The sequence below is a fragment of the Paracidovorax anthurii genome, assembly GCF_003269065.1.
GTDB classification, from domain to species: Bacteria; Pseudomonadota; Gammaproteobacteria; order Burkholderiales; family Burkholderiaceae_C; genus Paracidovorax; species Paracidovorax anthurii.
This window is the reverse complement of the sequence record NZ_QLTA01000001.1, coordinates 109,977-221,718: the sequence shown is the minus strand read 5'-3', so window position 1 is coordinate 221,718 and position 111,742 is coordinate 109,977. Positions and strand designations below refer to the sequence as shown.

General features: G+C 71.9%; 99 protein-coding genes, 1 pseudogene and 1 riboswitch (2 of these 101 only partly in view). Of the genes and pseudogenes, 46 read left to right on the top strand and 54 right to left on the bottom strand.

The genetic code is table 11. From position 1 onward, the window contains the following. From AX018_RS01025 to AX018_RS01015, 3 genes are all read right to left on the bottom strand, one after another. Window positions 1-347: the 5' end (the start) of a CgnE/CgnB domain-containing protein gene (locus AX018_RS01025; RefSeq protein WP_111875393.1), read on the bottom strand. The gene continues 598 nt to the left of window position 1, outside the view; only the first 347 of its 945 coding nucleotides appear in the window; it begins with the start codon at window positions 345-347; its stop codon lies off the left edge, out of view. Then, complete coding sequence (locus AX018_RS25580; RefSeq protein ID WP_245951381.1) at window positions 340-495, bottom strand: hypothetical protein; 156 nt, start codon at window positions 493-495, stop codon at window positions 340-342. The genes AX018_RS01025 and AX018_RS25580 overlap by 8 nt, the downstream gene beginning before the upstream one ends. A 216-nt stretch (window positions 496-711) precedes the next feature. Next, the gene (locus AX018_RS01015) at window positions 712-900 is read right to left on the bottom strand and encodes a hypothetical protein (protein ID WP_111875392.1); all 189 of its coding nucleotides are present in this window, start codon (window positions 898-900) and stop codon (window positions 712-714) included. A gap of 217 nt (window positions 901-1,117) precedes the next feature. Here AX018_RS01015 and AX018_RS01010 point away from each other — a divergent pair, with 217 nt between their 5' ends. Continuing rightward, window positions 1,118-1,354, top strand: coding sequence for a DUF6139 family protein (locus tag AX018_RS01010; protein WP_111875391.1), 237 nt, complete (start codon window positions 1,118-1,120; stop codon window positions 1,352-1,354). 87 nt (window positions 1,355-1,441) lie between these two features. After that, window positions 1,442-3,610, top strand: coding sequence for an acetoacetate--CoA ligase (locus tag AX018_RS01005; RefSeq protein WP_111875414.1), 2,169 nt, complete (start codon window positions 1,442-1,444; stop codon window positions 3,608-3,610). Here AX018_RS01005 and rocF read toward each other — a convergent pair. Together rocF and ocd are read right to left on the bottom strand one after the other, a co-directional pair. Continuing rightward, on the bottom strand, window positions 3,582-4,541 hold the full coding sequence (rocF, locus tag AX018_RS01000) for an arginase (protein WP_111875390.1): 960 nt from the start codon (window positions 4,539-4,541) through the stop codon (window positions 3,582-3,584). The two genes, AX018_RS01005 and rocF, sit on opposite strands and share 29 nt — an antisense overlap. A gap of 49 nt (window positions 4,542-4,590) precedes the next feature. Then, entirely contained in the window at window positions 4,591-5,694 is a 1,104-nt protein-coding gene (gene ocd, locus AX018_RS00995) for an ornithine cyclodeaminase (RefSeq protein ID WP_111875389.1), read from the bottom strand. Window positions 5,695-5,811: 117 nt separating this feature from the next. Here ocd and AX018_RS00990 point away from each other — a divergent pair, with 117 nt between their 5' ends. Continuing rightward, entirely contained in the window at window positions 5,812-6,261 is a 450-nt protein-coding gene (locus tag AX018_RS00990) for an Lrp/AsnC family transcriptional regulator (RefSeq protein ID WP_111875388.1), read from the top strand. A gap of 361 nt (window positions 6,262-6,622) precedes the next feature. After that, entirely contained in the window at window positions 6,623-7,246 is a 624-nt protein-coding gene (gene pssA, locus AX018_RS00980) for a CDP-diacylglycerol--serine O-phosphatidyltransferase (RefSeq protein WP_111875387.1), read from the top strand. Between the two features lie 87 nt (window positions 7,247-7,333). On the opposite strand, the gene AX018_RS00975 is transcribed toward pssA, so the two are convergent. Then, window positions 7,334-8,269, bottom strand: a complete 936-nt coding sequence (locus AX018_RS00975; RefSeq protein ID WP_111875386.1) for a DMT family transporter — start codon at window positions 8,267-8,269, stop codon at window positions 7,334-7,336. A 157-nt stretch (window positions 8,270-8,426) separates the two neighbouring features. Here AX018_RS00975 and minC point away from each other — a divergent pair, with 157 nt between their 5' ends. Genes minC through minE form a run of 3 tightly spaced genes read left to right on the top strand, consistent with a single transcriptional unit; the run spans window position 8,427 to window position 10,327 of the window. Further along, window positions 8,427-9,194, top strand: coding sequence for a septum site-determining protein MinC (minC, locus tag AX018_RS00970; RefSeq protein WP_111875385.1), 768 nt, complete (start codon window positions 8,427-8,429; stop codon window positions 9,192-9,194). Window positions 9,195-9,241: 47 nt separating this feature from the next. Continuing rightward, window positions 9,242-10,057: a septum site-determining protein MinD gene (gene minD / locus AX018_RS00965; protein ID WP_111875384.1), complete on the top strand. Its 816-nt coding sequence runs from the start codon at window positions 9,242-9,244 to the stop codon at window positions 10,055-10,057. Between the two features lie 3 nt (window positions 10,058-10,060). Continuing rightward, window positions 10,061-10,327: a cell division topological specificity factor MinE gene (gene minE, locus AX018_RS00960; protein ID WP_099742662.1), complete on the top strand. Its 267-nt coding sequence runs from the start codon at window positions 10,061-10,063 to the stop codon at window positions 10,325-10,327. A gap of 121 nt (window positions 10,328-10,448) precedes the next feature. Here the strand turns inward: minE and AX018_RS00955 are convergent, their stop codons facing one another. Then, the gene (locus AX018_RS00955) at window positions 10,449-10,970 is read right to left on the bottom strand and encodes a flavin reductase family protein (protein WP_111875383.1); all 522 of its coding nucleotides are present in this window, start codon (window positions 10,968-10,970) and stop codon (window positions 10,449-10,451) included. Window positions 10,971-11,099: 129 nt separating this feature from the next. Here AX018_RS00955 and AX018_RS00950 point away from each other — a divergent pair, with 129 nt between their 5' ends. Both AX018_RS00950 and AX018_RS00945 read left to right on the top strand, forming a co-directional pair. Further along, a complete protein-coding gene (locus AX018_RS00950) occupies window positions 11,100-11,888 on the top strand; it encodes an alpha/beta fold hydrolase (RefSeq protein ID WP_111875382.1) in 789 nt (262 codons plus the stop codon). Continuing rightward, entirely contained in the window at window positions 11,888-13,144 is a 1,257-nt protein-coding gene (locus tag AX018_RS00945; protein ID WP_111875381.1) for a M14 family zinc carboxypeptidase, read from the top strand. Before AX018_RS00950 ends, AX018_RS00945 begins: the two co-directional genes overlap by 1 nt. Before the next feature lie 27 nt (window positions 13,145-13,171). Here AX018_RS00945 and AX018_RS00940 read toward each other — a convergent pair whose 3' ends face one another. Next, window positions 13,172-13,726 (bottom strand): flavodoxin family protein, encoded by a 555-nt coding sequence (locus AX018_RS00940; RefSeq protein WP_111875380.1) that lies wholly within the window; start codon window positions 13,724-13,726, stop codon window positions 13,172-13,174. A 71-nt stretch (window positions 13,727-13,797) separates the two neighbouring features. Continuing rightward, a complete protein-coding gene (locus AX018_RS00935) occupies window positions 13,798-15,132 on the bottom strand; it encodes a D-amino acid dehydrogenase (RefSeq protein WP_111875379.1) in 1,335 nt (444 codons plus the stop codon). 89 nt (window positions 15,133-15,221) lie between these two features. Here AX018_RS00935 and AX018_RS00930 point away from each other — a divergent pair, with 89 nt between their 5' ends. After that, window positions 15,222-16,139 (top strand): LysR family transcriptional regulator ArgP, encoded by a 918-nt coding sequence (locus tag AX018_RS00930; RefSeq protein WP_111875378.1) that lies wholly within the window; start codon window positions 15,222-15,224, stop codon window positions 16,137-16,139. A gap of 55 nt (window positions 16,140-16,194) precedes the next feature. Further along, the gene (locus AX018_RS00925; RefSeq protein WP_170146152.1) at window positions 16,195-16,812 is read left to right on the top strand and encodes a TetR/AcrR family transcriptional regulator; all 618 of its coding nucleotides are present in this window, start codon (window positions 16,195-16,197) and stop codon (window positions 16,810-16,812) included. A gap of 176 nt (window positions 16,813-16,988) precedes the next feature. Here the strand turns inward: AX018_RS00925 and AX018_RS00920 are convergent, their stop codons facing one another. The 3 genes from AX018_RS00920 to AX018_RS00910 form a co-directional block, all read right to left on the bottom strand. Beyond that, window positions 16,989-17,414 carry a universal stress protein gene (locus AX018_RS00920; protein WP_111875376.1) on the bottom strand — a complete coding sequence of 142 codons (426 nt, stop codon included), beginning with the start codon at window positions 17,412-17,414 and terminating at the stop codon, window positions 16,989-16,991. Window positions 17,415-17,549: 135 nt separating this feature from the next. After that, the gene (locus AX018_RS00915; RefSeq protein ID WP_111875375.1) at window positions 17,550-18,401 is read right to left on the bottom strand and encodes a metallophosphoesterase; all 852 of its coding nucleotides are present in this window, start codon (window positions 18,399-18,401) and stop codon (window positions 17,550-17,552) included. A gap of 31 nt (window positions 18,402-18,432) precedes the next feature. Further along, complete coding sequence (locus tag AX018_RS00910) at window positions 18,433-19,401, bottom strand: LysR family transcriptional regulator (protein ID WP_111875374.1); 969 nt, start codon at window positions 19,399-19,401, stop codon at window positions 18,433-18,435. Window positions 19,402-19,528: 127 nt separating this feature from the next. Here AX018_RS00910 and AX018_RS00905 point away from each other — a divergent pair, with 127 nt between their 5' ends. Further along, on the top strand, window positions 19,529-19,969 hold the full coding sequence (locus AX018_RS00905; RefSeq protein WP_111875373.1) for a hypothetical protein: 441 nt from the start codon (window positions 19,529-19,531) through the stop codon (window positions 19,967-19,969). A gap of 359 nt (window positions 19,970-20,328) precedes the next feature. Here the strand turns inward: AX018_RS00905 and AX018_RS00900 are convergent, their stop codons facing one another. Further along, a complete protein-coding gene (locus AX018_RS00900; RefSeq protein ID WP_170146151.1) occupies window positions 20,329-21,135 on the bottom strand; it encodes a siderophore-interacting protein in 807 nt (268 codons plus the stop codon). Between the two features lie 106 nt (window positions 21,136-21,241). On the opposite strand from AX018_RS00900, the gene AX018_RS24510 reads away from it, so the two are divergent. Continuing rightward, window positions 21,242-21,895, top strand: coding sequence for a TetR/AcrR family transcriptional regulator (locus AX018_RS24510; RefSeq protein ID WP_146749179.1), 654 nt, complete (start codon window positions 21,242-21,244; stop codon window positions 21,893-21,895). 163 nt (window positions 21,896-22,058) lie between these two features. On the opposite strand, the gene AX018_RS00890 is transcribed toward AX018_RS24510, so the two are convergent. From AX018_RS00890 to AX018_RS00860, 8 genes are all read right to left on the bottom strand, one after another. Continuing rightward, the gene (locus tag AX018_RS00890; protein WP_111875371.1) at window positions 22,059-25,166 is read right to left on the bottom strand and encodes an efflux RND transporter permease subunit; all 3,108 of its coding nucleotides are present in this window, start codon (window positions 25,164-25,166) and stop codon (window positions 22,059-22,061) included. Beyond that, the gene (locus tag AX018_RS00885) at window positions 25,163-28,294 is read right to left on the bottom strand and encodes an efflux RND transporter permease subunit (RefSeq protein WP_111875370.1); all 3,132 of its coding nucleotides are present in this window, start codon (window positions 28,292-28,294) and stop codon (window positions 25,163-25,165) included. Before AX018_RS00885 ends, AX018_RS00890 begins: the two co-directional genes overlap by 4 nt. 24 nt (window positions 28,295-28,318) lie before the next feature. Continuing rightward, window positions 28,319-29,599: an efflux RND transporter periplasmic adaptor subunit gene (locus tag AX018_RS00880; protein ID WP_245951380.1), complete on the bottom strand. Its 1,281-nt coding sequence runs from the start codon at window positions 29,597-29,599 to the stop codon at window positions 28,319-28,321. A 309-nt stretch (window positions 29,600-29,908) separates the two neighbouring features. Beyond that, window positions 29,909-31,774 carry a phosphoenolpyruvate carboxykinase (GTP) gene (locus tag AX018_RS00875; protein WP_111875368.1) on the bottom strand — a complete coding sequence of 622 codons (1,866 nt, stop codon included), beginning with the start codon at window positions 31,772-31,774 and terminating at the stop codon, window positions 29,909-29,911. A 259-nt stretch (window positions 31,775-32,033) separates the two neighbouring features. Then, window positions 32,034-32,744, bottom strand: a complete 711-nt coding sequence (gene queC, locus AX018_RS00870; protein WP_111875367.1) for a 7-cyano-7-deazaguanine synthase QueC — start codon at window positions 32,742-32,744, stop codon at window positions 32,034-32,036. 108 nt (window positions 32,745-32,852) lie between these two features. After that, complete coding sequence (locus AX018_RS25110) at window positions 32,853-33,005, bottom strand: hypothetical protein (RefSeq protein ID WP_170146150.1); 153 nt, start codon at window positions 33,003-33,005, stop codon at window positions 32,853-32,855. A 79-nt stretch (window positions 33,006-33,084) separates the two neighbouring features. Continuing rightward, the gene (locus AX018_RS00865) at window positions 33,085-34,689 is read right to left on the bottom strand and encodes an OpgD/OpgG family glucan biosynthesis protein (RefSeq protein ID WP_111875366.1); all 1,605 of its coding nucleotides are present in this window, start codon (window positions 34,687-34,689) and stop codon (window positions 33,085-33,087) included. A gap of 108 nt (window positions 34,690-34,797) precedes the next feature. Then, a complete protein-coding gene (locus AX018_RS00860) occupies window positions 34,798-36,006 on the bottom strand; it encodes a threonine ammonia-lyase (protein ID WP_281269528.1) in 1,209 nt (402 codons plus the stop codon). Between the two features lie 155 nt (window positions 36,007-36,161). On the opposite strand from AX018_RS00860, the gene AX018_RS00855 reads away from it, so the two are divergent. Next, entirely contained in the window at window positions 36,162-38,126 is a 1,965-nt protein-coding gene (locus AX018_RS00855; RefSeq protein WP_111875365.1) for an NEL-type E3 ubiquitin ligase domain-containing protein, read from the top strand. Window positions 38,127-38,129: 3 nt separating this feature from the next. On the opposite strand, the gene AX018_RS00850 is transcribed toward AX018_RS00855, so the two are convergent. The 4 genes from AX018_RS00850 to AX018_RS00835 all read right to left on the bottom strand — a co-directional run bounded on the left by AX018_RS00850 (window position 38,130) and on the right by AX018_RS00835 (window position 45,561). Further along, window positions 38,130-40,577, bottom strand: coding sequence for a TonB-dependent receptor (locus AX018_RS00850; protein WP_111875364.1), 2,448 nt, complete (start codon window positions 40,575-40,577; stop codon window positions 38,130-38,132). Between the two features lie 215 nt (window positions 40,578-40,792). Continuing rightward, window positions 40,793-41,746: a FecR domain-containing protein gene (locus AX018_RS00845; protein ID WP_245951379.1), complete on the bottom strand. Its 954-nt coding sequence runs from the start codon at window positions 41,744-41,746 to the stop codon at window positions 40,793-40,795. 10 nt (window positions 41,747-41,756) lie between these two features. Continuing rightward, window positions 41,757-42,293 (bottom strand): sigma-70 family RNA polymerase sigma factor, encoded by a 537-nt coding sequence (locus AX018_RS00840; protein WP_111875363.1) that lies wholly within the window; start codon window positions 42,291-42,293, stop codon window positions 41,757-41,759. Between the two features lie 115 nt (window positions 42,294-42,408). Further along, the gene (locus tag AX018_RS00835; protein ID WP_111875362.1) at window positions 42,409-45,561 is read right to left on the bottom strand and encodes a hypothetical protein; all 3,153 of its coding nucleotides are present in this window, start codon (window positions 45,559-45,561) and stop codon (window positions 42,409-42,411) included. A gap of 99 nt (window positions 45,562-45,660) precedes the next feature. Between AX018_RS00835 and AX018_RS24505 the strand changes: the two genes are divergently transcribed. Then, a complete protein-coding gene (locus tag AX018_RS24505; protein WP_170146149.1) occupies window positions 45,661-46,629 on the top strand; it encodes a hypothetical protein in 969 nt (322 codons plus the stop codon). A gap of 19 nt (window positions 46,630-46,648) precedes the next feature. On the opposite strand, the gene AX018_RS00825 is transcribed toward AX018_RS24505, so the two are convergent. Continuing rightward, entirely contained in the window at window positions 46,649-48,310 is a 1,662-nt protein-coding gene (locus AX018_RS00825; protein WP_111875360.1) for an acyl-CoA dehydrogenase family protein, read from the bottom strand. Between the two features lie 180 nt (window positions 48,311-48,490). Next, window positions 48,491-49,417 carry a LysR family transcriptional regulator gene (locus AX018_RS00820; RefSeq protein ID WP_111875359.1) on the bottom strand — a complete coding sequence of 309 codons (927 nt, stop codon included), beginning with the start codon at window positions 49,415-49,417 and terminating at the stop codon, window positions 48,491-48,493. 162 nt (window positions 49,418-49,579) lie between these two features. On the opposite strand from AX018_RS00820, the gene gtdA reads away from it, so the two are divergent. The 4 genes from gtdA to AX018_RS00800 all read left to right on the top strand — a co-directional run bounded on the left by gtdA (window position 49,580) and on the right by AX018_RS00800 (window position 53,454). Continuing rightward, window positions 49,580-50,653, top strand: a complete 1,074-nt coding sequence (gtdA, locus tag AX018_RS00815; protein ID WP_111875358.1) for a gentisate 1,2-dioxygenase — start codon at window positions 49,580-49,582, stop codon at window positions 50,651-50,653. 50 nt (window positions 50,654-50,703) lie between these two features. Further along, window positions 50,704-51,402: a fumarylacetoacetate hydrolase family protein gene (locus tag AX018_RS00810; RefSeq protein ID WP_111875357.1), complete on the top strand. Its 699-nt coding sequence runs from the start codon at window positions 50,704-50,706 to the stop codon at window positions 51,400-51,402. 14 nt (window positions 51,403-51,416) lie between these two features. Then, window positions 51,417-52,055, top strand: a complete 639-nt coding sequence (maiA, locus tag AX018_RS00805) for a maleylacetoacetate isomerase (RefSeq protein ID WP_111875356.1) — start codon at window positions 51,417-51,419, stop codon at window positions 52,053-52,055. Between the two features lie 70 nt (window positions 52,056-52,125). After that, on the top strand, window positions 52,126-53,454 hold the full coding sequence (locus tag AX018_RS00800; protein ID WP_111875355.1) for an MFS transporter: 1,329 nt from the start codon (window positions 52,126-52,128) through the stop codon (window positions 53,452-53,454). Window positions 53,455-53,496: 42 nt separating this feature from the next. On the opposite strand, the gene AX018_RS00795 is transcribed toward AX018_RS00800, so the two are convergent. Further along, complete coding sequence (locus AX018_RS00795) at window positions 53,497-54,405, bottom strand: LysR family transcriptional regulator (protein WP_111875354.1); 909 nt, start codon at window positions 54,403-54,405, stop codon at window positions 53,497-53,499. A 115-nt stretch (window positions 54,406-54,520) separates the two neighbouring features. Here AX018_RS00795 and AX018_RS00790 point away from each other — a divergent pair, with 115 nt between their 5' ends. From AX018_RS00790 to AX018_RS00775, 4 genes are all read left to right on the top strand, one after another. After that, window positions 54,521-55,510: a 2Fe-2S iron-sulfur cluster-binding protein gene (locus AX018_RS00790; RefSeq protein WP_111875353.1), complete on the top strand. Its 990-nt coding sequence runs from the start codon at window positions 54,521-54,523 to the stop codon at window positions 55,508-55,510. A 102-nt stretch (window positions 55,511-55,612) separates the two neighbouring features. Beyond that, window positions 55,613-56,878: an aromatic ring-hydroxylating dioxygenase subunit alpha gene (locus tag AX018_RS00785; RefSeq protein ID WP_111875352.1), complete on the top strand. Its 1,266-nt coding sequence runs from the start codon at window positions 55,613-55,615 to the stop codon at window positions 56,876-56,878. 5 nt (window positions 56,879-56,883) lie between these two features. Further along, window positions 56,884-57,366, top strand: coding sequence for an aromatic-ring-hydroxylating dioxygenase subunit beta (locus tag AX018_RS00780; protein ID WP_111875411.1), 483 nt, complete (start codon window positions 56,884-56,886; stop codon window positions 57,364-57,366). Between the two features lie 11 nt (window positions 57,367-57,377). After that, a complete protein-coding gene (locus AX018_RS00775) occupies window positions 57,378-57,701 on the top strand; it encodes a non-heme iron oxygenase ferredoxin subunit (RefSeq protein ID WP_111875351.1) in 324 nt (107 codons plus the stop codon). On the opposite strand, the gene AX018_RS00770 is transcribed toward AX018_RS00775, so the two are convergent. The 9 genes from AX018_RS00770 to AX018_RS00730 form a co-directional block, all read right to left on the bottom strand. Further along, the gene (locus AX018_RS00770) at window positions 57,688-58,740 is read right to left on the bottom strand and encodes an AraC family transcriptional regulator (protein ID WP_111875350.1); all 1,053 of its coding nucleotides are present in this window, start codon (window positions 58,738-58,740) and stop codon (window positions 57,688-57,690) included. The two genes, AX018_RS00775 and AX018_RS00770, sit on opposite strands and share 14 nt — an antisense overlap. 4 nt (window positions 58,741-58,744) lie before the next feature. Continuing rightward, a complete protein-coding gene (locus AX018_RS00765) occupies window positions 58,745-59,503 on the bottom strand; it encodes an SDR family NAD(P)-dependent oxidoreductase (RefSeq protein WP_111875349.1) in 759 nt (252 codons plus the stop codon). A 229-nt stretch (window positions 59,504-59,732) separates the two neighbouring features. After that, window positions 59,733-61,223, bottom strand: coding sequence for a methyl-accepting chemotaxis protein (locus AX018_RS00760; RefSeq protein WP_245951378.1), 1,491 nt, complete (start codon window positions 61,221-61,223; stop codon window positions 59,733-59,735). Window positions 61,224-61,350: 127 nt separating this feature from the next. Next, window positions 61,351-62,259: a dienelactone hydrolase family protein gene (locus AX018_RS00755; protein ID WP_111875347.1), complete on the bottom strand. Its 909-nt coding sequence runs from the start codon at window positions 62,257-62,259 to the stop codon at window positions 61,351-61,353. A 54-nt stretch (window positions 62,260-62,313) separates the two neighbouring features. After that, a complete protein-coding gene (locus AX018_RS00750) occupies window positions 62,314-63,618 on the bottom strand; it encodes an MFS transporter (protein WP_245951377.1) in 1,305 nt (434 codons plus the stop codon). 41 nt (window positions 63,619-63,659) lie between these two features. After that, window positions 63,660-64,376 (bottom strand): hypothetical protein, encoded by a 717-nt coding sequence (locus AX018_RS00745; RefSeq protein WP_211322339.1) that lies wholly within the window; start codon window positions 64,374-64,376, stop codon window positions 63,660-63,662. 160 nt (window positions 64,377-64,536) lie between these two features. Beyond that, on the bottom strand, window positions 64,537-65,907 hold the full coding sequence (locus AX018_RS00740) for a sigma-54-dependent transcriptional regulator (protein WP_111875346.1): 1,371 nt from the start codon (window positions 65,905-65,907) through the stop codon (window positions 64,537-64,539). Beyond that, a complete protein-coding gene (locus AX018_RS00735) occupies window positions 65,892-67,346 on the bottom strand; it encodes a sensor histidine kinase (RefSeq protein ID WP_111875345.1) in 1,455 nt (484 codons plus the stop codon). Before AX018_RS00735 ends, AX018_RS00740 begins: the two co-directional genes overlap by 16 nt. A gap of 113 nt (window positions 67,347-67,459) precedes the next feature. Further along, a complete protein-coding gene (locus AX018_RS00730) occupies window positions 67,460-68,524 on the bottom strand; it encodes a homocysteine S-methyltransferase family protein (protein WP_111875344.1) in 1,065 nt (354 codons plus the stop codon). Window positions 68,525-68,710: 186 nt separating this feature from the next. On the opposite strand from AX018_RS00730, the gene recQ reads away from it, so the two are divergent. Then, entirely contained in the window at window positions 68,711-70,576 is a 1,866-nt protein-coding gene (gene recQ / locus AX018_RS00725; RefSeq protein WP_111875343.1) for a DNA helicase RecQ, read from the top strand. A gap of 524 nt (window positions 70,577-71,100) precedes the next feature. After that, entirely contained in the window at window positions 71,101-72,213 is a 1,113-nt protein-coding gene (locus tag AX018_RS00720) for a Fe-S oxidoreductase (RefSeq protein ID WP_111875342.1), read from the top strand. A 119-nt stretch (window positions 72,214-72,332) separates the two neighbouring features. Here AX018_RS00720 and AX018_RS00715 read toward each other — a convergent pair whose 3' ends face one another. From AX018_RS00715 to AX018_RS00680, 8 genes are all read right to left on the bottom strand, one after another. Beyond that, window positions 72,333-73,646, bottom strand: coding sequence for a Glu/Leu/Phe/Val family dehydrogenase (locus AX018_RS00715; protein ID WP_111875341.1), 1,314 nt, complete (start codon window positions 73,644-73,646; stop codon window positions 72,333-72,335). A gap of 123 nt (window positions 73,647-73,769) precedes the next feature. Then, window positions 73,770-74,654, bottom strand: a complete 885-nt coding sequence (locus AX018_RS00710) for a PPK2 family polyphosphate kinase (RefSeq protein ID WP_111875340.1) — start codon at window positions 74,652-74,654, stop codon at window positions 73,770-73,772. A gap of 275 nt (window positions 74,655-74,929) precedes the next feature. Then, complete coding sequence (locus tag AX018_RS00705; protein ID WP_245951385.1) at window positions 74,930-75,853, bottom strand: TonB-dependent siderophore receptor; 924 nt, start codon at window positions 75,851-75,853, stop codon at window positions 74,930-74,932. Window positions 75,854-76,232: 379 nt separating this feature from the next. Beyond that, window positions 76,233-76,787, bottom strand: coding sequence for a hypothetical protein (locus AX018_RS00700; protein WP_245951376.1), 555 nt, complete (start codon window positions 76,785-76,787; stop codon window positions 76,233-76,235). A gap of 187 nt (window positions 76,788-76,974) precedes the next feature. Then, entirely contained in the window at window positions 76,975-77,424 is a 450-nt protein-coding gene (locus AX018_RS00695) for a phage virion morphogenesis family protein (protein ID WP_111875338.1), read from the bottom strand. A gap of 14 nt (window positions 77,425-77,438) precedes the next feature. Then, window positions 77,439-77,936, bottom strand: coding sequence for a hypothetical protein (locus tag AX018_RS00690; RefSeq protein WP_111875337.1), 498 nt, complete (start codon window positions 77,934-77,936; stop codon window positions 77,439-77,441). A gap of 42 nt (window positions 77,937-77,978) precedes the next feature. Further along, window positions 77,979-78,914, bottom strand: a complete 936-nt coding sequence (locus AX018_RS00685; protein ID WP_111875336.1) for a hypothetical protein — start codon at window positions 78,912-78,914, stop codon at window positions 77,979-77,981. Window positions 78,915-79,122: 208 nt separating this feature from the next. Next, window positions 79,123-80,037: a LysR family transcriptional regulator gene (locus AX018_RS00680; RefSeq protein ID WP_111875335.1), complete on the bottom strand. Its 915-nt coding sequence runs from the start codon at window positions 80,035-80,037 to the stop codon at window positions 79,123-79,125. A gap of 71 nt (window positions 80,038-80,108) precedes the next feature. On the opposite strand from AX018_RS00680, the gene AX018_RS00675 reads away from it, so the two are divergent. Then, window positions 80,109-80,585, top strand: a complete 477-nt coding sequence (locus AX018_RS00675) for a PACE efflux transporter (RefSeq protein ID WP_111875334.1) — start codon at window positions 80,109-80,111, stop codon at window positions 80,583-80,585. An 18-nt stretch (window positions 80,586-80,603) separates the two neighbouring features. Here the strand turns inward: AX018_RS00675 and AX018_RS00670 are convergent, their stop codons facing one another. Beyond that, the gene (locus AX018_RS00670) at window positions 80,604-81,425 is read right to left on the bottom strand and encodes a DODA-type extradiol aromatic ring-opening family dioxygenase (RefSeq protein WP_111875333.1); all 822 of its coding nucleotides are present in this window, start codon (window positions 81,423-81,425) and stop codon (window positions 80,604-80,606) included. 31 nt (window positions 81,426-81,456) lie between these two features. Then, entirely contained in the window at window positions 81,457-81,894 is a 438-nt protein-coding gene (locus tag AX018_RS00665) for a DoxX family protein (RefSeq protein ID WP_111875332.1), read from the bottom strand. A gap of 111 nt (window positions 81,895-82,005) precedes the next feature. On the opposite strand from AX018_RS00665, the gene AX018_RS00660 reads away from it, so the two are divergent. Next, window positions 82,006-82,914 carry a LysR family transcriptional regulator gene (locus tag AX018_RS00660; protein WP_111875331.1) on the top strand — a complete coding sequence of 303 codons (909 nt, stop codon included), beginning with the start codon at window positions 82,006-82,008 and terminating at the stop codon, window positions 82,912-82,914. Window positions 82,915-82,952: 38 nt separating this feature from the next. Here AX018_RS00660 and AX018_RS00655 read toward each other — a convergent pair whose 3' ends face one another. Beyond that, window positions 82,953-83,969, bottom strand: a complete 1,017-nt coding sequence (locus AX018_RS00655) for a tripartite tricarboxylate transporter substrate binding protein (RefSeq protein ID WP_111875330.1) — start codon at window positions 83,967-83,969, stop codon at window positions 82,953-82,955. A 191-nt stretch (window positions 83,970-84,160) separates the two neighbouring features. Here AX018_RS00655 and AX018_RS00650 point away from each other — a divergent pair, with 191 nt between their 5' ends. From AX018_RS00650 to metH, 5 genes are all read left to right on the top strand, one after another. Further along, window positions 84,161-86,377: a rhodanese-like domain-containing protein gene (locus tag AX018_RS00650; RefSeq protein ID WP_111875329.1), complete on the top strand. Its 2,217-nt coding sequence runs from the start codon at window positions 84,161-84,163 to the stop codon at window positions 86,375-86,377. A gap of 86 nt (window positions 86,378-86,463) precedes the next feature. Further along, the gene (locus tag AX018_RS00645; protein WP_111875328.1) at window positions 86,464-87,186 is read left to right on the top strand and encodes a M24 family metallopeptidase; all 723 of its coding nucleotides are present in this window, start codon (window positions 86,464-86,466) and stop codon (window positions 87,184-87,186) included. Then, on the top strand, window positions 87,183-87,542 hold the full coding sequence (locus AX018_RS00640) for a gamma-glutamylcyclotransferase family protein (RefSeq protein ID WP_111875327.1): 360 nt from the start codon (window positions 87,183-87,185) through the stop codon (window positions 87,540-87,542). The genes AX018_RS00645 and AX018_RS00640 overlap by 4 nt, the downstream gene beginning before the upstream one ends. A 239-nt stretch (window positions 87,543-87,781) precedes the next feature. Beyond that, a complete protein-coding gene (locus AX018_RS00635; protein WP_245951384.1) occupies window positions 87,782-88,492 on the top strand; it encodes a hypothetical protein in 711 nt (236 codons plus the stop codon). Between the two features lie 64 nt (window positions 88,493-88,556). Further along, a riboswitch (S-adenosyl-L-homocysteine riboswitch) is annotated at window positions 88,557-88,635 on the top strand. 31 nt (window positions 88,636-88,666) lie between these two features. After that, window positions 88,667-91,405: a methionine synthase gene (gene metH / locus AX018_RS00630; RefSeq protein ID WP_111875326.1), complete on the top strand. Its 2,739-nt coding sequence runs from the start codon at window positions 88,667-88,669 to the stop codon at window positions 91,403-91,405. Between the two features lie 136 nt (window positions 91,406-91,541). On the opposite strand, the gene AX018_RS00625 is transcribed toward metH, so the two are convergent. Further along, window positions 91,542-93,044 (bottom strand): diguanylate cyclase domain-containing protein, encoded by a 1,503-nt coding sequence (locus AX018_RS00625; protein WP_111875325.1) that lies wholly within the window; start codon window positions 93,042-93,044, stop codon window positions 91,542-91,544. A gap of 275 nt (window positions 93,045-93,319) precedes the next feature. On the opposite strand from AX018_RS00625, the gene AX018_RS00620 reads away from it, so the two are divergent. After that, the gene (locus tag AX018_RS00620) at window positions 93,320-94,234 is read left to right on the top strand and encodes a YihY/virulence factor BrkB family protein (RefSeq protein ID WP_111875324.1); all 915 of its coding nucleotides are present in this window, start codon (window positions 93,320-93,322) and stop codon (window positions 94,232-94,234) included. A gap of 202 nt (window positions 94,235-94,436) precedes the next feature. Then, a complete protein-coding gene (locus AX018_RS25870; RefSeq protein ID WP_111875323.1) occupies window positions 94,437-95,201 on the top strand; it encodes an outer membrane lipoprotein in 765 nt (254 codons plus the stop codon). Between the two features lie 229 nt (window positions 95,202-95,430). Here the strand turns inward: AX018_RS25870 and AX018_RS00610 are convergent, their stop codons facing one another. Next, window positions 95,431-96,204: a ferredoxin--NADP reductase gene (locus AX018_RS00610; protein WP_111875322.1), complete on the bottom strand. Its 774-nt coding sequence runs from the start codon at window positions 96,202-96,204 to the stop codon at window positions 95,431-95,433. 204 nt (window positions 96,205-96,408) lie between these two features. Here AX018_RS00610 and AX018_RS00605 point away from each other — a divergent pair, with 204 nt between their 5' ends. The 5 genes from AX018_RS00605 (at window position 96,409) to AX018_RS00585 (ending at window position 101,841) form a co-directional block, all read left to right on the top strand. Next, window positions 96,409-97,608 carry an ABC transporter substrate-binding protein gene (locus AX018_RS00605; protein ID WP_111875321.1) on the top strand — a complete coding sequence of 400 codons (1,200 nt, stop codon included), beginning with the start codon at window positions 96,409-96,411 and terminating at the stop codon, window positions 97,606-97,608. Window positions 97,609-97,651: 43 nt separating this feature from the next. Next, window positions 97,652-99,544, top strand: a complete 1,893-nt coding sequence (locus tag AX018_RS00600) for an ABC transporter permease (protein ID WP_111875320.1) — start codon at window positions 97,652-97,654, stop codon at window positions 99,542-99,544. Continuing rightward, window positions 99,541-100,314, top strand: coding sequence for an ABC transporter ATP-binding protein (locus AX018_RS00595; RefSeq protein WP_111875319.1), 774 nt, complete (start codon window positions 99,541-99,543; stop codon window positions 100,312-100,314). The genes AX018_RS00600 and AX018_RS00595 overlap by 4 nt, the downstream gene beginning before the upstream one ends. Beyond that, window positions 100,311-101,042 (top strand): ABC transporter ATP-binding protein, encoded by a 732-nt coding sequence (locus AX018_RS00590; protein ID WP_111875318.1) that lies wholly within the window; start codon window positions 100,311-100,313, stop codon window positions 101,040-101,042. The genes AX018_RS00595 and AX018_RS00590 overlap by 4 nt, the downstream gene beginning before the upstream one ends. Window positions 101,043-101,163: 121 nt before the next feature. Then, a complete protein-coding gene (locus AX018_RS00585; protein ID WP_146749177.1) occupies window positions 101,164-101,841 on the top strand; it encodes a hypothetical protein in 678 nt (225 codons plus the stop codon). Here the strand turns inward: AX018_RS00585 and AX018_RS00580 are convergent. Further along, window positions 101,810-102,790, bottom strand: coding sequence for a LysR family transcriptional regulator (locus AX018_RS00580; protein ID WP_111875316.1), 981 nt, complete (start codon window positions 102,788-102,790; stop codon window positions 101,810-101,812). The two genes, AX018_RS00585 and AX018_RS00580, sit on opposite strands and share 32 nt — an antisense overlap. A 106-nt stretch (window positions 102,791-102,896) precedes the next feature. On the opposite strand from AX018_RS00580, the gene AX018_RS00575 reads away from it, so the two are divergent. Beyond that, window positions 102,897-103,688 (top strand): SDR family NAD(P)-dependent oxidoreductase, encoded by a 792-nt coding sequence (locus AX018_RS00575; protein ID WP_111875315.1) that lies wholly within the window; start codon window positions 102,897-102,899, stop codon window positions 103,686-103,688. 59 nt (window positions 103,689-103,747) lie between these two features. On the opposite strand, the gene AX018_RS25105 is transcribed toward AX018_RS00575, so the two are convergent. The 3 genes and pseudogenes from AX018_RS25105 to AX018_RS26070 all read right to left on the bottom strand — a co-directional run. After that, entirely contained in the window at window positions 103,748-103,921 is a 174-nt protein-coding gene (locus AX018_RS25105) for a hypothetical protein (protein WP_170146148.1), read from the bottom strand. A gap of 364 nt (window positions 103,922-104,285) precedes the next feature. Further along, a complete protein-coding gene (locus AX018_RS00570) occupies window positions 104,286-105,848 on the bottom strand; it encodes a YifB family Mg chelatase-like AAA ATPase (protein WP_111875314.1) in 1,563 nt (520 codons plus the stop codon). Window positions 105,849-106,287: 439 nt separating this feature from the next. Next, window positions 106,288-106,395 (bottom strand): annotated as a pseudogene (locus tag AX018_RS26070) (ATP-binding protein); the annotation flags it as partial. A 232-nt stretch (window positions 106,396-106,627) separates the two neighbouring features. Here AX018_RS26070 and AX018_RS00560 point away from each other — a divergent pair. From AX018_RS00560 to AX018_RS00535, 6 genes are all read left to right on the top strand, one after another. Next, window positions 106,628-107,353 carry a TorF family putative porin gene (locus tag AX018_RS00560; RefSeq protein WP_111875312.1) on the top strand — a complete coding sequence of 242 codons (726 nt, stop codon included), beginning with the start codon at window positions 106,628-106,630 and terminating at the stop codon, window positions 107,351-107,353. A gap of 50 nt (window positions 107,354-107,403) precedes the next feature. Continuing rightward, window positions 107,404-107,742, top strand: coding sequence for a P-II family nitrogen regulator (glnK, locus tag AX018_RS00555; protein WP_111875311.1), 339 nt, complete (start codon window positions 107,404-107,406; stop codon window positions 107,740-107,742). Between the two features lie 52 nt (window positions 107,743-107,794). Continuing rightward, the gene (gene amt, locus AX018_RS00550; protein ID WP_111875310.1) at window positions 107,795-109,234 is read left to right on the top strand and encodes an ammonium transporter; all 1,440 of its coding nucleotides are present in this window, start codon (window positions 107,795-107,797) and stop codon (window positions 109,232-109,234) included. A gap of 202 nt (window positions 109,235-109,436) precedes the next feature. Next, the gene (locus tag AX018_RS00545; RefSeq protein WP_245951374.1) at window positions 109,437-110,420 is read left to right on the top strand and encodes an SMP-30/gluconolactonase/LRE family protein; all 984 of its coding nucleotides are present in this window, start codon (window positions 109,437-109,439) and stop codon (window positions 110,418-110,420) included. Window positions 110,421-110,578: 158 nt separating this feature from the next. Next, window positions 110,579-111,718 (top strand): glycolate oxidase subunit GlcE, encoded by a 1,140-nt coding sequence (gene glcE / locus AX018_RS00540; RefSeq protein WP_111875308.1) that lies wholly within the window; start codon window positions 110,579-110,581, stop codon window positions 111,716-111,718. Window positions 111,719-111,731: 13 nt separating this feature from the next. Then, window positions 111,732-111,742, top strand: partial view of a YoaK family protein gene (locus AX018_RS00535; protein ID WP_111875307.1) — the 5' portion only. Its footprint extends 763 nt past the window's final position; 11 of the gene's 774 nt are visible here — the first part of the coding sequence; its start codon is at window positions 111,732-111,734; the stop codon falls past the right edge of the window.

The window sequence follows — 111,742 nt, the reverse complement described above, 5'->3', positions numbered from 1 at the left end:
CGGCGGTTCATCGCCACGGCGTCGGTGATGTCGATGTCCGCGAACCGCTCCAGCGCGTATCGGGCCTCGGCGGGGTCGCACGAGAAGGAGCCCAGGGGCATCCAGAGCACGCTGGCGTCGGCGAAGATCCCGCGCAGCGCATGGCGGGACGGGAGGCGTTCCCAGTCCAGCGGTATCGCCAGGACCTTGCGCGGCATGTCGCGGCCGGGCCGCAGCAGGTCGTCGAAGGTGGTGGCGGGGACGCCGGCGGCGCCCAGCCAGTCCGCGACGGGCGCGTCGTCCGTGACGACCAGCGCCTCTTCCCCGGAAAAGACCGCCCGCAGGTTGCGCGCGAGCCCGTCACGCATCCACGGCCTCGCGCGCGGGGTGGGGTTGGGCGGGTGGGGTGTGCCCGGCGGCCGCGCCGTCCTGCGGCAGCATCGACGCGATGCAGGGGCAGGAGGGGACGTCGCCCAGGTGGGTCTTGAGAACCGATGCGCGCGGCGCGCGCTGCACCTCGCCGCCGGTGCCGCCCGGGCGCTGCCCGGGCGCTGCCCGGGCGCGCCGGCGCCCGGGATCTGCAGTGCGCGGCCGTAGACGTCGCCATCGCTCGCGAAGCCTTCCGCGACCCATATGCGTCTGGACATATCGCTTTCCTCGCCGTGCGGCCGGATGAAGGGGGAATGGGCCCGGGGATGGAATCCGGCGCTGCGCCGGATGCCGGGCCGGGAGTCAGATGCCGGTGTAGATGATGGCCAGGAACGGCTTCGGGCTTTGCCCTTCCAGGGCCATCCCGCCGGTTCCCTGCGTATCGTCCAGCGAGCCGAGCAGGGTGATGCGCGGGGCTTCCAGCTGGCCCACGTGCGATGGCTGCAGCAGGGGCTGCTTCGGTGCGTCTGCGGTATGCGTCTGAGTGATCATGGAATCCACCTCCAGAAAATGAACATGTGGCCATCGTGGCCACGCCTTCAAAGTACTGGATGCGTTTTCCCGGGTCAAATACTCCAGTGCATAAAAGAAGATGTCTTGCGCAAGGCGGCCCAGGGTGGTTTGCCTGCCGGCGGCGTTTTCCTACGCGGCCCGGCTTCCCCGCTGGCTAGAGTGAAAAGCCCTGCATCCCACACCAAAGGATCCCTACATGCGCGTGGACATCTACCGCCGGGCCGAACATGACGGCAAGTTCTCCCACCTTGCGGTGCCCGAGGGCCGCCCGATCCCCCAGGAGGCGATCAATGTGGACTGGGCCTCGGAGGCCCGGGGGCAGGAGATGGACGAGGACGCCGGCCATTGGGACGACTACGGCATTCCCCGGCCCGGCGTGCAGATCCAGGAGAAGGGCTACGCCATCACCAGCGTGCGCGAATTCACGGACTGACCGCCGCTGCGCCGGAAGGGGTGGGGCTGTCCATTCGGGGACGCCCGCCCGGTGACAGTGGCCGGGGCGCGCGCTACGCTGGGGCGCATGGAGACAACGCCCCCCGCGGCGCCCGCGTGCGCCCCGTTCATTCCCCAGCTGCGCCTCTACCAGAACTGGCTGGAGCGCCACCGCGGCCTCGCATTCGAGGATTACCACGCCCTCTGGCGCTGGTCCGTGACCGACCTGGACGCCTTCTGGCAGAGCGTGTGGGATTACTTCGGCCTGGAGTCGCCCACGCCGCACACGGCGGTGCTGGCGCGCAACGCCATGCCGGGGGCCGAGTGGTTTCCCGGCGCGCAGGTGAACTATGCGCGCCAGGCGCTGCGGCACGCCGACGCCGCCCACGCGGCCGGGCAGCCCGCCATCATCAGCCGCAACGAGCGCGGCCGGCACCGCGAGATCGCCTGGCCCGAGCTGCGCCGGCAGGTGGCGGCGCTGGCGCTGCACCTGCGCGCGCAGGGCGTGGGGCCGGGCGACCGCGTGGCGGCCTGCCTGCCCAACATCCCCGAGGCCCTGGTGGCGCTGCTGGCCACCGCAAGCCTGGGCGCCATCTGGAGCGTGTGCGCGCCCGACATGGGCACGGCGGCGGTGCTCGACCGCTTCCGGCAGATCGCGCCCAAGGTGCTCGTCGCCGTGGATGGCGTGACCTACGGCGGCCGCGACCTCGACCGGCGGGGCGTGGTGGCCGAGCTGCGCGCCGCGCTGCCCTCGCTGGAGCACGTGCTCATCGTGGACCAGCTAGGTACTGCAAAAACCATAGCAGACTGTGCAGATTTCACGGCGACATGCGAGCGAAACGATGCCGAAGTGGCCGCTTTCGAGCCCGCGTGGCTGCCGTTCGACCATCCGCTGTGGATCGTCTATTCGAGCGGCACCACCGGCCTGCCCAAGCCCATCGTGCACGGCCACGGCGGCATGGTGCTCGTGGCGCTGCTGCTCAAGGGCCTGCACAACGACATCGGCGCCAGCCACGAGGCGAATTCGTTCGGCGAGCGCTACCACTGGTACAGTTCCACCGGCTGGGTGATGTGGAACGCGCAGGCGAGCGGCCTGCTCTCGGGCACCACCTGCGTGATCTACGACGGCAACCCGGGCGGCAGCAAGGAGCGGCCCGACTGGGGCACGCTCTGGCGCTTCGCGGCCGAGACGGGCGTGACCTTCTTCGGCGCGGGCGCGGCCTTCTACGCCCATTGCATGAAGGCCGGGCTGGACCTCGCCGCCTGCGGTGATCTCTCGCGCATCCGCGCGCTGGGCACCACGGGCTCGCCGCTCTCGCCCGAGGTGCAGGAGTGGGGCACGGCGCAGTTCGCGCGCATCGCGGCGAGGGCGCGTGGAGGCGAACCCGTCTGGTGGGACAACATCTCGGGCGGCACCGACTTCTGCGGCGCCTTCATCGGCGGCCACCGCGAGCTGCCCCAGGTGCCCGGCGAGATGCAGTGCCGCATGCTCGGCGCGGCCGTGGAGGCCTGGGACGCGCAGGGCCGCCCGGTCGTGGGCGAAGTGGGCGAGCTGGTCTGCACGCAGCCCATTCCGTCGATGCCGCTCTATTTCTGGGGCGATGCGCCCGAGGGCGCGCCGGCGCTGCCGGGCCATCCGCAGGGGCCGCGCTACCTCGCGAGCTATTTCGACATGTACCCACCCGGCCACGGCCGCCGGCCGGGCGGCGGCGACGGCCCCGCCGGGATGGGCGCGGTCTGGCGGCACGGCGACTGGCTGCGCATCGGCGAGGAGGGCCGTTGCGTGATCTACGGCCGCAGCGACGCCACCATCAACCGCCACGGCCTGCGCATGGGCACGAGCGAGCTGTACCGCGCGGTGGAGGCGCTGCCCGAGGTGCTCGACAGCCTCGTGGTCGATCTGGAAACCCTGGGCCGCGAGAGCTACATGCCGCTCTTCGTGGCGCTGCGCGAGGGCGCCGTGCTGGACGATGCGTTGCGCGGGCGCATCGCGGGCGCCATCCGCACCGCGCTCTCGCCGCGCTTCGTGCCCGACGAGATCGTGCCGGTGGCCGAGGTGCCGCGCACGCTCACCGGCAAGAAGCAGGAGCTGCCCATCAAGAAGCTGCTGCTCGGCCAGCCGCTGGAGAAGGTGGTCAACCGCGACGCCATGGCCAACCCGGGCTGCCTCGCGTGGTACGAGGACTTCGCGCGCCGGCACCTGGAGCGCGGCGGCGCCGCGCCGGCTGCTAGCCCCGGCCGCCCGGCGGCGGCCTGACCAGCGTGCTCTTGCCGAAGAGGCTTTCCGCCAGATCGACCACGAGTTCGGCGGTCTGGTTGCGGATGTCCAGCGCGGGGTTCAGCTCCACGATGTCCAGCGAGGCGAGCCGGCCCGTGTCCGCGATCATCTCCATGCACAGCTGCGCCTCGCGGTAGTTGGGGCCGCCGCGCACGGTGGTGCCGGTGCCGGGCGCGATCTCGGGGTCGAGGAAGTCCACGTCGAAGCTCACGTGCAGGTGCGTGCCGGCATCGCCTTCCAGCCCCGCGAGCGCGCGGCGCATGACCTCGCGCATGCCGAGTTCGTCGATAGCGCGCATGTCGTACACCTCCAGGCCGAGCTGGTGGATCATGCGTTTTTCGGCCGCGTCCACGCTGCGCAGGCCGATCTGGCAGAGCTGGCTGCCGCGCAGCGCGGGCGCGTCGCCGCCCAGCCCGGTGAGCGAGGCCGGGCCCAGGCCGTAGAGGCAGGCCACCGGCACGCCGTGCACGTTGCCGCTGGGCGAGATCTCGGGCGTGTTGCTGTCGGAGTGCGCGTCCAGCCACAGCACGCGCAGGCGCTGGCCGGTCTCGCGGCAATGGCGCGCCACCGCGCCGATGGAGCCGATGGCGAGGTTGTGGTCGCCGCCCAGCATCACGGGCAGGCGCCCGGCCCGCAGCTGCGAGATCACGGCGTCGTGCGTGGCGCGGTTCCAGGCCTCGCACTCGGCCAGGTTGCGCAGGCCCTCGGCCGTGCGCTCGCCGCGCGGGTTGGGCGGGCCGTGCAGGTTGCCGAGGTCATGCACCTGCAGGCCCAGGCGTTCGAGCGCGGGGCCGAGCTGCGCCACGCGCAGCGCGTCCGGGCCCATGGCGGCGCCCAGGCGGGCGGCGCCGACGTCGGTGGGCACGCCGATCAGCGTGACCGGGCGGGGGGTGGTCGTGGGGTGGGGCATCGGGGCGGTCCTCCTCGGGGCCGCATTGTGGCGGGCGGGGCGTCGGAAATCAGGCCGCCTGGAGCGCGGGGGCCGCCGCGCCGCCCTCCGCCAGCCAGGGCCGCAACTGGGCGTACAGGTCCTTGGGGTCGGCCAGCGCGGGCACCAGCGCGACGTGGTCCAGCAGGCCGGCCGCCTGCCCCAGCGCGCGCAGGGTGCGCAGGGCGGAATAGTCCTCCAGCGCGAAGCCGACCGAGTCGAACAGCGTGACCTGCGCGTCCGACACGCGCCCGGGCGCTTCGCCCGCCAGCACGCGCCAGAGCTCGGTCACGGCGAAGTCGGCGGGCATCTGCTGCAGGTCGCCCTCGATGCGGGTCTGGGGCTCGTATTCCACGAACACGGCGCTGGCGCTCAGCACCTCGGGCGCCAGCTCGGTCTTGCCGGGGCAGTCGCCGCCCACGGCGTTGAGGTGCATGCCGGGCTCCAGCATGTCGGCCTGCACGATGGTGGCGCGCGCCTTGTCGGCCGTCGCCGTGGTGACGATGTGGGCGCCGCGCACGGCCTCGCGCGCGCTGGTGCAGGGCACGCAGCGCAGGCCCTCGCGGGCATGGGGCGCGAGGTTGGCCATGAGCTTGCGCGTGGCCGCCGGGTCGGTGTCGAAGAGGCGCAGCTCGCGCACGCCCAGCAGGCCGAAGAACGCGAGCGCCTGGAACTCGGCCTGCGAGCCGTTGCCGATCAGCGCCATGCTGCGGCTGCCGGCGCGGGCCAGGCGGCGCGCCGCCACGGCCGAGGCCGCCGCGGTGCGCAGCGCGGTGGTGAGGGTGAGCTCGCTCAGGAACACCGGCAGGCCCGTGTCCACCTGCGCGAGCGCGCCGAAGGCCATCACGGTGGGCAGGCCGCGCTGCGTGTTGGCCGGATGGCCGTTGACGTACTTGAAGGCGTAGTGGCCGCCGGCGCGCGTGTCGGCCACGGGCATCAGCTCGATCACGCCGCGCGGCGAATGCGCGGCGGTGCGCGCGGTCTTGTCGAAGTCGTTCCAGCGCAGGAAGTCTTCCTCGATGGCCTGGGCGATGGCGCGGATGCAGGCGATGGCGCCGGTGCGGCCCACCAGCTCGGCCGCGAGCGGCGCATCGAGGAATTCGGTGAGGAGGGGGTGGGCGGCGGGGCGGGTCATGGGGGGCTCCTCGGTGGGTGTGCCGACGAGGTTCCCACAGGCACGTGCCAAATCACATCGCCAAAAATGCCTGCATTTGCGCAGAATGCTGACGCTATGGCAGCATCCGTTGCCACTATGGACAAGATCGACCAGCAGCTCATCGCCGCGCTGCGCCACAACGCCCGTGCCAGCGTTGCCACGCTCGCGGCGCGGCTGGGCGTCTCGCGCGGCACGGTCACCAACCGCATCCGCAAGCTGGAGGACTCGGGCGTCATCGTGGGCTACACGGTGCGCCTGCGGCCCGAGGGCGAGACGGGCGGGCTGCAGGCGTGGATGAGCATCTCGATCGAGGGCAACGACGCGCGCCGCGTCACCGCCTCGCTGCTGGGCGAGCCCAGCGTGCTCGCGCTGCACGCCACCAACGGCCAGTGGGATCTGCTGGCCGAGCTGCAGGTGGCCACGCTGGCCGAGTTGGCCCGGGCGCTGGAGCGCATCCGGCTCATCAAGGGCATCCGCAACACCGAGACCAGCATCCACCTGGAGACCCTGCGCGCGCCGCCGCAGGGGGCCGCCCCGCGGCGTTAGAACGTGTTCACGATCTCGCAGGGGTCGCGTTGGAGCGCAATCGGGATGAGTGGATGCCTCGGATGCGCCGCATGGGCTCGTGCCCATGCAAGCAGCCGGGGCGTCCAATCGCCCGATTTCGCTCCAACCCTTCGGGCAGTGGCGTGTGCGGGCGGTCTGCGGCGTTGCGGCGCTGGCCCATAGCCGGGCTATGGGCGGCGCACCGCGCCTTGCATCCCACCCGCACACGCCACTGCGCGACCCCTGGGAGATCGTGAACACGTTCTTAGGACAGACCTGATGGGGCCCGTGCCGCCCCCGTCCCATAATCGCCCGATGGCCCGCCCGCCCGGCCGGCCGTCCCGCAAGGAGATCCCCGCCCATGTCCCAGCCCACGCCCAAGCGCTTTTCGATGATCCGCGAGTTCCACCTGGCCGACTGGTTCACGCTGGGCAATGCGGTCTGCGGCGTGGGGGCGCTGTTCTCGTCGATGACGTACCTGGAGACCGCCGACGTGCGGCACGTGCACTTCGCCTGCGCGCTGGTGCTGGCGGCGCTGATCTTCGACGTGCTCGACGGCCGCATCGCGCGCTGGCGGCAGAAATCGTCGGCCATGGGGCGCGAGCTGGATTCGCTGGCCGACGTGATCTCGTTCGGCGTGGCGCCGGCCATCATCGCCTACGCCTGCGGCATGCAGGGGCTCTACGACCGCGTGGTGCTGGCCTTCTTCGTGGCCTGCGGCGTCTCGCGCCTCGCGCGCTACAACGTCACGGCCGAGACGCTCTCGGAGGGCTCGGGCAAGGTGAAGTATTTCGAGGGCACGCCCATCCCCACCTCCATCGTGCTCGTGGGCCTGATGGCGCTGGCGGCCTCGCTCGGCGCGGTGCGCGAGCACCTGTGGTTCGGCAAGCTGCTGCTGGGCGGTTTCACGCTGCACCCCTTCGTGCTGCTGTTCGCGGTGTCGGGCTCGCTCATGATCAGCCGCATCCGGATTCCGAAGTTCTGAGATTTGCTATCTTTTAAATAGCAAACTATCGAGAAAATACGGCGACATGAAGGCCCCCCGGCCTTGCATCGGTCGCACGGGCGCGCCTCAGCCGCGCCGGCGGTTCACCAGCACGATGCCCGTGGCCACCAGCGCCAGCGCGCCCAGCAGCCCGGCCGTCACCGGCTCGCCCAGCCAGCCCGCGCCGAAGAGCAGCGCGAACACGGGCGTGAGGAAGGCGAACACCGAGATGCGCGTGGCCGGGTAGTGCGCCAGCATCCACATCCAGGCGAGGTAGCTCGCGAACGCGCCCACCAGGGCCTGCAGCAGCAGCGAGGTCCACGCGAACGCGCTCCAGTCGGCGATGTTCCAGCGCTCGCCGAGCGCGAGCGAGAGCAGGGGCAGCACGGCGGCGCTCACCGCCACCTGGTAGAGCAATTGCTTCGCGGGCGCCACGCGCGCCAGCGGCGTGGCGCGGATCACCACCGTGGTCAGGCCCCAGAACAGGCCGCCGGCCAGCCCGAGCAGATCGCCCAGCCAGCCCAGCGGGTGCGCGCCCGCCACGCGGTGGCCGTGCAGCAGGCCGTCGCCCAGCGCCAGCGCCACGCCTGCGAACGCGCCCACCAGCCCCAGCCACTGCAGGCCGCGCAGCCGCTCGCCGGGCGCGAAGCGCGGCAGCAGCAGCGCCACCCAGAACGGCGCGCAGTAGAGGAACACCGTGAGCCGCGAGGCCGGCGTGTACTGCAGGCCCACGTAGAGGCAGGCGAACTCGCCCGCGAACAGCGCGCCCGCCAGCAGGCCCGCCCGCGCCGCGCCGGCGGGCTCGCGGCCCGCGCCCCAGGCCAGGCCGCGCCAGCGGCACCACGCGGCCACGGCCGCCGTGGCGATGGCGAAGCGCACGAAGGCCTGGAACACGGGCGGCACCTCGGCCACCGTCGCCTTCACCAGCACCTGCTGGAAGCCCCAGAACATGCAGCAGGCCAGCAGCAGCGCCACGGCCAGGGTATCGAGATGGTCCTTGCGGGGGCGGAGCGTGGCGGGCATCCGGGCATTATCGGAATGCGGGCGCGCGGGCCCGGCATGGATACGCCCGGAGACAGTCCCGCCGGCGACCCCACGGTACACTCCCCGGCTTTGACGAAGCCAGCGCCCGCAGCGTCCTGCCGCGCGCGGCGCGTTTCCCGCCCCAATACCTCCTCCCATGGCCGTTGACACGTCGGGCCCGGCCCGCACCAGCTTTGACCTCAAGAGCGCGCAGCTGCCCGTGGTGGCCGTGGCGCTCAAGACCACCGACGTGGACGTGCTCGCCGCCGACCTGGCCGAGCGCCTGGCCGCCGATCCCGAGTTCTTCGACAACGACCCCGTGCTCATCGACCTGGCCGGCGTGCGCGAGGCCGAGGGCGCCATCGACTTCGACGCCCTCTGCGCCACGCTGCGCGGCCACCGCACGCGCCCCGTGGCCGCGCGCGGCGGCAGCCCCGGCCAGATGGAGTCTGCCCGCGAGGCGGGCCTGATCGCCGCGCCCGAGGCGCCGCCCGCCCGCGCCCCGCAGCCCGCCGCCGAGGCGCCCGTGCGCGAGGTGGTCCGCGAAGTCGTGCGCGAGGTCGAGGTGGTGCGCGAGGTGCCCGCGCCCGGCCCCGGCACGGTGGTGGTGGACAAGCCGCTGCGCTCGGGCCAGCAGGTCTATGCGCGCGGCGCCGACCTCGTGGTGATGGCCGTCGTGAGCTTCGGCGCCGAGGTGATCGCCGACGGCAACATCCATGTCTACGCGCCGCTGCGCGGCCGGGCCATCGCCGGCGCGCGGGGCAACACCGCCGCGCGCATCTTCAGCACCTGCCTGGAGCCCCAGCTCGTCTCGGTCGCCGGCATCTACCGCACCACCGAGACCGAACTGCCCGACAACGTGCGCGGCAAGCCCGCCCAGGTGCGGCTCGATGGCGAGAAACTGCTCATCGAACCCCTCCTTTGACTTCTCCATCCGAACTCCGGACCAACGCCCCAAGGGAAACTGCAGAAATGGCCAAAATCGTCGTCGTCACCTCCGGCAAGGGAGGCGTGGGCAAGACCACCACCAGTGCCAGCTTCGCATCGGGCCTCGCGCTCGCCGGCCACAAGACCGCCGTGATCGACTTCGACGTCGGCCTGCGCAACCTCGATCTCATCATGGGCTGCGAGCGCCGCGTGGTGTACGACCTCATCAACGTGATCCATGGCGAGGCCAACCTGAACCAGGCCCTCATCAAGGACAAGCAGTGCGAGAACCTCTTCGTGCTCGCCGCCAGCCAGACGCGCGACAAGGACGCGCTCACGCAGGACGGCGTCGAGAAGGTGCTGAACGACCTCGCCGCGATGGACTTCGAATACATCGTCTGCGACTCGCCCGCCGGCATCGAGAGCGGCGCGCTCATGGCCATGCACTTCGCCGACGAGGCGCTGCTGGTGACCAACCCCGAGGTCTCCTCGGTGCGCGACTCCGACCGCATCCTGGGCATGCTGGGCAGCAAAACCAAGCGCGCCATCGAGGGCAAGGAGCCCGTGAAGGAGCACCTGCTCATCACGCGCTACAACCCCAACCGCGTGCAGGACGGCCAGATGCTGAGCCTGGAGGACATCCAGGACATCCTGCGCATCGAGCTCATCGGCGTGATCCCCGAGTCGGAGAGCGTGCTGCAGGCCTCCAACCAGGGCACGCCGGCCGTGCACCTGCAGGGCACCGACGTGTCCGAAGCCTACAAGGACGTGGTGGCGCGCTTCCTCGGCGAGGACAAGCCGCTGCGCTTCATCGACGCGCAGAAGCCCGGCTTCTTCAAGCGCATCTTCGGCGGAAGGTAAGCCATGGCCTCCTTTCTCTCATTCCTGCTCGGCGAGAAGAAAAAGACTGCCAGCGTCGCGAAAGAGCGGCTGCAGATCATCCTCGCGCACGAGCGCAACGGCCGCAATGCCTCGGAGCCCGACTACCTGCCCGCGCTGCAGCGCGAGCTGGTGGCCGTGATCTCCAAGTACGTGAAGATCAGCCCCGACGACCTGAAGGTGCACCTGGAGCGGCAGGACAACCTCGAAGTCCTCGAAGTCAAGATCGAGCTGCCCGACACGGTGCGCTGAGCCGGCCGGGCCGGTTTGGCGCTGGAATGGCCGGGTGTCGCCGTCTTTTGGACTTCTGTTGCTATTTATTGAATAGCAAATGATGGAGCCGGACTCCGGAGCGCGCCCGGGCGCCGGCCCGTCAGAGGGGATGCTCGGTGTAGAAGCGCCCGCCGTGGTAGAGCAGCGGCGGCACGCCCGGGCGGTGGGTGCAGCGCTCCACCTCGCCCACGAAGATCACGTGGTCGCCTTCCTCGTAGCGGCTGCGGTTGAAGCACTCGAACGTGGCCACCGCGCCCTCGATGAGCGGCGCGCCCGCCACCCCCAGCGCATAGGCCACGCCCGCGAAGCGGTCCACGCCGCGCGTGGCGAAGCGCTCGGCCAGGGCTCTCTGGTCGGCCGCCAGCACGTTGATCGCGTAGTGCGATCCGGCGGAGAGTGCATTCATCGAGCCGGCCGCGCGCGCCAGGCTCCAGAGCACCAGCGGCGGCGCGACCGACACCGAATTGAACGAACTCGCCGTCAGGCCCACGAGGCCGCCGGCCGCGTCCTGCGCGGTGACGATGGTCACGCCCGTGGCGAACATGCCGAGCGCATCGCGGAACTCGCGGGGGGAAAAGCTCGGGGGGCGGGCCAGCGCGGGCCGGGGCAGGGGACGTGTCACGGAAAGGCGGCAGGCGCGCCGGGCGCCGGATCGGAAAAGGGGTCGGCTATTATGGTCCGGCGCCCGAAGCCCCGCCGCGGCCCGGGCGCCGTACCCCTGCGGGGGGCGTTGTCGTTGCTTTTCCTCTCCATGGCCCTGCTTCCCACCTTCACCACCCTCGGCGCCGGCCCGACCGTGCTCATGCTGCACGACGCGGACGGCGGCCACCTGACCTTCGCGCCCCAGGTCGAGACCCTCGCCAATGCCGGCTACCGTGCCGTGGCCTGGGACATGCCCGGCTACGGCCACAGCGCGCCCATCGAACCCTACAGCTTCAAGGGCCTCGCGCAGAGCTGCATCGCGCTGCTCGATGCGCTGCGGTGCGCCGAGGGCGCCACGCTCATGGGCCACGGCCTGGGCGCGATGGTGGCCGTGGAGGTGGCCGCGCGTGCGCCGCGCCGCGTGGGCCGGCTCGTGCTCTGCGCGGGCGGCCCGGCCCTGGACGACGAGGGCCTGGGCGCCTGGGTGGCGCCGCGCATCGCGGCACTGGACGCCGACCACTCGATGGAGCGCGTGGCCGAGATCCTCGTGCCGCGCCAGACCGGCACCGGCGCGCTGGCCGAGGGCACGCGCCTCGCCGGCCATGCCATGGGGCAGGTGCACCGCTCCGCCTTCCGCCGCGTGCTGGAGCTGCTGCCCACGTTCGCGCGCGATGCCTCCGACCTCACGCGCATGGCCATGCCCACGCTGCTCGTGAGCGGCGCGCAGGACCCGTGCATGCCGCCCGAGGCGCTGCAGGCCCTGGCCCACGTGCTGCCCGACGCGCGCCACCTGAGCCTGCCCCACGTCGGCCACTGGCCGCAGCTGGAGGACCCGGACGGCTTCGACGCCGCGCTGCTGGACTTCCTGGGGTCGTCCTCCGTGCGGGTGTTGCACTGATGGCGGCGCGCGATTCCGGCACCCCCGGGGTGCCCGCCGTGCCGCGCAAGCCCGGCCCGCTGTGGCTGCTGCCGCCCGTGGCCGCGCTGGCGCTGGCCTTCCTGGGCGCCGCCGTCTGGGACCCGCGCGCGCTGCTGCCCGCCGGGCAGGGCGGGGGCGCCGCGTCCGACGCCGTGGTCACGCTGGACCGGGGCCACCTGGGCACGGGCCATCCTGGCGCCGGCTACCACTCGGTGGTGGTGCTGGGCGCGCCGGCCGAGCGGTCCGCCTCCGCTGCGGCTTCCGCGTCTTCCGCGCCCCGGGGGCCGGCCGCCGCGGCCTCCACGCCACGCGTGGCGGCTTCCGGCGCGGCCGGCCCGGGCGCGGTGTCGGCCGGCGCGCCGGCGCAGCCCGCGCAGGCTTCCGCCCAGGCCCCCATTCCCGTGCCGCCGTCCGGCGCGCCGGAATCGGTGGCCGCCTGCACGCTGCTGCTGCCGCGCCTGCCCACGGTGGACCGGGCGCTGTGCGAATCCACCCGCCTCTCGGAGAGCGGCGCGCACTCGCGCAAGGGGGTGCCGCTTTACTGGCGCGACGTGCCGCCGCCCGCCACGGGCGGGTCCGCGCAGGAGCCGCTGCGCGTGCTGGTGGTGGGGGCCATCCACGGCGATGAGCTCACCTCGGCCTCGCTCGCGCTGCGCTGGATCGGCTTCGCGGGCCAGCCGCTGCCGACCTCGCGGCAGGCGGTGCACTGGCGCTTCATCCCGGTGCTCAACCCCGACGGCCTGCTGGCCAAGCCCGCCACGCGCGTCAATGCCCGGGGCGTGGACCTGAACCGCAACTTCCCCACGCCGAACTGGGAGCGCGATGCGCCGCTCTACTGGGAAAAGCGCACCCGCCGCGACCCGCGCCGCTGGCCCGGCCCCGAGCCGCTGTCGGAGCCCGAATCGCGCTTCCTGCACACGCAGATGGAGGGCTTCCGGCCCGACCTGGTGGTGAGCATCCACGCGCCTTACGGCGTGCTCGACTACGACGGCCCGCTGCCGCCGCCCAGCCGCCTGGGCCAGTTGCGGCTCGACCAGCTCGGCATCTTCCCCGGCTCGCTCGGGCACTACGGCAGCGTGCGCCAGGGCATGCCCGTGGTCACCATCGAGCTGCAGCACGAGCTGCGCATGCCCGACGACGGGCAGGTGCGCCAGATGTGGCGCGACCTGCTGCGCTGGATGGACACCCACCTGGCCGCCACCGACACGCCGGCAGCCGGGGTTCCAGTCCGATAGCCTGCATGTCGCCGGTTTTATTGGGCTTTATGCTATTAAAAACGTAGCGGGCTGCTGCACGGCCGCCGCGTCGGCCTGCACCGCGCCCGGCGGGCCGCCCTTGCCCCAGAGCGTCCCCCGGAAGCGCATGCCCAGGAACTGCGCGCACAGCTGGACCGAATCGATCATCGGCTGGGCCTTGGCACGGTCGCCGCTGGTGGCGACCAGCCCGAGCGTCTTGGCGGCCATGCGCTCCTTGAAGTCCAGCCCCGGCACGCGCATCCAGGCGCTCCAGTGGTCCAGGTAGGTCTTGAGCGGCGAGGGGATGCTGAACCAGTAGACGGGCGCCACGAACACGATCTCGGTCGCCGCCAGGGTGGCGTCCAGCAGCGTGCGCAGGTCGCCCTCGGGCGCGGGGTAGCTGCCGGCCGTGTGGCGCAGGTCCACGAAGGGCGGCAGGTCGAGGCGGGCGAGGTGCAGCCAGGTCTGCGCGGCCTCCGCGGGCAGCGCGGCGGCGGTCTGGCGGGCCAGCCACTCGGTGTTGCCGACGTGGCCCGGCTCGCGCGTGGAGGCGTTCAGGAATAAAAAGTGGGGAGGCGACATGCCGGCGATCGTAGCGCCGGCACGCCGCCTCTCCCAAGGGGACTCCAAGGGGACTGCGTTTCAGGCCGGTTTCAGGCCGCCACCGGGGCGCTGCCGGCGTGGCCCGCGGGCGCGCCGAAGCCCAGGAAGCCGAAATCCATCGCCGGGCGCTCACCGCTCAGCAGCTCGGCCATGGCCTTGCCCGAGCCCGCGCCGTGCGTCCAGCCCAGCGTGCCGTGGCCGGCGTTCACCCACAGCCGCCCCACGCGCGTGCGGCCGATGAACGGGATGTTGGTGGGCGTGGCCGGGCGCAGGCCGGTCCAGTACTGCGGGTCGCCCCCTTCCTCGGGCGTGCGCGTGTCGCACACGCCGGGCAGGATCTCGGCGATGCGGCGCGAGAGCATGTGGCAGCGCGCGCGGGCCAGGGGGCTGCCCAGCGACAGGTCGAACCCGCCCAGCTCGATCGTGCCGGCCACGCGCAGCACGTTGCCCAGGCGGCTCATGGCGATCTTCTTGCCGTCGTCGATGGTCGAGACCATGGGTGCGTCCTCGGGCCTGAGCAGCGGGAACGTGGCGCTGTAGCCCTTGCCGGGGTAGATGGGAAGGTCCACGCCCACGGTGCGCAGCAGGGGGGCGGTGTAGGAGCCGCAGGCCGCCACGAAGGCGTCGGCGCGCAGGTCCTGCACGGCCGCGCCGGGCTCGCGGGAGCGCACCGCCACCGATTCGATGGCGCCGCCCGCCGCGTGCAGCCGCACCACGTCGTGCCCGAAGAGGAACTGCGCGCCGCGCTCGGCGCAGCGGCGCGCCAGCGCCTGGGTGAAGACGCGCGCGTCGCCGCTCTCGTCGGTGCTGGTGTAGGTGCCGCCGGTGATGCGGTCGCCGTAGGCGCGGAAGGCCGGCTCGATCCGCAGCAGCTCATCGCGGCTCACCAGGCGGCGCTGCACGCCGTACTGGCGCATCAGCTCCACCGCGTGGCCGGCGGCATCGAAGGACTTCTGGTCGGTGTAGAAGTGGGCGATGCCGCGCTCCAGCCGGTGGTATTCGATGCCGGTGGCGCGCACCACGTCCTTGAGCGCGGCGTGGCTGTAGGCGCCCAGCGCCACGATCTGCTGCACGTTGCGCGCGAAGGCGGTGTCGTTGCACTGCGCGAGGAACTTCAGGCCCCAGCGCCACTGGTCCCAGTCGAGCTGCGGACGGAACAGCAGCGGCGCTTCCTTGTCGAACATCCACTTCAGCGCCTTCCAGGGCGCCTCGCGGTTCGCCCACGGCTCGCAATAGCTCACCGAGATCTGCGCCGCGTTCGCGTAGCTGGTCTCCAGCGACGCGTCGGGCTGGCGATCGACGACGATGACTTCGTGGCCGCGCTCCAGCAGGTGCCAGGCGGTGCTGATGCCGATGATGCCGGCGCCGAGGACGATGGTTTTCATGGCTGGTCAGTGTGCGGCGGCGGCGGTTTTTTTTGAAGAGGAATTAAACTTCCTCCAAATTCATCAGTTGATCTAATGGACTGGGCACCATGAGCACCTTCGATCCCGCCGCGCTGGAATGCCTGGCCGCCATCGTGGAGGAAGGGGGCTTCGAGCGCGCCGCGCAGCGCCTGAACGTCACCCAGTCGGCCGTCTCGCAGCGCCTGCGCGCGCTGGAGGCGCAGGTGGGCTCGGTGCTCATCGTGCGTAGCCGGCCGCTCAAGCCCACCAGCGCGGGGCAGTTGCTGCTCAAGCACACCAAGCAGCTGCGCCTGCTGCGCGCCGACCTGGAGCGCGACCTGCACGAACTCGCGCCCAGCGCCCCGGGCGGCGCGCGCGAGGACGAGCGCATCGCCATCGCCATCAACGCCGACAGCATCGCCACCTGGGCGCTCGACGCGCTGCACGACCTGGCGCGCCAGCGCCTGCCCATCGAGATCATCGTGGACGACCAGGACTTCACCCAGGAATGGCTGCGCTCGGGCCAGGTGCTGGGCTGCGTGACCACGCTCAAGCAGGCGCTGCGCGGCTGCAAGGTCGTGCCCCTGGGCGCGATGCGCTACGTGGCCGTGGCCTCGCCCGCGCTCGCCGCGCGGCACCTGCCCCAGGGGCTCACGCCGCACAACTTCCGCGACGTGCCCTTCCTGTCGTTCAACCGCAAGGACGACATGCAGGCGGAATTCATCATGCGCGCCTTCGGCCTCAAGCGCGTGGCGCTGCACCACCTCTTCGTGCCCAGCTCGGAAGGGCAGGTGCGCGCCGCCGCCGCGGGCTGGGGCGCCGGCGTGGTGCCCGAGCTGCTCGCGCGGCCCGCGCTGGCCGACGGCAGCCTCGTGGACCTGGCCCCGGGCCACGCGCTGCCCATCCAGCTCTACTGGCATTGCTGGAACCTGGAGTCCGAGGTGCTGGATTCGCTCACCGAGGCGCTGACCGGCACCGCCGCGCGGACGCTGGCGCCGGCCGCCTGACGGCCTGCCGCCTGGATCGCGCCGAAGCCCTTGACACAGGGCCTAAGATGTGAACATGAATACGTCTGCTCCACCCCGCCGTTCCTTCAAGGCACAGATGCACGAGGCCCGCGCGCAGGCCATCGTGGAGGCTGCGGGCCGGCTGCTGGGTGAAAAGGGCTTCGAGGCGATGACGCTCGACGAAGTGGCCGCCGAGGTCGGCGTCGCCAAGGCCAGCCTCTACAAGCATTTCGCGGGCAAGGACGACCTCTGCGCCGCCGCCATGGCCCGCGCGGTGGAGCGCCTGAGCGAGTTCCTCGACGGCCTGCCGCCCGACACCCCGCCCTTTGAATGCCTGCGCCAGCTCCTGCGCTGGCTGCTCTCGCTGCAGCTCACCGACGAGCTGCCGCTGCTGCTGAGCCGCAACTCCGGCCTGAAGCGGTCCCTCAAGGAATGCACCGCCTACCAGGGCGCGCTGCAGTGCGTGAGCACGCGCATCACCGAATGGATCACCGAGGCGCAGCGCGCCGGCCAGATGAGCCGCGTGCTGCCGGCCGAGGTGATCCTGTACTCGCTCTACGCGCGCACCGCCGACCCGCTGCTGTCCATGCTGCGCGACCATGGCGGCTACACCGACGAGCAGATCATCGACTGGGCGGTGCAGACCTGCTTCGGCGGCCTGGGGGCGAGGTAGGGGCGCATCCCCCCGAACGGCTTTGCCGCTTCCCCCTTGCTCTCACAGCGCTGCGCGCTGCGGGAAGGGGGGCGACGCCGGTGGCCCGGCAAAGCCGGCTCCACGGCGTCTGCTGGCGTGGCCGGCTCCGCGGCCGTCGGACGGTCGAGGCCGTGACCGTTTCCTGGGCTGCGGGCTCAACGCACCAGCAGCACCGGCACGTGGCTGCTGGCCAGCACCTGGGTGCTGACCGAGCCCATCACGAGCTTGCCCAGCGCGCCGTGGCCGTGCGAGCCCATCACCAGCAGGTCGAACTTGCCGGCGTCGGCCACCTTGGCGATGGTCTCGCCCACGGGGCCGGTCTTCACGAGCCGCCTGGCGACGATGCCGTGGCGCGCGAGGAACTTGATGACGGGGCTGGTCACCTTGTCGGCCTCCTCGGCGTGGTATTTCTCCACCACCTCCTTGCCCAGCGCGGCGCGGGCCCGGGGCGGCAGCGGCGATTGCACGGTGATGACGGTCACCTCGTGCGTGCCGCCGGCCAGCAGTTCCTCGTGCGTGGCGAGGTAGGCGAGCATTTTCTTGGTGTAGGCGCTGCCGTCGACGGCGAGAAGGATGTTCATGGCTCAAAGCTTTCCACAAAGTTTGGTTGCGAGGCTAAAGCGCGACCCTGCCTGTTGTCTTGACCTGCGTCATCTTTGTGGCGCCGTGCGCTTGGCGGATCCGGCGGCCTCCGGGACTGGTGCCGCCTGGTGGAATCATACGGTGGCGGTGAAATGGGGCTGGAAGCCCTCCTGCTCGCCCTTGCGTTCATAGCCCAGCGGGTTGGCCACCACGCGGCAGCGCCAGGCGCTGCCGTCCGCGTGCGTGCCCTGCGCCGTGTAGTCGCTCGGGGCGTGCAGGTGGCCGTGCATCCAGAGCCGCGCATGCGGCAGCAGATCGTCCAGCGCGTTGCAGAAGCCCGCCGTGCCGGGCACCAGCCCGTAGCGTGGATCGGCGCTGCGCAGGCTGGGCGCGAAGTGGGTGATCGCGACCGTCGGGCCGCCGAACGGCGTCTGGAGCGTCTCCCGCAGCCAGCGCTGGCAGGCCAGGGCCTCCTCGCGCATGGGCTCGGCCAGGAACGGCTCGCCGGCGCGGGTGCCGCCGGTCTTGCGCAGGTAGAAGTTGGCGGCGCGGAAGGCCTTGTCGCGCTGGCGCAGCAGCCGCGCCGTGTCCGTGCCCCCGCCGCCGTCCTGCAGCGCGATGGCGTCGAAGTCGCTCCAGAGCGTGGTGCCCACGAAGCGCACGCCGTCCAGCACCACCACCTCCCGGTCCAGCCACCGCAGGCCGAGCCGGTCGCAGGTGGCCCGCAGCCGGTCGCGCGCGGCGTCGAAGTCGTGCATGTCGTATTCATGGTTGCCCGGCACGAACAGCACGGGCGTGGGCCAGCCCGCGTACTGCGGTAGCGGCGAGAAGCGCGCGAGCCCGAAGTCGTCGTCCGCCAGCCGGGAGCCGGGCTGGTAGGAGCCGATGTCGCCCGCCAGCACGAGCAGGTCGGCGCCGGGCGCGGGGCTGGGCTGGAACGCGGGGTGGGCCTCCAGGTGCAGGTCGGACAGCAGTTGGATCTTCATGCGCCCGCATTGTCCGGCGCGCGGGCCGCGTTCATGCCGCCGGCGGCCGCGCCGTGGTGTGCAGCGCCGAGCGGGCCATGGCGTCGCGCAGCCAGCGGTGGGCGGCATCGTGGCGCCGGCGGCGGTGCCAGAGCGCGTCCACGTGCACCGTGGGCAGGGGCATGGGCAGCGGGCGCCAGACGAGCTCGCCGCCCAGGCTGGCCACGCCGACGAAGTGGCGCGGCAGCACGGTGAGCAGGTCGGTGGTCGCCACCACGCGGCCGGCCGTGAAGAACTGGTTCACCGTCAGCACGATGCGCCGCTCGCGGCCCAGCGCGGTGAGCGCCTCGTCGATGAAGCCGTAGGGCTTGCCCGAGAAGCTCACCAGCAGGTGGCGCGCGGCGCAATACTGGTCCAGCGACAGCGGCTCCTTCGCCAGCGGGTGGTCCTGGCGCATCACGCAGACGTATTCGCCGTCGTAGAGGCGCAGGCTTTCGTGGGCGATCACGCTGTCGGTCTGGGCGCGGGCGGTCAGGTCGGCCATCACGGCGGGGAAGTAGCCCACGGCCATGTCGGTGGAATCGTCGTCCAGCAGGCCGCGCGGGTCGCGCGTGGTGAGCGGCACCACGCGCAGCGAGACGCCGGGCGCCTCGCGCTCCACGATTTCCACCAGCGGCGGGATCAGCGTGGCGCCCGTGGCATCGGCCATCGCCAGCACGAAGGTGGAATTGGCGGAAGCGGGGTCGAAGGTGCCCGGCGCCAGGGATTGCTGCAACTGGGCCAGCGCCTGCCGCACCGGCGGCCACAGCGCCAGCGCGCGGGGCGTGGGCTCCACCCCCTGGCCGCTGCGCACCACGATGTCGTCGCCGAGCACTTCGCGCAGCCGGCGCAGGGCGTTGCTCACCGCCGGCTGGGTCAGCGCCAGCTTCTGCGCCGCGCGGGTGAGGTTGCGTTCGGACATCACCTCGTCGAAAACGCGCAGCAGATTCAGGTCCAGCGAGCGGAAGTTGACGGGTTGCATGCCTGAATCATCATTGATGTGAATGACTGAGATTCAAAATATAAAGTGGAACAACCATGGGGTAAACCCTAATATACCTGCATTCGCCCGGCAATTTCGCCAAAAGCGGCTGAAAGGGTCTTGCATCATGACGAACTTCGTACACATCGACTACCGTACCGAACATGCCGGCGTGGCACGCGCAGAACAAGCTGCCGCCACGCTGAAGAGCGTGGCCTCCCGCTTCGACCTCTCGCGCGGCGCATCCTCCCTGCTGCTGGCCGCCGTCGTGGCCGCCGTGCTGGTGGTGGCCAACCAGGTGCTGGACACCTGGGGCGAAGGCCACCTGCTGGCCGCCTGGATGGTGCTCTGGCTGATCGCCTTCGCCGCCCTGGCCCTGCTGGCGAGCCCCGTGCGCCGCACCGCCGCCATGCTGCGCGCCGGCTTCCGCGCCTGGAAGGAAGCCCGCCGCCGCGAGGCCGAGGACGAGAAGACCTGGAACGCGGCCCTGCACGACGCCCGCATCATGGCCGACCTGAGCCGCGCCATGAACGGCATCGCAGTGGACAACATCCGCCGCTACTACTGATCCACGCGCCTCGCGCACAGATTTCCCCTTCAAGGGCGCCGAAATGGCGCCCTTTTTTCATGCTCTCGAAGCGGTTGGGCATGAAAGCCTCGCTGCATTGCATTGAAGTGGCAGGCTGTCGATGGCCGCGACCAGCGCCATCCTGCGATGACAAGGCGGTCTCCGGCGCCGAGTTGCGGTTGGCGTGCGCCTATTCAGCCTCGACTTGTGCGTTGGGCACTTCCACGGTGGCATGCACGCGCCGTGCCGCTGATGGTTGATCACGAGGTTGCGGGCTATCTGGTGCTGCAGGGCACGTGGGTTGCGTACTTGCTTACCGCTTTGCCCGGCTGCCAGCACGCGGACTTAGCGCGCCTGTGCTAGTCGAGCCCACGCTTGCCATCAGCCCAGAAGGCTTTCGAAGAAAGCTGTTTGCCTGGAAACTTTAGCGGGCGCAGCACGCGCCGAAACCGCTGGATGCTCGATGCACGGCCGGTAAGCACGATGTTCGCTGCTTGATCCGACACGAAGGATTGAATCGCGTGCTCCATTACGTCCCAATGCACGTTGTCGGGCTCGCGCTCATAGAGCTGCACTGTCCCCAGGTCTGGCAAACGGTTCAGCAATGCTTGCACCTGTTCCTTCGAGTCGACCTCGAAGAAGTGTTGAATAGGAAGGACTCGGTCCCCCTGACTCTGGCGATGGGCGGCCGCAGCACAAGACAGGCCGATGGATGTCTCATCGCCGACCAGCACCATTGCTGTCGAGGAGGGCCGAAGATCCTGTGAATTGGATGGACCGAACGCCTTGCAGACATCTCCCGGCTTGAGCCCTTTAACCCACATGCTGCCGGGTCCAGACCCGTGCGCGTAGGCAATGATGCGCAGCTTTCCCGATCGAGCATCGACTTCGATCGGCGTGTAGGTCCTCGCCTCGAGCGCAGACCCCATCGCGACTTGAAGCTTCTGTCCCGGTATCCAATCGAAGCCCTTCAGGGAGTCGTCCTGAAACATGACCAGCCGGAAGTGCCCGGCAAGCGTCTCCACGGCAACTACGGTCAGGTCGCGGGCGAAAACGCGATAGATCAGCCGATCGAGCATCCCCGGGCGATGCTGCACCGCCTCACGCACGCTGGTTGAGGCATCGGGTACGGGATTGATGTCAGGAACTTCATCATAGAAACTCATGTGCAGCCTCCTCAAAGCCACGGCACGTCGTCGGTCATCGACCGCCTGCACAGCGCACCACTCGCGCAGGCAATTAGAATGGTGACCATTATGCAATTTGGTCACCATGTTAGCAATCATCCCTGAAGAGTTGCGCATGGCACAAAGCACCTTGGACCTGACTTCAACCGGCTACCGCGGACGCAGCGATCACGCTGTCAGGCGGCAGATCGTCGATGCGGCCCGTGAACGTTTTTCTCAGGACGGATACGCGAATGTCGCTGTCGCTGACGTGGCGAAGACGATCGGTTTCTCCAAGGCTTACATCTACAAGTTCTTCGATTCCAAACGCGCCATCGGCGAAGCGTTGTGCACGCAGATCATGGAAGTCCTGCTGGACAAGGCGCAACACGCATCACGCAAGGGAGCTACGTCGAGCGAACGCTTGTCGCTGTACTTCCTCAAGCTTGTTGATGTGAACGTTGCGCTCTGCAAGAAGTACCCACGGCTTGCCGACATTGCTTTGGATGCCATGCGCGAGCGTTGGGCGCCAAGCGTCGCATATGTCGAGGCGGTGGAGAGATTTGTCTCCACCATCGTCCAGCAGGGGCAAGTCAGTGGTGAGTTCCATGCCAGGACACCGCCGAACGAAGCAGGTCGCGCCATCGCGCGCGCCATGGAGATCTACTACAACCCGCTGGTGCTGCAATTCAAGCTGGATGAGTTGCCGAAAGGTCCCCACGAGATACTGCGGTTGCTGATCTGCGGTCTGAGTCGTTGAACGCAGGTCGGGTTCCAAAACCTGTCCAAAAGCTTCGGCCACGAATGCAATGGCTTCTCCTCCGCGTTGAATTGCCACTTGACATGCGCTCGGCAAGGCAGGAGTCATCAATCGTTGCAACGTGGGCGATAGCTCGCATCGCTGCGTGTGGCGGGTTGATTCGCTACCAGTAAGACTTTTGAGCCGCTGTCAATTGTTGGCGCCACTGCTCCAGCAGCTGGTAGACCACCGGGGTGGTGTAGAGCGTGAGCCACTGGCTCGCCGCGAGGCCGCCCACGATGGCCCAGCCCAGAGGGCGCCGCAGCTCGGAGCCCTCGCCGCTGCCCAGCACCAGGGGCAGCGCCCCCAGCAGGCCGGCGAGGTTGGTCATGAGGATGGGCCGCAGCCGCAGCACCGCGGCCCGCCGGATCGCCTCGTGCGGCGCGAGGCCTTCGCGCCGCTGCATGGCCAGCGCGAAATCGATCATGAGGATGGCGTTCTTCATCACGATGCCGATGAGCAGGAACAACCCCAGCAGCGCCATCAGGCTGAACGGCGTGCCGGTGAGCCAGAGCGCCGCCAGCGCGCCGATGCCGGCCGGCGGCACGGTGGAGAGGATGGTGAGCGGGTGCAGTGTGCTTTCGTAGAGCACGCCCAGCACCAGGTACACGGCCAGCACCAGGCCCAGGATCAGCCAGGGCTGCGACCGCACGGCCCGCGCGCGCGCCGCGTCCTCGCCCGAGGGCGCGACGTGGATCGACGAGGGCAGCATCACGCGCGCCAGCACCGCGTCCAGCGCCCGCTTTCCCTGCTCCTGGGTCACGCCCGGCGCCAGGCTGTAGCCGATATACATGGCCGCGAAGAGCCCGTCGTGCCACACCTGGTCGTCCGCCAGTCCGTAGCGCCAGGTGGCGAAGGCCGTGAGCGGCACGCGGTCGCCCCGGGCCGAGCGCACCTGCACCTGCGCGAGCGATTCGGGCTGGGCGGTGAAGCGCGGGTCCAGCTCCATCACCACGCGGTACTGGTTGAGGCGGTCGTAGAGCGTGGCCACCTGGCGCTGCGAGAACGAGTTGTTGAGCACCGTCGCCACGGTTTCCATGTCCACGCCCAGGCGCCGCGCGGCCTCGCGGTCGATGTCCACCACCACCTGCTGCGCGCCGCCGTCGCTCACGGCCTGCACGTCGGTGAATTCCGGCGCCTCGCCCAGCGCCTGCGACACCTTGCGCGCCCAGGCGCGCAGCGGGCCGGCTTCGCCCGAGCGCAGGATCACGGCGCTGTCGGCCTCGCCGAACGAGAGGCTGCCGATCTGGATGTCCTGCTCGATGCTGGGGCTCAGCACCCCGCCCGGCACGGCCGGCGCCACCCGCCGCAGCCGGTCGATCACCGCCTGGGTGGGTTCGCCGCCGCGCTCGGCCAGCGGCTTCAGGCTGACGATGAAGAAGCTGTTGGCCACGCTCCCGCTGCCGCCGCTGGTGCCGGCCACGTGCGCCACGGCGGGGTCGGCCAGGATCAGGCGCCGGTAGGCCTCGATCTTGGGCTGCATGACCTGGAACGAAAAGCCGTCGTCGCCCCGGATGAAGGCGTGCACGATGCCGGTGTCCTGCCGAGGCAGCAGGATCTTGGGCAGCGCCTGGTAGAGCCACACGTTGGCGGCGATCACCCCCGCGAAGGCGAGCAGCACCACGGCCGGATGGGCGAGCGCCCAGCCCAGGCTGCGTTCATAGGCGCGGCGCAGGTCGTCCCGCATCGCCATGGCCGCCGCGCCGGCGCGCCGGCCCCAGCCCGCCCGCCCGGCCGGGGCGCGTGCCGGCCGGGCGCGCAGCCCCCAGGCGCACAGCACCGGCGTGAGGGTGACCGACACCCCCAGCGAGATCGCCACGGCGGCGGCCAGCGTGAGGGAGAACTCGCGGAAGAGCCGCTGCACCATGCCGCCCATGAAGAGCACGGCAACGAAGACGATGACCAGCGCCAGCGTCATCGCGACCAGGGTGAAGCCGACCTCGCCCGTGCCGCGCAGGGCCGCGCGCAGCGGCGAGAGGCCGCGCTCGATGTGGCGCTCCACGTTCTCCAGCACCACGATGGCATCGTCCACCACCAGCCCCGTGGCCACGATCAGGGCCATCAGCGAGAGGTTGTTGAGCGAGAAGCCCGCCCAGTGCATGGCCGCGAACGTGCCGATGAGCGAGACGGGAATCGCCACCACGGGGATGAGCGCGGTGCGCAGCCGCCCGAGGAAGGCCGCCACCACCGCCACCACCAGCCCCACGGACAGCAGCAGCGTGAAGTGCGCCTCGCGCAGCGTGGCGCGGATGCCCTGGGAGCGCTCCACCACCACCTCCAGCCGGGCGCTGGCGGGCACGAGGGTGCGCAGGTAGGGCAGTTGCGCGCGCACCGCGTCCACCGTGGCCACGATGTTCGCGCCGGGCTGGCGGCGCACCTGCAGGATCACGGCGTCGCGCTCGTTGTGGAAGCCGCTGCTGTAGCGGTTCTCGGTGGAATCGGTGACGTGCGCCACGTCGGCGAGGCGCACGGCCGCGCCGTCCCGCCAGCGCACGATGAGCGGCGCGAAATCCTGGGCGCGCGCGGGCGGCGAGTCCATCGCCAGCGGCCACTGGCGGGCGCCGTCGCCCACGGCGCCCAGCGGCTGCACCGTGGCGCTGCGCGCGATGGCCGCGCGCACGTCGTCCAGCGCCAGCCCCTGGTGGGCGAGCGCGCCGGGGTCCAGCTGCACGCGCACGGCAGGCAGCGAGGCGCCGCCCACGGACACCTCGGACACGCCCGGAACCTGCGCGAGCTTCTGCGCGAGGATGGTCGAGGCCGCGTCGTAGAGCGCGGCGGCCGGCAGCTCGGGCGAGGACAGCGCCAGCACCACCACCGGCCGCTGCGCCGCCTGGATCTTGCGGAAGCTGGGGTTGCCCTTCATGCCCGGCGGCAACTGCGAGCGCACGGCGTTGATGGCCGCCTGCACGTCGCGCGCGGCGGCGTCGAGGTCGCGGCCCAGCTCGAACTCCAGCTTCACGTCGGTCGAGCCCTGGAAGCTGGTGGAGGAGATCGCCGTCACCCCCGCGATGGCGCCCAGCGCGCGCTCCAGCGGCGCGGCCACGGTGGCGGCCATGGTCTCGGGGCTGCCGCCCGGCAGGCTGGCGCTCACGCGGATCACGGGGAAGTCCACCTGCGGCAGCGCCGCCACCGGCAGCAGGCGCCAGGCGAGCAGGCCCAGCAGCACCAGCGCGCAGGCCAGCAGGGCCGTGCCGACCGGGCGCCGCACGCACAGCCGCACCAGGCCCTTCATGGCTGCGCGGCCTCCGGCGCGCGGCGCCGGCCGAGCCGGTCGAAGAACAGGTACACCACGGGCGTGGTGAAGAGCGTGAGCACCTGGCTCACGACGAGGCCGCCCACCATCACGATGCCCAGGGGCTGGCGCAGCTCGGCGCCCGGGCCGCTGGCGAACATGAGCGGCAGCGCGCCCACCAGTGCGGCCAGCGTGGTCATGAGGATGGGCCGCAGGCGCAGCAGCGCGGCGCGGCGGATGGCCTCGTGTGCCGGGAGGCCCAGGCGGCGCTGCGCGTCGAGCGCGAAGTCCACCATCATGATGCCGTTCTTCTTCACGAGGCCGATGAGCAGCACGATGCCGATCACGGCCACCATGTCCAGCGGGCGCCCGGTGGCCAGCAGCGCCAGCAGCGCGCCCACGGCGGCCGAGGGCAGCGTCGAGAGGATGGTGACCGGGTGGATGGCGCTCTCGTAGAGCACGCCCAGCACGATGTACATGGTGACCACCGCCGCGAGGATGAGCCACAGCGTGTTCGAGAGCGATGCGCGGAACGCCTCGGCCGCACCCTGGAAGCGCACCTCGATCTGCGGGGGCAGGCCGGCGGCCGCGATCTCCGCCTCGATGGCGCGCACGGCCGCGCCCAGCGACGCGCCGGCGCCCAGGTTGAACGACACCGTGGCGGCCGGGAACTGGCCCTGCTGCGCGATCTGCAGCGGCGCGGGCTGCTGCACCACGCGCGCGATGGCGGCCAGCGGCACGCTGCGCCCGCCGGGCGTGGAGACGAAGGTGGTCTGCAGCGCTTCGAGCCCGCGCGCGTGGCGCGGATCGACCTCCAGCACCACGCGGTACTGGCTGGCCTGCGTGAACAGGGTGGCCACCTGCCGCTGGGCATAGGCGTTCTGCAGGGCCGTGGCCACGTCGGCCACGGTGAGGCCCAGGCGCGCGGCCGCATCGCGGTCCACCTCCACGTGCGCCTGGCGTCCCTGCTGCTGCAGGTCGCTGGCCGCGTCGGCGAGTTCGCGGCGCGCCTGCAGGCGCTCGACGAGGCGCGGCACCCAGGTGTCCAGCAGGCGCGCGTCGGGCGTGGTGAGGGTGAAGAGGTACTGCGTGCGGCTCACGCGGTCCTCGATGGACAGCTCCTGCACCGGCTGGAACCAGGCGCGGATGCCCGGCACCTGCGCCGCGCGCTCGCGCAGCCGCGCCAGCAGCGCTGCGGCGTCGTCGCGATCGCCGTGGGGCCGCAGGTTGAGCAGCATGCGGCCGCTGGCGAGCGAGGCATTGCTGCCGTCCACGCCGATGAACGAGGCGAGGCTGGCCACGCCGGGCTCGCGCAGCAGCGCGTCGGCCAGGGCCTGCTGGCGCTGCGCCACCACCGGGAAGGCGCTGTCCGGCGGCACTTCGGTCACCACCTGCACGGCGCCGCTGTCCTGCACCGGAAAGAAGCCCTTGGGCACCACGGCGTAGAGGCCGGCCGTGAGCGCCAGCGTGGCGAGCATCGTGGCCAGCGTGAGGCGCTGGCGGGCCAGCACCCAGTCGATGGCGCGCGCATAGCGCGCGAGCGCGCGGTCCATGAAGCCGTCGCCGGACGCGTGCCCGGCGGCATGCGGCGCGCGCAGCAGCCGCGCGCTCATCATCGGCGTGAGCGTGAGCGACACCACGAGCGACAGGCCGATGGCCACGGCCAGCGTGAGGGCGAACTCGTGGAAGAGGCGCCCCACCACGTCGCGCATGAACAGCAGCGGAATCAGCACCGCCACCAGCGAGACGGTGAGCGACACCAGCGTGAAACCGATCTCCGAGGCGCCCTTGAGCGCCGCGCGCAGCGGGGTCTCGCCCTGCTCGCGGTGGCGGGCGATGTTCTCCAGCATCACGATGGCGTCGTCCACCACGAAGCCGGTGGCGATGGTGAGCGCCATCAGGCTCAGGTTGTTGACCGAGAAGCCCAGCAGCACCATCGCGCCGAAGGTGCCCACCAGCGAGATCGGCACCACCACAGCGGGGATGAAGGTGGCCGAGGGGCTGCGCAGGAACAGCCACGTGACGGCCACCACCAGCAGCACGGCGAAGACCAGCTCCTGCTGCACGCCGCGCACCGACGCGCGGATGCTCTGCGTGCGGTCGGTGAGCACGGCCACGTCCACGGCGGCCGGCAGGGTGGCGGTGAGGCGGGGCAGCAGCTCGCGCACGCGGTCCGCCACCTCGATCACGTTGGCGCCGGGCTGGCGCTGGATGTTGACCAGCACCGCCGGCTGCCGGTCGGCCCAGGCGGCGAGGAAGCGGTCCTCCGGGCCGGTTTCCACCGTGGCCACGTCGCCCAGGCGGATGGGCGCGCCGGCGCCGCCGGCGGGCTGCGAGGCCGATGGCGCGGCGGGCACCGCGGCGGCATCCCCGGCGGGCGCGCGCCACGCCACGATGAGGCGGCGGTAGGCCTCGGGGCTGGTGATCTGGTCGTTGGCGTCCAGCAGCGTGGTGCGGTAGGGGCCGTCGAAGCTGCCCTTGGGCTGGTTGGTGTTGGCGGAGGCGATGGCGCGGCGCAGGTCCTCCATGCCCAGGCCGTGGGCGGCCAGCGCGGCGGGGTTGGCGCGCACGCGCATGGCGGGCCGTTGGCCGCCGGCGATGCTCACGAGGCCCACGCCCGAGACCTGCGAGAGCCGCTGCGCCACGCGCGTCTCGACGAGGTCGTGCACTTCGTGCAGCGGCAGGCTGGGGGAGGTGACCGCCAGCGTGAGGATGGGGGCGTCGGCCGGGTTCACCTTGCGGTAGATGGGGGGCGCGGGCAGGTCGGCGGGCAGCAGGCTGGCGGCGGTGTTGAGGGCCGACTGCACGTCCTGCTCGGCCACGGCCAGGGAGGCGTCCAGCATGAACTGCAGCGTGATGACCGACGCGCCGTGCGCGCTGGTGGACGACATCTGCTTGAGGCCCGGGATCTGCCCGAGCCGGCGTTCCAGCGGCGCGGTGATGGCGCGGGCCGTGACGTCGGCGCTTGCGCCCGGCTGGAAGGTGAAGACCTGGATGACGGGGTAGTCCACCTGCGGCAACGCCGCCACCGGCAGCATGCGCCAGGCGATGGCGCCCGAGGCCAGCAGGGCCAGCATCAGCAGGAGGGTGGCCACCGGCCGCAGGATGAAGGGGCGCGACAGGTTCATGGCAGCGGGCGGCCTGCGCGGTCTTCAGCGGGCGGCCGATGCGCCGCCCGCCGCGGGCGCGGAGGCAGCCGGCGCGCGCTGGCGCTGCTGGAGCTGCAGGGCGGTCTGCGGCGGCTCGCCGTCCACCACGCGCACCACTTCGCGGCCGTCGCGCAGCCGGTCCAGGCCCTCCAGCACCACGGCGTCGCCCGGGGCCAGCCCTTCTTCCACCGACACGGCCCCGCCGTCGCCCGGCCCGAGCACCACGCGGCGCAGCACGGCCTTGCCGTCCCGCACGGTATAGACGTAGGGGCCCTGGCTGCCGTGCTGCACGGCATCGGCCGGCACCACCAGCGCGTCGGCCAGGGTGCGCACCTGCAGCCGCACGTTCACGAACTGCTGGGGGAAGAGCGCATCGTCGGCGTTGTCGAACCGGGCCTTCATGCGCAGCGTGCCGGTGGCGGTGTCGATCTGGTTGTCGAGCGTGGTGAGGCGGCCCGTGGCGAGCCGCGTTCTTTCCGCGCGGTCCCACACCTGCACGGCGAGCGGCTGGCCGGCGCGCAGGCTGGCGCGCACGGCGGGCAACTGCGCCTCGGGCACGGCGAAGAGCACCTCGATGGGCCGCGTCTGCGCGATCGAGACGAGGCCTTGCGTGTCGCCGGCCGCCACGAGGTTGCCCGCGTCGAGCCGGCGGATGCCCAGGCGCCCGCCCACGGGGGCCTCGATGCGCGTGTAGGAGAGCTGCAGCCGCGCCTCGTCCACCTGCGCCCGGGCCGAGGCGAGGCCGCCGCGCAGCTGCGCCACCAGCGCGTCCTGCGCGTCGAGCTGCTGGCGCGCGATGGAGTCCTGCTCCAGCAGGGTGCGGTAGCGGGCCAGATCGCGCTCGGCGTTGCGCAGCTGCGCCTGGATCTGCTGGAGCTGGCCCTCGGCCTGGGCGAGGCGCACGCGGTACGGCGCGGGGTCGATCTCCGCGAGGAGCTGGCCCGCGCGCACGTCCTGGCCTTCCTGGAACAGCACGCGCGCCAGCGTGCCCTCCACGCGGCTGCGCACCACCACGCTCTGCAGCGGCGTGACGGTGCCCACGGCCTTGATCTGCTCGGTGAGCGCGCGGCGCTGGGCTTCCACCATGCGCACGGGGATGGGGCCGCTCCAGGGGTTGGGCCCGGCTTCCGGCGCGGGGGGCGGGCGCAGGAAGGCATAGCCCGCCAGCGCGCCGAGCAGGACCACGCCCAGCAGGGCCAGCCACAGGCGGCCCGTGCGGCGGCGGGAGGAGGGGGAAGGGGGCGAAGAGGGGGCGGGCGGGTCCTGGGGGGCCATGTCAACCATGTGGCCGCATCCGCGCCGGATGCGGGAGGATGAGAGGGGCGGCATGCCGCCGGAGGTGCGCAGCGTGCCAAAACGTGCAAACGCGCGGTACGGAAAGGGCCCGCCCGCGCGGCAGGGCCGCTGGCCCCGGCATGGGCAAGGCGCGGGACGACTGTATCCGAAAGCAACCTGCCGGATGAGAATGAATGTCAACGCGTAAGGCCTTTGCCCGGGCCGCGGCGGATGCGAAAACGCCCGGGTGCTGGCGCGGCCCGGGCGTTTTCAGGGGGAGGGCGGCGGCCCGTTGCGGGGCCGCCGGCAGGTGGGCGCTCAGGCCGTGGCGAGGCGCTGCTCCAGCGCGGCCTTGGTCTGGAGCATCTCGGCCGGCAGGTGGTAGGCCAGTTGCTCGAAGTGCGCGGCGTGCAGCTTCAGCTCGTCGGCCCAGGCGGCCTTGTCGATGCTGGTCACGGTGTTGAACTGCTCGCCCGTGAAGTCCAGGCCCGTCCAGTTGATCTCGCCGTACTGCGGCGCGATGCCGAAGGCGGTTTCCTGGCCCGTGGCGCGGCCCTCGATGCGGTCGATCATCCACTTGAGCACGCGCATGTTCTCGCCGTAGCCGGGCCACACGAACTTGCCGGCCTCGTCCTTGCGGAACCAGTTGGTGGTGTAGATGCGCGGCAGCGTGGCGCCCGAGGCGGCGATCTTCTCGCCCAGGGTGAGCCAGTGCTGGAAGTAGTCGCTCATGTTGTAGCCCATGAAGGGCAGCATGGCGAACGGGTCGCGGCGCACCACGCCCTGCGCGCCGAAGGCGGCAGCGGTGGTTTCGGAGCCCATGGTGGCGGCCATGTAGACGCCTTCGGTCCAGTCGCGGGCCTCGGTCACCAGCGGCACGGTGGTGGAGCGGCGGCCACCGAAGATGAAGGCGTCGATCTTCACGCCCTTGGGGTCGTCCCAGGCGGGGTCCAGCGCGGGGTTGTTCGTGGCGGCTACGGTGAAGCGGGCATTGGGGTGGGCGGCCTTGGCGCCGGTTTCCTTGGCGATCTGGGGCGTCCAGTCCTTGCCCTGCCAGTCGATCAGGTGGTCGGGCAGCTTGCTGGTGTCTTTTTCCATGCCTTCCCACCACACGTCGCCGTCATCGGTCAGCGCGACGTTCGTGAAGATCACGTCCTTGTCGAGGCTGGCCATGCAGTTGGGGTTGGTGAGCGTGTTCGTGCCCGGGGCCACGCCGAAGTAGCCGGCCTCGGGGTTGATGGCGCGCAGGCTGCCGTCGGGCTGGGGCTTGATCCAGGCGATGTCGTCGCCGATGGTGGTGACCTTCCAGCCCTCGAAGCCCTGGGGCGGCACGAGCATGGAGAAGTTGGTCTTGCCGCAGGCGCTCGGGAAGGCGGCGGCCACGTGGTACTTCTTGCCCTCGGGGCTGGAGACGCCCAGGATCAGCATGTGCTCGGCCAGCCAGCCCTGGTCGCGGCCCATGGTGGAGGCGATGCGCAGCGCGAAGCACTTCTTGCCCAGCAGCGCGTTGCCGCCGTAGCCCGAGCCGTAGGACCAGATCTCGCGCGTCTCGGGGTAGTGAACGATGTACTTGGTCTTGTTGCAGGGCCAGGCCACGTCCTGCTGGCCGGCTTCGAGCGGCGCGCCCACGGTGTGCACGCAGGGCACGAAGTCGCCTTCCACGCCCAGCACGTCGTACACGGCCTTGCCCATGCGGGTCATGATCTTCATGTTGACGGCCACGTAGGGGCTGTCGGACAGCTCGATGCCCACGTGCGCGATGGGCGAGCCCAGCGGGCCCATGCTGAAGGGCACCACGTACATGGTGCGGCCCTTCATGCAGCCGTCGAACAGGGGCTGCAGCGTGGTGCGCATCTCGGCCGGGGCCATCCAGTTGTTGGTGGGGCCGGCGTCTTCCTTCCTGGCCGAGCAGATGTAGGTGCGGTCTTCCACGCGCGCCACGTCGGACGGATCGGACCAGGCGAGGTAGCTGCCCGGGCGCTTGGCGGGGTCGAGCTTCTTGAAGGTGCCGGCATCCACCAGCTGCTGGCAGAGGCGGTCGTACTCTTCCTTGGAGCCGTCGCACCAGTGGATGCTGGCGGGCTTGCACAGGGCGGCCATGTCGGCCACCCAGGCGATGAGGCGGGCGTTCTTGACGTATGCGGGGGCCTGGAGGTTGAGGCCTTGCATGGTGGGTGCGTTCATCGGGAGCTTCCTGAAGTTGAAAAACGGTCTTTTCAAAGGAAGCGGCCGGGGGATGGCGGCGTGGCCGCGCTGGCTCCTGAGCGCTGTCTTTGAGAAAACGGCTTGCGGCTCAGTCGGCGGGCGGAGGCGTGGGGCGCCAGGGTGGCGATTGCGTCATCCGCAGGTCGGCTGGAGATGACGATTTTATGAATCGGGCCCTTCCGTGTCTGTCGGACAGGGCGGAAATTAATGCAAAAGAAGCATGGGGTTATGTGCTGACTCAAGGGGCCGCGCGCTGCGCCACCCAGCGCTCGTGGCCCGCGCGCCGCAGCGCGCAGGCCGGGCACTCGCCGCAGCCGTGGCCCCAGGCGTGCAGCGTGCCGCGCACGCCGTGGTAGCAGGTGTGGGTGTCCTGCACGATGAGCCGCACCAGCGCGTCGCCGCCGAGCTGGTGCGCGAGCTCCCAGGTGTCGGCCTTGTCGATCCACATGAGGGGCGTGTCGATGGTGAAGCGCTGGCCCATGCCCAGCGACAGCGCCACCTGCAGCGCCTTGAGCGTGTCGTCGCGGCAGTCGGGGTAGCCCGAGAAGTCGGTCTCGCACATGCCGCCCACCAGCGTGTGCAGGCCGCGCCGGTAGCCCACGGCGGCCGCGAGCTGGAAGAACAGCAGGTTGCGGCCCGGCACGAAGGTGTTGGGCAGGCCGGCCTCGGTCATCTGGATGGCGGTGTCGCGCGTGAGGGCCGTGTCGCTGATCTGCCCGAGCACGGCCAGGTCCACCATGTGGTCGTCGCCGAGCCGTGCATCCCACGCGGGGAACTGCGCGCGCAGCGCCGCGAGCACGGTGGTGCGCGCCTGCAGCTCGACGTGGTGGCGCTGGCCGTAGTCGAAGCCGATGGTCTCCACGCGCTCGAAGCGTTCGAGGGCCCAGGCCAGGCAGGTGGTGGAGTCCTGGCCTCCGGAGAAAAGAACGAGGGCGTGACCGGCTCGCATGGGGTGTCCTTGGGGTGTGTGGAAAGTTCGAAGAAAACGCAGGCCGGCGCGCCGCCCCAAAGAAAAAGCCCCGCGGGCGCGGGGCTGTCGTCGGGGCCGCTGCCGGCGTCAGGCCATGTAGATCGCGATGAAGGCCAGCAGGAACATCAGCACACCGCCCGCCACCGGCAGCACGATGGGCATGAAGGGCACCACGGCTTCCACGCCGTCGGGGGCGTGCTGCTCGCCGGTGTGCGCGGTGGTGGTGTCGTCGTGGGCCATGGCGGTCTCCTGGGATCGGGGTGGCGTTGGGGGCGTGGTTCATTCTAGCGAGGGGCCGCGCGCGGCCCTCGCGGGTTTCTCAGTACAGGCGCCGGTCGGCCGGCGCGGGCGGCACCCACTGGTAGAGCCAGGTCTCGGTGAGCGGCGCGCCGTTCTCGCCGCGCAGGAACATGCGGATGGTGATCGGGTTGGTGCTGTCGTCCTCGGGCTTGAGGTCGAACATCGCGCGCCAGCCCTGGATGGCGTCTTGCGGGCGCGCGGAGGCGATCTCGATCTTGCCGCGGCTGGCGGTGATGACGGGCTCCACCTTGGCGCCGCGGCCCAGGGCGACGAGGTTTTCGCCCGCGAAGTCCACCGCGAAGCGCCACGAGAAGTACTTGCGCGGCTGGCCCACCACGCCGCCCAGGCCGGTCCACGTGGCCACGCAGCGGGCCAGGGGCGACTGCGCGGGCGGGTGCGCGCCCCAGAAGAGGCGGTAGCCGATCAGCAGCTCTTCGCCGGCCTGCGGCTTGCGGTCGGGGTTCCAGAACGCGACGATGTTGTCGAAGGTCTCGTCGATGGTGGGGATCTCCACCAGCTGCACGGAGCCCGCGCCCCAGTCGGCCTTGGGCTCCACCCAGAGCGAGGGCCGGCGCTCGTAGAACACGCCGTCGTCCTGGTAGTGGTCGAAGTTGCGGTCGCGCTGCACGAGGCCGAAGCCGCGCGGGCTCTGGTCGGCGAAGGCGTTGAACTGCAGCGCGGGCGGGTTGGTGAGCGGCCGCCAGACCCATTCGCCGTTGCCGCGCCACATCTGCAGGCCGTCGGAGTCGTGGATCTCGGGGCGCCAGTCGTTGGCCATGCGGCGGTCGTTCTCGCCGTGCTGGAACATGCTGGTGCAGGGCGCGATGCCCAGGCGCTCGATCTCCTTGCGCGGGTAGAGCGCGGCGTCGATCTCCATCACCTGCGTGTCGCCCGGCGTGATCGCGAAGCGGTAGGCGCCCGCGACGCTGGGCGAATCGAGCAGGGCCAGCACCACGACGGTGTTGGAGCCCGGCGCGGGCCGCTCCAGGTAGAAGGCGGTGAAATCCGGGAACTCTTCCGGGCGCTGCATGCCGGTGTCGATCGCGAGGCCGCGGGCCGAGAGGCCGTACTGCCATTCCCCGCCCACGGCGCGGAAGTAGCTCGCGCCCAGGAAGGCCGCCACGTCGCGCACGGGGTCGGTGTGGAAGTTGAGGCGAAAGCCCGCGAAGCCGAGGCTGGGCGGCAGGTCGCCGGCCTTCAGGCCGCTCTTGCCGTAGTCGAACATCTCGGGGTCGTAGGCCAGTTCCTGGGCCTGGCCGTCCGCCAGCTCGAACATGCGCACGGGCTTCTTGAAGAACAGGCCCAGGTGGAAGAACTTGGCCTGGAAGCGCAGCTTCTCGTCGGCCCACAGGGCGTGGTCGCCCCGGAACTGGATGGACTGGTACTGGTCCCAGTCGAGCTGGCCCACCGAGGGCGGGATGCTGTCCTTGGGGGGCTCGTAGGCCTTGGCGGCGAGCGCGCGGGCCTGTCCCTTGAGGGCCGCGAAATCGAAGGCCCGGGGCGCGCCCAGGGGCTTGAGGGCGGCGAAGGCCTGGGTCCAGTTCAGGCCCAGGCCGCCCGCCGTGGCCAGCGCGGCGCCGCGGCCGAGGGTGCGGAGGAAGTGGCGTCGTTGGGGTTTCTGCATGGGCCCGCAGTGTGCCGAAAACGGCGCGGCCCTGACGCAACGGCGTGTGTTTGTGCGGGCATTGGGCGCAAAAGCCGCCCGCGTCCTACATGGGCGCGGCGGTGCGGCTCACACCAGGTCGGCCTGCATGGCCGCCGCGCGCAGTTGCGCCAGCACCTGCTGCACGTGCTCCTGGCCGCGCGTCTGCAGCACGAGTTCGATCTCCACGTTCTGCGCGGACAGCATGGTGAAGGCGCGCTGGTGGTGCACCTCCTCGATGTTGGCGCCGGCCTCGGCCACGGTGGCGGTGATGCGCGCGAGCACGCCGGGCACGTCGCGCGCGCCCACCCGGATGCGCGCGAGGCGCCCCGAGCGCGCCATGCCGCGCCCGATGATCGCGGCCAGCAGCAGCGGGTCGATGTTGCCGCCGCACAGCACCAGCCCCACGCGCTTGCCGCGAAAGCGCTCCGGGTGCCGCAGCAGGGCCGCGAGGCCGACCGCGCCCGCGCCTTCCACCAGGGTCTTCTCGATCTCCAGCAGCATCAGCACGGCCTGCTCGATGTCGCCCTCGTCCACCAGCACGAGGTCGTCCACCAGCCGGGCGATCACCTCCTGCGTGATCTTGCCGGGCGTGCCCACGGCGATGCCCTCGGCGATGGTGGAGGTGCCCTGTTCGTGGTGCGTGCCCTGGATGGCGTTGACCATGGCCGGGAAGCGCGCGGTCTGCACGCCCACGATCTCGATGCCGGGCCTGAGCGCCTTGGCCGCGGTGGCGATGCCGGAGATCAGGCCGCCGCCGCCCACGGCGATGACCAGCGTGTCGAGGTCGGGCACGGCCTGCAGCATCTCCAGGCCGATGGTGCCCTGGCCCGCGGCCACGGCCTCGTCGTCGTAGGGGTGCACGAAGGTCAGGCCGCGCTCTTCGGCGAGCGCGTAGGCATGCGCGCGCGCCGCCTCCAGCGTGTCGCCGTGCAGCACCACTTCGGCGCCGAAGCCGCGCGTGCGCTCCACCTTCACGCCGGGCGTGAAGCGCGGCATGACGATCACGGCCTGCAGGCCCAGGCGCTGCGCGTGGTAGGCCACGCCCTGGGCGTGGTTGCCGGCGCTCATGGCGATCACGCCGCGCGCGCGCTCGGCCTCGGAGAGCAGCGCGAGCTTGTTGCAGGCGCCGCGCTCCTTGAACGAGGCGGTGAACTGCAGGTTCTCGAACTTGAGGAACACCTGCGCGCCCACGATCTGCGAGAGCGTGCGCGATTCGACGCAAGGGGTGTCGAGCACCTGGCCCTGGAGGCGGGCGGCGGCGGCCTGGATGTCGGGGAGGGTGAGCATGGGCGCCATTGTGGCGCGTGCCGCGGGCCGGAATGCCCGGTGGCTTCGCCGGGGCGTGGCTTCGCGCGGCGGGACGGGGTTTCGCGCGCGCGGTGCGGGCGGGTGGGCAAACGGGCATCGTCCGGTTTCATCATTCCCTTGCGCCCCTGCCCTCGGAGCCCTTCATGCCTGTGATCCGGTCCGGCCTGCCGGCCGCCCCGAGCCCCGCGCGGCCGCGCGATGCCCAGGGTTCCGTTCCCGCGCCGGCTGCCGGCCGGGGCTCCGCGGCCGCGCTGGCCACGGGCTTTCCGCCAGGGGCCGCGCGCGCTCCCGCGGCCGCTGCGGCCGGGGGGCGGCCGCGCGCGGACGGCGCATGGGTGCAATCCGCGCTGGGCGAGATGGCCCGGCACTCCGCGGTGCTCCATGATCGCTGGCTCAAGAAGCCGGCATCCGAGCAGTACCTCTATGCCAAGCGGCTCGCGCCCGAGCAGCGCGCCCGCCTGGAGGCGGCGCTGGAGCAGCGGTTCCGGCAGGCCGCCGACCCCGGGGAGCGCGTCGAGGCGATGACGCTGTGGCTATCCGTGCAGCATGCCCGCCTGCGCACCCACACGGCCGAGCACCGCAGCGCCCACCACTGGTCGCAGGCGCACAACATCGTGCGCACGCTGGGCTCGGGGCTTTGTTCCGCCACCACGGTGGCGCAGCGGATGGCCGACAGCCGCAGCGACTACTACGACTCGATGCTCCGGCCGGAGTACCGCACGGCGCTCAACCACCTGCTGCGCGTGATCGGCGATGCCGCGCTGGACCCGGCGCTGCGCGAGGCCGCGCACCAGGCGCTGCTCTACCACTGCGAGACCGAGGGCACCATCGCTCCGGCGCATGCGCGCAGGCTGCGGCAGGACGGCATCGCCGCGCTGGCGGAATCGGGCTACCAGGTCACGGACGAGGCGTTCCTGAGCCGCTGGGAACGGCGTTTCGTCGCGCGGCATCCCGGTGCCGTGCCCGGCGGCACGGCGCCGTCGCTCGGCGAGGCGTTGCGGGCCGCGCTGGCCGAACCGTTACCCGAGCGGCGCGCGGCCGCCGTGAAGGCGCTGATGAAGGATGCGGGGACCGATGCGCTGGAGGCAGCGCAGGCGCAGGTCCTGGCCGGCATGGAGGCCCCGGAGGACCGCGATGCGGCGCTGTCGGTCCTGGGGCATGCGCGGCGGCTGCTGCGCCAGGAGGCCGAGCTGGAGGACGATGTCGCGCAGGCGCGCCCGCTGGCGGAGACGGCCGGGCAATGGATGGACGCGCCCGTGCCGGAGATCGCGGCGTTTGGTGGGGAGACCTATGCATCGTCGTTCTCGCGGCTGCTGGAGCGGCGGCGCCCGTCCGCGCTCGCGCTGGCCGATCCCGATGGCCGGGGGCGGGTGATCCTGGAAGAGGGCCGCGAGGTGATCCGGGCGGTGTGCGAGGACAGCGACTTGCGGGCCCGGGTGTTCGCGATGTCCGAGAACGCGCTGGGCACCTGCGGCGACAACGTGGCGGCAGGGTTCGCCGCCATCGTGCTCGCCGTGCGCACCCACGACATGGCGCGTGCCATCCGCGAGGGCCGTGTCGATGCCGCCGGGCTCGGGGATTGGGCACGGCGCCAGTTCCGGCTGAACGCGCTGGAAACCGAGGTGCACCAGTTCATCCAGCGCGCCCGGCAGTTGCAGGGCCTGCCGGAGGACATGGCGGGCCAGCTGGACCGCGAGGCGATGGAGACCCTGCTGCACGCCCAGGTGGCGCTCAAGGATGCGCTGGGCCTGCCCGACAGCGTCCCCGCCGAAATGGCCTATGCGCCCGAGAGCGTGCTGACGCCCACCGACCTGGCGCTGATCGCCGGCCGCGTGCTGGAGGCCGAGGCCGATCCCGGCACGCTGGGGCCGTACCTGCTGTCGCTCGATATCTGGCGCGACGGCATGCGCCAGCTGCACCCGGAGTCTTTCGCGGAACTGGATGCGAAGTTCGACCAACATGAGTTCCACGACCGGGAACTGCCGCCCGATGGCGATGCCCACGTGGAAGAGCGCGTGGCCTACAACGTGGCCGCGGCCGACTTCGTTCGCAGCAAGTCCGAAGAGGAGAGCGCGCTGCTGCTGAAGCTGGGTGGCATGCCGGCCTGAGTTTCAGAAATCCACCGTGGCCGACACCTGCAGCGTGCGCGGCGCGCCCTGCAGCAGGGTGCCCCAGGTGGACGCGCCCGCCCAGTAGTCGCGGCCCGTGGCGTTGCGCACGATGGCGCGGAAGGTGGTGTCGCGGTCGGCGATGCGCGCGCGCCAGCGCAGGCCCAGGTCCAGCGTGGTCCAGGCGGGCAGGCGCTGGGTGTTGGCGGCGTCGGCGAACTGCGCGCCGGTGTGCTGGGCCGCGGCCGTGAGCGTGAGGCCCGGCACGGCGGCGGCGTCCACCTCGGCCTGCAGCGTGAACTGCGCGCGCGGCACGCCCACGGCGGTGCGCCCAGCCGTGGCCGGGTTGCCGGTGCGCGTGAGTTCGGCGTCGATCCAGGTGGCGCCGCCGTGCAGGCGCCAGCCGCCGGGCAGCGCGCCGTAGGCGGTCAGCTCCAGGCCGCGGTTGCGCTGCTCGCCGGCCACCGTGAAGCGGTTGTCCACCAGCAGGCCGCTGGGCTTGCGGATCTGGAACAGGCTGGCCGTGGTCATGAAGCGGCCGTGGTCCACCTTCACGCCGATCTCGCGCTGGCGGGCCTTGTAGGGCGCGAACACCTCGCCCGTGTTGCTGGCGGTGCCGGGCGCGGTGTCGCCCTTGCTCAGGCCCTCGATGGCGTTGGCGTAGAGGGAGACGCCCGCCCAGGGCTTGAACACGAGGCCCGCCATGGGCGTGGTGGCGCTTTGCGCATAGGTGCCGGTGCGCACGCCCGTGGCGTCGAAGTTGTCCGAGCCCACGTGCTGGCGGCGCACGCCCAGCACGGCGATGAGGCGCTCGTCCAGCAGGCCGATGGTGTCCGAGAGCGCGACGCCGCGCAGCTGGTTGCCCGAGCGCTGCGGCGTGGCGGCCGGCGCGGCCACCGATTGCGCGGGCCGATCGATGGGCGCGTAGAGGTTGGACGTGTAGGCGCTGCCGGACACGGAGCCCATGCGGTAGCGGTCCTCGTAGCGGCTCCACTGCAGCGCGACCTGGTGCGAGGCGCCGCCCGTGGCGAAGCGGCCGCGCAGGCCGGCCTCCTGCGCCTCGCGGCGCACGTCGAAGCGGGCGCGCGTGGGGGTGACGCGGGTGTCGCCCGCCGTGTTCACGATGGTGGGGGTGTTGAAGAGGCGGTCCACGTCGGACTGCGCCGTGCCCGCGCTCGCGAACAGCGAGAGCTGGGGATGCAGCGCGTGCTGCACGCGCAGCAGGGCGGATTTCTCGGTGCTGTCGTACCACTCCCAGCGCTGGGTGATGTTGCGCCGCGCGTCGGGCGCGGCGGGCACGGGCACGCCGGCGGCCAGCGCGGGGCGGCGCGTGGGGGCGTCCACGGCCTCGCGCTGGTGGATCAGGTCCAGCGTGGCCTGGGTGCGCTCGCCGGTGTAGTCGAGCGACAGCGCGCCCAGCGTGGCGCCGCGGTGCTGGTGGTCCAGGGGCGTGTCGCCGGTGCGGCGGCCGCCGTTGAAGCGCACCCCGAACGCGCGGCCCTCGCCGAAGCGGCGCGCGAAGTCCACGTGGCCGCCGGCCTGCGAGCGCGTGCCGGCGTCGGCGCGCAGGCGCAGCAGGTCTTCGGCGGCGCGCTTGGGCACCACGTTGATGCCGCCGCCGATGCCGCTGTTGGGCGACATGCCGTAGAGCATGGCCGCCGGGCCCTTGAGCACTTCGACGCGCTCGGCGTAGTCGGTGAGCAGGCGGTAGTTGGGCGCCACGCCGTACAGGCCGTCGAAGGCCACCTCGCCGATGTTGTTGTCGCCGATGGCGAAGCCGCGGATGAAGAAGGCGTCGGCCACGTCGCCGCCGGGCGCGGCGCTGCGCACCGAGGGATCGGCGGCGAGCGCGTCGGCCACGGTGGTGGTCTGGCGGTCTTCCATGGCCTGGGCAGTGATGCTGGTGACGTGGAAGGGCGCGTCCATCGCGTCGGTCTGGCCCAGCAGGCCCAGGCGCGCGCCGCGCGCCACCTGGCCGCCGGCATAGGCGCCCGGCAGCGCGTCCGGCCCGGCGGTGGCGGTGGCGGCGACCGTTACCTCCCGCAGCACCGTGGCGCCGCGCGGCGGCAGCGCGGGGGCCGCCTCGGGCGTGCGGCGCAGGGAGTAGGCGCCGTCCTGGCCCGGCACGGCTTCCAGGCCCGTGCCGCGCAGCAGCGCGGCGAGCGCGCCGTCCACCGTGCGCGCGCCCTGCACGCCGGGCGTTTCCAGGCCCGCCGCCAGGGCGGGGTCGAAGGTGATGAGCGTGCCCGATTCCCGGCCGAGGCGGTTCAGGGCCGCGGCGAGCGGGCCCGGGCCGATGGCGTAGGCGCGGGGGGCGCTGTCCCCGGCCGTGGGCGCGGGCTGGGCGAGGGCTGCGGCGGGCGCGAAGGCCCCGAGGGCGGCGAGGCACAGCAGGCGGGCGGCGAGGGGCAGGGGAGCGAGCGGGTGGCGGAGGCGCGGCGCGGAGGTCATGGAGGTGCGGGGCGGATCGGAGGGGCATCGACGGGCGGTGCCGTCGGGCGGCGAGGCCCCGCAGTGCGGGGCTTCTCCTGGCATGACACGCGAGGGCCGGAAAATGGCCACCCCGGGCAGGATTTGAAGCCGGGATGGTTCCATGTCGCCGTGAAATATGGAGAGTTTGCTATTAAATGTGTAGCTATTCGGTCCTGGCCGGAAGGGCGTGCCGGTCAGCCCGCCCGCCGTGCCACGGTCACCCACCAGCGCGAGCGGCTGCGCACCTCCACCGGCAGCGAGCGCGTGAGCGCGGCCAGTACGCGGTCGGTGTCGTCCAGCGGGTAGGTGCCCGACACGCGCAGGCCGGCGGCCTCGGGCGCGCAGCGCAGCACGCCGGGGCGGTAGCGGCCCAGCTCGGCGAGGAAGTCGGGCAGGGCCATGTCGTCGGCCACGAGCATGCCCTCGCTCCAGGCGGCCGCGCCTTCGCGCAGAGGGGCGGCCGGCGATGCCTGCGTGGCGCTGAAGGCCGCCTCCTGCCCCGCGTGCAGCACCAGGGGCGGTGCCTGCGCGCCGCGCGGCTGCAGTTCCACCGCGCCGCCCAGCACGGCGACGGCCGTCAGGCCATCCCGCTGGCGCACGGTGAAGCGCGTGCCGATGGCGCGCACGGTGCCCTCGGCGGTCTGCACGCGCAGCGGGCGCGCGGCATCCGGCGCGCTTTCGATCAGGATCTCGCCCCGGCGCAGCACGATGCGGCGCTCGATGGCGCCGTAGCGCACATCCACGGCCGAGGCCGTATCCAGCTGCAGCCGCGTGCCGTCGGCAAGCACGGTGTGCCGCCGCTCGCCCGTGGCGGTGGAGAGGTCGGCCGCGAGCGCCTGCCAGGGCGCGGTCTGGCGCGCGGCCAGCAGCGCGCCCGTGCCCGCCGCCAGCAGCACCGCCAGCCGGGCCGCCGTGCGGCGGCGCGCGGCCCCCGGGGCTGCCAGCGCATGCAGCGCGGCGCCGGGGGGCGTCTCGCGCAGCCGCGCGTCCATGGCCGCGATGCGCTCCCAGGCCAGGGCATGGGCGGGGTCGGCGTCCAGCCAGTCGCGCCAGCGCGCGTGGGTGGCGGGCGCGGCGGCCGAGCCCTCGGGCGCATCGTCCAGCGCCAGCAGCCAGGCCACGGCCTGCCGGGCCACGGCGGGGCTCACGGCCGGGGCCTCAGGCCGCATCGCCGGCATCGCCGGCATCGCCGAAATAGCAGCGCTCGGCCGCCGCCGCGAGGTGCCGGCGCACGCTGGTGCGCGAGAGGCCCAGGCGCGCGGCGATCTCCTCCTGCGTCAGCTCCTCCAGCCGCCAGAGCAGGAAGGCGCGGCGCGCCACCACGGGCAGGCCGTCCAGCAGGCGGTCGATGGCGACGAGCGTCTCCAGCACCATCAGGCGCGCGTCGGGCGGCGGCGCCACGGGCTCGGGCAGCGTGGCCAGGGCCTCCAGGTAGGCGCGCTCGATCTGCCGGCGGCGCAGGTGGTTGGAGAGCAGGTGCTGGGCGATGGTGGTCAGGTAGGCGCGGGGCTCGGCCAGCGATTCCACGGGCGTGCCGCGCGCGCACAGCACCCGCACGAAGGTGCTCTGCGCCAGGTCGGCCGCGTCCCAGGCGCAGCCCAGCTTGCGGCGCAGCCGCGCGACGAGCCAGCCATGGTGCTGCAGGTAGAGGGCGTGCACCGCATTCCCGGAGGCGGTGGGAGCGGGGGTGGACATGGGGTGGGCGGGCGCCGCGGAAGCAGGGCTCAGATGCGAATGGATCGCATTCTATGGCGGCACGGGGCGCGCCGGCGGGCCGCGAGGGCGGATTCCGCGGCGCAGGCCGCCCCCGTCAGCGCCGCTTGCGGCCGCGTGCCTTGTTGGTGGGCTGCGAGGTCTTGCGCTCCTCGGCCTTGGCGGCGGCATCCGCCAGGTACTGGGTGGTGAATTCCTTCAGTTGGGGCTTGATCTTCTCTTTATGGTCGCTCAGTTGCTGCATCACCCGCAGGCAGGTCGCGAGGAAGGCGCGAGCCTCGCTCTTCATGGCATCGTCGCCGAGTTTTGCGAGGAGGTCCTTCTTGTGCTTCTCCAGCAGCTCGGTGTAGGTCTTCACCGTTTCCGTGCTGCCGATCAACTGGCGCACGTGGGATGCGCTGGCCTGGGGATTGCCGATGAAGCGCTCCAGCCAGTCGGCCGTGAGCTGGCTGACGGTGATGTCCATTTCCTTGCTGGCGCGCCACGACAGCCGCTCCAGGCTGGCCTTGATGGCACTCAGTTCCGCGTCCGTTCCCTGCGTATCGCCCGAGGCCGCGCGCTCCGTCGCCAGGTTGTCCTCCAGCCGCTTGATCCCCGTTTCGATGGTCGTCAATGCTTCCTCGTACGGCTTGCTGATGGCGTGTACGGCATCCTGGAACTCGTGGTGTGCGAGCCGCTCCTGCCCGTGAATCTGCAGGGCTTTCTTCTGGCCTTCGAAGATCAGCCCCAGAGCCCGCAGGCTCAGCTCCGCCTGGGCCGCCGTGCGTTCGGTGTAGCGGTTGTTGGCCCCGGCATCGTCGATCTGGTGGCGGGCCTTCTTCGAGCTGAAGCCGGCGCTGGCGGCGAGCTGGTCGCTCAGGGCATCGACCGCGTGCGTGCTCGACAGGCGGGCCCTGTCCGCGAAACCGGCCGCCAGCGCGGGCCGGTCCGCCGCGCTGGCGATGGCCAGGGCGGCCGAGGCGTCCTGGAAGACGGTGAGCAGCGTGTCGGTGGCCTCCGCCGCGAAGAGGATCTCGCTGATCGCCGCGCGGGTTTCGCGGTGGATCTGCGCCAGCTGCGCCGGCGTGTCCCGCGGCAGCTCCGCGGAGGCCTGCCGCATCTCCCGCGCGCGCCGGGCCGTGGCGCGGACCGTGGCTGCGAGCGCCGCGTCCTCGGAGGTGGTGGCGTCCATGGCCGACGCGGTCGTGGACGAGGACGCGCCCGTGCCGGCCGCCTGCAGTCCCGAGGGGCCTGTCTGCAATGGCAGTCCGAAGCCGATGGCGTGGGCCGAGGACAGCAGGGTTCCCACGCGCTCCATCGCCGTGTTGATGCCGCTCCATTCGGTCTGGTCCAGGGCGTTGACGGCCTCGATCTCCAACTCGATCGCCTTTTCCAGCGCCTCCATGCGCGCGGCCCCGCAGAGGTCCGCCAACGGGCGCATGGCGGGCGCCAGCTCCCCCTGGCCGGCCTGTCGGACCTGGCGCTCGGTCGCCTGCAGGCGCGCCGCGTGTTCCACGGCCTCGGCGGGTGTTCCGGGCACGTGGACCATGTCGTCGCAGGCCTGGGCGATGGCGGTGCACACCTGCGCGCACTGCTCCAGCGAGAGGGGGGCGAGGCGGGGGTGGACGCCCGACTGCTCCAGCCACGCCAGGGCGCTCCGCGCCGTGGAGGCCAGCTCGGGAAGGGCTTGCCGGACCGCGGCCTGCATGTCCTCGGGCCCGGTTTGCGCGATCCGCAGCAGGCCGATGCCCCGCTGGATGAGGCTGTCGAGCGACTGGTTCAGGGCGGCCCGCGCCTGTGCCGAGGCCTGTTCCCGGGCCGGGGCGATCCGGGCCTGCAGGCCGTCGAGGGTCTCGCGGGAGGTTTCGCGCTGCGCGGGGGTCCACTGCGCGGCGCGGGCGTCCAGCATGCGGCTGAAGTCGTCCGCGCACTGCAGGGCGAGGTTCAGGTCGTGGAACACGTCCAGGGTGTGCCGCCACGGCATGTCCGGCGCCGTGTCCTGCCGCGCGGCGGCGCGGGCCTGCATCTCTTCCACGGCCATCATCAGGGGCTCCATGGCCTGGTGCAGCGCGGCTTCGCGGCGCTGGGTCGCGCGGTCTTGCAGGGCTGGCAGGTCGGTCAGCGCCTCGGCCACCGGCGCGGCCAGGGCCGGCGCTTCCGGTGGGTGCCCCCAGGCGGCCAGCAATGCCCGGGCGGCTTCCTCCAGCGCGGTGCCGGACTGGGCGACGTGCGCGATCCAGGCCTCCTCGATGGACGTGGGCCGGCTGGCGTTGCTGCCCGGCGGCGCCAGCGTGGCGGGGGCGTGGTGCGGCTTGCCGCTCTGTTGGATCTGCTCCAGATCGCCCTGGATGGACTTGCCCACGCGCGCCAGCGCCTGGCGGAGCGCCTGGTCGATTTCCGCGAGGCCCGGAGGCAGCGCGTCCAGGGGCTCCTGCGCGCGCAGGGCCCGGGCTTCGCGCAGATGGCCGGCCGCCTCGTCCTGGACGCGCGACTGGCCCGCTGCCCCCACCCGGAAGCACTGCAGCAGGAGCAGGAGGCCGCGCAGGGTCTTCTCCTGCGCCCGCAGGCGGCATGCCATGGTCTGGAAGTGCTGCAGTTGCAGATCGAGCAGGTCGGGGCCGGCGTGCGGCAGGAGCAGGTCGCGGGCGGAGAGCGTCGCGCCGTAGTGCTCCACCGCGGCATCCCAGGCGTTCGCGGCCGCCTCCAGGCGCACGACGGCCTGCGAGGCGTCCATGAAGCCGTTGTGCCGGTTGTCGAAGGTGGGCACGAGGGCGCCGGAGATGTCCTTGCCCGTGGGGACCGTGGCGCGCTCGGCCGCCTGCCAGGCCGTCTGCATGGCCTGCTCCACCATGGCGTTCAAGGCCTCGGTCGTGTGCGCGCCCGCCAGGGCCTGCGTGAGTTCGGCGATCCGGGCCTGGCGCGCGGCCTGGATCGCGCTGTCGTCGATGACGATGTCGAGTTCCATGTCGGAATCCGAATCCGAATCGGTGTCCATCGCCTGGGCCGCGTCGTCCGTCGCCTCGTCGGCCTGGTGGCGCAGCAACGCCTGCAGCCGTTCCGTGGAGCTGGAGGTGCCGAGTTGCGTTCGCCGGGGCGCCAGCGGGGAATCCGGCGGCGTCGGCGTGCCCGGCCGGGAGGGCAGCGCGCCGCGCAGCGGGTGGGGCGATGGCGGGCGCGGCCCCGGGCTGCCCGGGGTCTCCTGCGCCGGAAGGGCCCCGGGGTGGTCCAGGCCTGCGCGGGGAGAAGAGGGGCGGGAGGTGATGGGAAGCATGGCGCGTCTTTCTCGGGGGCGGTGCGGAGCCGGCGGCGTGGCACTGCATGGTGTGCCTGCCGCGTGCGGCGCAGCGGGGGCGGCGCGAAGGGCTGCGCCATGGCGCGAAGCGTGCCCCCGGCCTGCCTTCTTTCGCAAGGCAGCGATGCCTTTCGCGGGGGGCCGGGGCCGTGCGGCCCGGCGGCGCGAGCATGGGCCCTTTTTGACAAGGGAGTTTTTGCCATGACCCTCAACGTTTCCACGCCCGCGTCTGCGCGCCGCGCCACCATGCCGCCGCCGGAGCATGGCTCCGCATCTTCGGCCTCCACCGGCGAGGTCTCGCCGCGAGGCTCCGCGCGGCATGCCGACCACGCGCTGGCCGGGTCGCCGCGCGGTCGTTCGGCGTCGATCGATTCGCCCGCCGCGCGTGCGCGTTCCGCGAGTCCCCAGCGCACCGCGCCGCATGCGCCCAGCCTGCGGCCGGCGCAGGAGCGGGTCAGGAACCTGCTGAAGGCGACGGCCGAGGAGCAGCTCCAGCAGGCCGAGGCCATGACGGCTGCGCAGCGCACCGAGGTGGAAACGGAGGTGGCAACGCACCTCAAGGGCGGCACTTCGGTGGAGCCCCAAAAGGCGATGGCATTGTGGACGGCGGTACAGACGGCGCGGCTGGGGTCGGAGGCGATGATCGAGGTCCCGGCTGGATGGGCCCGCAGCGAGGTGGCCAAGGGCATCGACAACCTGATGCAGGCGATGACCGATCCGATGTTGGACGGGGAACTGCGCAAGACCGCCGCCGATGAGCTGGGCAAGCACTTCGGAGAAAAAGGACCAGGGCCGTTCCTGGGGGCGATGGGCTACACGATCCAGCTGGGCGAAGTTCCCCCGTCTGAACTGGCATTCGCGGCGCAGGTGCGGACCGCGATTGCGGACACGAACGACGAGGCAACGGTTGTTGCACAGATCGACGACGCGCTGAAAAAGCATGGCGCGCCTGAGCAGTTGCTGCCGCTGCTGGGCGCCGGCGCCGCATCGTCCGAAGAGGCCAACGCGACTTTCATGAAGTACATGACTGCATTGCAAGCGATCTAGGCTGCTGGCGCGGCGCGGCTCACCCCGAAAACGCCCGCTCCAGGATCGCCCCGGTGTCCATCGCGCGCGTGTCGATGGCGCCCACCACGCGCCCCGCGCCGCCGTCCGCCAGCCGCGTGGCGATGAACGCGTCGGCCACGGCGTCGGGCGCGTGGCGGCGCAGCAGGCAGGCCTGGGCGGCCAGCACGAGGCGCTGCGCGAGCACGCGGCCCAGGGCTTCCAGCCCCTCGGGCGGCGCCAGCAGGACCGCCTGCAGGTCGCGCAGCGCGGCGGCGATGCGCGGCTCGCCCTGCGCGGCCGGGGCCAGCTCGTCCAGCAGCGCGAGCGCGGCCTCGGGCTCGCGCGCCAGGGCGCGCAGCACGTCCAGGCACATCACGTTGCCCGAGCCTTCCCAGATCGAATTCACCGGCGCCTCCAGAAAGAGCCGCGCCAGCGTTCCCTCGCGCACATAGCCGTTGCCGCCGAGCACCTCCATGGCCTCGGCGGTGCATTCCACGCCGCGCTTGCACACCCAGAACTTGGCGGCCGGCGTCACGATGCGCTTCCAGGCCCGCTCCGCCGGGCTGTTGTCCTGCTCGAAGGCCTCGGCCAGGCGCAGCAGCAGGGCGAGCGCGGCCTCGCTCTCCAGCGCCAGATCGACCAGCACGGCGCGCATCAGCGGCTGATCGGCCAGGGCCTTGCCGAAGGCGTGGCGGCGGCGCGCGTAGGCGATGGCCTGCACGGTGGCCTGCCGCAGGATGGCCGCGCTGCCGGCCACGCAGTTCAGGCGCGTGATGGTGGCCATCTCGATGAGGGTCGGGATGCCCCGGCCTTCCTCACCCACCAGCAGGCCCCAGGCGTCGTGGAATTCCGCCTCGCTGCTGGCGTTGCTGCGGTTGCCCACCTTGTCCTTGAGCCGCTGCAGGTGCACGCCGTTGAGCGTGCCGTCGGGCCTGCGGCGCGGCACGTAGAAGCACGCGAACGGGCCGCCCTCGCCGGTGCGCGCCACGACGAGGTGCGCATCGCTCTGGGGCGCCGAGAAGAACCACTTGTGGCCGCGCAGCAGGTATTCGCTCCCCCGGCCGCCCGCGTCCGCGGGCGTGGCGACGGTGGTGTTGGCGCGTACGTCCGATCCGCCCTGCTTCTCGGTCATGCCCATGCCGAGCCAGATGCTGGCCTTGTCCCGCGCCGGCACGTCGCGCGGGTCGTACTCGCGGGCGTGCAGCCGGGCGCCGAGCAGCTCCCAGAGCGCGGGCTCCCGGCGCAGCAGCGGGATGGCGGCCTGCGTCATGGTGGCCGGGCAGAGCGTGCCCTGCTCCACCTGCGCGTGCAGGTAGAAGCCCGCCGCCCAGGCGCTCCAGCGGCCGCGCCGCTCGCCCTCGAACGGCATCGAGACCAGCCCCTGCGCGCGGTAGAGCGCCATGAGCGCGTGCCATGCGGGGTGGAACTCCACGTGGTCGATGCGCCGCCCCCGGCTGTCGAAGCGGTGCAGCTCGGGCGCGTGGCGGTTGGCCTGCTCGGCCAGCGCGAAGGTCTCGGCCGTGCCCAGCCGCCGCGCATAGGCGCCGAGGGCGGGCAGGTCGCCCTCGGCGCCCGCGCGCTGCAGGCCTTCCAGCAGGGCGGCATCGGTGGCGAGCAGGTCGTAGCCGGTGATTTCCGGGTACTGGTTGAAGACCTCGTGGGTGGCGTGGGCCGGGGCCATGGGCGTGTCCTCCGCTGGCGGCGCGCGGTGCGCGAAGGCGCCATGGTGCTCCCGGTTCCGCGAACTTGCACGCCCGGGGCGGTGCTTTGTCGCATTTTTGAAGCCAGAAGGGCTCCATGTCGCCGTCTTTGCTACGTTGTTTGCTATATCTTTAGGAGTGAATGGCGGAACCCACGGTGCTCATGGGGCCGGAGCGGACGCGGCCACCTCGCGCAGCGCGCGCAGCATGCTGGCCACGGCGGCGCGGTCGGTGGTGTTCTCGCGCCAGTACATCGACACCGAGCCAAAGCCCGACAGCCGCACCGGCAGCACGCGCAGCGCGCCCAGCTGCGAGAAGCGCAGCGCCGCGCGGTGCGAGGCCATGCCGATCATGTCGCTATGGCCCAGCAGCGTGAGGTTGAGCGTGACGGAGTTCGACTCCACGGTGTCGCGCGGCACCGCGTGCCCGGCCGTGGCGAGGGCGTTCTCCAGCGCGTTGCGGATCGGCGTGCCCCGGGGCCAGACGAGCCAGCGGTAGGCCATGAGGTCGTCCCAGCCCGGCTCGCCCGGCTGCCGGAACAGCGGGTGCTGCGGCCGCGCCACGAGGTGGATGGGCTCCATGTAGAGCATCTCGGCGTGGATGTGGGTGTCGTGCAGCTCGGGCGCCGAGCGGCCCACCACCACGTCGAGCTCGCCGGTGGCGAGCTGCTGCATGAGCACGTTCATGGTGCTCTCGGCCAGCCGGATGCGCGCGCGCGGCAGCCACTCCAGCAGGCGCAGCACGGCCATGGGCACCACGTCGGAGGCCGAGGCGCCCGAGGTGCCCACCACCACCAGGCCGCTGCCGCCCTCGCGCAGCGCGTGCATGTCGTCGCGCGCGCTGTCCAGGTGCGCCTCGACGCGCCGCGCGTGGGCGATCAGCGCCTCGCCCTGGGCCGTGGGCTTGAGCCCGCGCGCGTGGCGCTCGAAGAGCGGCACGCCGATGTCCTCCTCCAGCTCCTTGAGCCACTTGGAGAGCGCGGGCTGCGCGGTGTTGAGCGCCTGCGCCGAGCGGCTCATGTTGCCCGTCTGCGCGAGGCTCAGGAGCATCTGCAGGTGGCGCAGCCGCAGGCGGTGGGTCCAGTCCATGGGGGGTGGGGGAAAGATGGCTATATCCGGAAATATATGGATAAGACCAAAAAATGATTTTACGGACTATCCCTGCCTTCGAATAATCCGCCCATCGCGCCATGCACGGCCCCGCAAGAAGGGCCCATGGCATGGGAATCCCCCAGAGACAGGAGACAAGGCATGGATGCCACCACCCTTTCCCCCCCGGCGGCGCAGGCCGGGGCCCGCCCCGACCGGCAGGCCTACTACGACCGCATCGCCCGCCAGGGCCTCGCCCCGCTGTGGGAATCGCTGCACAGCCTGGTGCCGCGCGAGCCCCGGCCCCAGGCCGTGGCGGCCCTCTGGCGGTACGAGGACGTGCGCCCGCTGGTGATGCAGGCCGGCGAGGTCATCAGCGCCGAGGAGGCCGTGCGCCGCGTGCTGATCCTGGAGAACCCGGGGCTCGCGGGCCGCGCCAGCATCACCTCCACGCTCTACGCCGGGCTGCAGCTCATCCTGCCCGGCGAGGTCGCGCCCAGCCACCGCCACACGCAGTCGGCGCTGCGCTTCATCGTCGAGGGGCGGGGCGCCTACACGGCGGTGAACGGCGAGCGCACCACCATGCGCCCGGGCGATTTCATCATCACGCCCTCGTGGACCTGGCACGACCACGGCAACCCGACGGTGGAGGAGGGCGGCGAGCCCGTGGTGTGGCTCGACGGGCTGGACATCCCGCTGGTCCGGTCCCTGGACGCGGGCTTCGCCGAGAACTATCCGCAGGCCGTGCAGCCGCTCGCGCGGCCCGAGGGCCGCAGCCTCGCCGCCTTCGGCCATGCCATGGTGCCCGTGCGGCACCGCGCGGCCGACCCGGCATCGCCGCTCTTCAGCTACCCCTACGAGCGCAGCCGCGAGGCGCTGGACCAGCTCTTCCGCCAGGGCGAGCTGGACGCATGGGACGGCGTGAAGCTGCGCTACGCCAACCCCGCCACGGGCGGCTGGCCCATGCCCACCATGGCCACCTTCCTGCAGCTCCTGCCCGCGGGCTTCCAGGGCCGCACCTGGCGCAGCACCGACGCCACCGTCTTCAGCGTGGTCGAGGGCCAGGGCACGGCGCGCATCGGCGAGCAGACCTTCCAGTTCGGCCCGCGCGACACCTTCGTCGTGCCCTCGTGGGCGCCGGTGCAGCTCGCCGCCACGCAGGACGCGGTGCTCTTCAGCTACTCCGACCGCCCCGTGCAGGCGGCGCTCGGCCTGCTGCGCGAAGAGCGCGCCTGAACACCATCCGTTCCCCATCGTCATCCCCTGAAACAGAAAGCAAAAGAACCATGGCCTTCGTCTTCCCCGCGCCCGCCCCCGTCGCCGTGCCCGTCGCCGGCACGGGCGACCATTTCGCCGTCCGCCGCGTGTACTGCGTGGGCCGCAACTACGCCGCCCACGCGCGCGAGATGGGCTTCGACCCCGACCGCGAGCCGCCCTTCTTCTTCTGCAAGCCCGCCGACGCGGTCGTGCCCGTGGCCCCGGGCGAGACGCTGCGGCTCGCCTACCCGCCGCGCACCGGCAACTACCACTACGAGGCCGAGCTGGTCGTGGCCATCGGCCGGGGCGGCAGCGACATCCCGGTGGCCACGGCGCTGGACCACGCCTGGGGCTATGCCGTGGGCCTGGACATGACGCGCCGCGACCGCCAGATGGAGATGCGCGAGATGGGCCGGCCCTGGGAGATCGGCAAGGCCTTCGACCAGTCGGCGCCCATCGGCCCGATCCACCGCGCCAGCGACGTGGGCCACTTCGCGCAGGCCGGCATCTGGCTCACCGTGAACGGCGCCGACCGCCAGCGCAGCGACGTGTCGCACCTCATCTGGTCGGTGGCCGAGACCATCGCCGATCTCTCCACCTACTTCCGCCTGGAGCCGGGCGACCTGGTCTACACCGGCACCCCCGAGGGCGTGGGCGCCGTGGCGCGCGGCGACCGCCTGGCCGTGGGCGTGGACCGCCTGGGCGAGCTGCGCGCCGAGATCGCCTGACGGAGCACCGCGGCATGCAGCTCTACAGCTTCTTCAACAGCTCCACCTCGTACCGGGTGCGCATCGCGCTGGCCCTCAAGGGGCTGGACGCGCAATACCACGGGGTGGACATCCGCGCGGGCGCGCACCGCGCCGGGGACTACGCGGGGCTCAACCCCTCGCGGTCCGTGCCCACGCTGGTGGACGACGGCTTCGCCCTCGGGCAATCGATGGCCATCCTCGACTACCTCGACCAGCGCGTGCCCGAGCCGCGCCTGATCCCGCTGGAGCCCCGGCTGCGCGCGCGCGTGCTGGAGCTGGCCCACGCGATCGCGTGCGACATGCACCCCGTCAACAACCTGCGCATCCTGAAGTACCTGCAGGGCCCGCTGGGGCTCACGGCGGCACAGAAGGACGCGTGGTACGCGCACTGGGTGGCCGAGGGCTTCACGGCCGTGGAGCGCCTGCTGGAGCGCGATGGCCACGGCCCCTGGTGCTTCGGCGACCAGCCCACGGCCGCCGACGTGTGCCTGGTCCCGCAGGTGGCCAACGCGCTGCGCGCGGGCTGCGACCTGGCGCCCTACGCGCGCGTGATGGCGGTGCACGCGCATGCCGGCGGCCACCCGGCCTTCATCGCGGCGCGGCCGCAGGCGCAGCCCGACCACCAGCCGTGACGGCGCAGGGCCCGCCCCGGGGCCCGGCATCCCGCGGGAGAGCGACAGAAAAAACAGGAGCGAGACAACCATGACCATCCCCCTCACCGCCGGCGCCTCCGTGGCCGACCGGTCCGCGTTCGGGCCGCTGCAGTTCCACGTGACGCTGCTGTGCGCCATCGTCGCCATGCTCGACGGCTTCGACACCCAGTCCATCGCCTACGTGGCCCCGCGCATCGCGGAGGACTGGGGGCTCAAGCCCTCGGACTTCGGGCCCATCTTCGCCGTGGGCCTCTTCGGGCTGATGGCCGGCGCCTTCATCCTGAGCCCCGCCGCCGACCGCTGGGGCCGCAAGAAGATCATCCTGCTGTCCACCTTCATCTTCGGCCTGTTCGCGCTGCTCACCGCCTGGGCCACGAGCATGACCGAGCTGCTGGCCTACCGCTTCGTCACCGGCGTGGGCCTGGGCGCGGCCATGCCCAACATCATCGCCCTCACCAGCGAATACGCGCCGCAGCGCCTGCGCGCCACGCTGGTCACGGTGATGTTCTGCGGCTTCCCGCTGGGCTCCACGCTGGGCGGGCTCGTGTCGAGCTGGCTCATCGCGCGCTACGACTGGCACGCGGTGTTCGTGCTGGGCGGCGTGCTGCCGCTGCTGCTGCTGCCCGTGCTGGCGGCCATGCTGCCCGAGTCGCTGCGCTACCTGGCCGCGAGCGGCGCCGCGCCCGCGCGCTACGAGCCCATCGTGCGCCGCGCCTATCCCGGCGAGGACCCGGCCACCGTCATGGCGGGTCTGCGCGGCGAGGCGGGGGGCGCGGGGGCGGGCTTCTCGGTGTTCGAGCTGTTCCGCCACGGGCGCCTGCCCACCACCGCGCTGCTGTGGCTGGCGTTCTTCATGAACCTGCTGGTCATGTACTTCCTCGTCAACTGGCTGCCCACGCTGCTCAAGGGCGCGGGCCTGCCGCTGGAGAAGGCCATCCTCTCCACCGCCATGCTCAACCTGGGCGGCGTGGCGGGCGCGCTCGTGCTCGGCCGCCTCATCGACCGTTTCAGCCCCTATGCGGTGCTGGGCGCGGCCTACGCGGCATCGGCCGGCTTCATCGCGCTCATCGCCTTCAGCGGGCAGAACCTCGGCGGGCTGCTGGCGGGCGCGGCGCTCTCGGGCTTCGGCGTGGTGGGCGCGCAGATCGGCTGCAACGCGCTCGCGGCCTCGATCTACCCCACCCACATCCGCGCCACCGGCGTGGGCTGGGCGCTGGGCGTGGGCCGCATCGGCGCCATCGTGGGGCCGCTGGCGGGCGGCGCGTTCCTGGCCGCGGCTTGGCCGGCCTCGTCCATCATCCTCGCGGCGGCGGTGCCGGCGCTGCTGGCGGCCGCGGCGGTGTTCGCGCTCGGCCGCATCCGGCGCGGCGCGGGCTGATTGCGCCGCGCCCGCCCCCGGGCGCCACGGCGGGCACTAGGGTCATTGGGACTCGGCGAACATCTCCACCATCAGCCCGCGCAGCCACTGGCTGGCCGGGTCGCGGTGGAACTTGGTGTGCCAGAACAGGTTGATGGCCACCTGCGGCAGCTTGGCCGGGTGCGCGCCCCAGGCCAGGCCGAAGGGCTGCGCCAGGCCCTGCGCCAGCTTCTCGGGCACCGTGGCCACCAGCTGCGTGGCCTGCAGGATGTGGCCGATGGCCACGAAGTGCGGCACCGTCAGCCGCACGTCGCGCGCGATGCCCATGCGCTCCAGCAGCTCGTCCACCTTGCCGTGGCCCGTGCCCTCCGACACCACCACCACGTGCCCGGCGCGCGAGAAATCGGCCAGGGTGATGCGGCGCCTGTCGAGGCGGTGCCCCTGGCGGAACAGGCACACATAGGGCTGGCGGAACAGCCGCCGCTGGAAGAACCCTGCCTTGAGCTGCGGCAGCAGGCCGATGGCGAGGTCCACCGCGCCCGATTCCATCGCCTCCTTGAGGTTCACGGCGGTGCTGCGCACTGTGCTCAGCCGCACGCCGGGGGCGTCGCGCGCCAGGCGCTCCAGCAGGCGCGGCAGGAAATAGATCTCGCCGATGTCGGTCATGCCCACCTTGAACACGCGCTGGCTCGTGAGCGGGTCGAACCCCGCCCGGTGGTTCAGCGCGCCGTGGATCATCGCCAGCGCGTACGACACCGATTCGGCCAGTTGCTCCGCGTAGGGCGTGGGCTCCATGCCGCCCGGCGTGCGCAGGAACAGCTCGTCGCCCAGCAGCTTGCGCAGCCGCGCCAGCGCATTGCTCACCGCCGGCTGCGTGAGGCCCAGGTTTTCGGCCACCCTGGAGACTCGCCGCGTGACGAGCAATTGCTGGAAGACCACCAGCAGGTTCAGGTCGATGTCTTCCAGCTCCATGCGCGGCACCTGTATTGATTGCAGTGATAAGGTGTATTCATGCCATTCTATTGGCTGATGTCAGGATCGTTGGAATGATGCGCTCCACAACTCCAACGAAACCGAGACAACCACGATGGAACTGCGCATCCAGCCGCTCGGCCGCGTGCTTTCCGCACCGGCGGGCGCCAATCTCCTGGAGGTGCTGCGAGAGCACCAGATCCCCGTTTCCTATAGCTGCATGGCCGGCCGCTGCGGCACCTGCCGCTGCAAGGTGCTCTCCGGCGACGTGCTCGACACGGGCCGCGCCATGCGCCGCCCGAGCGAGGGCGACGAAGAGACCGTGCTCGCCTGCCAGACGGTGCTCAGCGAGTCCTGCACCATCGAAATCCCCGAGCCCGACGAGGTGGTGGTGCACCCCGCGCGCATCCTCAAGGCCGCCGTGGTGGCCATCGAAACGCTCACCCACGACATCCGGCGCCTGCGCCTGAAGCCAGCCAAGCCGCTGGAGTTCTCGCCGGGCCAGTACGCCCACCTGCAGTTCGGCCCCGGCCTCGTGCGCCCCTACTCGATGGCCGGCCTTGCGGGCGACGGCGAGCTGGAGTTCCACGTGCGCCTCGTCGCGGGCGGGCAGGCCTCGGAGCACGTGGCGAACGCGCTGGCCGTGGGTGACGCCGTGCGCGTGAGCGGCCCGCTCGGCTCGGCCTACCTGCGCCGCCGGCACGACGGCCCGATGCTCTGCGTGGCCGGCGGCACGGGGCTCGCGCCCATCCTCTCCATCGTGCGCGGCGCGCTGGAGGGCGGCATGCGCAACCCCATCCACGTCTATTGCGGGGCGCGCTCGCCGCGTGACGTCTATGGCCTGCCGTGGCTCGAAGCGCTGCGGCGCGACCACGGCAACCTGCACGTGCATGCGGTGGTGGCCGGGGGCCACCCGGCGCCGGGGCAGCGCCCGGGCCTCGTCACCGAGGCGATCGCGCAGGACTGGCGCGACCTGCGCGGCTGGCGGGCCTACCTGTGCGGCTCGCCGCCGATGGTCGAGGCCGCATCGCTGCTCGCGCGCCAGCGCGGCATCGACCCCGCGCACATCCATGCCGACGCCTTCTACGCCAGCGTTGCCGCGTGATGCCACGGCGTCCGCTGGCATGGCTTGCTCCGCGGCCATCGGACGGGAAGCGCAGCGCCGGTTCCACAAAAGACACACCCCACCACCACAAGGAGACAAACCATGAACGCACCCCAACCGGTGTTCCCGATCCGGCCCGCCTGGGAGTCCGAGGGCACGAGCCGCGTGCCCTTCCTGGCCTACACCAGCGAAGACCTCTACCGCCGGGAGCTGGAGCGCTTTTTCTACCGCGGCCACTGGTGCTACGTGGGGCTGGAGGCTGAGGTGCCGAACCCGGGCGACTTCAAGCGCACGGCGATCGGCGAGCGCTCGGTGATCCTGGTGCGCGGCGAGGACATGCAGCTGCACGTGGTGGAAAACGTCTGCGCGCACCGGGGCATGCGCTTTTGCCGCGAGCGGCACGGCAACCGCAAGGAATTCGTCTGCCCCTACCACCAGTGGAACTACCGCCTCGACGGCGCGCTGCAGGGCGTGCCCTTCCGCCGGGGCGTGAAGCAGGACGGCAAGGTGAACGGCGGCATGCCGGCGGATTTCAAGGTGGAGGAGCACGGCCTCACGCGGCTGAAGGTGGCCGCGCGCGGCGGCGTGGTGTTCGCCTCGTTCGACCATGGCGTGGAACCGCTGGAGGACTTCATGGGCCCCGAGATCCTGCGCTACTTCGACCGCCTCTTCGACGGCCGCGCATTGAAGATCCTGGGCTACAACCGCCAGCGCATCCCCGGCAACTGGAAGCTGATGCAGGAGAACATCAAGGACCCCTACCACCCGGGCCTGCTGCACACCTGGTTCGTCACCTTCGGCCTCTGGCGCGCCGACAACCAGTCCGAGCTGCGGATGGATGCGCGCCACCGCCACGCCGCGATGGTCTCCACGCGCGGAGAGGCGAAGAAGCAGTCCGACGTGTCCAACGTCTCCAGCTTCAAGGCCGGCATGCAACTGGAGGACCCGCGCTTCCTCGACATCGTGCCCGAGCCCTGGTGGGGCGGCCCCACGGCCGTGATGACCACGCTGTTCCCCAGCGTGATCCTGCAGCAGCAGGTCAACAGCGTCTCCACGCGCCACATCCAGCCCGTGGGCCACGACGCCTTCGACTTCGTGTGGACGCACTTCGGCTTCGAGGACGACGACGAGGCCATGACGCGCCGCCGCCTGCTGCAGGCCAACCTGTTCGGCCCGGCGGGCTTCGTCTCGGCCGACGACGGCGAGGTGATCGAGTTCTCGCAGCAGGGCTTCGAGCAGAAGCCCTTCCACCGCGCGCTGGTGGAGCTGGGCGGGCGCGACGTGGGCGACGCCGACCACATGGTCACGGAGACGCTGATCCGGGGCATGTACGAATATTGGCGCAGCGTGATGGAGACGGAGGAGTGAACGCCATGGCCACGCCCATCGACTTCGCCGACTACCTCGCCCTGCAGCAGCTCTATGCCGACTACGCCGCCGCGCTCGACGCCGCGCAGTGGGAGCGGTGGCCGGGCTTCTTCACCGACGACTGCGTGTACCGCCTGCAGCCGCGCGAGAACCACGAGCGCGGCCTGCCGCTGGCCACGCTGTCGTTCGACAGCCAGGGCATGCTCCGCGACCGCGTGTACGGCATCCGCGAAACGCTGTTCCACGACCCCTACTACCAGCGCCACGTGGTCGGCGCGCCCCTCGTGCGCCCGGCCGGCGAGGGCCGCTGGGAGTGCGAGGCGAACTACGCCGTCTTTCGCACCAAGCTCTCGGAGCCGACCACCGTGTTCAACGTGGGGCGCTACCTCGACGTCGTGGTGCGCACGCCCGGGGGCCTGCGCTTCGCGTCGAAGCAGTGCATCTACGACAGCGAAATGATCCCGAATTCCATCATCTACCCCATCTGAGGAGACGCCCCATGCAAGACACCGACACCGGCTGGACCGAGGCCATCGCGCGGGGCGACCTGCCCGAGGACGACGTGGTGGGCGTGGACGTGGATGGGCGCGACGTGGCGCTCTACACCGTGGGCGGCGAGGTCTTCGCCACCGACAACCTCTGCACCCACGGAAGCGCGCGGCTGTGCGACGGCTTTCTGGAAGGGCACGAGATCGAATGCCCGCTGCACCAGGGCCGCTTCGACGTGCGCGACGGCAGCGCGCTGTGCGCGCCGCTCACCCAGGGCGTGCGGACCTATCCGGTGCGCGTCGAGCAGGGGCGGGTGTACCTCAAGCTGGCTTGAGGGCGATTCTTTCGGACCGATCCGGGCCCGGCCCCGTGTCCAGCGCCAGGGCGCGCCAGTCGCCCGGGCTCTGCCGCTCCCACTGCCGGAAGGCCCGGTGGAACGAATTCCCGTCCTCGTAGCCCAGCAGGCACGCCACTTCGGCCAGGTCGAGCTGCGGGTCCTGCAGGTACTGCCGCGCCAGCCGTTGCCGGGTTTCCTGCAGCAGCGACTGGAACGTGACGCCTTCCACCGTCAGCCGCCGCTGCAGCGACCGGCCGCTCATGGACAGCTCCGCCGCCACGGCATCGACCTCGGGGCGTCCGGCGCTCATGAGGCGGTGCAGCACCCAGCGCACCCGGTCCGCGATCCGGAGGCCGCTTTGCAGCTTCGCGGATTCCGCCTCCAGCGCCGGGGTGAGGATGGCCAGCAGGTCCGCGTTGTAGGTCGTGAACGCGAGGTCCAGGTCCGCGCCGTGCAGGACCAGGCGGTTGCCCGTGGAGCGCCACCGCACGGGGCCGCCGAAGAACCGCTCGTGCCCGGAGTGCGCGGGCTGCGCACGCGCGAGTTCGACGCGCAGCGCGCGGATCTCGCGCCCCGTGCCATGCCGCGCGAGCCGCAGCAGCGCGGCCAGGACCGCATCGGTCAGGTCGTCCGGGGGCCGTATCCCGGTGGGCAGCCACCGGACCTCGATGCTGCAGGCCCCCGGGCTTTCCTCCAGCACGACTTCCTCTGGCGCGCAGAGGTGCTTGAAGCGCGCGATCCGGCGCAGCGCGTCCCGCAGATCGCGGGCATGCTGGGCCATGATGAAGGTCGGCGGCATCACGGAGGCATCCACCGCGGCGGCCATCCTGAGGCCGATGCCCGCGTCGCCCGCCATTTCCGCCAGCGCCTGCCAGACGGCGAAGTAGTGGTGGGTCTTGACGCGCCGCCCTTCGGCGAGGGCCTGGAGCGGCAGCTTAGAGCGGCGGATCAGCGCGGCCGGGTCCACGCCCACCCGCCGCACCCCTTCCCAGAAGGCGGGGGAGATCCTCACCGGGTCGATGGCGTCGCCGCGCATGGAACTACCGCGCCTGCAAGCCGCCGTCCACGCTGAGGACGTGGCCCGTCACGAAGCTCGCCTCGTCCGACAGCAGCCAGCACGTGGCGTGGGCGACTTCCTCGGGGGTGCCCAGGCGCTGCATGGGATGCATCGCGGCGACCGCTTCCGCGCTGGCGCCGCTGGAGCGGATCCGCTCCTCGATCCGCTCGGTGCGGATGGTGCCGGGCGCCACGGCGTTGACGCGGAGGTTCTGCGTGGCGTATTCCAGCGCCGCCGTGCGCGTCAGGCCCACCACCGCATGTTTGGTGGCGGCGTACGGCCCCACCCAGGCCATGCCGTTGAGCCCGGCGGCGGAGGCCATGTTGACGATGGAGCCCCCGCCCTGGCCCAGCATGCGCCGGATCTCCTCCTTCATGCAGTAATACAGCCCGAGCACGTTCACGTCGAGCACCTGCCTGAACGCGTCGCTGTCCGTGTCCGCCAGCGGCTTGGTCTCCAGCGCCGTGCCCGCGTTGTTGACCGCATAGTCCAGCGTGCCGAACGCCGAGGCGATGCCGTCGAACATCGCCTTCACGTCGCTCTCGACCGTGACGTCGTTGCGCATGAAGCGGACGGCCGCGCCGCCCGTGGCCTCCTGCTGGAGCTGGCGGACGGCCGCGAGCCCTTCGGACTCGCGCCGGCCGCTGATGACCACGTTGAGGCCCTTGCGGGCGAGTTGCGATGCGATCGCGAGGCCGATGCCGGTGGTTCCTCCGGTGACCAATGCCGTCTTCCTGGACATGATGTCGATGCTCCTTTGCCGGGTGGTGCGGACAGGGGCGGGCCCTGCGAGCCGTCTCGCCGGGAGCGCCGTACCGCGTGGGGCCCGGCACAGCGTCCGGGTGCGTGTCGGCACTCTAGGCGCTGCCGCCCCGCGATGGCATGCAGACCGCGTCAGGTTCGCGGCAAACCACGCCATCCTTGCGTCCAGCCTCGCCCGCACAGGGGGCGAGGCGGCTGGGCGGGGGAACTCAGGCCGGCGCGGAGAGCGCGCGCGCCGGATCGAAGCGGAACCCGTCCACCACGCTGCGCAGCCGGTGGGCCTGCTGCTGCAGGCTCGCGGCCGCGGCGGCGGATTCCTCCACCAGCGCGGCGTTCTGCTGCGTCATCTGGTCCACCTGGGTGACCGATTCGCTCACGCGGTCCAGGTCGCCCGACTGGCCCTGCACGCTGGTGCAGATGGCGTCCACCCGGTGCGATGCGCGGCGCGCGCAGTCCACCACGCTGTCCATGCTGCGGCCGGCCTCGGCCACCAGCTCGGTGCCCCGGTCGGCCTGCTCGCGCGAGGTGGCGATGAGCGTGCGCACCTGGCGCGCCGCCTCCGCGCTGCGGCCCGCCAGGGAGCGCACCTCGCTGGCCACCACGGCGAAGCCCCGGCCCTGCTCGCCCGCGCGCGCGGCCTCCACGGCCGCGTTGAGCGCCAGGATGTTGGTCTGGAAGGCGATGCCGTCGATCTCGCCCAGCAGGTCGGCGATGCGCCGGGCGCCCTCCTGGATCTCCTGCATGGTGGCGACCACCCCGGACACCACCTGGCCGCACTGCTCGGCGCGCTGCGAGGCCTCCTGGGTGAGCGCCCGGGCCGCCACCGCTTCCTGGGCGTTGTGGTTCACCACGCCGCCCAGCTGCTCCATCGAGGCCGCGGCTTCCTGCAGGTGCGAAGCCGTGCGTTCGGTGCGCTGGCTCAGGTCCTGGTTGCCCGCCGCGATTTGCCCGGAGGCGCTGGACATGCCCTCGGCCGCCCGGTGCACGTCGGCCACCACGCCGTGCAGCCGCAGCAACGCATCGCGCAGGGCCGTGGCGCTCGCGCTGTGCACGGCCACGTGGCCCACGTCCAGCGCCAGTTGCCCGTCGGCCTGCGGCCGGCACAGCCGCTGCAGTTCGGCCGATTCGATCGCGTCGGCGCGCGTGCGCAGCGAGATGCCCACCTCCACCGCCGTCTGCACCACCACGAAGGCCGCATGCACCAGGATGCGCCCGAAATCCGGCTCGCCCAGGCAGTAGAACGGCAGGCCCGCGAGCTGCAGCCGGTCGAAGGCGATGTGGTGCACGGCGATCACCGCCGCGCCGAACACCACCGGCCGCCAGTCGCGGTAGGCCAGCAGGAAGGCCAGGAACACGAACACGCCGAAGTGGAACTCCAGCGTGCCCAGGCTGAGCTGGATGTGCAGCGCGACCATGCCCATGCCCACCACCACCAGCACCAGGCGCGAGAGCAGCGTGCCGCGCGCCATGCCGTAGGCCAGGGCGCCCGCGCCGAGCAGCAGCCCGGCCCAGGCGGCCGCCGTGCCGGGGCGGCCATGCATCCCGCCGATCCACAGGGCCACCAGGCCGCCCAGGGCCACCATGCCCAGCACCAGCGCATCGGCCCGCCGGCCGATGGCCCGCAGCGTTTCGTCCTCCACGCCCTCGGCTCCGCGGCTGAAAGCCGGCTTGTCCGCCATCCGAGCACCCGTCGTGTCCATCCTCGTTCCTTTCCGTGCACTCGTGCGGGGCCCGGGGCCTTCCGCGGACCGGGGGCCTTGCCGCACGATATGTTTCATTTTGAAACGTGCGGGGTGGAAGCGCAATCTGGGCGCGGGGCCGGCGAGGCTAATGCGCCACCAGCCCGACTTTCTCCACGAACCTGTCCAGCGGCTCCTGCCAGTGCCGGCCCCCCGCCAGCAGCAGCCGGTGCCCGTCCGTGCCCTCCAGTGCGGGGGCCGCGACGAACCGCGCATCGCTGCCGCCCTGGCGGAAGGCGTCGAACCACAGCGAGGGCATGCGCGGCCCCCAGAACTGGTCGTTCTCGGCATAGAGCCACAGCGTGGGCACGTGCACCTGGGTGCCCAGTTGCCGGTAGACGTCCGTCAGCAGCTCGGGCCTGCAGCTCTGGCCGGGCGCGACGGCGGGCTTGCCCCCGGCGCCGCCGGAGAAGTTGACGGCCCCCACGACCCCGGGCAGGTTCTCGGCGGCCGCGGCGATGGTGGTCAGGCCGCCCACCGACTGGCCTTCCAGCAGGATGCGGTCGTGCCGCACCCAGGGCTGCTGCAGCGCCCACTGGTGCAGGGCATGGACGGTGGCGCGGGCGTTGCGCGCCACGACCGTGAAGTCGGGCTGGCCCGTGCAGCGGGTGGCGCCGGCGGGCCACCGGGCGGACGAGTTCTCGCGGTCGGCGCCCCCCGTGGCGCCGTAGCCCGGGCGGATGGCGGCAACCACCGCCACGCCCTTGCGCAGCCAGTAGCGCACGTGCCCCAGGGGGACGGGATTTTTCAGTTGGGCGCGCACGTCGGGGTCGGCCGACCGGCCGTGCGAAAAGATCACCAGCGGGAAGGGGCCGGGCCCCTCGGGGCGGAAGACCTGGGTCACCAGGTCCACGCTGTGCCCGTCGATGTCCAGGCGCAGCACCCGGGTGTCGGGGGTGGGCGGTTCGGGGGCCGTGGCGGCGAGGCCTGGGCCCGCCAGGCCCGTGGAGAGCAGGGCAGCAAGCAACAGCGGCAGGATGCGGCGGATGGAGTGCATGGCGGAACCTGGGGGCCGGGGTGCCGCGCATTATCCCGGGCGGCGTGGTGGCCGTCACGCCGTCTGTCTGGTTCGCAGGGGGCCGTGCGGCGGTTGCGCGGGGGCGGCGCGCGCGGCCCGGCGCGCCGACCGCTGCGCGAGCATGAAGGCGGGCAGCGCCAGCGCCGCGCAGCCCGCCAGCACGGCGAAGGCCCGGCCGAAGTGGCCCTGCGCGCCCACCACCGCGTTGGCGATGGCGGGGCTCAGCGCCGCGCCGATGCCCTGCAGGGCCATCACCAGCCCCAGGGCGGTGTTGTAGCAGCCGCTGCCGCGCACCTGGCGCTCCACCATCAGGGGCGTGGCCACGCCCAGCATGCCCGCGGCGATGCCGTCGAGGATCTGCACCGGCACGTTGGCCCAGGCGCCCGGAATCCACCCGGCGATCACGCCGCGCAGGGGCAGCGCGAGGATGGCGATGTAGATGAACACCGGCAGGTCGAACCGCCGGCTGCGCGCGACCCAGAGCGCCACCGGCACCATGGTGAGCTGCGCGACGACGATGGCGACGCCCGTCCACAGCAGGGGGGCCGAGGCGGGCTCCGTGGCCGCGAGCCGCTGGTTCAGCAGGGGCAGCATGGCGGCGTTGCCGAGGTGGAAGAGCGCGCAGCTGAGGGCGAAGAGCCACAGGGCGCGGTGGCCCCGCAAGGCCCGCAGCCCGCCGGGGCCGGGCGCGGCCCCGGGCGCGAGGGGCCCGGGGGGCTGGGCGCCGCGCGCCGCGCCGGGGTCGATGTCATCGGCCCGGATGGCGGCCAGGCAGGCGAGCGCGGCCGCCGCCATGCCCGCCATCACGGCCAGCATCCAGGGGGCCCCGAGCCAGTGCGCCACGGCGGCGGCCCCCAGCGCCGAGGCGATGTTGCCCGCGTGGTTGCAGGCCTCGTTGCGCCCGGTCTGCCGGCGCAGGCCCGCGCTGCGCGCCAGGCCCAGGGTGAGCGCGGCCAGGGTCGCGGCCAGCAGGGCGCCGGCCGCGCCGGTGGCGACCTGCGACAGCACCAGCATGCCCGGCGAGCGGGTCAGGAACGCGATCGCGCTGGCCCCGAGGATCAGCAGGGTGCTGGCGGCGGTGAGGGCGCGCAGGGCCCGCGTGCGGTCCACCCAGAGGCCCGCCAGCGGCGTCACCGCGACCGCCGCGAGGCCCCCGGCGGCCATCACCAGGCCGATGAGCGCCTGGTCGGTGCGCTGCGACTGCAGGTGGGTGGCGAGGAACGGGCCCAGGCCGTCGCGCACGTCCGCCATGAAAAAGCCCATCGCGGCGAGCGCCGCGAGCGAGCGGCTGGAGGCCGCCTCCCCGGGGCCTGCGTGGAGGGCATCGGGCGTGCGCATGGCGGCTGGCGGATGGGTGCGCGGTGCGGCGGGGGCGGGTGTCACGGTGCGCGCGGCGGCCCGCCCGCGGGGCCGACGGGACCGGCCGGGCCGATGGGGCCGAGCACGTCCTGCAGCGTGTCGGCCGTCGCGCCCATCTGCGCGGCCTCCAGCGCGATGCCCAGGGTGTTGCGGGTGCCCCAGCCGCGCGCGGAGAACGTGGCGCCGGGCTGCAGCAGCGCGGCCTGCGCGAAGCCCACGTGCGGCGGGAAGCGCACGATCACGCCGCTGTCGAGCAGCACGCCGTGCGCGTCACCCCGGTCGTTGAACAGCACCAGCGCGATGCGGCCGTCGGTGTTCATGGCGCTCAGGGCATCCCGGGGCGGCGGCGGGAACTGGCCGGGGACCGGGGGCGTGTCATCGACGGAGCGGCCCTGCGAGCGGATCGTGCTGGCGCGCATCGCGGCCGTGCTGGAGATGCGCCAGCCCACCACGTCCACCGCGTCGCCCGGCCGGAGCCAGGATGTCAGCGAGGTGGAGAGGTGGGGCGGAAAGGCCACCTGCGTGCTGTCGTCGAGCAGCAGGCCGTCCGCCTCGCCGTTGGGGTTGAGCAGCCAGCGCTGCAGGCGTCCGCTCTGGGTGGCCTGCGCCACCGGGGCCGGCGTGGCCACGGGGCCTCCCGGGCCCAGGGGCCCCGGGGGCTGCGGCTGGGCATGGGCGCCGGCGGCGGCCAGCGCGGCGGCGATCAGGCCGGTGCGGATCAAAGGATTCAATGGCATGGAAAGACTCCTGGTGGATTGCGACGCTGAACCACCATCAAGCGCCGTGCCAAGTCGCATGCCCTTATGAATCAATGGCTTGCGTGCGCAGGCCGTGGCGTGGCCGGGTGGAATGGCGACACCTGTGTCCGGATGGCGGACACCCCCGGGGCCCACGCGTTCAGCCGAGCCCGTACTGCGCGAGCTTGCTGTAGAGCAGCTGCCGGTGGATGCCCAGGCGCCGCGCCGCGAGCGAGCGGTTGCCCCGGGCCTGGGCCAGCGCGTGCGCGAGCATCAGGCGCTCCAGCCGCTCGACGGCCTGGGGCAGTTCGCCGTCGAGCCAGCCGCCGGGCCATTCCGCGTCCAGCGCGTCCGGCGTGTCCGGCCCCGGCGTGGACGCCGGCTGCGGCGGCAGCAGGTCCGCGGCGGCCACCACCGGGCCGCGCTGCAGCGCGTGGCAGCGCTCCATGGCGTTGCGCAGCTCGCGCACGTTGCCGGGCCAGGCGTGGGCCAGCAGCTCGCGCGCGGCCTCGGCCGAGAGGCGCTTGGCGGGCTGCGGCGCGGCCGCGCGGCGCAGGAAGTGCTCGGCCAGGGGCACGATGTCCGCCAGGCGCTCGCGCAGGGGCGGCAGGCGGATGTGCAGCACGTCGAGGCGGTAGCGCAGGTCTTCGCGGAAGCGGCCTTCGCGCACGGCGGCGGCGAGGTCGCGGTGCGTGGCGGCCACGATGCGCACGTCCACCTTCACGGGCCGGTGGCTGCCCAGCGGGGTGACCTCGCCCTCCTGCAGCGCGCGCAGCAGCTTGGCCTGCACGTCCGGCGCCATGTCGCCGATCTCGTCGAGCAGCAGCACGCCCCCGTCCGCCGCGCGGAAGCACCCGGGCCGGTCGGCGGCGGCGCCGGTGAAGGCGCCCTTCACGTGGCCGAACAGCTCGCTCTCCAGCAGCTCGCCGGGGATGGCCGCGCAGTTCACCGCCACGAAGGGGCCCGCGCCGCGCTCCGAGTGCCGGTGCAGCGCCCGGGCCACGAGCTCTTTGCCCGTGCCGGTCTCGCCCTCGATGAGCACCGGCGCGTCGCTCGCGGCGGCCAGGCCGATGCGCTTGTGCACCTCGCGCATGGCCTCGCTGACGCCGATCAGCTCGCCGTCATCGTCATCGCCGGCCCCGGGCATGGGTGCGCCGCCGGGCGCGGGGTCCGGGCGCAGGGCGCGCTCCAGCACCTCGATCACGGCCGCGCGGCTGACCGGCTTGGTCAGGTGGTCGAACGCGCCGAGCCGCATGGCCTCGATGGTGCCCGAGCCGCTGGCATAGGCCGTGAGCACCACCACGGGCGGCAGCCGCGCGCAGCGCGCCGCCATGGCCCGCAGCGTCTCCAGGCCATCCATGCCCGGCATGCGGTGGTCGAGGAACACGGCGCCGTAGCGGGTGCGCTCCATGAGCCGCAGCGCCTGTTCGCCGCCGGGGGCGGCGTGGACCTCGTGGCCCAGCCCCTGCAGGGTCTCGGCCAGCGAGTCCCGGAAGGCGTCGTCGTCATCGACCACTAGCAGGCGCGCCATGGCAGCTCCAGAATGAACAGCGCGCCGCCGTCCCGGGGCGCGTAATGCAGCTCTCCGCCGTGCGCCAGGGCGACCTCGCGGGCCAGCGCCAGGCCCAGGCCGTTGCCGTCGGCGCGGCCGGTGGCGAAGGGCTCGAACAGTTGCGCCCGCAGCGCCTCGGGCACGCCCGGGCCGTCGTCCTCGACCTCCAGGGTCCAGAGGGCGCGGGCCTCGTCGGCGCGCACCGTCAGCACCACGCTGCCGCCCTCGCGCGCATGCCGCACGGCGTTGTCCAGCAGGTTGTCGATGGCGCGCGCGAGGTGCACGGGGTCGAACACGGCGCACTCGGGCGGATTGCCCGGGCATGCGAGGCGCACGCCCCGGGCCTCGGCCCGGGGGCGCGCGGCGTCGAGGCGCTCGTCCAGCCACTCCCGCAGGGGCACGGGCCGGGGCTGGAGGGCGAGCGGCTGCACCAGGGCCAGCAGGCTCTGCACCAGGCCTTCGAGGCGGTCGATCTGGGTGACGATGGCCCCCAGCGCGTCGGCATGCCGCTCGGGCGGCGCGGCCAGGGCGTTGTCGGCCTTCAGGCGCATGGCCGCGATGGGGTTGCGGATCTCGTGCGCCACGGCGGCGGTCATGCGCCCCAGCGCGGCCAGGCGCATGTCGCGCTGCTGCCGGGCGAGCGCCTCCCGCAGGCGGGCGCGCGCCTCCTCGAAGCGCGCGCGGAAGCCGTTGAAGCCATCGACGATGCGGTCGAGCTCCTGGGTGCCCGTGCGCTCCAGCTCGGGCACGGCATCGCCTGTGGCCTGCGCCAGCGCGTGCTCGATGCGGCGCACGCGCCGCAGCCCCTGCTGCAGCAGCCAGGCCAGCCAGGCGCCGGAGACGACGACGATCAGCGCCAGCACCGCGATGCCGGTGCGCAGGCCGTCCTGGGCGGCGAGCGCGCCCGCCTGCGTGCGCGTCATGGTCCAGACGGCCGTGTCGGGGTGGGCCGGCAGCGGGCAGGCCGCGACGATGAGCACCTCGCGGCTGCCGCGCATCAGATTGACCAGCGGCCGCCCGGAGGCGCTCGCCTGCCGGGCCATCTCCACCAGCAGCGGCGCCTCGGCCGCGGGGATGTCGCTCTTCACGCCGCTGCCCTCGTAGGTGGGATAGGCATAGGCCAGCATGCCCGGCCCGTCGCGCCACACGCCGCCCTCCACGTGGGGCGCTTCCCGCAGCACCATCTGCAGCAGCACGCGCAGCAGATCCACCTGCGGCGCGTCCGCGGCCGCCTGCGGGGCCGAGCGGGCGTAGCGCAGGGCGATGTCCTCGCAGGCCCGCGCCGCCCGGTCGCGGCCGGCGGCGACCTGCGCGCCCGATCCGGAGCGGTACAGGCCCACGATGACCACCGCCACGAGCGCGCAGGCCCCGATCAGCAGGATCCAGAAAAGAAGCAGTTGAATGCGCAGGGACCTCACGGCGGGCCTGGGGGGCGGTGGTGGCAGCGCATGCTAAGCGCCCGGGGGCGCCGCGGCGGTAGGAGCAGGCCGGCAGGGCGTGCCGGCGCCGCGCCCCTGTGGTCGGCCCCGGGTCAGGCCGCCTCGGGGTAGAACAGCCGGCGCGCCGGCACCGGGCCCACAGCCCGGCTGATCGCCGCGATGTGGTCCGGCGTGGTGCCGCAGCAGCCGCCCACGATGTTCACCAGCCCCTCGGCGGCGAACTCGTGCACCAGGCGGCTGGTCACCTCGGGCGTCTCGTCGAAGCCGGTGTCGCTCATCGGATTGGGCAGGCCGGCGTTGGGGTAGCAGCTGATGAAGGTGTCCTCCGCCACGCGGTTCAACTCCTGGATGTAGGGGCGCATCAGCGTGGCGCCCAGGGCGCAGTTCAGGCCCACGGCCAGCGGGCGCGCGTGGCGCACGCTGTGCCAGAAGGCCGTCACCGTCTGGCCCGAGAGGATGCGGCCCGAGGCGTCGGTCACCGTGCCGCTGATGATGAGCGGCAGGCATTCGCCGCTCGCCTCGAAGAATTCGTCGATGGCGAACAGGGCGGCCTTGGCGTTGAGCGTGTCGAAGATGGTCTCCACCAGCAGCACGTCGGCGCCGCCCGCGACCAGGTCCTCGGTCTGCTCGTAGTAGGCCGCGCGCAGCTGCTCGAAATCGACGTTGCGCGCGCCGGGGTCGTTCACGTCGGGGCTGATGCTGGCCGTCTTGGGCGTGGGGCCGAGCGCGCCGGCCACGAAGCGGGGCTTGTCGGGCGTGGAGAACTTGTCGCAGGCCGCGCGCGCGAGGCGGGCCGAGGCGCGGTTCATCTCGCGCGCCAGATCGGCCATGCGGTAGTCCTCCTGCGCGATGGTGGTGGCGCCGAAGGTGTTGGTCTCGATCAGGTCGGCGCCCGCCGCGAGGTAGCCCTCGTGGATGTCGCGGATCACGTCCGGGCGGGTGAGCGAGAGCAGTTCGTTGTTGCCCTTCACGTCGCGCGGGAAGTCCTTGAAGCGCTCGCCCGCGCCGTCCGGGCCGCCGTAGCCCTCGCCCCGGTACTGCGCCTCCCCGAGCTTGAAGCGCTGGATCATGGTGCCCATGGCGCCGTCGAGGATGGCGATGCGCCGGGCGAGGATGTCGGGGAGCTGCTGGGCGCGGGTGTAGCGGGGGAGCGTCATCCCGCGATTGTAGGAAGGCCGGTGGCCCGTTCCGGCCGGCGGGGGCCCGGTGCCGGGGCCGCGCACAATAGGCGGCTTGGCGGGCGCGGGCATCGTGGATGCCGCGCCCTTCGGAAATTGAGCCTGATGGCCTCCATGTCGTTGATTTTGCGATATGGATTGCTATAAAAAAGAGAGTAAATCAGTTTGTCCCCCGCGCATTTCGTCCTGCACGACGTCTTTGGCTACGACCAGTTCAGGGGCCCGCAGCAGGCCATCGTCGAGCACGTGATCGCCGGTGGCGACGCGCTCGTGCTCATGCCCACGGGCGGCGGCAAGTCGCTGTGCTACCAGGTGCCGGCCATCGTGCGGCGCGATGCGGGCCGGGGCGTGGCCATCGTGGTCTCGCCGCTCATCGCGCTCATGCACGACCAGGTGGGTGCGCTGCACGAGGCGGGGGTGGACGCCGCCTTCCTCAACTCCACGCTCGACTGGCAGCAGACGCAGGAGCTGGAGCGGCGCGTGGCGCGCGGCGACATCACCATGCTCTATGCCGCGCCCGAGCGGCTCACCACGCCGCGCTTCCTGGAGCTGCTCGACGGCCTGCACCAGCGCGGCCAGCTCTCGATGTTCGCCATCGACGAGGCGCACTGCGTGAGCCAGTGGGGCCACGACTTCCGCCCCGAATACCGCGCGCTCACCGTGCTGCACGAGCGCTACCCCGGCGTGCCGCGCATCGCGCTCACCGCCACGGCCGACGCGCTCACGCGCGCCGACATCGTGGAGCGGCTGCAGCTCGAAGGCGCGCAGCATTTCGTCAGCAGCTTCGACCGGCCCAATATCCGCTACCGCATCGAGGAGAAGAAGGAGCCGCTCGCGCAGCTGCTGCGCTTCATCGAGCGCGAGCACCCCGAGGACGCGGGCGTGGTCTATTGCCAGTCCCGCAAGCGCGTGGAGGAGATGTCCGCCGCGCTGGTCGACGCGGGCCTGAAGTCGCTGCCCTACCACGCCGGCCTGCCGCCCGAGGTGCGCCAGGAGAACCAGGACCGCTTCCTGCGCGAGGAGGGCATCGTGATGGTGGCAACAATAGCCTTCGGCATGGGCATCGACAAGCCCGACGTGCGCTTCGTCGCCCACGTGGACATGCCCAAGAACATCGAGGGCTACTACCAGGAAACCGGCCGCGCGGGCCGCGACGGCCTGGCCGCCGACGCCTGGATGGCCTACGGCCTGCAGGACGTGGTGAACCAGCGCCGCATGATCGACGAGAGCCCGGCGGGCGAGGAATTCAAGCAGGTGATGCGCGGCAAGCTCGACGCGCTGCTGGGCCTGGCCGAGGCCACCGACTGCCGCCGCGTGCGCCTGCTGGGCTATTTCGGCGAGCCGTCCGAGCCCTGCGGCAACTGCGACAACTGCATCAACCCGCCCGCGGTGTGGGACGGCACGGACGCGGCGCGCAAGCTGCTCTCCACCATCTACCGCGTGCACGAGGCGAGCGGGCTCACCTTCGGCACCGGGCACATCATGGACATCGTGCGCGGCAAGGACACCGAGAAGGTCAAGCAGTTCGGCCACGACAAGCTCTCCACCTTCGGCCTCGGGAAAGACTATTCCGAGGCCCAGCTGCGCGGCGTGCTGCGCCAGTTGCTGGCCACGGGCGCGGTGGGGCTGCATAAAGTGATGCTGGAGAGCGGCCACAGCTTCGACACGCTGGCGCTCACCGAAGGCTCGCGCCCCGTGCTCAAGGGCCAGGTGCCTGTGCAGCTGCGCGAATCCACGGCCAGCGCGCCGGCCCGGCGCACGCGGCGCAGCACGGCGCCGCCAGCGGCCGCCGCCAACCTGGGTCCGGATGCGCAGGCGCGCTTCATCAACCTCAAGGCCTGGCGCGCCGAGGTGGCGCGCGAGCACAACCTGCCGGCCTACGTGATCTTCCACGACGCCACGCTGGCCGCCATCGCCGAGCGCCATCCCGCGTCGCTGGCCGACCTGCAGGGCATCAGCGGCATGGGCGCGAAGAAGCTGGAGGCCTATGGCGAGGATGTGCTGCGGATCTGCCGGCAGGGCGCGCAGTAGCGGCCGGCCCACCGGGGAGCCGGCCGTCCATGGGGCCGTGGCGCCGTGGGGCTGGCATTAGCCGCGCTTTCTTACGTCGCGCTGACGCCGTGCGGGCCGGCACTGCAGCCCGGGGTCAATGGTTTACAAATGTTCACGTTTTCACGGACCTTCGGTATAAATCCCGCAGACGGCCCGCACCACGGGCCGGGAGCGGGGGAGGAGCGCGGATACGGATTTGCCATCAAAGAGAGAACAAGGCGCGAAGCCGCAGACAGTGCTGTAGCACGGCCAGGCGAAGCAACGCAGTTATCTTTTTGATTGCGAAGCCGGATGAGGCGATCGAAAAATCCGCGGCGGCTGGCGCGCCTGGGGCGCGGGCTGACCGTGGGCCGTCGGGCCGTGGGCGGGCTGCGTGCCCGCCCCGGCACCGAACGGCACGCGCGAGCGCCGGCCGATGCGGTGGCGGCCAGCCGCGCCACGCCGCAGAATCGGGCCCTGGCCGCCCGCCCCGGGGGCCGGCTCTACCCGGAAGGTCGCGCCCCATGCCTTCATCCATCGATCCGCCACGCCCGCCGCTGGCTCCCCTGGCACGCCTGATGGCGGAAGCCGCGCTGCAGCGGCAGAACATGCTGCTCGGCACCGACCGGGACCGCACCGCGCCAGCCCCGGCCACGCCCTCCGCGCTCCCTCTCCCCACACCCGCCACGCCGCCCGCCGAGCGCGTCAGCGTATCGCCGGAGGCGCGTGCGCGGGCGGATGCGGCGGCGGCGGGGCTGCCGCCCGGATCGCGCGGCCCGGGCGCGGCGGTGGCGGGGCCCGGGGGGCGCGGGGCGTCCCCCGGCGGGCAGGCGCCCGCCAGCCCCGGCGCTGGAGGCGTCGCCGCCCCGGTGTCCGCTCCGGGCGCGGCGCCCGTGGCGGGGGCCGCCGGTGCCTGGCCGGCCGGGGGCGTCGCCGGACCGATGCGCGCACTGCTCGGCATGCTGGCGCACCAGCTCGCGGGGGCGGGCGGGGGCCTGCGCGTGGTGGCCGCCCAGCCCTGGACGGCGGAGCAGGCCCAGGCGCTGCGGGCCGGTGCCGCGTTGCAGGGTCCTGCGGCGGCGCTGCAGACCTGGCTGGTGGGGCAGGGCAGCGTGCACGCGGAGGATGGCGAGCGGGGGTTCTCGTTCACGCTGCAGGCGCCGGCCGCGTGGCTGCAGCGCGGCGCGGCGGTTCCCCCGCCCGCCGGGGGCGGCACGGCGCCAATGCCCGCCGGTGCCGGCGCGGGTGCCGCGCTGACGGTGCCGCTGCCGGGGCGCACGGCCCAGCTGGAGTCGGGGGTGTTCGCGCTGGTGCTGCAGGGCCGGGACGGGGCCGGCGCAGGCGGCGTGCGCGGCAGCGCGCTGCTGTCGCTGGAGTTCCAGCCGCCGCCCCCGCCAGGGCTCTACGGGCGCGAGTGGCTGGTGCCGGTGGCGCGCACCGATCCCTGGCTGCAGATGGCGGCCCTGCAGGCGAGCGGCTACCGCCGCGAGGACGAGGAGGCCGAGGCGGCCGCGCGCCGGGGCGGCGTGCCGCTGTGCGATGTGCAGGGGTGCCCGTACGCGGACCGCGCGCCCTGCGAGCAGCCGTTCTGCATGGCGCTGCGGGTGATGGCGCCGCAGCGCTCCGCCGGCGCGTGACAGGCCCCCGGGGCCCTGCGCCGCGCGGCCGAAAAAAAGCCACCAGGCCCTTGCGGGCGCCGGTGGCCGAGGCTCCACGAAACGGAGCAGGCCCCTTCTGGAAGGGGCCGGGCGAAAGCTCAGGGGTACAGGCCGCGCATTTCGCGGGCGTGCAGGATGCGCTGGCAGGCCACGATGAAGGTGGCGGTGCGCAGGCTCACCTTGTGTTCCTGGGCCACGTGCCAGATGCCGGCGAAGGCATCCTGCATGATGCGCACGAGGCGGGCGTTGATCTCGTCCTCGCTCCAGAAGAAGCTGGAGAAGTCCTGCACCCATTCGAAGTAGCTCACCGTCACGCCGCCGGCGTTGGCGATCACGTCGGGCAGCACCAGCACGCCCTTGTCGTTCAGGATGTCGTCGGCCTCGGGGGTGGTGGGGCCGTTGGCGCCCTCGATCACCAGCTTGGCCTTGATCTGGCCGGCGTTGTCCTTGGTGATCTGGCCTTCCAGGGCCGCGGGGATCAGGATCTCGCAGTCCACGCCCCAGAACTCGGCGGGGTTCATCTTCTCGGCGCCGGCGAAGCCGCCCACGCCACCCTGGGCCTTCACGTGGGCCAGCAGCGCGGGCACGTCCACGCCGTTGCCGTTGAAGATGGTGCCGGTGTGGTCCTGCACGGCCACCACCTTGGCGCCCGCCTCGGCGAACAGCTTGGCGGCGATGCCGCCCACGTTGCCGAAGCCCTGCACGGCCACGCGGGCACCGGCGATCGCCAGGCCCGTGAGCTTGGCGGCCTCGACGCCCACCGTGAACACGCCGCGACCCGTGGCCTCGACGCGGCCCAGCGAGCCGCCCAGGTCCACCGGCTTGCCGGTGACCACGCCGGTGGCGGTGGAGCCCACGTTCATGGAGTAGGTGTCCATCATCCAGGCCATGATCTGGCCGTTGGTGTTGACGTCAGGCGCGGGGATGTCCTTGGAGGGGCCGATGATGATGCCGATCTCGCTCGTGTAGCGGCGCGTGAGGCGCTCCAGCTCTGCGCGCGAGAGCGTCTTGGGATCGACGCGGATGCCGCCCTTGGCGCCGCCGTAGGGCACGTTCACGGCCGCGTTCTTGACCGACATCCAGGCCGAGAGGGCCATCACCTCGGAGAGCGTGACGTCCTGGTGGAAGCGCACGCCGCCCTTGCCGGGGCCGCGGCTCGTGTTGTGCTGCACGCGGTAGCCCTCGAAGTGGGCGATGGTGCCGTTGTCCAGCTCAAGCGGCACGTCCACGATCAGCGCGCGCTTGGGCCGCTTGAGCGTTTCCACCCAGCGCGCGAGGCTGCCGAGGTAGGGGGTCACGCGGTCCACCTGTTGCAGGTAGATGCCCCAGGGGCCGAGGTTGTCGGCCTGCAGGTAGGAGGGCAGGGGGTGCGTCTGCAGGGGCGCGGCGTTCGATGCGTCGTGGTTCGACATGGGAGGAGAGGTCCTGGTTGAAGGGAATCTGTGCAGACGCAAAGCTTATGCCCGGCCCCCCGGCGCTGTCCAAGGCCGGAGTGGCACGGCGTTATGCGTCTGTTGCATAAGTTGGCGCGGGTGCTACTCCACGCGCACGTGGGCCAGGGCCGGATCGCCCTCGGGGTAGCGCAGGTCCAGCCCGTCCAGCACGCCGCGCAGGAGCGTGGCGATCATGAGGTTGCGGTGCGTCTTGGAGTCGGCGGGCACGATGGTCCAGGGCGCCCAGGGCGTGTGGGTGGCGGGCAGCAGGGCCTCGTAGGCGCGCTCGTAGTCGTCCCACTGGCGGCGCACGGCGAGGTCGCCGGGCTCGAACTTCCAGTGCTTGGCCGGGTCGTCGAGCCGCTCCTGCAGGCGCTTGCGCTGCTCGTCCCGGCCGATGCGCAGCATGAACTTGAGGATGACGGTGCCCGTCTCGGCCAGCATGCGCTCGAAGTCGTTGATGTGCGCGAGGCGCTGGCGGTGCTGCGCGTCGGTGATTTCCCCGTTGACCACGGGCACGAGCACGTCTTCGTAGTGGCTGCGGTTGAAGACCGCGATCTCGCCCGCGCCGGGCGCCTGCGCGTGGATGCGCCAGAGGTAGTCGTGCGCGCGCTCGATGGCGGTGGGGGCCTTCCAGCTCACCGCGCGCACGCCCAGCGGGCTCGCCCGGCCGAACACGCCGCGCACCGTGCCGTCCTTGCCCGAGGCATCCATGCCCTGCAGCACGACGAGGAGCTTGAAGCGGCGGTCGGCGTAGAGCACGCCCTGCAGCCGGTCGATCTCGGCGGCCAGGGCCTCCACGGCGGATTTGTCCTTCGCCTTCTCGCCGCTCGAAAAAGGCTTGGCGGCCGGATCGAAGGCCGCCAGCGAGAACGGCGCCGCGGCATCGGCGCCCTTGCCCGGCGCCGGCCCGCCCGGCTGCCAGCGCCGCCAGATCCTGGCGGTGTCCGTGTCGCGGATGTCGAATGCGCGGGAAGGCGGGGCCATGCGGGTGTCTCCGGGCGGTGGCGGGGTGTCCGCGATTGTGGAGCAACCGGCCGGGGCTGTGGCGTTTTACTGTCTGCTATGTTATTGATAGCTATAAAGCCAATATCGACGGCGACATGGCGCCGGTCTGGCCTGGATTCTGGGGCTGAAGGGCGCTTTTTTCATTTTCCCGGCGCATCCCCGCCTTCGATGGTGCATCGCACCATCCGCGATGCCTGCAGCCGGCGCCGCGATCCCCCCGGGTGGCCGCGGAGCAGCCGCCCGGGGGGCCGGCTTCAGAACTGCACCTGCACGCCCGCCACCACCTGCCGCCCCAGGCCGGGCAGCACGGTGATCGCGCCCCAGGAGGCGGTGTAGTAGGTCTTGTCGAACAGGTTGTGCACGTCCAGCGTGAGGCGCGTGCGCGGGTCGATCTGCCAGTAGCCGGTCAGGCGCGCGGTGGTGTAGGCGGGCAGGCGGTAGGTGTCGGTGGCGGTGCCCGTGCGCTCGCCCACGTGCACGAGGCCGCCGCCCAGGCCGTAGCGCCCGCCGGAGGCGAGCCGGTCCTCGCGGATGGCGAAGAGGCCGGCGCTCACGCGCGGGATGTTGGCCAGGCGCTTGCCGAGCAGCGCGGGGTTGTTGTCGCGCGTGACCTCGGTGTCGGTGTAGGCGAGGTTGGCCGAGAGGCGCCAGTGCGCGTCCAGCCGCCCCGCGAGGTCGGCCTCGGCGCCGCGGCTGCGCACCTCGCCGGCGGCGATGTTGAAGTTGGCGTTGGTGGGGCTGCGCGTGAGCACGTTGGTCTTGCGGATGTCGAACAGGGCCACCGCGCCGCTCAGGCGCTGGTCGGCCGATTGCCACTTGGCGCCGGCCTCGAAGGCCTTGCCCTTTTGCGGGGCGAAGGCGCCGCCGCTCTCGTCCGCGCCGGTGTTGGGGCGGAACGAGCGGCCGGCCGACACGTAGAGCGAGGCGCGGTCGCTCAGCAGGTAGGTCAGGCCCGCGCGCGGCGTGGTGGCCGAGTGCTTCTGGACCTGCGTCGTGCCCGCGAGGCGGTTCTCGTAGTCCTGGTGGAACTGGTCGAAGCGCACGCCCGCCAGCAGCTTCCAGCGGTCGGTCAGGTCGATCTGGTCCTGCACGAACAGGCCCGTGGCGCGCTGGCGGTCGCGGGTGTCGAAGCCGGGCGTGAGCGTGCCGGGCGCCTGGCCGTAGGTGGGCTGGAAGATGTCGATGGCGAAGGGCTGGGTGGCCAGGCTGTAAGCGCATGCAGCGACCGCTACGGTTGATGCCTATGTGGCGGTGCAGATCGCGGTATTGGTGGCGGTGCGTTGATGCATGCCGCCATGGTCGGCGGCCGCAGCCGCAAAGTCTTGGGAACCAGAGCCCTATTTGAGACACGCCAGAGGAGCAATGGCCGGGCTACGGCGCCTGATCTTCATTTCTGCCCTTGTCATGACTCACCGTCACCGAGGAATTTATTGCAGAGCACGTATGGAATAAGCGACGGGACCAGCCACCACCACGAATAGAAATAGGCGAGGACCCAGCAAGTCCAGGCGAAGGCGGCACTGAACCAGCGGGCGTAGAAAGCGAATCCGCGAAATTTCATCTCGCGATCCTGACACCGCTACTGCCCCAGCGCACATAGACCAGGTAAGGGAGAATTCGCACCGTGCCGGCCGGTGTAGGCAGATAAATGGGCACTGTCGCCACTTCCTTGATCATCATGTTCAAGGGCAGGCCGAATCTCGCCATATAGACACCTGGGCCAAAAATGCCATGCGATCCAGCGCGGCTCGCATTGATGACGCCGGTGCGCGCAATTCCCGCTGCCCCCGCCTCCGTCGTGAAGTGGATAAGGTGCTTTGGCAGAGCCGCGAATCCGTAACCCGCCGCACCGAGCACAGTGGCCGTGGTCGGCGCCACATCCGGAGTCCAGAGGGCCGCAAACACACCGGGCACGTGGGCCAGGGGAGCGAGCGGGCTGTCCGACGTGGCGGCAACGTCCGCCCAATATTGGGCCGCATTGTCGGCGGCCAGGGTGGACTGGCGATAGAGCTTTCGGAACTGGTACATGAGATGGCTGATGGCGCCTGCGTCGGAAGTCTCAACGGGCGTGCCGCAACCATCGCGGCGGCAGGAAAGGGCAATGTCAGGCATAGGGTCTTGTGGTGGACGCCGCAGGACAGTACCGCCGCGGCTCGCTGGCCTCCCGCCAGCGGTCGGCATTACTGCCATGCCACCTTGCACGATCCTTACAAAGCCATCGCAGAATTGTTGTGATTGGCAACACCCCCATCGCCGGCCTGCGTGGTCCTGGCTGTGGGTTTACTGCCCCTGGCGTCAGTCAAACCGACCGCCCCAGCCCACGCTCGGTCGCCCACTCCCGAATGACCTCCCGAACCTCCGCATCGTCTGCCGCGCTGATGCCCAGGTACTGCCGCGCCGGAATGCGCACCACGTGCGCGGGGATCGTGACGGCCCGCTCCGTCGCCCGCTTGTGCTTGCGGCCAGCGAAGAGCACCTGCCCAGCCACACTGCGATAGCGCACGGTGGCCGCGCGCGCGGGCTGCTCGATCTCTCCCCCGAACGGATGGATGGCGCCGTGGTTGGCATTCGTGCCCACGGCCACGGCGTCGTCGCCCAACTGCTGGTCGTGGATGCCACTGCGCAGGGTTAGTACCTTGTCCCAGTGGTACTTCTTGCGGCGGGCGTCACGGGGTTCCAGCGGCGCCCAGGGGCGCGGCTTTTTCAGGGCATCGCGGCGGATGGAGGTTCGTGCCGTTGCCGGCTCCATCGCGGGCTGCCGCGTCAGCGGGGGGGCGATGGGGCCGGTCGGCGGGCCTGCTCGTTCACCCACTCCAGGCTCTTGCCCTGGACGCACCACGCCGGATCGCGCACCCAGTCCGTGAACCAGAGCGTGGGATTGCCTTGCAGGGCATGGCATGCTGAATAGCCCAGGCTGGGCATGTAGTGGCGTGAAATCAACGCAGTCACTGGAATCAGGAGCGTGGCCACTCCTCCCGCCAACACCGTGATGATGAATGCCCGCTCGAATGGTTGGATGGCTCTGCTGCTGCAGGGGATCGCACGCATGGACGCGACCACGATGCCCAGGAGGCAGAAGGCCGCAATGAAGGGCGTCACCTGGACGGCTGGGGCAATGCGCACGGCGGGGGCCTGCGCCGCGATGCCCATGATGGTCGGCACGATCATGTGCGCGATCATCAAAAGGGAGCCTGCCGTCAGACCGAGGTATAGCGGAATGCCCCATACCAGGGTCTTGCGGATTCTTTGCACGTCGAACATAGGATGGGTGGGACTCCGCTCGGATATGGACGGTTGACTGGATCAGTAGCGGACGCAACGGATGCGGCAGAGCCAGTCTTTGACACCCTGGTCGATCGCACGTCCCATCTCCACTTTCTTCTGCTCGACGGTGTTGCGCAAATCATCCTGCCAGGACTGGGCCTTGGTGTCGATGTAGTAGAGGCCCTGGGCCGTGTGCTCCGGCAGCATCTTGATGCCGGCAATCACCTTGCTCTTGATGGCGTGGTGGGTATCCAGTTGGTTCAATCCGATGCCCACGCCCACCGCGACAACTGCCATGACGACCAGCGGCAGGACGGCGACTGCCGTAATGGACCCGACCATGGCAGCTGCCCCGTAGGCCACCAGGGCGCCCAATCCTCCCTTCACCGCCTCCACCCCGATCCCGCCCACCAGGTCATACATGGTCTTCTCGTTGTTGAACATGAAGTCCATCAACTCGATCCCCGTGGACACCACGACACCCAGGGTGAACCCGCCCTTGGCGATGCCCTGCAGGCTCTTCATGCCCAGGCCGAGCTTGAGCATCTTGGGATGGGTGGCGAGGTAGCGCGTTCCCTGCAAGGCGCCGCTGCGCTGGGCCGAGTAGCCCTTGATGATGATGTAGGTGCCGGTCGCCGTGGTCTTCACGTAGCTCGTGATCCCTGCCATGCCGATGGCGTTCAGCGTCCTAGTGATGGCGATGGCGTCGTTGGCGCCCTGCGCCACCGGGCCGACCCAGGGTTCGCCGGCATGGGGGCTGAATGTCTTTTGCCAGTACTGGCCGAAGGTCGAATGGGCAAGCATCTTGCGCAGGCTGAATTCCAGCGCGGGGTTGTTCCTCGCCTTGTCCTGCAGGATGCCCATGTACTGTCCCTGGGTGAGCACCAGGACGTCCACCTGGTTCTTGTCCATGGACTGGGCCACGGTCTGGGCGTACCCCATATTGAAGAATGTGGCAGCGAGTTCCGCACCCATCGATTCCCCCTTGTCGATAGCGTTTTTGTCGGGACGGATGCTAACGGCGGGTCGCGGCGCACGGGCCGTGGGAAGGCAAAGCAGTGTTTAACTATTGATTGAAATTAATTTAACTTTCATCTGAGAAATCACCGGCAACCGGCCGCGGTACGGGGGCTTCCCGGTGCGCGATGCCGCAAGGCCCCGCGCCTCCTTCCCGGCCGCACTCTCAAGTGCCCCGCCCGCCCTGCCGCTCGATCAGCGCCACGAAGCGCCGCGCGCCCAGGCCCAGCGGCCGCTCCTTGGACCACACCACGTCCACCCACAGCGCCACGCCGTTGCTGAGGTTCTCGAAGGGCATCTCCACCAGCGTTCCGGCGGCGATGCGCGGCTCGGCCAGCGCCCGGGGCTGCCAGCCCCAGCCCAGGCCGGCCTCGATCAGGCCCAGCGCGGCCAGGTGGCTGTCGGTGCGCCAGTGGTGGCGCGCGAACACGAGGCGCGGGTCGGTCTGCGCCAGGTCGCGGCTGGCGACCACGATCTGGCGGGTGGTGGTCAGGTGCTCCTCGCGCAGCAGCGCGCGGTCGCCGCCGGCCGCGCGCGCGGCGGCCAGCACGGGGTGGTGGGGCGCCATCACGGCGACCAGGGTTTCGCTGCCCACTTCCTGGAAGCCCTCGCGGCCGTCCAGGCTGGGGCGCTCGAACACCAGCGCCAGCTGCGCGCGCCCCGCGTGCAGCAGCGCGAGCGCATCGGCCTGGGGCGCGGCCAGCACCTCCACCTGCAGCAGGGGGTGTTCCTCGGCCAGCGCCGCCAGCGGCCCGCTCCAGGGGCCGGCCAGCAACTCGGGGGCGATGGCGAGCGTGAGGCGCTCCTCCAGCCCCTGGGTGAGGGCGAGCGCCTGCGCGTTCAGCTGCCGCAACTGCGCCGCCAGCAGCCGTGCCTGCGGCTCCAGCGCGCGCGCGGCCGCCGTGGGGCGCGGCTCGCGCCCGGCGCGGTCGAAGAGCTGCACGGCCAGCTCGGCCTCCAGGTGGGCGATGGTCATGCTCACGGCCGAGGGCACGCGCGACAGCGCCCGCGCCGCCGCCGAGAACGAGCCGTGGTCCAGCACGGCCAGGAACACCTGCACGCTGTCGGAAGAAAAGGCCATGCGCCAACCTGTCAGAAAAACTGAAACAAGCTGACTTTATATATCAGCGGTGCGCACATAAAGTGCGGTCCATGTCGCAATCCTCCTCCCTCTCTCCCCGTCCCGCCGGCCTGCAGGGCCCCGCGCGCCGCGTGCTCTACGTGGCGCTCTACGAGTTGATCGCCATCGCCGTGGCCACTCTGGGGCTGGCGCTGGCCACGGGCCAGGGCGCCGGCCATTCGGGCGCGGTGGCCGCCATCGCCTCGGGCATCGCCATCGTGTGGAACGTGGCCTTCAACTGGGCCTTCGAGCGCTGGGAGGCGCGCCAGCCGGTGCGCGGGCGCAGCACCGCGCGGCGCGTGGCCCACGCCATCGGCTTCGAGGGCGGGCTCGCGTTCATCCTGGTGCCGGTGCTGGCGTGGTGGTTCGGCGTGGGGCTCTGGGAGGCCCTGCTGATGGACCTGGGCCTGCTGCTGTTCTTCCTGGGCTACACCTTCGTCTTCAACTGGGCGTTCGACCGGGTGTTCGGGCTGCCCGCATCGGCGCAGGCGGTGGGCGTGCCGGGCTGACGGGCGCCCGGGGCCCGTTCACAGGCCCGGGCCGAAGCGGAAGCTCGAAGCCGTCACGCCGCCGAAGATGCCTTCCTCGTGGTAGACGCACCGGGCCGGCTCGGACTCGGCGGCGCCGGCCGCGACCATCAGCGGGACCAGGTGGTCCTCGCGCGGATGGGCGAGCCGCGCCGCCGGCGCGCTGTCCCAGGCCATGAGCCGCGCGGCCCGCCCGGCCGCATCGCCGTGGACCAGCGTGTCCTGCAGCCATTGGTCGAAGGCCGCCGAGGGCGCGCGCCCGGCCTCGCCGAAGCGGCGCAGGTTGTGGTAGCTCAGCCCGCTGCCGACGATGAGCACGCCCTCGCCGCGCAGCGGCGCCAGCGCGCGGCCGAGCGCCAGGTGCTGCGCCGGGTCGAGGTCGCGCTGCAGCGAGACCTGGATCACGGGCACGTCGGCGGCCGGGTACATCACCTGCAGGGGCGCGAAGGTGCCGTGGTCGAAGCCGCGTTCGGCGTCGAGCCGGGTCGGCAGTCCGGCCGCCGCGATGAGCGCCGCGATGCGCCCGGCCAGGGCCGGCGCGCCCGGAGCCGGGTAGCGCACTTCGTAGGTGTGGGGCGGAAAGCCGTAGTAGTCGTACACCATCGGAGGCCGGGGGCTGGCCATCACGGCGAAGGCCTCGTCCTCCCAGTGGCCGGAGACCACCAGCACGGCCTCGGGGCGGGTGCCGATCTGGCGCGGGATGTCCTGCAGCGACTGCTCCAGCACCTGCATGGCGCGGCGCATCTCCGGCACGTAGGGCCAGGGGCCGCCGCCGTGCGACAGGAAGTAGGTGGGCAGAAGGGGGGCGGATGGGTGGGGCATGGCGATGGAGGGCAGGTGCCGGGCGGTGGCGTCAGGCGCCGCGGGGGCGGATCGGTGCCCGCCGGGCGCGGCCCCACAGCACGAAGGCGCACAGCGGCAGCAGGACGAAGTTCAGCGGCAGCGCCATGGCCTCGCCGCGGCTCAGGTGGAAGACGATGGCGAACACCTGCAGCACCACGCAGCCCAGCGCCGCCCATACCGTCAGCCGGGGCAGGATGCGCGTGAGCGCGGGCAGCAGGATGCCCAGGCCGCCGGCCAGATCGATCAGCCCGATCGCCCGCACGAAGGCGGCCGGGTGCTGCCCGGTCCAGGGCATCATCGCGCTCAGCTCGGGGATGGGCGTGGTCAGCTTCATGAAGCCGGAGGCGCAGAACACGAAGGCGACGAGGCACTGGGCGACCCAGAGGCCGGCGCGCAGCGGCGTGCCCGCCGGCACGGCGGAAGCGGGGGAATGCGGGGCGGTGGTCATGGCAGGGCTCCTGGAAGGCCACGGCGGGTGGCGACGGAGGGAAGGTTAAGGTTTCCTTTTGGGGAAATCGATGGCGTTAAAGTGATGGATTTAATTCCTTTTGAGGAAACCATGGAGCCCTCCGGACTGGAACTCACCGGCCTGCGCGTCTTCCTGGCGATCGTCGAGGCCGGCAGCTTCAGCGCGGCCGCCGACCGCCTCGGCATGGCGCCGCCCATGGTGAGCAAGCACATCGCGCGGCTGGAGCGCGTGCTGGGTGCCCGCCTGCTGCACCGCACCAGCCGCAGCATGAGCCTGACGGAAGCCGGCACGGCGTTCTGCGCGCAGGGCCGGCAGGCGCTGGAGCTGCTGGACGCGGCGGCGGCCATGGCGGGCCAGGGCCAGGACCGGCCGCGCGGCGAGCTGCGCATCAGCGCCCCGGTCTGGTGCGCCACGCCGCGCTTCGCCGGCCTCCTGGCGGCGTACCGCCGGGCCTTCCCCGAGGTGCGGCTGGACCTGCACCTCGACAACCACATGGTGGACATCGTCTCGGAGGGTTTCGACGTGGCGCTGCGAATGACCGCCGAGCCCGCGCCCCAACTGATCGCGCGCCCGCTGTGCCCGGTGGCGTTCCACCTGGTCGCGGCCCCCGGGGCGCTGCCTTTGCCCGGCGGCGGGCCGCTCGGCGCGCCCCCGCCGATTCCGGTGGTCGTGCCCAACTACGTGCCGTTCGAGCGCTTCCGGGGCATGCTGCAGGACGGCCTGCGCCAGCCCATCGACACGGTGATGAAGTCGAGCGACTCCACGCTGAGCTACCACGCCGTGATCGCCGGCATGGGCGCGGCCTTCCTGCCGGACTGGCTGGTCGAGGGCGATCTGGCGAGCGGCCGGCTGGTGAAGCTGCCGGGCGCTGCCGATTTCGCGGGCACGCTGTTCGCCGTCTATGCCAGCCGCCGGCACATGCCGCCCAAGCTGCGCAGCTTCATCGATTTCCTGGCCGAGCGCCTGGGTGGGGCGGGGCCGCCGCGCGGTGCGCCGTAGCCGGCGGCCGCGCATTCCGCCGGCCGTGCCTGCGGGCCTCAGCGCAGCGCCAGGCCGGCGGTCTCGATCGCCCTGGCGTAGCGCGGCTGCTCGGCCCGCAGGCTCCGGGCGAGGTCTTCCGGCGTGCCGCCCGCCACCTTGAAGCCCTGGGCCTCCAGCTGGGCGCGCACGTCGGGCGCCTGCAGCACCGCCTGCAGGTCGCGGTTGATCTTGCGCACGATGGCGGGGGGCGTGCCGGCGGGGGCGAAGTAGCCCTGCCAGCTCTCCACCGCGTAGCCGCGCGGGCCGCCGGCCTCGGCCACCGTGGGCACGTCGGGCAGGGCGGGGGAGCGGTAGGCCGTGGTCACGGCCAGGGCGCGCAGCTTGCCGGCGCGCACGTGGTCGGTGACGGCGGCCAGGGTGATGAGCGTGGCGTCGGTGTGGCCCGCGAGCACGTCGACCGTGGCCGGGCCGCCGCCGGGGTAGGGGATGTAGTTGACCCTGGCGCCCGTCTCCTGCGACAGGATTTCGTGCGCCACGTGGGCGATGCCGCCGTTGCCCGGCAGCCCCAGGCTGATGCTCTCGGGCCGGGCCCTGGCGCGGGCCACGTAGTCGGCCAGACTGTGGATGCCGGTGCCGGGATGCACCACCAGGATCTGCGGATTCACCACGGCCTTGATGATGGGGGTGAAGCTCTTTTGCGTGTCGTAGGGCAGGGTACGGAACAGGAGGCCGTTGAGCGTGATGCCCTCGCCCTGCTGCAGCAGCGTGTGGCCGTCGGGCGCGGCCTTGGCCACGCGGCCTGCGCCGATGGTGCCGCTCGCGCCGGCCACGTTCTCCACGATCACGCTCTGGCCCCACCGCGCGGCGAGCTTGTCGGCCAGCGTGCGCGTGAGCTTGTCGGCGCTGCCGCCGGCGGCCACCGGCACGACGATGCGCACCGGCCGGGAGGGGAAGGTGGCCTCGGTGTCCGGCGCGGCATGCAGCGCGGCGGTGTGCAGCGTGGTGGCCGCCAGCGCGGCCAGGGCCAGGAGGAAGAAGGTCAGGGTGCGCGTCGGGCGCCGTTTCGCGGTCATGGCGGTGGGGGCGGGCGTGGAGGAGGATGCCAATCTAGGGACGGCCGCGCGCGGCGTGAACGAAGGAAGCCGCATATCGATCGTCGGCCCCGGCGCGGCGCATATCCATAGGCGCATTCGGTCGTTGGCGCCGCCGCGCGGGCGGCATACGGTGGCCGCTCTCCCATTTCCCGCGCCCGCGCCTTTCCGCCATGACCCAGACCCACCTCTCCCTGGACTTCTCCGGCAGCGACGTCGCCAGCCGCCGCGCCGCCGCCGTCGCCGCCTTCATCGCCACCGCCCGCCGCCTCGCGCCGGACCCCGAGGGCGCCACCCCTGAGCAACTGCGCGGCGTGGCCGCCGCGCTGGAGGCGCTGGGGCTGCGGCGCGAGCTGTTTCCGCCGGAGCACTTCCCCGTGTCGCTCGACAACCCCGCGCAGGTGTACCGCCTGAGCGAGGAGCCCGGCGGCCAGTACGCGCTCTATGTGTCCGCCGGCCTGCCGGGCAAGGCCCAGCCGCCGCACGACCACACCACCTGGGCGCTGATCGCCGGCATCCAGGGCAACGAGCGCAACGTGTTCTACCGGCGCGGGAAGACGGCCGACCCGGCGCGCGACGCCCTCGCCGCCGAGCGCACGGTGGACGTGGTGCCCGGCGTGTCGGTGGCGCTCTCGCCCGCCGACGTGCACACCATCGAGCTGGTGGGCGACGAACCCGGCCTGCACCTGCACTTCTACGGCCGGGGGCTGGACCGCCTGCCCGGGCGCGTGGCGTTCGAGGGCCCCGGGGGCGGCAGCTACCGCACCTTCGGGCCGCCGAAATCCATCCGCCATGCGCTGATCACGCCGCAGGCCCTGAAGGCCGCGCTGGCCGACGGCGACGAGATCGCCGTGCTCGACGTGCGCGAGACCGGCGTGTTCGCGCACCGCCACCTGCTGTTCGCGGTCTCCGCGCCGGCGTGGCGGCTGGAGCTGCTCATCGACCGGCTCGTGCCGCGCCGCGGCACGCGCACCGTGCTGGTGGACGGCGACGGCACGCTCGCGCATGAGGCCGCCGCCAGGCTCTCGCGGCTGGGCTGGCGCAACGTGTCGGTGCTGGCCGGCGGCACCGAGGGCTGGGCGGCCGCGGGCCACGAGGTCTTCAGCGGCACCAACGTGCCGGGCAAGGCGTTCGGCGAGGTGATCGAGCACGAGAAGCACACGCCCTGGATCACTGCCGACGAGTTGTACGAGCGCGTGGAGCGCGGCGACGACCTGGTGGTGGTGGACAGCCGCACGCCCGAGGAGTTCGCCGCCTTCAGCCTGCCCTTCGCGCACAGCCTGCCGGGCGCCGAGCTGGTCTACCGCATCGGCGAGGTGGCGCCCGACCCCGCGACGCTGGTGGTGGTGAACTGCGCGGGCCGCACGCGCAGCATCGTGGGCGCGCAGACGCTGATCGACGCGGGCATCCCGAACCGCGTGGTGTCGCTGCGCAACGGCACCATGGACTGGCTGCTCACGGGCCGCGCGCTGGCCCACGGCCGGGGTGCCGCGCTGCCCGAGCCATCGCCCGCCACGCTGCCAGCCGCGCGCGAGCGCGCCGAGGCCGTGGCGCGGCGCGCGGGCGTGCGGCGCATCGACGCCGCCGCGCTGGCACGGCTGGAGGCGGATGGTGCCGAGCGCACGCTCTACCGCTTCGACGTGCGCACCCGCGAGGAGTACGAGGCCGGCCACCTGGAGGGCTGGCGCTGGGCGCCCGGCGGCCAGCTCGTTCAGGCCACGGACGAATACGCGGGCACGCGCGGCGCGCGCATCGTGCTGGCCGACTGGGACGGCGTGCGCGCGCTCACCACCGGCGCATGGCTGGCGCAGCTGGGCGGCTGGGAGGTGTTGGTGCACCGCCCGCCCGCGCTGGCCGCGTGGGTCACGGGCCCCGAGCCGGTGCGTGTGCTGGCCTCGCACCCTGCGGCGCCCACGGTGTCGCCCGGGCAGGCCCGCGCGCTGCTGGACGCCGGCGAGGCCGTCGTCTTCGACGTGGACCGCCGTGCCGCGTTCGAGCGCGAGCACATCGCCGGCGCGCGCTTCGCGGTGCCGGACCGGCTGCCCGAGTTCGTGAACGGGGTGCCCGCGCCGCAGGCCGTGCTGCTCGCTTCGCCCGACGGCGTATTGGCGCGCGCCGTGGCCGCCGAGCTGGCCGCGCGCACCGGCCGCGACGTGCGCGCCATCGCGGGCGGCACCGCCGCCTGGGTCGCCGCCGGCTTGCCGGTGGCGCAGGGCGGCGAGGGCGTGCTGACCGGCGACGACGACCACTGGTTCAGCCCCTACGCGCACCGCGACCCGTCGCTGCGCGACGCGGGCTTCCGCGAGTACCTGGACTGGGAGCTGGGCCTCGTGGCGCAGCTGGAGCGCGAGGGCGCCACCGGCATCCGGCTGCTGCACGCTGCCGATTAGCGGGGGCCGGCCGGGCGGCGGCGGGAGGGTGGACCGTTATGTATGAAAGAGAATAGCGATCCCTGCAGCCCGCCCGAGGATCTTGAATGTCCCAGATTTCCCCCCACGCCCAGGAGGCGGTGGGAGCCCGCTACCGCCTCGCTTCCATGCTGCATGCCCGCGAGCGCTCCTGGGCGGCCGTGGAGCGCATCGCCTCCGCCGTGCGCCCCGGCATGCGCGAGGGCGATGCCTGCGACCGCGCCACGGCCATCCTCCGGGAGATGGGCATGCAGCGCATCTGGCACCAGACGCTGGTGCGCTTTGGCGAAGGTACGCTCAAGACCTTCAAGGAGCGCATCGACCTCGACCGCGTGCTGGGCGAGCGCGACATCTTCTTCATCGACATCGGCACCGTGTGGGACGGCCACGAAGGCGATGCCGGCGCGACCTACGTGCTGGGCGACGATGCCGGGATGCGGGCCTGCGCCGATGCCGCGCGCACCCTGTGGCACGACGTGGCCGGGCGCTGGCGCAGCCACGGCGTGGGCGGGCAGGCGCTCTATGCCTACGCGGCGGAGCGCGCGGAGGCCATGGGCTGGCGGCTGAACCTGGACATCAAGGGCCACCGGGTGTGCGATTTCCCGCACGCCATCTACCGCGCGGGCGACCTGGGCGACTTCGCCGACTGCCCGCAGGCGGGCCTGTGGATCCTGGAGATCCAGATCGCCCATCCCACCCGCCCGTTCGGCGCCTTCCACGAAGACCTGCTGGTGGGCGATCCGTCCGCCGCCGGGACCGCGCCCGCGGCCTCGGCGGCCCTCGCGCCATGACCGCCGCCCTGTCCGAACTGCTCTTTTCCTACGGCACGCTGCAGCAGGAGGGCGTGCAGCGGGCCACCTTCGGCCGCCTGCTGCAGGGCGTGCCGGATGCGCTGCCCGGCTGGCGGGTGGCGCCCTTGCCCATCCGCGATGCGCAGGTGGTGGCCACCAGCGGCAAGGGCCACCACCCCATCGCCCGGCCCGCGTCGGCCGAGGACCGGGTGGAAGGCATGGTCTTCGCCGTCACCCCGCAGGAGCTGGCCCATGCCGATCGCTACGAGGTGAGCGAATACCGCCGCGTGCTGCTGCCGCTGGCGTCCGGGCGCAGGGCCTGGGTGTACGTGGATGCCGGGGCGGACGCCGCGTGACGCGGCTTTGCACCCCGTGTGATGCCTGGGGCATCCCATGTCGGCGTCAATGCTATGTTTGTTGCTATATTTTTGGTAGTAATTCATCAACTCTTCGATGAGGTGGGCGTCAGGCCGCGAGCCGGGCCTGGAAGAGGGGCTTTTCGACGATGCTCTGGCGGTTTCCGGCCGTGGGCCCGCTTGCCGATAATGCGGCGCACATGACCCCGCACTCCTGCCCCCTCCGGTGGCGCCCGGCCATGGCCGGCGCGCTCTGCGCCGGCGTGCTGCTCGGCTGCGCCGCGCCGGCGCCCACCCCGCGCGGCGAGGCGAAGGCCGCGCCCGCCACCACCGGCGAGCTGGCCCAGTCCGACGTGAATCGCATGGCCACCCTCGCCATGCGCGAGAACCTCGACGGCCTCTACCGCCTCATGGACAAGCTCTACCGCCGCAACCCGGCCGAGTGGCGCAAGGGCCCGGCCGCCGGGCGCGAGCAGGCGCTGGAGCAGGTGCGCGAGGCCGTCGAGCGCCGCCAGCCCTGGCCGGCCCTGCAGGGCCGGCGCGACATCGCGGCCCTGGCGTTCGCGCTCTCGCCCGAGTTCGCGGGCGACCGCGTGGCCGCCTTCATCCATGCCACCGCCGACATGGTCATCGCCGCCCACGGCGGCAAGACCGAGTTCTTCCTGATCGACAGCCTGGACGCGCAATACCTCTACAACGCCGCGCGCAACGTGGAGATCGCCGCCTGGGTGCTGGCCCAGCGCCGCACGGCCGCGGGCCGGCCGCTGCTGCTGGCCGACGAGATCAGCGAGCGCGAGCGCAACCTGAGCTTCGAGCGCGAGTTCGGCAAGATCATCGGCCGCCTCGACCTGCTGTCCGCCGTGGCGGCCGAGAAATACCGCCGCGCCGCCATCAGCTACGTGCAGGGCATCATGGGCGGCTCGTTCCTGCAGTTCCTGCCCGTGCGCTGAGCGCTGCGCCCGCGCGGGGGACGCGGGCACGTCGAAGTGCATAACACGTTCTAAAATCCGCCCGCCCCCCGAGGAGCGTTGCAGCGGCCCGCGCCGTCAGGCTCGGAGCGGCCCGCCGCCATCCCGAACGACGCTCACCTGTAACCGACCCCCACGCCTGCGCAGGTGAGCCTGATGTCCGCCCCCCTCTCTCCGCCCCCCATGAAGCTCTCGGGCCTGGAGCCCGTCACCATCGGTGAGGGCACGCTGTTCGTCAACATCGGCGAGCGCACCAACGTCACGGGCTCCAAGGCCTTCGCCCGCATGATCCTCAACGGCCAGTACGAAGAGGCCCTGGCCGTGGCGCGCCAGCAGGTGGAGAACGGCGCGCAGGTCATCGACATCAACATGGACGAGGCCATGCTCGACAGCCGGGCCGCCATGGTGCGCTTCCTGCAGCTCGTGGCCTCCGAGCCCGACATCGCGCGCGTGCCGATCATGGTGGACTCCTCCAAGTGGGAGGTGATCGAGGCGGGCCTGCGCTGCATCCAGGGCAAGGGCATCGTCAACTCCATCTCGATGAAGGAGGGGGTGGAGAAGTTCAAGCACGAGGCGCGCCTCGTCAAGCGCTACGGCGCGGCCGCCGTGGTCATGGCCTTCGACGAGGTGGGCCAGGCCGACACCTACGCGCGCAAGATCGAGATCTGCGAGCGCGCCTACCGCATCCTCGTGGACGAGGTCGGCTTTCCGCCCGAGGACATCATCTTCGACCCCAACATCTTCGCGGTGGCCACGGGCATCGAGGAGCACAACAACTACGCCGTCGATTTCATCGAGGCGGTGCGCTGGATCAAGCAGCACCTGCCGGGCGCGAAGGTTTCGGGCGGCGTCTCCAACGTGTCGTTCAGCTTCCGCGGCAACGACCCGGTGCGCGAGGCCATCCACACCGTGTTCCTCTACCACGCCATCGCCGCCGGCATGGACATGGGCATCGTCAATGCCGGCATGGTCGGCGTCTACGACGACCTGGAGCCCGTCCTGCGCGAGCGCGTGGAGGACGTGGTGCTCAACCGCCGCCCCGATGCCGGCGAGCGCCTCGTGGAAATCGCCGAAACCGCCAAGAGCGGCGCCAAGGACGAGAGCAAAAAGCTCGAATGGCGCGGCACGCCCGAGCACCCGAAGACCGTGGGCGAGCGCCTGTCGCACGCGCTGGTGCACGGCATCACCGACTTCATCGTGGACGACACCGAGGAGGCCTACCGCGAGATCCTCGCGCGCGGCGGCCGCCCCCTGCACGTGATCGAGGGGCCGCTCATGGACGGCATGAACGTGGTGGGCGACCTGTTCGGCGCGGGCAAGATGTTCCTGCCGCAGGTGGTCAAGAGCGCGCGCGTGATGAAATCCGCCGTGGCGCACCTCATTCCCTACATCGAAGAGGAAAAGCGCCAGGACGAACTCGCCGGCCGCGACGTGCGCAGCAAGGGCAAGATCGTCATCGCCACCGTCAAGGGCGACGTGCACGACATTGGCAAGAACATCGTCACCGTGGTCCTGCAGTGCAACAACTTCGAGGTGGTGAACATGGGCGTGATGGTGCCCTGCCACGAGATCCTCGCGAAGGCCAAGGTCGAGGGCGCCGACATCATCGGCCTCTCGGGCCTCATCACGCCCAGCCTGGAAGAGATGCAGTACGTGGCCGGCGAGATGCAGAAGGACGACTACTTCCGCGTCAAGAAGATCCCGCTGCTCATCGGCGGCGCCACCACCAGCCGCGTGCACACCGCCGTCAAGATCGCGCCGCACTACGAGGGCCCCGTGGTCTACGTGCCCGACGCCTCGCGCAGCGTGAGCGTGGCCCAGAGCCTGCTGGGCGAGGCCGCGCCCACCTACCTCGCCGAGGTCGAGGCCGATTACGCGAAGGTGCGCCAGCAGCACGCCAACAAGAAGCAGACCCCGCTGTGGCCGCTGGCGAAGGCCCGCGCCAACCGCACGCCCATCGCATGGGAGGCCTGGCGCCCCGCCGCGCCGCGCGCGCTGGGCCGCCGCGTGTTCAAGAACTTCGATCTCGCCGAGCTGGCGAAGTACATCGACTGGGGCCCCTTCTTCCAGACCTGGGACCTGGCCGGGCCCTACCCCGCCATCCTCACCGACGAGGTGGTGGGCGAGCAGGCGCAGCGCGTGTTCGCGGACGGGCAGGCCATGCTCAAGCGGCTCATCGAAGGCCGCTGGCTGCAGGCCAGCGGCGTGATGGCCCTGTTGCCCGCCAACAGCGTGGGCGACGACATCGCGTTCTACACCGACGAATCCCGCACCCAGGTCGCGATGACCTGGTACGGCCTGCGCCAGCAGGCCGAGAAGCAGGCCATCGACGGCGTGATGCGCCCCAGCCGGTGCCTGGCCGACTTCGTCGCGCCCAGGGACAGCGGCATCGCCGACTACGCGGGCCTCTTCGCCGTCACGGCCGGCCTGGGCGTGGAGAAGAAGGAGCAGGCCTTCATCGACGCGCTGGACGACTACTCCGCCATCATGCTCAAGGCCCTGGCCGACCGCCTGGCCGAGGCCTTCGCCGAATGCCTGCACCTGCGCGTGCGCACCGACCTCTGGGGCTACGCACCGCAGGAGCGCCTGGGCAACGACCAGCTCATCGCCGAGCAATACCAGGGCATCCGCCCCGCGCCCGGCTACCCCGCCTGCCCCGACCACAGCCCCAAGGGCGACCTCTTCCGCGTGCTGCAGGCCGGCGAGATCGGCATGGGCCTCACCGAAAGCCTCGCCATGACCCCCGCCGCCAGCGTGAGCGGCTTCTACATCGGCCACCCCGACAGCGTGTACTTCAACGTGGGCAAGATCGGCGAGGACCAGCTCGCCGACATGGCCGCACGGCGCGGGATGGACGAGGGGGAACTGCGGCGGCTGCTGGCGCCGAATCTGTGAAGCAAGGCGGCACCCTGAGCATCGGGGGATGCCCCTGGATGGGCGGGTGCTGGCCGGGTCGAGCGTTCACTGTGTGCGCTGCGCAACTGATTCTCTGCCGTGAGGGTGCGCAAGGGCGCACCCTTGCGGGCCGACGCTAAGACCTCGCCCCGGCGGATGTCGAAGACTCTCTGCCTGTTCCGGCATCCGGCAGCTCCGCGACCTCGAACCCTCCCCCGCGCTTCTTGGCCGAGTACATGGCCATGTCCGCGTGGTGCAACACCTCGGTGCCCTGCTGCGAGTGGGCCGGGGAGAGCGCGATGCCGATGCTGGCGCCGACCTCCACGGACAGGTCCGGGCGGATCTGGATGGGGATCTTGACGACCTCGCCGATGGAGGTGGCGATGTCGGCCAGGGTGTCCACGTCGTTGGTGCGCACCAGGATCGCGAATTCGTCGCCGCCGAGCCGGGCCAGCGTGTCGGAGGACCGGATGAGCTTTCTCATCCGCTGGGATATTTCCTTGAGGACGATGTCTCCGGAGTCGTGCCCGTAGGTGTCGTTGACGAACTTGAACTTGTTCAGGTCCATCAGCATCACCGCGAAGCCGGTGGATAGCTTCTTCTGCTCCCGCTCCGCGGCGAGGAGCCGCGCTTCGAAGGTCCGCCGGTTGGCCAGCCCGGTCAGGGGGTCTTTCTGGGCCACGTCCTCCAGCGGCGTCACCACGCGGTTGGCGACCATCTTGACGGCCAGTATGGAAATGCAGGAGCTGAACGTGATGCTGAGCGCGAACAGCGCCTCCAGCTTCAGGAACGGGGAAAACACCGGCGCGAAGGGCTTGGCCACCACGGCATTCACCGTGTATCCCGGTCCTTCGTCCATGGCGATCACCTTGACCCGGTAGCGGGACCCATCGTCGTCCACCACGGAGAACGTGTCGCGCGACATCTCGTGGTGCTGGATGTCTTCCGCCAGGATGGATGGCGGAAGCGTGGTCGCGTGGATGGTGTACTTGCTTTGCGTGTGGTGCCGGCTGCGGGAAACGAATGCCATCTGCAGCTGCGTCATCTTGGTGAACTGCTCGACGCCCGCGTTCGTGAGCCGGTAGGCCAGGTAGATATGGGCCACGGGAACCGGTGCCCGCACCGTGACCTTGACCCAGCTGTGCAGCAGCTGCGTGTGATCCGTCACCGCCAGTGGCCGCATGTTCCGGCCGTTGCCCTTGACGCCGGCCACCAGCCTCTCCAGTTCCGCGTCGAGGTCGGCATCCCGCTCGCTCAGCAGGCCGGTGGCCGACGAACGGGCCAGGACCCGGTTGCTCAGGTCGGTCAGCACGATCAGCTCCGCGCCCGATCTCGCCAGCTGGTTGAAGAGGGCGGATTCGATCGTGGCGCGGTTGGTTTCGTTGAAGATGGTGTTCTGCAGGCCGTAATCCTTGGCGATCAGCTCGGAGGTGGCCTGCCGGTATTCCCGCCGGGTGGTGCCGGTGTATTCGAAGGTCAGGGCCCCCGCATCCAGCGCGGCGTCCACGCTCTCGAGCGCGATCTGCCGGTTGGCGTAGTGCAGGAAGACGAAGGCCACCAGCTGCACGGCCGTCAGGGCCAGCACCAGCAGCATCAGGAACCGGCTCGTGGACGCGGATGGAAGAAAGTCCCTCTTCATGTGACACCCTCTGCTCATTGCCCAGGCGTTTTCGGGGGAGGCCTGGGGTTTTCTTGTACGTGGCGGGCCCGCAGGCCCCCGGCCCGGCGCCGGGCAAGGGCCATGATGCTCTACTTCGGCCGGCTTGTCTGTCGGCGCGTGAGGAAGCGGTCCATGAACGCCGGGATGGCCCGGGCCCGGAGGGGGCGGGGCGGCCGCCCCGCGCCGCCGCCCGCAGGGTCGATTGGCGAAAGGCGCTGACACCGGAACCTGTGCCGCTGGGGTGAAATCCACCGATGCCCTCCCCCCTCCCCACGCCCTGGATCGACCGCGCCCGGCGCGCAGCGCGGCCCGTCATGCCGCTGGTGCGCGCCGTCCATCTCTGGCTCGACGCCGACGGCCTGCGCATGAGCGCGGCGATGTCGTTCTACGGCATGCTGAGCCTTGCGCCCCTGCTGTTGCTGCTGGTGGGCGTGATGGGGTGGTGGATCGACAAGTCCTACCTGGAGACCAACCTCATCGCCCAGGTGCAGGCGGTGATGGGCGAGCGCGGCGCGGAGGTGGTGCGGCTGGCGCTCGCCAGCGCGCGCGAGCCCTCGGAGGGGCGGCTGGCCTCGATCGCGGGCTTCGTGCTGCTGCTCTCGGGCGCCACGGGGGTGTTCGTGGAGCTGCAGTCGGCGCTGGAGCGGCTCTGGACCGCCGGCCACCCGCCCGCGCCGGAGGACAAGGCCTGGTGGCGCATGGCGTCGCTGCGGCTGCGGGGGCTGGCCTACGTGCTGGCCATCGGGTTCCTGCTGCTCGTCTCGCTGGTGGTCTCCACGGCGATCCACGTCGTGGCCACCTGGGCCAGCGCGCGCCTGCCCACGGCGTCGGGGCCGATCCTGCAGGTGGTCAACGAGCTGGTGGCCTTCGGCATCGCGGTGCTGCTGTTCATGGGGCTGATGCGCATCGGCGGCGGGCCGAAGCCGCCGATGGTGTGCCTGGCCTTCGGGGCCGTGGTGGGCGCCATCCTGTTCACCGTGGGCAAGCAGCTGCTGGCGCTGTATCTGGCCACGGCCGCCGTCGTGTCGGCCTACGGCGCAGCCGGATCGCTCGTGGTGCTGCTGATGTGGATCTATTTCTCGTCGGCCGTGCTGCTGTTCTCGGCCAGCTGCGCGCGGGCGCTGCAGGAGGTGCGTGCCGAGAATTTGCACCGGCCCGTGCGGAGCTGAAAGCGATGGCGGAGGGGGGCGATTCAGGCCCCGGAGGCCCGGAAAAAGGCCCGATCCGGCCCATTTGTGGGGCATCGCGCACCGCCCGTGTCGGACGGCATCCGGCGGTTCTACAGCTTCTTACGCCGTTTACAGAACCGCGCGTTATGTGAATCGGGCCTGCGTGTACTCTGCAGGCATAACACCCCAGAAGGGAAACACCATGAGTCTCGTCGTCCGCTCCAATCCGTTGTCGAACCCGGCCGTGGCCGGTGGCTCGGCCAAGTGGCTCTGGGCCGCGATCGGCGCACTGGGCGTCAGTGTGCTGGCCCTGGGCGCCACGCTGGTGGTCCAGAACCGGGCCCCCGCAACCGCCGCGGCGGACCCCGCCACGGCGCAGCCGCTGGCCGCCGCGCCGGCGCCTGACGCCGCCCGCCCGCAGGCCCCCGTCCCCGTGCAGAACATCGCGCAGCGCGCTCCCGCCGCGGCGCCGTCCGGCGGCTATGCCGCGCAGTCCGGCTATCCGGCCCCGCAGGGGCAGGGCCAGCCGGTGGCCATGCAGCGCGCCGCGGCGCCGGTGTGCGCGACCTGCGGCCGCGTCGAATCCGTGCAGACCGTCCAGCAGGCCGCTCCCGCCACGGGCGTGGGCGCCGTGGCCGGTGGCGTGCTGGGGGCCGTGGTGGGCAACCAGGTGGGCAAGGGTTCGGGCCGCACGGCGGCCACGGTGCTGGGCGCCGTGGGCGGCGGCTACCTGGGCCACACGGTGGAGCAGCGCACCCGCACCACCACCGCCTACCAGATCCGCGTGCGGATGGACGATGGCTCGGTGCGCACGTTCACGCGTTCGCAGCCGGTGGCCGAGGGCACGCCGGTGCGCGTGGAAGGCCGCGGCTTCCGTGTGGAGAGCGGCAACTATGGCGGCGGCTACGGCGGTGGCTATTCCACCCAGGGGCCGCAGTCGATGCGCGTGGCCGACAACGGCTATTGACGGGCGCCATGCACGGGCGGCGATCCGGCCGCCTGCGTGCATCCTCCCACCCCGACGGGCGGCCTCTGGCCGCCCGTTTTCGTTGAGGCCGGGGTGATGGTCATGCTATTAAATAAATAGCTGAAGACGTAGATTTCTCGCCGACATGGCGGTTGAAAGACTCTGAACCCGTGCCCGAAAAGGGCTGCGGCGGCGGCCGGAACGCCCTCCCGGCGCCGCCCCGGGGGCGTCACTTCTCGACGAAGGCGCGCTCGATCACGAAGTCGCCGGGCTTGGTGGTGTTGCCCTCCTCGAAATCGCGCTTTTCCAGGATGGTCTTGAGCGAGGCCAGCATCTCGGGGCTGCCGCAGAGCATCACGCGGTCCACCAGCGGGTCGAGCGGCGGCACGCCCAGATCGGTGAAGAGCTTGCCGTTCTCGATCAGGTCGTTGATGCGGCCCTGGTTGCGGAAGGGCTCGCGCGTGACGGTGGGGTAGTACTTGAGCTGCTTGGCCACGATCTCGCCCAGGAACTCGTGCTTCGGCAGCTCCTGGGTGATGAAGTCGTGGTAGGCCAGCTCGCTCACCTGGCGCACGCCGTGCACCAGCACCACTTCCTCGAATTTCTCGTAGGTCTCGGGGTCGCGGATCACCGAGAGGAAGGGCGCCAGGCCCGTGCCGGTGGAGATCAGGTACAGGCGCTTGGCCGGCAGCAGGTAGTCGATGAGCAGCGTGCCGGTGGGCTTGCGGCCCACGACGATGCTGTCGCCCACCTGGATGTTCTGCAGGCGCGAGGTGAGCGGGCCGTCGGGCACCTTGATGGAGAGGAACTCCAGGTGCTCCTCGTAGTTGGCGCTGGCGATGCTGTAGGCGCGCAGCAGGGGCTTGTCGTTCACCTTGAGGCCGATCATGGTGAAGTGGCCGTTGGAGAACCGCAGCGAGGTGTCGCGGGTGGTGGTGAAGGAGAACAGGCGGTCGGTCCAGTGGTGGACGGAGAGGACTCGCTCTTCGTTGAATGCGCTCATGGATGGATGGCAGGACAGTGAGGAAAAGAAAGCGGGAAAGCGGCGCGTGGCCTTCAAGGGCAGGGCCGGTGGCTCGTGCGGGCGCGCCTTCGGGTCGCCCTGGCTGCCCCCTGCCAAGCGGGCAAACCCCCGCATTGTCGGCCAAACCGCCGTGGCAGGTACATTTCAGGCCCGCAGAACGTCATTCGGAAATCAGGATTGCCCATGCTCCGGCCCGCCCGCCTCCTCCTCGCCGCCCTCGGATTCGCCGCCGCCGCGGCCCATGCGCAGGGCACGATCAAGATCGGCGAGATCAACAGCTACAAGGCCCAGCCGGCCTTCCTGGAGCCCTACCGCAAGGGCATGGAGCTGGCGGTGGCGCAGGTCAACGCGGCCGGCGGCATCGGCGGGCGCAGGCTGGAGCTGGTCACGCGCGACGACAACGGCAACCCCGGCGACGCGGTGCGCGCGGCCGAGGAGCTGCTGGCGCGCGAGAAGGCGGACGTGCTCATGGGCAGCTTCCTCTCGCACGTGGGGCTGGCGCTGACCGACTTCGCGCGCCAGCGCAAGGTGTTCTTCCTCGCGGCCGAGCCGCTCACCGACAAGATCGTGTGGGAGCAGGGCAACCGCTACACCTTCCGCCTGCGCCCCTCCACCTATATGCAGGTGGCCATGCTGGTGCCCGAGGCGGCGGCGCTGAAGAAGAAGCGCTGGGCCATCGTCTACCCCAACTACGAATACGGCCAGTCGGCCGTGGCGACGTTCAAGCGGCTGCTGGCCGCCGCGCAGCCCGGCGTGGAGTTCGTCGCCGAGCAGGCCGCGCCCCTGGGCAAGGTGGACGCCGGCAGCGTGGCGCAGGCCCTGGCCGACGCGAAGCCGGACGCGATCTTCAACGTGCTGTTCGCGGCCGACCTCGCGAAGTTCGTGCGCGAAGGCCACACGCGCGGGCTGTTCCAGGGCCGCGAGGTGGTGAGCCTGCTCTCGGGCGAGCCCGAATACCTCGACCCGCTCAAGGGCGAGGCGCCCGAGGGCTGGATCGTCACCGGCTACCCCTGGTACGCCATCGCCACGCCGGAGCACAAGGCATTCCTCGATGCCTACCAGGCGCGCTTCAAGGACCACCCGCGCGCCGGCTCCATCGTGGGCTACAGCGCCATCCAGTCGATCGCGGCCGGCCTGCGCCGGGCGGGCGGTTCGGCCGACACCGAGAAGCTCATCGCCGCCTTCCGGGGCCTCGAAGTGGCCACGCCCTTCGGGCCCATCACCTACCGCGCGCAGGACCACCAGTCCACCATGGGCGCCTTCGTGGGCCGCACGAAGAAGCAGGGCGGCCAGGGCGTGATGGCGGATTTCCGCTACCAGGACGGCGCGAAGTTCCAGCCCACCGACGCCGAGGTGAAGGCGCTGCGCAAGGCCGTGGACTGACGCGGCCCCGGCACGGCACGGTCTTCCTGCCCAGGCGCGCCGCATGGATGTTTCCGGCCTCGCGGTCCAGCTCCTGAACGGGCTGGCGGGCGCTTCCACGCTGTTCCTCGTGGCGGCGGGGCTGTCGCTGATCTTCGGCGTGACGCGCATCGTCAATTTCGCGCACGGCTCGTTCTACATGCTGGGGCTCTACGCGGCCTGGGCGCTGGTGGAGCGCCTGGGCGGCGCGATCGGCTTCTGGCCCGCGCTGCTGCTCGCGCCGCTGGCCGTGGGGCTGCTGGGCGCGCTGGCGGAGGTGGCGCTGCTGCGCCGCATCTACCGCGCGCCCGAGCTGCTGCAACTGCTCGCCACCTTCGCGCTGGTGCTGGTCATCAAGGACGCCGTGCTCTGGGCCTTCGGGCCGGAGGAGCTGCTGGGCCCGCGCGCGCCGGGGCTGGAGGGCGCGGTGGACATCCTCGGGCGGCGCTTTCCGGCCTACGACCTGTTCCTGATCGCCGTGGGCCCGGCGGTGCTGGCGCTGCTGTGGGCGCTGCTGCACCGCACGCGCTGGGGCACGCTGGTGCGCGCGGCCACGCAGGACCGCGAGATGGTGGGCGCGCTGGGCGTGGACCCGGCGTGGCTGTTCACGGCGGTGTTCGCGCTGGGCGCGCTGCTCGCGGGCCTGGGCGGCGCGTTGCAATTGCCGCGCGAGCCGGCCAGCCTGGACCTGGACCTGAACACCCTCGGCGCGGCCTTCGTCGTGGTGGTGGTGGGCGGCATGGGGTCGCTGCCCGGCGCTTTCGTGGCGGCGCTGCTGATCGCGCAGCTCAAGGCGGTGTGCATCTGGCTCGGCGTGGTGGAGATCGCGGGCGTGGCGGTGTCGTTCTCCCAGCTCACGCTGGTGGCCGAATTCCTCGTGATGGCGGCCGTGCTGGCCTGGCGGCCCTGGGGACTGCTCGGCCGGCCGCTGGCGCCGCAGCGCGCGCCGGCCGGGGCCGATGCCGAGGCGCCGCCGCGCCCCGCCGGCGCCGTGGCGCGCGCGGGCTGGGCCGCCGGCGTCGCGGCCCTGGCCCTGCTGCCGCTGGCGTCGGGCGCGTGGCCCTATGCCACGGTGCTCGCGCAGGACGTGCTGGTGGCCGCGCTCTTCGCCGCGAGCCTGCACGTGCTCCTGGGCCCCGCCGGCCTGCATTCGTTCGGGCACGCGGCGTATTTCGGGATCGGCGCCTACGCGGTGGCGCTGCTGGTGCGCGCGGCGGGGCTGCCCGCGGCGGCCGCGCTGGCGCTCGCGCCCGTGGCGGCGGGGCTGTTCGCGGTGGCCTATGGCTGGCTCTGCGTGCGGCTGTCGGGCGTGTACCTGGCGATGCTCACGCTGGCGCTGGCGCAGATCACCTGGGCGATCGCCTTCCAGTGGGACGCCGTCACGGGCGGCAGCAACGGCATCACCGGCGCCTGGCCCACGGGCTGGCTGGCCGAGGGGGCGGCGTTCTACCTGCTCACGCTGGCCTGCGTGGCGGGCGGCGTGTGGGGGCTGCGCCGCCTGCTGCACGCGCCCTTCGGCATGGCGCTGCGCGCCGCGCGCGACTCGGCGCCCCGGGCCGAGGCCATCGGCATCGACGTGCGGCGGCTGCGCTGGGCGGCGTTCGTGGCCATGGGCATGGCGGCCGGGCTGGCCGGCGCGCTGCACGCGCTCTCCAAGGGCGGCGCCGCGCCCGAGCTGCTGTCGGTGGGCAAGTCGGTGGACGGGTTGGTGATGGTGCTGCTCGGCGGCGTGCAGTCGCTGGCCGGGCCGCTCGCGGGCGCGGCCGTGTTCACCGGCCTGCACGACACGTTCGCGCGCCAGACCGACTACTGGCGCGCCGTGCTGGGCGGCACCCTGCTGCTGCTGGTGCTGCTGTTTCCCCGGGGCCTCGCGGGCGCGCTGTCCTGGCGCGGGCGGCGCGGCGGAGGCGTGCCATGAGCCTGCTGGAGGTGCATGGCCTGGCCCGGTCCTTCGGCGGCGTGCGGGCGGTGGACGGCATCGGCTTCGCGCTGGCGCCGGGCGAGATGCTGGCCCTCATCGGCCCCAACGGCGCGGGCAAGTCCACCACCTTCAACATGGTGGGCGGGCAGCTCGCGCCCGATGCCGGCACGGTGCGCCTCGCGGGCCGCGACATCGCCGGCCTGCCGCCGCGCGCCATCTGGCGCCTGGGCGTGGGGCGCACCTTCCAGATCGCCGAGACCTTCGCCTCGCTCACCGTGCTGCAGAACGTGCAGATGGCGCTGCTCGCGGCCGACGGGCGCGTGTTCCGCTTCTGGCGCCGGGCCACGGACCACCGGCCGCAGGACGCGCTGGCCCTGCTGGAGCGCCTGGGCCTGCGCGCGCAGGCCCACCGGCCCTGCCGCGAGCTGGCCTACGGCGACGTCAAGCGCGTGGAGCTGGCCATGGCCCTGGCCCACGGCCCGCGCCTGCTGCTCATGGACGAGCCCACGGCCGGCATGGCGCCGGCCGAGCGCCTGTCGCTGATGGCCCTGGCGCGCGAACTCGCCACCGAGCGCCGCATGGGCGTGCTGTTCACCGAGCACAGCATGGACGTGGTGTTCCGCCATGCCGACCGCGTGCTGGTGCTGGTGCGCGGCCGCCTGCTGGCCGAGGGCCCGCCCGCCGCGATCCAGGCCGACCCGCGCGTGCAGGCCGCCTACCTGGGCAGCGGCCGGCTGGCGCCGGCCCGCGCGGAGGCCGCGCCATGACCGCGCCGCCGCTGCTGCAGGTGGAAGGGCTGCGCGCCTGGTACGGCGGCGCGCAGATCCTGGCGGATGTGGCGCTGGAGGTGGGGCGCGGCGAGGTCGTGGCGCTCATGGGGCGCAACGGCGCGGGCAAGTCCACCACGCTCAAGGTCATCGCGGGGCTGGTCGCGCGGCGCGAGGGCACGGTGCGCTTCCTGGGCCGCGACGTCTCGCGCCTCGCGCCGCACCGCATCGCGCGCGCCGGCCTGGGCTACGTGCCCGAGGAGCGGCGCATCTTCACCGACCTCACGGTGCTGGAAAACCTCGGCGTGGGCCGCCAGCCGCCGCGCCGCTGGCCCGACGGCACGCCCGCGCCCGTGTGGACGCCCGAGGCGCTGTTCGCGCTGTTCCCCAACCTGGGCGAGATGCCCCGGCGCCCGGGCGGGCGCATGAGCGGCGGCGAGCAGCAGATGCTGGCCGTGGCGCGCACGCTCATGGGCCAGCCGCTCGTGGTGCTGCTGGACGAGCCCTCCGAGGGCGTGGCGCCGGTCATCGTGGAACAGATGGCGGACGCCATCCTGCGCCTCAAGGCCCAGGGCGTGGGCATCCTGCTGTCGGAGCAGAACCTCGCGTTCGCCGAGGCGGTGGCCGACCGGGCCTACCTGCTGGAGCGGGGCGAGGTGCGGGGCCACATGCCGATGGCGCGGCTCGCGGCGGCACCGGAGCTGCGCGCGGCGTTCCTGGGCCTTTAGAACGGGCTCACGATCTCGCAGGGGCTGTGCCTTCGTTGCGCGCGATGGCGCTTCGCAGGGTCGCTCGCCATTCCGCAAAAGGCGCGCCATGCTGGAGGCCCCCTCCAGGAGTTTCTTACCCATGACCCATATCTCGGGATCGGGCTCGCGCCGACCCCTCCCCGCCTCGACGACCACCCTCCCGGAGACCGGCACCACGGCCACCGCCGCGCCCGATTCCAGCAGGGCGATGGTGCGCTCGCTTTCGCAGCGCGTGGCCGGTTCCCTGCGCACGCTGGTGCCGAATGCCGCCACGGCGCGTGGGTTGACCCGCAGCTTTTCCGCATGCATCCGTCCCGATTTCGCGAAGCGCCGCGAGCAGAACAAGGAGTTGGAAAAACTGAATGAACTGCGCCAGCATGGCGTCAGGGATCTCGGCGGCCTGCTGGCCGGGGTGGATGTGAAGAGGCTTCCACCGCTTCCTGAATCGTCCCTGAACCAGGAGGATTCGATCAGGGAGCACAGGAGCATCAAGCAAAAGGCGAAGGACAAGGAGAAGGAAAAGGCCGAGCAATCGCGGCGGATTTCCGCCCGGTTCCAGAATTTGCTGCAGGCCGAGTCGAGCCGGCTGAGCTACCGCGGCGATACGTCCCTGCGGCTCGACCCGGCCGTGCAGGCCCCCGGGGAGGGATCGCTGCCGGGTCCGTCCGTTACCTCGGCCCCGGGGCAGATCCAGGAAGAATCGCCCGCCCGGGAGTCGGGCGCCTCGGTCATCGAGATCGATGGCGTCAGCCCCGGCCGCCCGTGGGAGAACGTTTGACGGGACTGCGCCCGGGCGGGGCCGGGGCCCCCTGCGCCGCTTCCCGGGCGCCCAGGTGGGTGGCCACCACCTCCGCGAGCCAGTCCATCACGTAGCGCACGCGCCGCGGCAGGTTGCGGCGGTTGGCGTACAGCAGCGTGAGCGGCATGGCCGGCGCGGCCAGCCCGGGCAGCACTTCCACCAGTTCGCCGCGCGCGAGCAGGTCCACCACGCCCAGGCGCGGCACCTGGATGATGCCCAGCCCCGCCAGGCAACCGGCGATGTAGGCCTCGGCGTTGTTCACGGTGACGGCGCCCTGCATCGGCGTGAGCACCAGGGCCCCGTCCACCCGCGCCTCGAACCCGGTGGAGCGCGCGCCCAGCGTGTTGACGAAGTGCACCAGCCGGTGGCCGGCCAGGTCGGCGAGCGACTCCGGCATGCCGTACCGGCGCAGGTAGGCCGGGCTCACGCAGTTGGCCAGCCGCGCCTCGCCCAGCGGGCGCGCGACGAGGCTGCTGTCCACCACCGCACCTGTGCGCAGCACGCAGTCGAAGCCCTCGCGCACCACGTCCACACGCCGCTCGGTGCTGCTCAGTTCCAGTTCCAGCGCCGGGTGGCGCGCCAGCAATTGGGGCAGGTGCGGCACCACCACGTTGCGCGCCATGCCGGTGGACATGTCGATGCGCACGCGCCCGCGCAGGCTGGCGCCGTCGGCGTGCTGGAACATGGACTGCAGCTCGTCCACGTCCGCCAGCAGGTCCTTGCAGCGCTCGTAATAGGCCTGCCCATCCTGCGTGAGCTGCACGCGCCGGGTGGTGCGGTGCAGCAGCCGCGTGCCCAGTTCCGTCTCCAGGGACTGCACGGCCGTCGAGACGCTCGCCTTGGGCAGCGCCAGCGCCTGCGCGGCCTGGGTGAAGCTGGCCAGCTCGGCCACGCGCGCGAACACCTGCATGCGTTGGAAGGGGTCCATTGTTCTTTTCGGTTGAACAAAGAGATCGATTCTTGCCTATTTATCGGCGTCCGGTGGATCAATAGACTGGCGCCATTCCGTTCCCCCCTCTCGAAAGGCCCATTCCATGACTGTCACAGCCCCTTCCGCCACCGTCCCCTCGGCCCCCTCCATCGCCCTCGTGACCGGCGGCAGCCGCGGCCTCGGCCGCGATGCGGCGCTGCAGATCGCGGGCCAGGGCATGGACGTGATCCTCACCTACCGCAGCCGCGCGGACGAAGCCCAGGCGGTGGTGGCCGCCATCGAGGGCCTGGGCCGGCGCGCCGTGGCCCTGCCGCTGGACGTGGGCCGCAGCGGCGGTTTCGCGGCCTTCGCGGATGCGGTGCGCGCCGCGCTCGCGGGGCACTGGCAGCGCGAGCGCTTCGACTTCCTCGTCAACAACGCGGGCATGGGCGTGCACGCCCCGTTCGCGGAGACCACCGAGGCGCAGTTCGACGAACTCGTGAACGTGCACTTCAAGGGCGTGTTCTTCCTCACCCAGGCGCTGCTGCCGCTCATGAACGACGGCGGGCGCATCGTGAACGTGTCCTCGGGCCTGGCCCGCTTCGCGCTGCCGGGCTATGCGGCCTATGCGGCGATGAAGGGCGCGGTGGAGGTGCTGACCCGCTACCTGGCCAAGGAGCTGGGGCCGCGCGGCATCGCGGTGAACGTGGTCGCGCCCGGCGCCATCGAAACCGACTTCGGCGGCGGCGCGGTGCGCGACAACGCGCAGCTCAACGCCTTCATCGCGTCCCAGACGGCGCTCGGGCGCGTGGGCCGGCCGGACGACATCGGCGGCGTGGTCGCCTCGCTGCTGCTGCCCGCCAGCCGCTGGATCAACGCGCAGCGCATCGAGGCGTCGGGCGGCATGTTCCTGTGATGCGCGGGGGCTTGGGAGCACCGATCCGAATGGAATCGGCCCCATGTCGCTGATTTTTCTCAATAGCTTGCTATTGATTTGGTAGCGAATGGTTCGGCCGCCCGCATGCGGGCCCGCCGACCGTCAGAACGCTTTCCAGTCGTCGCCGCCGCCGCCACGTCGGCCCGTACGGCCTTCTCGGCCAGGCGGTCGAGCTGTTGCTCGATGCGCGCTCCGGCGCGGAGATTTCGCATGGGGGGGGCGCTGGAGAAGGGGACGCGGGCGGGGCGTGCCCGGAGCGCGCGAATGAATCCGGCGTGACCGTGCAGGTCGCGTCCGGTTAGAGCGTGTTTACGATCTTTTCATGGTGCCCGTTGCCCCGCTTTGGGCTCGGCTGCAAGGCGCAAAGCGCAGCCGGGCTGGTGGCCCGGCGAGCATTTGCAACGCCGCAGACGGGCCCAAAGCGGGGCAACCCTCCGGGCAAGGCAGCAAACAGCCGCACTCGTCGTTGCGACGCCTTGCCCAGGCCGCCAGCATGGCCTGCGGCGCGCGCCTAGATTGCGGCTGTTTGCTGCCTTGCGGGCACCATGAAAAGATCGTAAACACGCTCTTAGAAGCTCAGGCGCCCGGCGCGCGCAGCACGCGGCGGTATTGCACGGCTTCGGCCACGTGGGCGGGGCCCACGCGGTCTTCGCCCGCCATATCGGCGATCGTGCGCGCCACCTTGAGCGCGCGGTGGGTGCTGCGCGCCGACCAGCCCAGGCGCGCCGAGGCGGCCTGCAGGAAGCGCGCGGCCGCGTCGTCGAGGCCCAGGTGCGTGTCGATCTCGCGGCCCTGCAGCGCCTGGTTGGGCTTGCCCTGGCGCGCCAGGGCGCGTTCGCGGGCCGCCGCCACGCGGTCGCGCACGGCGGCCGAGGGCTCTCCGGGCGCGGTGGCCAGCAGTTCGTCCGCCGGCAGGGCGGGCACTTCCACGTGCAGGTCGATGCGGTCGAGCAGCGGCCCGCTCAGCTTGGCCTGGTAGCGGCCGACCTGGTCGGGCGTGCAGCGGCAGGCGCGCTGGTGCGAGCCCAGGTAGCCGCAGGGGCAGGGGTTCATCGCCGCCACGAGCTGGAAGCGCGCGGGGAAGTCCGCGCGGCGCGCGGCCCGGGCGATGGTGATGCGGCCGGTCTCCAGCGGCTCGCGCAGGGCCTCCAGCGCGCTGCGCGCGTACTCGGGGAATTCGTCGAGGAACAGCACGCCGTGGTGCGCCAGCGAGATCTCGCCCGGCCGGGGCGGCGTGCCGCCGCCCACCAGCGCCACGGCGCTGCAGGTGTGGTGCGGCGCGGCCGTCGGCCGCACCGCCCAGCCCGCCGGCGTGAAGCGCCCGGCCAGGCTGGCCACGGCCGCGCTCTCCAGCGCCTCGTCCACCGACATCGCGGGCAGCAGCCCCGCGAAGCGGTGCGCCAGCATGGACTTGCCCGAGCCCGGCGGGCCCACCATCAGCAGCCCGTGGCCGCCGGCGGCAGCGATCTCCAGCGCGCGCTTGGCGGCCGCCTGGCCCTTCACGTCCGCGAGGTCGTCGGCGGGCGCGGCCGCGGCCGGCGGCGCGGCGTGTACGCGACACCAGCCGTCGCCGTCCGGGGCCGCTTCACCGGGGCCCGGGGCATCGCCCTCCGGGGCTTGCGGCGGCAGGAAGCGGGCCACCACGTCCAGCAGGTGCCGGGCGCGGTAGACCTCGGTGCCGGGCACCAGCGCGGCCTCTTCGGCGCTGCCCGGCGGCAGCACCATGCGCGCGGTCTCGCCGGCCGCGCGCAGCGCGAGGCTGGTGGCGAGCGCGCCGCGCACGGGCCGCAGCCCGCCCGAGAGCGACAGCTCGCCCGCGAATTCATGGCCCGCCAGGCGCGCCGCGTCGATCTGGCCGCTGGCCGCGAGGATGCCCAGCGCGATGGGCAGGTCGAACCGGCCGGAATCCTTGGGCAGGTCGGCGGGCGCGAGGTTGACGGTGATCTTCTTGTTGTGGGGAAAGTCGAGCCCCGCGTTCAGCAGCGCCGAGCGCACGCGCTCGCGCGCCTCCTTCACCTCCACCTCCGCCAGGCCCACCAGCGTGAAGCTGGGCAGGCCGTTGGCCAGATGCACCTCCACCGTGACGGCGGGGGCCTGCAGCCCCAGGAGCGCGCGGCTCTGCACCAATGCAAGACTCATGAAATACCCTCCCTCCGCGGGTGTGCGCTACCGTTGCGGCGCGCACTTTCGATTCCAGTGCCGCCACGCGTCATTGCGTGGCACGGCCCAGGAACCCATTGTGATGGCTGGAAATGAAAGCCTCCAGGCGCCGCTCCGCGCCATCGTTTCCGGCAGGAGCCTCCGATCGCACGGGTTGACCATGGCGGCCCGGCTTGCCGATCGCGCGGGCACCAACGTGCATGGACCTGCGGTGCCTTGACGCTGTCCCCAGGACAGGTCCTGCGGCGCGCAGGGCCCGCCCCGTCACGCGGGTTTTGTTCATTTGCCTGCGATGTTCGTGTCGCGCGAACATCCATGGCAAATGAACCAAGGCGGCATGAACAGCCCGGCGGACAGGCGAATCGGTTGGCTGTGCGCGGGTGGTGGACGGATGGCGGGTGGAACCCTGTCGCGGCCGCCCCACCCGGGGGAGATCCGGCGGGCCGTTGGCCAGACATGCCTCTACCGCGGCGGCCGGCGCCTGCAGCCCCAGGAGCGCGCGGCTCTGCACCAATGCAAGACCCATGACCCGATACCTCCCCAACTGGGTGCGCCCCCGATGCCCGTGCCGTGCGGGTCGGATGAATTGCACCAATGAGGTGCATCATGCTGCAAATCGGTCAGCGTTGTAACGATTGGCGGATGGGGACCGTACTCCGCGCACCCATTCGGAGCGTGCTTCGGGCGCATGGCACGGTCCATGCTTTGCGCTAGGGCAAACACACCCGCCATCGTTGGTTTCTTCCGGAGGAAAACCCATGAACCGTGCCTTGAAGTCCCTGAGCATCGCCATCCTGGCCGCCACGCCCCTCTGGGCCGGCGCCCAACTCACCGGCAACGTGAGCCTGACCACCAACTACAAGTTCCGCGGCCAGGACCAGGACGCCAGCAAGGTGAAGGCCGTCAAGCCCGCCATCCAGGGCGGCCTCGACTACAGCTTCGGCGACAGCGGCTTCTACCTGGGCAACTGGAACTCCAGCGTGGACTGGCTGCGCGGCAACTCCATCGAGATGGACTTCTACGGCGGCTACAAATTCAAGGCCGGCGGCATGGATCTGGACGTGGGCGCGCTGACCTACGTCTATCCCGGCAACACCACCGGCAACACCACCGAGCTGTACGGCGCCGCCACCTACGGCCCGCTGACGGCCAAGTACTCGCACACCATCTCCAAGGACTATTTCGGCTGGGCGGGCGCCAAGACCTCGGGCAACCGCGGCCGCAACACCGGCTACCTGAACCTCGCGTACGCGCAGGAGGTGGCGCCCAACACCACGCTCAAGGCGTCGGTGGGCTTCACGCGCTTCGCCAGCGACATCAAGGACCTGGGCGTGCCCAACTACGTGGACTACAGCGTGGGCGGCGCCTATGACTTCGGCTCCGGCCTCTCGCTCTCGGCGGCGGTGACGGGCGCCAACAAGAAGGACTTCTTCGGCCCGGTCAACAAGAACCGACTGATTGTCACGCTCACGAAAACCCTCTGAAATCACAATGCACAACGGGCGCCGACGGTGCCCACTACGGAGATCCGAACATGAAAATGGTGACAGCCATCATCAAACCCTTCAAGCTCGACGAGGTGCGCGAAGCCCTCTCGGACATCGGCGTGCAGGGCATCACGGTGACCGAGGTCAAGGGCTTCGGCCGCCAGAAGGGCCACACCGAGCTCTATCGGGGCGCGGAGTACGTGGTGGACTTCCTTCCGAAGGTGAAGATCGAGGCCGCCGTGGCCGATGACCTCGTGGAGCGCGTCATCGAGGCCATCGAGGGCGCCGCCCGCACCGGCAAGATCGGCGACGGCAAGATCTTCGTCTGCCACCTGGAGCAGGTCGTTCGCATCCGCACCGGCGAAACCGGCAAGGAAGCCCTCTGACGCGCGCCGTTTCGCGCAGCCCGATGGATCAACGCATTCCAAGAGAAACACCATGAAAAAACTGCTTGCTTCCTTCCTGCTGGGGATGGGTCTGCTGGCCGGCGGCGCCGCGCTGGCGCAGGCCCCGGCCGCCTCCGAACCCGCCGCCGCCGTCGCTTCGGCGCCCGAGGCCGCGCCCGCCGCAGCTCCGGCCCCGGCCGCTCCCGCCGTGGCCGCACCGGCCGCCGCCGCTGCCTCCGAGCCCGCCGCCGCCGCGCCGGCTCCGAAGCTCGATTCCGGCGACACCGCGTGGATGCTGACCTCCACGCTGCTCGTGATCCTGATGACCATCCCGGGCCTGGCGCTCTTCTACGGCGGCCTCGCCCGCTCCAAGAACATGCTGTCGGTGCTGGTGCAGGTGTTCGTGATCTTCTCGCTGATCTCGGTGCTGTGGGCCATCTATGGCTACAGCCTGGCCTTCGGCGGCGAGGGCACGTTCTTCGGCGGCTTCGACAAGATCTTCCTCAAGGGCATCGCGCCGGACACGCTGTCCGCGCTGCTGCCGACGATCCCCGAATACGTGTTCGTGTCGTTCCAGGCCACGTTCGCGGCCATCACCGTGGCGCTGATCGTGGGCTCGTTCGCCGAGCGCATCAAGTTCTCGGCCGTGCTGATCTTCTCGGTGCTGTGGTTCACCTTCAGCTACATCCCGATGGCCCACATGGTCTGGGGCGGCGGCCTGCTGGGCAAGGATGGCGCGCTCGACTTCGCGGGCGGCACCGTGGTGCACATCAACGCCGGTATCGCCGGCCTCGTGGGCGCCTACATGGTGGGCAAGCGCATCGGCTTCGGCAAGGAAGCCCTCACGCCCCACAGCCTGACGCTGACCATGGTGGGCGCCTCGCTGCTGTGGGTGGGCTGGTTCGGCTTCAACGCCGGCTCGGCCGGTGCCGCCAACGGCGCCGCGGGCCTGGCCTTCGTGAACACCGTGCTCGCCACGGGTGCCGCCACGCTGAGCTGGCTGGCCGGTGAATCGCTGCACAAGGGCAAGGCCTCCATGCTGGGCGCCGCCTCCGGTGCCGTGGCCGGCCTCGTGGCCGTCACGCCGGCCGCCGGCTTCGTGGGCCCGATGGGCGCCATCGTGCTGGGCCTGATCGCCGGCGTGGTCTGCCTCTGGGGCGTGGGTGGCCTCAAGAAGATGCTGGGCGCGGACGACGCGTTCGACGTGTTCGGCGTGCACGGCGTGGGCGGCATCATCGGCGCCATCCTGACCGGCGTGTTCGCCTCGCAGGGCCTGGGCGGCACGGGCGGCCTGACGCCCGACACGTTCTCCATGGGCGCCCAGGTGTGGATCCAGATCAAGAGCGTGGGCGTCACCCTGGTGTGGTCCGGCGTGGTGGCCTTCATCGCCTACAAGATCGCCGACCTGCTCGTGGGCCTGCGCGTGAGCGAGGAAGCCGAGCGCGAGGGACTGGACATCACCTCGCACGGCGAGACGGCCTACAACCGCTGAAAGCGGAACGGATCGGACCGGGCGGCGGCTGGTGGCTCCGCCCGGATCGATGACGACGATCGAGTGACTCCTCTGGACATTCGGCCCGCCCGCAAGGCGGGCTTTTTTTTGCCCCTGTCGCGGCGTGGCCGAATAATCGGCGCTGGCTCCTCAGGCAGGCGCGGCGGTCGCGCCTCGGGGCCGCACGGGGAGAGACCACCGCATGCATCTCGACATGGACTGGCACGCGGGCAGCCTGGAGCCCGACCAGCTCGGCGAATCGCCCTTCTGGCACCCGCTGGAGACGCGCCTCTACTGGGTGGACATCGCCGGCCGCGCGCTCGCGCGCTGGGAGCCTGACACCGGCCGCGTCGAATACTGGGCCATGCCCGGCGAGCCCGGCTGCATCGCCCCCGCGCGCACCGCCGGCGCGGCCAGCGGCCTGGTGATCGCCTTGCGGGACGGCATCTACCGCGCGCGCGAGTGGGGCGGCACGCTGGTGCCCGTCGCCACGCTGCCCTACGACCCCGCCACGCAGCGCGCCAACGACGGCAAGTGCGATGCGCTGGGCCGCTTCTGGGTGGGCACGCTGCACGAGCCGGCCCCCGGCCAGCCGCGCGAGGCGGTGGGCGCGCTCTACTGCATCGACGGCCGGGGCAGCGCGAGCACGCCCGTGGTGCGCCGCATGCTGGACGGCGTGATGACGGCCAACGGCCTCGCGTGGTCGCCGGACGGCCTGCGGCTCTACTGGGCCGATACGCCCGCCCACACCGTGCGCGCCTGGGACTGCGACGCCCACGGCGAGCCCCGGGGCGAGCCGCGGGTGTTCCATTCCTTCGCCCCGAAGCCGCCGCACTGGCAGTCCGGCCAGTCCGGCTACCTGGGCCGGCCCGACGGCGCCGTGGTGGACGCCGAGGGCCACTACTGGTGCGCCATGTACGAGGGCGCGCGGCTGCTGCGGCTGGCGCCCTCGGGCGAGATCGCGGCCGAGGTGCCCGTGCCCGCGCAGTGCCCCACCATGCCCTGCCTGGGCGGCGCGGGCGGCCGCGAGCTGTTCGCCACCTCGGCGCGCAAGGGGCGCTCCGCCGCGGAGATCGCGCGCCTGCCCTGGACGGGCCTGCTGCTGCGCGCCGGCCGGCCGGCCCCGGCCCCCGGGCTGCCCGTGGCGTGGTATGAGGAATCCGCGCTGCCGGCGGGGCTGGACTGACGCGGCTTCGCCGCCCTGCTGCGGCGCGTTCCCCCTTCGATGGCAAGCCCGCAGGCAGGGCATCGGCGGCCGTCCCCGGGCCGCTCACGCGCCCCGTTCAAAAAATTCACGGCCCGGCGCGCCGGGCCGCGCGGGGCCTGCCGCTACGATCCTCCACCATGGACTCCGCTCTTCGCCAGATCATCGAGCGCGTGCGCGACAGCGCCAGCGAACGCCGGCCCCTGCGCATCCGGGGGGGCGGCACCAAGGATTTCCACGGCGGCGCGCCGCTCGCGGGCGAGGTGCTCGACACGCGCGCGCTGGCGGGCGTGGTGGACTACGAGCCCAGCGAGCTGGTGGTCACCATGCGCGCCGGCACCCCGCTCGCGGAGCTGGAGGCGCTGCTCGCGCGGCAGGGCCAGTGCCTGCCGTTCGAGCCGCCGCACTTCGGCGAGGGCGCCACCGTGGGCGGCATGGTCGCCGCCGGGCTCTCGGGGCCGGCGCGGGCCAGTGCCGGCGCGGTGCGCGATTTCGTGCTGGGCGTGGAGATCGTCAACGGCCGCGCCGAGTGCCTGCGCTTCGGCGGCCAGGTGATGAAGAACGTGGCGGGCTACGACGTCTCGCGCCTCATGGTGGGGGCCTGGGGCACGCTCGGGCTGGTCACCGAGGCGAGCCTCAAGGTGCTGCCCGTGCCGCCCGCCGAGGCCACGCTGCGCTTCGAGTTGCCGCAGGCCGAGGCGCTGCGCCGCCTGCAGGCCTGGGGCGGGCAGCCGCTGCCGCTCAATGCCAGCCGCTGGGAGGCATCTGCCGCGGCCGCCGCGCCCGGGGCGGCGGGCGGCACGCTGCACCTGCGCCTGCGCGGCGCCGCCGCGGCGGTGGAGGCCGCCTGCCGCACGCTGGGCGGCGAGCGGCAGGCGCCCGAGGAGGCCCGCGCGCAGTGGGCCGCCTGCCGCGATCAGGCCCTGCCGTGGTTCGCCGGCCGGCCCGCCGGCCACGCGCTCTGGCGGCTGTCGGTGCCGCCCGCAGCGCCCGCGCTGGCGCTGCCCGCCGGCACGCCCGCGCCGCTCGTCGAATGGCACGGCGGGCTGCGCTGGGTGCAGGCCCCGGCCGCGCTCGGCCCGGCCCTGCGCGAGGCGGCCCGCGCCGCGGGTGGAAGTGCTACGCTTTTCATAGCGAAAGATGCAGAAGATACGGCGACATGGAGCGCAAAAGACCCTCAATCCGCCCCGCAGGCCGCCCTGGACCGGCTCCACGCCCGGCTGCGCGAGGCCTTCGATCCGGCCGGCATCTTCAACCCCGGCCGGCTGCCGTTGAACTAGGAGGTCCGAGGACATGCGCCTGCT

Bases quoted from the DNA above. Each gene is read 5' to 3' on its own strand.
- AX018_RS00595 (WP_111875319.1), top strand. From the start codon at position 99,541: ATGAGCCTGCTGGAGGTGCATGGCCTGGCCCGGTCCTTCGGCGGCGTG.
- AX018_RS00810 (WP_111875357.1), top strand. From the start codon at position 50,704: ATGGCCTTCGTCTTCCCCGCGCCCGCCCCCGTCGCCGTGCCCGTCGCC.
- AX018_RS00795 (WP_111875354.1), bottom strand. From the start codon at position 54,405: ATGGAGCTGGAAGACATCGACCTGAACCTGCTGGTGGTCTTCCAGCAA.
- AX018_RS00760 (WP_245951378.1), bottom strand. From the start codon at position 61,223: ATGGACACGACGGGTGCTCGGATGGCGGACAAGCCGGCTTTCAGCCGC.
- AX018_RS00935 (WP_111875379.1), bottom strand. From the start codon at position 15,132: ATGAAAACCATCGTCCTCGGCGCCGGCATCATCGGCATCAGCACCGCC.
- AX018_RS00710 (WP_111875340.1), bottom strand. From the start codon at position 74,654: ATGGCCCCGCCTTCCCGCGCATTCGACATCCGCGACACGGACACCGCC.
- AX018_RS00950 (WP_111875382.1), top strand. From the start codon at position 11,100: ATGGCCCTGCTTCCCACCTTCACCACCCTCGGCGCCGGCCCGACCGTG.
- AX018_RS00620 (WP_111875324.1), top strand. From the start codon at position 93,320: ATGCCCTCCCCCCTCCCCACGCCCTGGATCGACCGCGCCCGGCGCGCA.
- AX018_RS00885 (WP_111875370.1), bottom strand. From the start codon at position 28,294: ATGAACCTGTCGCGCCCCTTCATCCTGCGGCCGGTGGCCACCCTCCTG.
- ocd (WP_111875389.1), bottom strand. From the start codon at position 5,694: ATGACCCGCCCCGCCGCCCACCCCCTCCTCACCGAATTCCTCGATGCG.
- pssA (WP_111875387.1), top strand. From the start codon at position 6,623: ATGTCCCAGCCCACGCCCAAGCGCTTTTCGATGATCCGCGAGTTCCAC.
- AX018_RS00580 (WP_111875316.1), bottom strand. From the start codon at position 102,790: ATGGACCCCTTCCAACGCATGCAGGTGTTCGCGCGCGTGGCCGAGCTG.
- AX018_RS00990 (WP_111875388.1), top strand. From the start codon at position 5,812: ATGGACAAGATCGACCAGCAGCTCATCGCCGCGCTGCGCCACAACGCC.
- AX018_RS00660 (WP_111875331.1), top strand. From the start codon at position 82,006: ATGGAGCCCTCCGGACTGGAACTCACCGGCCTGCGCGTCTTCCTGGCG.
- AX018_RS00640 (WP_111875327.1), top strand. From the start codon at position 87,183: ATGACCGCCGCCCTGTCCGAACTGCTCTTTTCCTACGGCACGCTGCAG.
- AX018_RS00775 (WP_111875351.1), top strand. From the start codon at position 57,378: ATGCAAGACACCGACACCGGCTGGACCGAGGCCATCGCGCGGGGCGAC.
- AX018_RS00945 (WP_111875381.1), top strand. From the start codon at position 11,888: ATGGCGGCGCGCGATTCCGGCACCCCCGGGGTGCCCGCCGTGCCGCGC.
- AX018_RS25870 (WP_111875323.1), top strand. From the start codon at position 94,437: ATGAGTCTCGTCGTCCGCTCCAATCCGTTGTCGAACCCGGCCGTGGCC.
- AX018_RS00605 (WP_111875321.1), top strand. From the start codon at position 96,409: ATGCTCCGGCCCGCCCGCCTCCTCCTCGCCGCCCTCGGATTCGCCGCC.
- AX018_RS00650 (WP_111875329.1), top strand. From the start codon at position 84,161: ATGACCCAGACCCACCTCTCCCTGGACTTCTCCGGCAGCGACGTCGCC.
- AX018_RS00940 (WP_111875380.1), bottom strand. From the start codon at position 13,726: ATGTCGCCTCCCCACTTTTTATTCCTGAACGCCTCCACGCGCGAGCCG.
- AX018_RS00890 (WP_111875371.1), bottom strand. From the start codon at position 25,166: ATGAAGGGCCTGGTGCGGCTGTGCGTGCGGCGCCCGGTCGGCACGGCC.
- AX018_RS00625 (WP_111875325.1), bottom strand. From the start codon at position 93,044: ATGAAGAGGGACTTTCTTCCATCCGCGTCCACGAGCCGGTTCCTGATG.
- AX018_RS00740 (WP_111875346.1), bottom strand. From the start codon at position 65,907: ATGGCGCGCCTGCTAGTGGTCGATGACGACGACGCCTTCCGGGACTCG.
- AX018_RS00685 (WP_111875336.1), bottom strand. From the start codon at position 78,914: ATGGGTGCGGAACTCGCTGCCACATTCTTCAATATGGGGTACGCCCAG.
- AX018_RS00715 (WP_111875341.1), bottom strand. From the start codon at position 73,646: ATGTCGAACCACGACGCATCGAACGCCGCGCCCCTGCAGACGCACCCC.
- AX018_RS00590 (WP_111875318.1), top strand. From the start codon at position 100,311: ATGACCGCGCCGCCGCTGCTGCAGGTGGAAGGGCTGCGCGCCTGGTAC.
- AX018_RS00875 (WP_111875368.1), bottom strand. From the start codon at position 31,774: ATGAACGCACCCACCATGCAAGGCCTCAACCTCCAGGCCCCCGCATAC.
- rocF (WP_111875390.1), bottom strand. From the start codon at position 4,541: ATGCCCCACCCCACGACCACCCCCCGCCCGGTCACGCTGATCGGCGTG.
- AX018_RS00975 (WP_111875386.1), bottom strand. From the start codon at position 8,269: ATGCCCGCCACGCTCCGCCCCCGCAAGGACCATCTCGATACCCTGGCC.
- AX018_RS25110 (WP_170146150.1), bottom strand. From the start codon at position 33,005: ATGGCCCACGACGACACCACCACCGCGCACACCGGCGAGCAGCACGCC.
- AX018_RS00900 (WP_170146151.1), bottom strand. From the start codon at position 21,135: ATGAGTTTCTATGATGAAGTTCCTGACATCAATCCCGTACCCGATGCC.
- AX018_RS00785 (WP_111875352.1), top strand. From the start codon at position 55,613: ATGAACGCACCCCAACCGGTGTTCCCGATCCGGCCCGCCTGGGAGTCC.
- queC (WP_111875367.1), bottom strand. From the start codon at position 32,744: ATGCGAGCCGGTCACGCCCTCGTTCTTTTCTCCGGAGGCCAGGACTCC.
- AX018_RS00745 (WP_211322339.1), bottom strand. From the start codon at position 64,376: ATGCCATTGAATCCTTTGATCCGCACCGGCCTGATCGCCGCCGCGCTG.
- AX018_RS00905 (WP_111875373.1), top strand. From the start codon at position 19,529: ATGACGAACTTCGTACACATCGACTACCGTACCGAACATGCCGGCGTG.
- AX018_RS00665 (WP_111875332.1), bottom strand. From the start codon at position 81,894: ATGACCACCGCCCCGCATTCCCCCGCTTCCGCCGTGCCGGCGGGCACG.
- maiA (WP_111875356.1), top strand. From the start codon at position 51,417: ATGCAGCTCTACAGCTTCTTCAACAGCTCCACCTCGTACCGGGTGCGC.
- AX018_RS00695 (WP_111875338.1), bottom strand. From the start codon at position 77,424: ATGGAGCCGGCAACGGCACGAACCTCCATCCGCCGCGATGCCCTGAAA.
- AX018_RS00880 (WP_245951380.1), bottom strand. From the start codon at position 29,599: ATGGTTGACATGGCCCCCCAGGACCCGCCCGCCCCCTCTTCGCCCCCT.
- AX018_RS00820 (WP_111875359.1), bottom strand. From the start codon at position 49,417: ATGGACTGGACCCACCGCCTGCGGCTGCGCCACCTGCAGATGCTCCTG.
- AX018_RS00865 (WP_111875366.1), bottom strand. From the start codon at position 34,689: ATGCAGAAACCCCAACGACGCCACTTCCTCCGCACCCTCGGCCGCGGC.
- AX018_RS00925 (WP_170146152.1), top strand. From the start codon at position 16,195: ATGAATACGTCTGCTCCACCCCGCCGTTCCTTCAAGGCACAGATGCAC.
- AX018_RS00635 (WP_245951384.1), top strand. From the start codon at position 87,782: ATGGCCGGCGCGCTCTGCGCCGGCGTGCTGCTCGGCTGCGCCGCGCCG.
- AX018_RS25105 (WP_170146148.1), bottom strand. From the start codon at position 103,921: ATGCGAAATCTCCGCGCCGGAGCGCGCATCGAGCAACAGCTCGACCGC.
- AX018_RS01005 (WP_111875414.1), top strand. From the start codon at position 1,442: ATGGAGACAACGCCCCCCGCGGCGCCCGCGTGCGCCCCGTTCATTCCC.
- AX018_RS00770 (WP_111875350.1), bottom strand. From the start codon at position 58,740: ATGCGCGGCGACGCCATCGACCCGGTGAGGATCTCCCCCGCCTTCTGG.
- AX018_RS00910 (WP_111875374.1), bottom strand. From the start codon at position 19,401: ATGCAACCCGTCAACTTCCGCTCGCTGGACCTGAATCTGCTGCGCGTT.
- AX018_RS00765 (WP_111875349.1), bottom strand. From the start codon at position 59,503: ATGTCCAGGAAGACGGCATTGGTCACCGGAGGAACCACCGGCATCGGC.
- AX018_RS00585 (WP_146749177.1), top strand. From the start codon at position 101,164: ATGACCCATATCTCGGGATCGGGCTCGCGCCGACCCCTCCCCGCCTCG.
- gtdA (WP_111875358.1), top strand. From the start codon at position 49,580: ATGGATGCCACCACCCTTTCCCCCCCGGCGGCGCAGGCCGGGGCCCGC.
- AX018_RS00800 (WP_111875355.1), top strand. From the start codon at position 52,126: ATGACCATCCCCCTCACCGCCGGCGCCTCCGTGGCCGACCGGTCCGCG.
- AX018_RS00610 (WP_111875322.1), bottom strand. From the start codon at position 96,204: ATGAGCGCATTCAACGAAGAGCGAGTCCTCTCCGTCCACCACTGGACC.
- AX018_RS00835 (WP_111875362.1), bottom strand. From the start codon at position 45,561: ATGCTTCCCATCACCTCCCGCCCCTCTTCTCCCCGCGCAGGCCTGGAC.
- AX018_RS00855 (WP_111875365.1), top strand. From the start codon at position 36,162: ATGCCTGTGATCCGGTCCGGCCTGCCGGCCGCCCCGAGCCCCGCGCGG.
- AX018_RS00545 (WP_245951374.1), top strand. From the start codon at position 109,437: ATGCATCTCGACATGGACTGGCACGCGGGCAGCCTGGAGCCCGACCAG.
- AX018_RS00915 (WP_111875375.1), bottom strand. From the start codon at position 18,401: ATGAAGATCCAACTGCTGTCCGACCTGCACCTGGAGGCCCACCCCGCG.
- AX018_RS00840 (WP_111875363.1), bottom strand. From the start codon at position 42,293: ATGTCCACCCCCGCTCCCACCGCCTCCGGGAATGCGGTGCACGCCCTC.
- AX018_RS00920 (WP_111875376.1), bottom strand. From the start codon at position 17,414: ATGAACATCCTTCTCGCCGTCGACGGCAGCGCCTACACCAAGAAAATG.
- minD (WP_111875384.1), top strand. From the start codon at position 9,242: ATGGCCAAAATCGTCGTCGTCACCTCCGGCAAGGGAGGCGTGGGCAAG.
- AX018_RS00700 (WP_245951376.1), bottom strand. From the start codon at position 76,787: ATGCCTGACATTGCCCTTTCCTGCCGCCGCGATGGTTGCGGCACGCCC.
- minE (WP_099742662.1), top strand. From the start codon at position 10,061: ATGGCCTCCTTTCTCTCATTCCTGCTCGGCGAGAAGAAAAAGACTGCC.
- AX018_RS00655 (WP_111875330.1), bottom strand. From the start codon at position 83,969: ATGACCGCGAAACGGCGCCCGACGCGCACCCTGACCTTCTTCCTCCTG.
- AX018_RS00780 (WP_111875411.1), top strand. From the start codon at position 56,884: ATGGCCACGCCCATCGACTTCGCCGACTACCTCGCCCTGCAGCAGCTC.
- AX018_RS00825 (WP_111875360.1), bottom strand. From the start codon at position 48,310: ATGGCCCCGGCCCACGCCACCCACGAGGTCTTCAACCAGTACCCGGAA.
- AX018_RS00860 (WP_281269528.1), bottom strand. From the start codon at position 36,006: ATGGCGCCCATGCTCACCCTCCCCGACATCCAGGCCGCCGCCGCCCGC.
- AX018_RS00680 (WP_111875335.1), bottom strand. From the start codon at position 80,037: ATGGCCTTTTCTTCCGACAGCGTGCAGGTGTTCCTGGCCGTGCTGGAC.
- AX018_RS00790 (WP_111875353.1), top strand. From the start codon at position 54,521: ATGGAACTGCGCATCCAGCCGCTCGGCCGCGTGCTTTCCGCACCGGCG.
- AX018_RS00675 (WP_111875334.1), top strand. From the start codon at position 80,109: ATGTCGCAATCCTCCTCCCTCTCTCCCCGTCCCGCCGGCCTGCAGGGC.
- minC (WP_111875385.1), top strand. From the start codon at position 8,427: ATGGCCGTTGACACGTCGGGCCCGGCCCGCACCAGCTTTGACCTCAAG.
- AX018_RS00690 (WP_111875337.1), bottom strand. From the start codon at position 77,936: ATGTTCGACGTGCAAAGAATCCGCAAGACCCTGGTATGGGGCATTCCG.
- AX018_RS00560 (WP_111875312.1), top strand. From the start codon at position 106,628: ATGAACCGTGCCTTGAAGTCCCTGAGCATCGCCATCCTGGCCGCCACG.
- AX018_RS00570 (WP_111875314.1), bottom strand. From the start codon at position 105,848: ATGAGTCTTGCATTGGTGCAGAGCCGCGCGCTCCTGGGGCTGCAGGCC.
- AX018_RS00750 (WP_245951377.1), bottom strand. From the start codon at position 63,618: ATGCGCACGCCCGATGCCCTCCACGCAGGCCCCGGGGAGGCGGCCTCC.
- AX018_RS00720 (WP_111875342.1), top strand. From the start codon at position 71,101: ATGCCTTCATCCATCGATCCGCCACGCCCGCCGCTGGCTCCCCTGGCA.
- AX018_RS00850 (WP_111875364.1), bottom strand. From the start codon at position 40,577: ATGACCTCCGCGCCGCGCCTCCGCCACCCGCTCGCTCCCCTGCCCCTC.
- AX018_RS01015 (WP_111875392.1), bottom strand. From the start codon at position 900: ATGATCACTCAGACGCATACCGCAGACGCACCGAAGCAGCCCCTGCTG.
- glnK (WP_111875311.1), top strand. From the start codon at position 107,404: ATGAAAATGGTGACAGCCATCATCAAACCCTTCAAGCTCGACGAGGTG.
- AX018_RS00930 (WP_111875378.1), top strand. From the start codon at position 15,222: ATGAGCACCTTCGATCCCGCCGCGCTGGAATGCCTGGCCGCCATCGTG.
- AX018_RS00670 (WP_111875333.1), bottom strand. From the start codon at position 81,425: ATGCCCCACCCATCCGCCCCCCTTCTGCCCACCTACTTCCTGTCGCAC.
- AX018_RS24505 (WP_170146149.1), top strand. From the start codon at position 45,661: ATGGCGCGAAGCGTGCCCCCGGCCTGCCTTCTTTCGCAAGGCAGCGAT.
- AX018_RS01010 (WP_111875391.1), top strand. From the start codon at position 1,118: ATGCGCGTGGACATCTACCGCCGGGCCGAACATGACGGCAAGTTCTCC.
- AX018_RS00600 (WP_111875320.1), top strand. From the start codon at position 97,652: ATGGATGTTTCCGGCCTCGCGGTCCAGCTCCTGAACGGGCTGGCGGGC.
- metH (WP_111875326.1), top strand. From the start codon at position 88,667: ATGTCCGCCCCCCTCTCTCCGCCCCCCATGAAGCTCTCGGGCCTGGAG.
- AX018_RS24510 (WP_146749179.1), top strand. From the start codon at position 21,242: ATGTTAGCAATCATCCCTGAAGAGTTGCGCATGGCACAAAGCACCTTG.
- glcE (WP_111875308.1), top strand. From the start codon at position 110,579: ATGGACTCCGCTCTTCGCCAGATCATCGAGCGCGTGCGCGACAGCGCC.
- AX018_RS00730 (WP_111875344.1), bottom strand. From the start codon at position 68,524: ATGACGCTCCCCCGCTACACCCGCGCCCAGCAGCTCCCCGACATCCTC.
- AX018_RS00645 (WP_111875328.1), top strand. From the start codon at position 86,464: ATGTCCCAGATTTCCCCCCACGCCCAGGAGGCGGTGGGAGCCCGCTAC.
- AX018_RS00755 (WP_111875347.1), bottom strand. From the start codon at position 62,259: ATGCACTCCATCCGCCGCATCCTGCCGCTGTTGCTTGCTGCCCTGCTC.
- amt (WP_111875310.1), top strand. From the start codon at position 107,795: ATGAAAAAACTGCTTGCTTCCTTCCTGCTGGGGATGGGTCTGCTGGCC.
- AX018_RS00575 (WP_111875315.1), top strand. From the start codon at position 102,897: ATGACTGTCACAGCCCCTTCCGCCACCGTCCCCTCGGCCCCCTCCATC.